This is a genomic window from Acidovorax sp. GW821-FHT10E03 (assembly GCF_059415205.1).
This window is the reverse complement of the sequence record NZ_JBWKMU010000001.1, coordinates 448,040-559,217: the sequence shown is the minus strand read 5'-3', so window position 1 is coordinate 559,217 and position 111,178 is coordinate 448,040. Positions and strand designations below refer to the sequence as shown.

General features: G+C 67.6%; 106 protein-coding genes and 4 tRNA genes (2 of these 110 cut by a window edge). 56 read left to right on the top strand and 54 right to left on the bottom strand.

Annotated features, from left to right (window positions below; genetic code table 11):
• Both AC07OD_RS02635 and AC07OD_RS02630 read left to right on the top strand, forming a co-directional pair.
• Nucleotides 1-19: the 3' end of an SMI1/KNR4 family protein gene (locus AC07OD_RS02635; RefSeq protein WP_218294288.1), read on the top strand. The gene continues 710 nt to the left of window position 1, outside the view; the window shows 19 of its 729 coding nt (coding positions 711-729); its start codon lies beyond the left edge, outside the window; it ends in the stop codon at nt 17-19.
• A gap of 245 nt (nt 20-264) precedes the next feature.
• Nucleotides 265-1,419, top strand: a complete 1,155-nt coding sequence (locus AC07OD_RS02630; protein WP_218294287.1) for a GGDEF domain-containing protein — start codon at nt 265-267, stop codon at nt 1,417-1,419.
• Nucleotides 1,420-1,518: 99 nt separating this feature from the next.
• Here AC07OD_RS02630 and AC07OD_RS02625 read toward each other — a convergent pair whose 3' ends face one another.
• A complete protein-coding gene (locus tag AC07OD_RS02625) occupies nt 1,519-2,382 on the bottom strand; it encodes a LysR substrate-binding domain-containing protein (RefSeq protein ID WP_218294286.1) in 864 nt (287 codons plus the stop codon).
• Between the two features lie 165 nt (nt 2,383-2,547).
• On the opposite strand from AC07OD_RS02625, the gene phnD reads away from it, so the two are divergent.
• From phnD to ligD, 8 genes are all read left to right on the top strand, one after another.
• Nucleotides 2,548-3,423 carry a phosphonate ABC transporter substrate-binding protein gene (gene phnD, locus AC07OD_RS02620; RefSeq protein WP_218294285.1) on the top strand — a complete coding sequence of 292 codons (876 nt, stop codon included), beginning with the start codon at nt 2,548-2,550 and terminating at the stop codon, nt 3,421-3,423.
• Nucleotides 3,420-4,244, top strand: a complete 825-nt coding sequence (gene phnC, locus AC07OD_RS02615; RefSeq protein WP_218294284.1) for a phosphonate ABC transporter ATP-binding protein — start codon at nt 3,420-3,422, stop codon at nt 4,242-4,244. Before phnD ends, phnC begins: the two co-directional genes overlap by 4 nt.
• Nucleotides 4,241-5,056: a phosphonate ABC transporter, permease protein PhnE gene (phnE, locus tag AC07OD_RS02610; protein WP_218294283.1), complete on the top strand. Its 816-nt coding sequence runs from the start codon at nt 4,241-4,243 to the stop codon at nt 5,054-5,056. The genes phnC and phnE overlap by 4 nt, the downstream gene beginning before the upstream one ends.
• Nucleotides 5,056-6,297 carry a phosphonoacetate hydrolase gene (gene phnA / locus AC07OD_RS02605; RefSeq protein ID WP_494594950.1) on the top strand — a complete coding sequence of 414 codons (1,242 nt, stop codon included), beginning with the start codon at nt 5,056-5,058 and terminating at the stop codon, nt 6,295-6,297. Before phnE ends, phnA begins: the two co-directional genes overlap by 1 nt.
• Nucleotides 6,298-6,307: 10 nt before the next feature.
• The gene (psrA, locus tag AC07OD_RS02600; RefSeq protein WP_218294281.1) at nt 6,308-7,417 is read left to right on the top strand and encodes an iron-containing alcohol dehydrogenase PsrA; all 1,110 of its coding nucleotides are present in this window, start codon (nt 6,308-6,310) and stop codon (nt 7,415-7,417) included.
• Nucleotides 7,414-8,859, top strand: coding sequence for a phosphonoacetaldehyde dehydrogenase (phnY, locus tag AC07OD_RS02595; protein ID WP_494594948.1), 1,446 nt, complete (start codon nt 7,414-7,416; stop codon nt 8,857-8,859). The genes psrA and phnY overlap by 4 nt, the downstream gene beginning before the upstream one ends.
• A 165-nt stretch (nt 8,860-9,024) precedes the next feature.
• Nucleotides 9,025-9,180 carry a DUF3606 domain-containing protein gene (locus tag AC07OD_RS02590; protein WP_494594946.1) on the top strand — a complete coding sequence of 52 codons (156 nt, stop codon included), beginning with the start codon at nt 9,025-9,027 and terminating at the stop codon, nt 9,178-9,180.
• Nucleotides 9,181-9,256: 76 nt separating this feature from the next.
• Nucleotides 9,257-11,746, top strand: coding sequence for a DNA ligase D (ligD, locus tag AC07OD_RS02585; RefSeq protein ID WP_494594944.1), 2,490 nt, complete (start codon nt 9,257-9,259; stop codon nt 11,744-11,746).
• A 116-nt stretch (nt 11,747-11,862) separates the two neighbouring features.
• Here ligD and AC07OD_RS02580 read toward each other — a convergent pair whose 3' ends face one another.
• Nucleotides 11,863-12,237 carry a glycosyltransferase family protein gene (locus AC07OD_RS02580; RefSeq protein ID WP_218294277.1) on the bottom strand — a complete coding sequence of 125 codons (375 nt, stop codon included), beginning with the start codon at nt 12,235-12,237 and terminating at the stop codon, nt 11,863-11,865.
• Nucleotides 12,238-12,517: 280 nt separating this feature from the next.
• On the opposite strand from AC07OD_RS02580, the gene AC07OD_RS02575 reads away from it, so the two are divergent.
• A complete protein-coding gene (locus AC07OD_RS02575) occupies nt 12,518-12,835 on the top strand; it encodes a hypothetical protein (RefSeq protein ID WP_492245502.1) in 318 nt (105 codons plus the stop codon).
• A gap of 48 nt (nt 12,836-12,883) precedes the next feature.
• On the opposite strand, the gene AC07OD_RS02570 is transcribed toward AC07OD_RS02575, so the two are convergent.
• Nucleotides 12,884-13,477: a low affinity iron permease family protein gene (locus AC07OD_RS02570; RefSeq protein ID WP_218294275.1), complete on the bottom strand. Its 594-nt coding sequence runs from the start codon at nt 13,475-13,477 to the stop codon at nt 12,884-12,886.
• A 413-nt stretch (nt 13,478-13,890) separates the two neighbouring features.
• On the opposite strand from AC07OD_RS02570, the gene AC07OD_RS02565 reads away from it, so the two are divergent.
• Both AC07OD_RS02565 and AC07OD_RS02560 read left to right on the top strand, forming a co-directional pair.
• The gene (locus AC07OD_RS02565; RefSeq protein ID WP_218294274.1) at nt 13,891-14,073 is read left to right on the top strand and encodes a hypothetical protein; all 183 of its coding nucleotides are present in this window, start codon (nt 13,891-13,893) and stop codon (nt 14,071-14,073) included.
• Between the two features lie 157 nt (nt 14,074-14,230).
• A complete protein-coding gene (locus AC07OD_RS02560) occupies nt 14,231-14,614 on the top strand; it encodes a hypothetical protein (RefSeq protein WP_369642265.1) in 384 nt (127 codons plus the stop codon).
• Nucleotides 14,615-14,639: 25 nt separating this feature from the next.
• Here the strand turns inward: AC07OD_RS02560 and AC07OD_RS02555 are convergent, their stop codons facing one another.
• The 4 genes from AC07OD_RS02555 to AC07OD_RS02540 form a co-directional block, all read right to left on the bottom strand.
• Nucleotides 14,640-15,341, bottom strand: coding sequence for a hypothetical protein (locus AC07OD_RS02555; protein WP_494594941.1), 702 nt, complete (start codon nt 15,339-15,341; stop codon nt 14,640-14,642).
• Nucleotides 15,338-16,375 (bottom strand): MlaD family protein, encoded by a 1,038-nt coding sequence (locus AC07OD_RS02550; protein WP_218338889.1) that lies wholly within the window; start codon nt 16,373-16,375, stop codon nt 15,338-15,340. The genes AC07OD_RS02555 and AC07OD_RS02550 overlap by 4 nt, the downstream gene beginning before the upstream one ends.
• 57 nt (nt 16,376-16,432) lie before the next feature.
• Nucleotides 16,433-17,233, bottom strand: a complete 801-nt coding sequence (locus AC07OD_RS02545) for an MlaE family ABC transporter permease (protein WP_218294271.1) — start codon at nt 17,231-17,233, stop codon at nt 16,433-16,435.
• 202 nt (nt 17,234-17,435) lie between these two features.
• Complete coding sequence (locus AC07OD_RS02540) at nt 17,436-17,906, bottom strand: Cd(II)/Pb(II)-responsive transcriptional regulator (protein WP_218294270.1); 471 nt, start codon at nt 17,904-17,906, stop codon at nt 17,436-17,438.
• A 79-nt stretch (nt 17,907-17,985) separates the two neighbouring features.
• On the opposite strand from AC07OD_RS02540, the gene AC07OD_RS02535 reads away from it, so the two are divergent.
• Nucleotides 17,986-18,645 carry a cation efflux transmembrane domain-containing protein gene (locus AC07OD_RS02535; RefSeq protein WP_218294269.1) on the top strand — a complete coding sequence of 220 codons (660 nt, stop codon included), beginning with the start codon at nt 17,986-17,988 and terminating at the stop codon, nt 18,643-18,645.
• A 3-nt stretch (nt 18,646-18,648) separates the two neighbouring features.
• A complete protein-coding gene (locus tag AC07OD_RS02530; RefSeq protein ID WP_494594938.1) occupies nt 18,649-19,533 on the top strand; it encodes a DUF3703 domain-containing protein in 885 nt (294 codons plus the stop codon).
• A gap of 7 nt (nt 19,534-19,540) precedes the next feature.
• On the opposite strand, the gene AC07OD_RS02525 is transcribed toward AC07OD_RS02530, so the two are convergent.
• Nucleotides 19,541-20,011 carry a response regulator gene (locus AC07OD_RS02525; RefSeq protein WP_494594936.1) on the bottom strand — a complete coding sequence of 157 codons (471 nt, stop codon included), beginning with the start codon at nt 20,009-20,011 and terminating at the stop codon, nt 19,541-19,543.
• Nucleotides 20,012-20,138: 127 nt separating this feature from the next.
• Between AC07OD_RS02525 and AC07OD_RS02520 the strand changes: the two genes are divergently transcribed.
• A complete protein-coding gene (locus AC07OD_RS02520) occupies nt 20,139-20,414 on the top strand; it encodes a hypothetical protein (protein WP_218294266.1) in 276 nt (91 codons plus the stop codon).
• 91 nt (nt 20,415-20,505) lie between these two features.
• Here the strand turns inward: AC07OD_RS02520 and AC07OD_RS02515 are convergent, their stop codons facing one another.
• From AC07OD_RS02515 to AC07OD_RS02500, 4 genes are read right to left on the bottom strand one after another with little or no spacing between them, the layout of a single operon-like run.
• On the bottom strand, nt 20,506-21,099 hold the full coding sequence (locus AC07OD_RS02515) for a DUF2894 domain-containing protein (RefSeq protein WP_492246465.1): 594 nt from the start codon (nt 21,097-21,099) through the stop codon (nt 20,506-20,508).
• Entirely contained in the window at nt 21,092-21,751 is a 660-nt protein-coding gene (locus AC07OD_RS02510) for an OmpA family protein (RefSeq protein WP_218294264.1), read from the bottom strand. The genes AC07OD_RS02515 and AC07OD_RS02510 overlap by 8 nt, the downstream gene beginning before the upstream one ends.
• On the bottom strand, nt 21,748-24,429 hold the full coding sequence (locus tag AC07OD_RS02505; protein ID WP_218294263.1) for a DUF802 domain-containing protein: 2,682 nt from the start codon (nt 24,427-24,429) through the stop codon (nt 21,748-21,750). The genes AC07OD_RS02510 and AC07OD_RS02505 overlap by 4 nt, the downstream gene beginning before the upstream one ends.
• Nucleotides 24,426-25,196, bottom strand: coding sequence for a DUF3348 family protein (locus AC07OD_RS02500; protein WP_218294262.1), 771 nt, complete (start codon nt 25,194-25,196; stop codon nt 24,426-24,428). The genes AC07OD_RS02505 and AC07OD_RS02500 overlap by 4 nt, the downstream gene beginning before the upstream one ends.
• Nucleotides 25,197-25,532: 336 nt before the next feature.
• Between AC07OD_RS02500 and AC07OD_RS02495 the strand changes: the two genes are divergently transcribed.
• The 10 genes from AC07OD_RS02495 (at nt 25,533) to AC07OD_RS02450 (ending at nt 34,343) form a co-directional block, all read left to right on the top strand.
• Nucleotides 25,533-26,156, top strand: a complete 624-nt coding sequence (locus tag AC07OD_RS02495; RefSeq protein ID WP_218294261.1) for a YitT family protein — start codon at nt 25,533-25,535, stop codon at nt 26,154-26,156.
• Between the two features lie 87 nt (nt 26,157-26,243).
• On the top strand, nt 26,244-26,717 hold the full coding sequence (locus AC07OD_RS02490) for a hypothetical protein (protein WP_494594932.1): 474 nt from the start codon (nt 26,244-26,246) through the stop codon (nt 26,715-26,717).
• A 552-nt stretch (nt 26,718-27,269) separates the two neighbouring features.
• A complete protein-coding gene (locus AC07OD_RS02485; protein WP_494594930.1) occupies nt 27,270-28,730 on the top strand; it encodes a TolC family protein in 1,461 nt (486 codons plus the stop codon).
• Between the two features lies 1 nt (nt 28,731).
• A complete protein-coding gene (locus AC07OD_RS02480) occupies nt 28,732-30,114 on the top strand; it encodes a multicopper oxidase family protein (RefSeq protein WP_494594928.1) in 1,383 nt (460 codons plus the stop codon).
• A gap of 44 nt (nt 30,115-30,158) precedes the next feature.
• The gene (locus AC07OD_RS02475; protein ID WP_218338899.1) at nt 30,159-30,656 is read left to right on the top strand and encodes a cupredoxin domain-containing protein; all 498 of its coding nucleotides are present in this window, start codon (nt 30,159-30,161) and stop codon (nt 30,654-30,656) included.
• Between the two features lie 26 nt (nt 30,657-30,682).
• Nucleotides 30,683-31,261: a DUF411 domain-containing protein gene (locus AC07OD_RS02470; protein WP_494594925.1), complete on the top strand. Its 579-nt coding sequence runs from the start codon at nt 30,683-30,685 to the stop codon at nt 31,259-31,261.
• Nucleotides 31,258-31,626: a copper-binding protein gene (locus tag AC07OD_RS02465; protein WP_218338901.1), complete on the top strand. Its 369-nt coding sequence runs from the start codon at nt 31,258-31,260 to the stop codon at nt 31,624-31,626. The genes AC07OD_RS02470 and AC07OD_RS02465 overlap by 4 nt, the downstream gene beginning before the upstream one ends.
• Nucleotides 31,627-31,691: 65 nt before the next feature.
• The gene (locus tag AC07OD_RS02460) at nt 31,692-32,702 is read left to right on the top strand and encodes a P1 family peptidase (protein WP_492255116.1); all 1,011 of its coding nucleotides are present in this window, start codon (nt 31,692-31,694) and stop codon (nt 32,700-32,702) included.
• Nucleotides 32,703-33,031: 329 nt separating this feature from the next.
• Entirely contained in the window at nt 33,032-33,829 is a 798-nt protein-coding gene (locus tag AC07OD_RS02455) for a lectin (RefSeq protein ID WP_494594922.1), read from the top strand.
• A 10-nt stretch (nt 33,830-33,839) separates the two neighbouring features.
• The gene (locus AC07OD_RS02450) at nt 33,840-34,343 is read left to right on the top strand and encodes an EF-hand domain-containing protein (protein ID WP_218294252.1); all 504 of its coding nucleotides are present in this window, start codon (nt 33,840-33,842) and stop codon (nt 34,341-34,343) included.
• Between the two features lie 31 nt (nt 34,344-34,374).
• Here AC07OD_RS02450 and AC07OD_RS02445 read toward each other — a convergent pair whose 3' ends face one another.
• Nucleotides 34,375-35,037, bottom strand: a complete 663-nt coding sequence (locus AC07OD_RS02445) for a gamma-glutamylcyclotransferase (protein WP_218294251.1) — start codon at nt 35,035-35,037, stop codon at nt 34,375-34,377.
• A gap of 300 nt (nt 35,038-35,337) precedes the next feature.
• Between AC07OD_RS02445 and AC07OD_RS02440 the strand changes: the two genes are divergently transcribed.
• Nucleotides 35,338-36,660 (top strand): TAXI family TRAP transporter solute-binding subunit, encoded by a 1,323-nt coding sequence (locus AC07OD_RS02440; protein WP_218294250.1) that lies wholly within the window; start codon nt 35,338-35,340, stop codon nt 36,658-36,660.
• 95 nt (nt 36,661-36,755) lie between these two features.
• Here the strand turns inward: AC07OD_RS02440 and AC07OD_RS02435 are convergent, their stop codons facing one another.
• Nucleotides 36,756-39,221 carry a DUF1631 family protein gene (locus AC07OD_RS02435; protein ID WP_494594919.1) on the bottom strand — a complete coding sequence of 822 codons (2,466 nt, stop codon included), beginning with the start codon at nt 39,219-39,221 and terminating at the stop codon, nt 36,756-36,758.
• Between the two features lie 58 nt (nt 39,222-39,279).
• Entirely contained in the window at nt 39,280-40,941 is a 1,662-nt protein-coding gene (gene ettA / locus AC07OD_RS02430) for an energy-dependent translational throttle protein EttA (RefSeq protein WP_010460919.1), read from the bottom strand.
• Between the two features lie 242 nt (nt 40,942-41,183).
• On the opposite strand from ettA, the gene AC07OD_RS02425 reads away from it, so the two are divergent.
• The 4 genes from AC07OD_RS02425 to AC07OD_RS02410 all read left to right on the top strand — a co-directional run bounded on the left by AC07OD_RS02425 (nt 41,184) and on the right by AC07OD_RS02410 (nt 46,951).
• Complete coding sequence (locus tag AC07OD_RS02425) at nt 41,184-43,013, top strand: DEAD/DEAH box helicase (RefSeq protein WP_494594916.1); 1,830 nt, start codon at nt 41,184-41,186, stop codon at nt 43,011-43,013.
• A 37-nt stretch (nt 43,014-43,050) separates the two neighbouring features.
• Complete coding sequence (locus AC07OD_RS02420; protein ID WP_370627724.1) at nt 43,051-43,626, top strand: Rossmann-fold NAD(P)-binding domain-containing protein; 576 nt, start codon at nt 43,051-43,053, stop codon at nt 43,624-43,626.
• A 54-nt stretch (nt 43,627-43,680) separates the two neighbouring features.
• The gene (locus tag AC07OD_RS02415; protein WP_494594914.1) at nt 43,681-44,790 is read left to right on the top strand and encodes an endonuclease/exonuclease/phosphatase family protein; all 1,110 of its coding nucleotides are present in this window, start codon (nt 43,681-43,683) and stop codon (nt 44,788-44,790) included.
• A 289-nt stretch (nt 44,791-45,079) separates the two neighbouring features.
• Nucleotides 45,080-46,951 carry a M14 family metallopeptidase gene (locus tag AC07OD_RS02410; RefSeq protein ID WP_494594913.1) on the top strand — a complete coding sequence of 624 codons (1,872 nt, stop codon included), beginning with the start codon at nt 45,080-45,082 and terminating at the stop codon, nt 46,949-46,951.
• Nucleotides 46,952-47,015: 64 nt separating this feature from the next.
• On the opposite strand, the gene AC07OD_RS02405 is transcribed toward AC07OD_RS02410, so the two are convergent.
• Nucleotides 47,016-48,767: a cation:proton antiporter domain-containing protein gene (locus tag AC07OD_RS02405; RefSeq protein ID WP_218294245.1), complete on the bottom strand. Its 1,752-nt coding sequence runs from the start codon at nt 48,765-48,767 to the stop codon at nt 47,016-47,018.
• Nucleotides 48,768-48,982: 215 nt separating this feature from the next.
• On the opposite strand from AC07OD_RS02405, the gene AC07OD_RS02400 reads away from it, so the two are divergent.
• Nucleotides 48,983-49,059 (top strand) — tRNA-Arg (locus tag AC07OD_RS02400).
• A 127-nt stretch (nt 49,060-49,186) separates the two neighbouring features.
• On the opposite strand, the gene AC07OD_RS02395 is transcribed toward AC07OD_RS02400, so the two are convergent.
• The 11 genes from AC07OD_RS02395 to AC07OD_RS02345 all read right to left on the bottom strand — a co-directional run bounded on the left by AC07OD_RS02395 (nt 49,187) and on the right by AC07OD_RS02345 (nt 59,550).
• Nucleotides 49,187-49,390, bottom strand: coding sequence for a hypothetical protein (locus AC07OD_RS02395; protein WP_055400780.1), 204 nt, complete (start codon nt 49,388-49,390; stop codon nt 49,187-49,189).
• Nucleotides 49,391-49,570: 180 nt separating this feature from the next.
• Nucleotides 49,571-49,646, bottom strand: a tRNA-His gene (locus tag AC07OD_RS02390).
• A gap of 48 nt (nt 49,647-49,694) precedes the next feature.
• Nucleotides 49,695-51,623, bottom strand: coding sequence for a SurA N-terminal domain-containing protein (locus AC07OD_RS02385; protein WP_494594912.1), 1,929 nt, complete (start codon nt 51,621-51,623; stop codon nt 49,695-49,697).
• Nucleotides 51,624-51,683: 60 nt separating this feature from the next.
• Nucleotides 51,684-51,759: transfer RNA gene (locus AC07OD_RS02380), tRNA-Val, on the bottom strand.
• Between the two features lie 15 nt (nt 51,760-51,774).
• Nucleotides 51,775-52,047 (bottom strand): HU family DNA-binding protein, encoded by a 273-nt coding sequence (locus AC07OD_RS02375; protein ID WP_008906675.1) that lies wholly within the window; start codon nt 52,045-52,047, stop codon nt 51,775-51,777.
• Nucleotides 52,048-52,522: 475 nt separating this feature from the next.
• On the bottom strand, nt 52,523-53,089 hold the full coding sequence (gene pgsA, locus AC07OD_RS02370) for a CDP-diacylglycerol--glycerol-3-phosphate 3-phosphatidyltransferase (RefSeq protein WP_218294243.1): 567 nt from the start codon (nt 53,087-53,089) through the stop codon (nt 52,523-52,525).
• Between the two features lie 60 nt (nt 53,090-53,149).
• Nucleotides 53,150-55,159, bottom strand: a complete 2,010-nt coding sequence (gene uvrC / locus AC07OD_RS02365) for an excinuclease ABC subunit UvrC (protein WP_494594911.1) — start codon at nt 55,157-55,159, stop codon at nt 53,150-53,152.
• A gap of 112 nt (nt 55,160-55,271) precedes the next feature.
• On the bottom strand, nt 55,272-56,252 hold the full coding sequence (locus tag AC07OD_RS02360; protein ID WP_218294241.1) for a Bug family tripartite tricarboxylate transporter substrate binding protein: 981 nt from the start codon (nt 56,250-56,252) through the stop codon (nt 55,272-55,274).
• A gap of 82 nt (nt 56,253-56,334) precedes the next feature.
• Nucleotides 56,335-57,315, bottom strand: a complete 981-nt coding sequence (locus tag AC07OD_RS02355) for a Bug family tripartite tricarboxylate transporter substrate binding protein (RefSeq protein ID WP_218338933.1) — start codon at nt 57,313-57,315, stop codon at nt 56,335-56,337.
• Between the two features lie 52 nt (nt 57,316-57,367).
• Entirely contained in the window at nt 57,368-58,348 is a 981-nt protein-coding gene (locus AC07OD_RS02350) for a hydroxymethylglutaryl-CoA lyase (protein WP_494594908.1), read from the bottom strand.
• Nucleotides 58,345-59,550, bottom strand: a complete 1,206-nt coding sequence (locus tag AC07OD_RS02345; protein WP_218338935.1) for a CaiB/BaiF CoA transferase family protein — start codon at nt 59,548-59,550, stop codon at nt 58,345-58,347. Before AC07OD_RS02345 ends, AC07OD_RS02350 begins: the two co-directional genes overlap by 4 nt.
• A 132-nt stretch (nt 59,551-59,682) precedes the next feature.
• Here AC07OD_RS02345 and AC07OD_RS02340 point away from each other — a divergent pair, with 132 nt between their 5' ends.
• The 3 genes from AC07OD_RS02340 to efp all read left to right on the top strand — a co-directional run bounded on the left by AC07OD_RS02340 (nt 59,683) and on the right by efp (nt 62,449).
• Nucleotides 59,683-60,588 carry a LysR family transcriptional regulator gene (locus tag AC07OD_RS02340; protein WP_494594906.1) on the top strand — a complete coding sequence of 302 codons (906 nt, stop codon included), beginning with the start codon at nt 59,683-59,685 and terminating at the stop codon, nt 60,586-60,588.
• Nucleotides 60,585-61,739 carry an elongation factor P maturation arginine rhamnosyltransferase EarP gene (gene earP, locus AC07OD_RS02335; RefSeq protein WP_494594904.1) on the top strand — a complete coding sequence of 385 codons (1,155 nt, stop codon included), beginning with the start codon at nt 60,585-60,587 and terminating at the stop codon, nt 61,737-61,739. Before AC07OD_RS02340 ends, earP begins: the two co-directional genes overlap by 4 nt.
• A gap of 155 nt (nt 61,740-61,894) precedes the next feature.
• Complete coding sequence (efp, locus tag AC07OD_RS02330) at nt 61,895-62,449, top strand: elongation factor P (protein ID WP_057223504.1); 555 nt, start codon at nt 61,895-61,897, stop codon at nt 62,447-62,449.
• 181 nt (nt 62,450-62,630) lie between these two features.
• Here efp and rimO read toward each other — a convergent pair whose 3' ends face one another.
• Together rimO and phaR are read right to left on the bottom strand one after the other, a co-directional pair.
• Nucleotides 62,631-64,022: a 30S ribosomal protein S12 methylthiotransferase RimO gene (gene rimO, locus AC07OD_RS02325; protein WP_218294235.1), complete on the bottom strand. Its 1,392-nt coding sequence runs from the start codon at nt 64,020-64,022 to the stop codon at nt 62,631-62,633.
• A gap of 143 nt (nt 64,023-64,165) precedes the next feature.
• Nucleotides 64,166-64,699 (bottom strand): polyhydroxyalkanoate synthesis repressor PhaR, encoded by a 534-nt coding sequence (phaR, locus tag AC07OD_RS02320; RefSeq protein WP_218294234.1) that lies wholly within the window; start codon nt 64,697-64,699, stop codon nt 64,166-64,168.
• 289 nt (nt 64,700-64,988) lie between these two features.
• On the opposite strand from phaR, the gene AC07OD_RS02315 reads away from it, so the two are divergent.
• Nucleotides 64,989-66,077: a mechanosensitive ion channel family protein gene (locus AC07OD_RS02315; protein ID WP_494594901.1), complete on the top strand. Its 1,089-nt coding sequence runs from the start codon at nt 64,989-64,991 to the stop codon at nt 66,075-66,077.
• An 838-nt stretch (nt 66,078-66,915) separates the two neighbouring features.
• Here AC07OD_RS02315 and AC07OD_RS02310 read toward each other — a convergent pair.
• The 4 genes from AC07OD_RS02310 to AC07OD_RS02295 form a co-directional block, all read right to left on the bottom strand.
• Nucleotides 66,916-67,068: a hypothetical protein gene (locus AC07OD_RS02310; protein ID WP_218294232.1), complete on the bottom strand. Its 153-nt coding sequence runs from the start codon at nt 67,066-67,068 to the stop codon at nt 66,916-66,918.
• 466 nt (nt 67,069-67,534) lie between these two features.
• Nucleotides 67,535-67,611, bottom strand: a tRNA-Val gene (locus tag AC07OD_RS02305).
• A gap of 112 nt (nt 67,612-67,723) precedes the next feature.
• Entirely contained in the window at nt 67,724-69,934 is a 2,211-nt protein-coding gene (locus AC07OD_RS02300; RefSeq protein WP_218294231.1) for a RelA/SpoT family protein, read from the bottom strand.
• Nucleotides 69,931-70,890, bottom strand: coding sequence for an alpha/beta fold hydrolase (locus AC07OD_RS02295; RefSeq protein WP_494594899.1), 960 nt, complete (start codon nt 70,888-70,890; stop codon nt 69,931-69,933). The genes AC07OD_RS02300 and AC07OD_RS02295 overlap by 4 nt, the downstream gene beginning before the upstream one ends.
• 228 nt (nt 70,891-71,118) lie before the next feature.
• On the opposite strand from AC07OD_RS02295, the gene AC07OD_RS02290 reads away from it, so the two are divergent.
• Nucleotides 71,119-71,901, top strand: coding sequence for a 3-hydroxybutyrate dehydrogenase (locus AC07OD_RS02290; protein ID WP_218294229.1), 783 nt, complete (start codon nt 71,119-71,121; stop codon nt 71,899-71,901).
• A 154-nt stretch (nt 71,902-72,055) separates the two neighbouring features.
• Here the strand turns inward: AC07OD_RS02290 and AC07OD_RS02285 are convergent, their stop codons facing one another.
• Entirely contained in the window at nt 72,056-72,772 is a 717-nt protein-coding gene (locus tag AC07OD_RS02285; protein WP_218340854.1) for an SIMPL domain-containing protein, read from the bottom strand.
• A gap of 217 nt (nt 72,773-72,989) precedes the next feature.
• Between AC07OD_RS02285 and ompR the strand changes: the two genes are divergently transcribed.
• Nucleotides 72,990-73,721, top strand: coding sequence for an osmolarity response regulator transcription factor OmpR (ompR, locus tag AC07OD_RS02280; RefSeq protein WP_010460834.1), 732 nt, complete (start codon nt 72,990-72,992; stop codon nt 73,719-73,721).
• 18 nt (nt 73,722-73,739) lie between these two features.
• On the top strand, nt 73,740-75,278 hold the full coding sequence (locus tag AC07OD_RS02275) for an ATP-binding protein (RefSeq protein WP_218294227.1): 1,539 nt from the start codon (nt 73,740-73,742) through the stop codon (nt 75,276-75,278).
• Between the two features lie 33 nt (nt 75,279-75,311).
• Here AC07OD_RS02275 and gudD read toward each other — a convergent pair whose 3' ends face one another.
• The 8 genes from gudD to AC07OD_RS02235 form a co-directional block, all read right to left on the bottom strand.
• On the bottom strand, nt 75,312-76,664 hold the full coding sequence (gudD, locus tag AC07OD_RS02270; RefSeq protein ID WP_494594896.1) for a glucarate dehydratase: 1,353 nt from the start codon (nt 76,662-76,664) through the stop codon (nt 75,312-75,314).
• A 49-nt stretch (nt 76,665-76,713) separates the two neighbouring features.
• A complete protein-coding gene (locus tag AC07OD_RS02265) occupies nt 76,714-77,691 on the bottom strand; it encodes a Bug family tripartite tricarboxylate transporter substrate binding protein (protein ID WP_494594894.1) in 978 nt (325 codons plus the stop codon).
• Nucleotides 77,692-77,782: 91 nt separating this feature from the next.
• On the bottom strand, nt 77,783-78,694 hold the full coding sequence (gene kdgD / locus AC07OD_RS02260) for a 5-dehydro-4-deoxyglucarate dehydratase (RefSeq protein ID WP_218295311.1): 912 nt from the start codon (nt 78,692-78,694) through the stop codon (nt 77,783-77,785).
• A gap of 348 nt (nt 78,695-79,042) precedes the next feature.
• A complete protein-coding gene (locus tag AC07OD_RS02255; protein WP_218294223.1) occupies nt 79,043-79,186 on the bottom strand; it encodes a hypothetical protein in 144 nt (47 codons plus the stop codon).
• Complete coding sequence (locus AC07OD_RS02250) at nt 79,180-79,311, bottom strand: hypothetical protein (RefSeq protein ID WP_255591405.1); 132 nt, start codon at nt 79,309-79,311, stop codon at nt 79,180-79,182. The genes AC07OD_RS02255 and AC07OD_RS02250 overlap by 7 nt, the downstream gene beginning before the upstream one ends.
• Nucleotides 79,312-79,541: 230 nt before the next feature.
• The gene (locus AC07OD_RS02245; protein WP_494594891.1) at nt 79,542-80,168 is read right to left on the bottom strand and encodes a DsbA family protein; all 627 of its coding nucleotides are present in this window, start codon (nt 80,166-80,168) and stop codon (nt 79,542-79,544) included.
• 6 nt (nt 80,169-80,174) lie between these two features.
• On the bottom strand, nt 80,175-80,855 hold the full coding sequence (locus AC07OD_RS02240) for a glutathione S-transferase N-terminal domain-containing protein (RefSeq protein ID WP_494594889.1): 681 nt from the start codon (nt 80,853-80,855) through the stop codon (nt 80,175-80,177).
• Nucleotides 80,856-80,870: 15 nt separating this feature from the next.
• On the bottom strand, nt 80,871-81,644 hold the full coding sequence (locus AC07OD_RS02235; RefSeq protein WP_218294219.1) for an enoyl-CoA hydratase/isomerase family protein: 774 nt from the start codon (nt 81,642-81,644) through the stop codon (nt 80,871-80,873).
• A 150-nt stretch (nt 81,645-81,794) separates the two neighbouring features.
• Between AC07OD_RS02235 and AC07OD_RS02230 the strand changes: the two genes are divergently transcribed.
• The 4 genes from AC07OD_RS02230 (at nt 81,795) to AC07OD_RS02215 (ending at nt 84,909) form a co-directional block, all read left to right on the top strand.
• A complete protein-coding gene (locus AC07OD_RS02230) occupies nt 81,795-82,526 on the top strand; it encodes an NAD(P)H-dependent oxidoreductase (protein WP_494594887.1) in 732 nt (243 codons plus the stop codon).
• Complete coding sequence (locus tag AC07OD_RS02225) at nt 82,519-83,352, top strand: amidohydrolase family protein (RefSeq protein WP_492806380.1); 834 nt, start codon at nt 82,519-82,521, stop codon at nt 83,350-83,352. The genes AC07OD_RS02230 and AC07OD_RS02225 overlap by 8 nt, the downstream gene beginning before the upstream one ends.
• A 38-nt stretch (nt 83,353-83,390) precedes the next feature.
• Nucleotides 83,391-84,149 carry a Crp/Fnr family transcriptional regulator gene (locus tag AC07OD_RS02220; protein WP_494594885.1) on the top strand — a complete coding sequence of 253 codons (759 nt, stop codon included), beginning with the start codon at nt 83,391-83,393 and terminating at the stop codon, nt 84,147-84,149.
• Between the two features lie 73 nt (nt 84,150-84,222).
• The gene (locus AC07OD_RS02215) at nt 84,223-84,909 is read left to right on the top strand and encodes a Crp/Fnr family transcriptional regulator (protein ID WP_494594883.1); all 687 of its coding nucleotides are present in this window, start codon (nt 84,223-84,225) and stop codon (nt 84,907-84,909) included.
• A gap of 4 nt (nt 84,910-84,913) precedes the next feature.
• Here the strand turns inward: AC07OD_RS02215 and AC07OD_RS02210 are convergent, their stop codons facing one another.
• Nucleotides 84,914-86,602, bottom strand: a complete 1,689-nt coding sequence (locus tag AC07OD_RS02210; protein ID WP_494594881.1) for an acyl-CoA synthetase — start codon at nt 86,600-86,602, stop codon at nt 84,914-84,916.
• Nucleotides 86,603-86,624: 22 nt separating this feature from the next.
• Entirely contained in the window at nt 86,625-87,386 is a 762-nt protein-coding gene (locus tag AC07OD_RS02205) for a nitroreductase (protein ID WP_494594879.1), read from the bottom strand.
• Between the two features lie 374 nt (nt 87,387-87,760).
• Between AC07OD_RS02205 and AC07OD_RS02200 the strand changes: the two genes are divergently transcribed.
• Nucleotides 87,761-88,798, top strand: coding sequence for a LacI family DNA-binding transcriptional regulator (locus tag AC07OD_RS02200; protein ID WP_494594877.1), 1,038 nt, complete (start codon nt 87,761-87,763; stop codon nt 88,796-88,798).
• Between the two features lie 37 nt (nt 88,799-88,835).
• Here AC07OD_RS02200 and ispF read toward each other — a convergent pair whose 3' ends face one another.
• Together ispF and AC07OD_RS02190 are read right to left on the bottom strand one after the other, a co-directional pair.
• Nucleotides 88,836-89,315: a 2-C-methyl-D-erythritol 2,4-cyclodiphosphate synthase gene (gene ispF, locus AC07OD_RS02195; RefSeq protein ID WP_218294211.1), complete on the bottom strand. Its 480-nt coding sequence runs from the start codon at nt 89,313-89,315 to the stop codon at nt 88,836-88,838.
• A 61-nt stretch (nt 89,316-89,376) separates the two neighbouring features.
• Complete coding sequence (locus AC07OD_RS02190) at nt 89,377-90,282, bottom strand: IspD/TarI family cytidylyltransferase (protein ID WP_494594875.1); 906 nt, start codon at nt 90,280-90,282, stop codon at nt 89,377-89,379.
• 96 nt (nt 90,283-90,378) lie between these two features.
• On the opposite strand from AC07OD_RS02190, the gene mfd reads away from it, so the two are divergent.
• The 3 genes from mfd to AC07OD_RS02175 all read left to right on the top strand — a co-directional run bounded on the left by mfd (nt 90,379) and on the right by AC07OD_RS02175 (nt 95,794).
• Nucleotides 90,379-93,852 (top strand): transcription-repair coupling factor, encoded by a 3,474-nt coding sequence (gene mfd, locus AC07OD_RS02185; RefSeq protein WP_494594873.1) that lies wholly within the window; start codon nt 90,379-90,381, stop codon nt 93,850-93,852.
• Between the two features lie 81 nt (nt 93,853-93,933).
• Nucleotides 93,934-94,611 carry a hypothetical protein gene (locus AC07OD_RS02180; RefSeq protein WP_369642226.1) on the top strand — a complete coding sequence of 226 codons (678 nt, stop codon included), beginning with the start codon at nt 93,934-93,936 and terminating at the stop codon, nt 94,609-94,611.
• A 202-nt stretch (nt 94,612-94,813) separates the two neighbouring features.
• A complete protein-coding gene (locus AC07OD_RS02175) occupies nt 94,814-95,794 on the top strand; it encodes a Bug family tripartite tricarboxylate transporter substrate binding protein (protein ID WP_218294207.1) in 981 nt (326 codons plus the stop codon).
• Between the two features lie 128 nt (nt 95,795-95,922).
• Here AC07OD_RS02175 and AC07OD_RS02170 read toward each other — a convergent pair whose 3' ends face one another.
• On the bottom strand, nt 95,923-96,222 hold the full coding sequence (locus AC07OD_RS02170; protein ID WP_218294206.1) for a hypothetical protein: 300 nt from the start codon (nt 96,220-96,222) through the stop codon (nt 95,923-95,925).
• Between the two features lie 211 nt (nt 96,223-96,433).
• Here AC07OD_RS02170 and AC07OD_RS02165 point away from each other — a divergent pair, with 211 nt between their 5' ends.
• Complete coding sequence (locus AC07OD_RS02165; protein ID WP_494595128.1) at nt 96,434-98,791, top strand: DNA polymerase II; 2,358 nt, start codon at nt 96,434-96,436, stop codon at nt 98,789-98,791.
• A gap of 107 nt (nt 98,792-98,898) precedes the next feature.
• On the opposite strand, the gene AC07OD_RS02160 is transcribed toward AC07OD_RS02165, so the two are convergent.
• Both AC07OD_RS02160 and AC07OD_RS02155 read right to left on the bottom strand, forming a co-directional pair.
• The gene (locus AC07OD_RS02160; protein ID WP_494594870.1) at nt 98,899-100,425 is read right to left on the bottom strand and encodes a carotenoid oxygenase family protein; all 1,527 of its coding nucleotides are present in this window, start codon (nt 100,423-100,425) and stop codon (nt 98,899-98,901) included.
• A gap of 77 nt (nt 100,426-100,502) precedes the next feature.
• A complete protein-coding gene (locus AC07OD_RS02155; RefSeq protein ID WP_494594868.1) occupies nt 100,503-102,125 on the bottom strand; it encodes a serine hydrolase domain-containing protein in 1,623 nt (540 codons plus the stop codon).
• 220 nt (nt 102,126-102,345) lie between these two features.
• On the opposite strand from AC07OD_RS02155, the gene serB reads away from it, so the two are divergent.
• The 5 genes from serB (at nt 102,346) to AC07OD_RS02130 (ending at nt 107,427) form a co-directional block, all read left to right on the top strand.
• Complete coding sequence (gene serB / locus AC07OD_RS02150) at nt 102,346-103,059, top strand: phosphoserine phosphatase SerB (protein ID WP_494594866.1); 714 nt, start codon at nt 102,346-102,348, stop codon at nt 103,057-103,059.
• 32 nt (nt 103,060-103,091) lie between these two features.
• A complete protein-coding gene (locus AC07OD_RS02145; protein ID WP_494594864.1) occupies nt 103,092-103,688 on the top strand; it encodes a redoxin domain-containing protein in 597 nt (198 codons plus the stop codon).
• A gap of 158 nt (nt 103,689-103,846) precedes the next feature.
• On the top strand, nt 103,847-104,311 hold the full coding sequence (locus AC07OD_RS02140) for a (2Fe-2S)-binding protein (protein WP_494594862.1): 465 nt from the start codon (nt 103,847-103,849) through the stop codon (nt 104,309-104,311).
• Nucleotides 104,308-106,407, top strand: coding sequence for a xanthine dehydrogenase family protein molybdopterin-binding subunit (locus AC07OD_RS02135; protein WP_494594860.1), 2,100 nt, complete (start codon nt 104,308-104,310; stop codon nt 106,405-106,407). The genes AC07OD_RS02140 and AC07OD_RS02135 overlap by 4 nt, the downstream gene beginning before the upstream one ends.
• Nucleotides 106,408-106,431: 24 nt before the next feature.
• Complete coding sequence (locus AC07OD_RS02130) at nt 106,432-107,427, top strand: helix-turn-helix transcriptional regulator (RefSeq protein ID WP_494594858.1); 996 nt, start codon at nt 106,432-106,434, stop codon at nt 107,425-107,427.
• 76 nt (nt 107,428-107,503) lie between these two features.
• Here the strand turns inward: AC07OD_RS02130 and AC07OD_RS02125 are convergent, their stop codons facing one another.
• Nucleotides 107,504-107,998, bottom strand: a complete 495-nt coding sequence (locus tag AC07OD_RS02125) for an RrF2 family transcriptional regulator (protein ID WP_218340836.1) — start codon at nt 107,996-107,998, stop codon at nt 107,504-107,506.
• 90 nt (nt 107,999-108,088) lie between these two features.
• Between AC07OD_RS02125 and ytfE the strand changes: the two genes are divergently transcribed.
• Together ytfE and AC07OD_RS02115 are read left to right on the top strand one after the other, a co-directional pair.
• On the top strand, nt 108,089-108,838 hold the full coding sequence (ytfE, locus tag AC07OD_RS02120; protein ID WP_492255019.1) for an iron-sulfur cluster repair protein YtfE: 750 nt from the start codon (nt 108,089-108,091) through the stop codon (nt 108,836-108,838).
• Between the two features lie 17 nt (nt 108,839-108,855).
• A complete protein-coding gene (locus AC07OD_RS02115; protein WP_218340834.1) occupies nt 108,856-109,308 on the top strand; it encodes a group III truncated hemoglobin in 453 nt (150 codons plus the stop codon).
• Nucleotides 109,309-109,359: 51 nt separating this feature from the next.
• Here AC07OD_RS02115 and AC07OD_RS02110 read toward each other — a convergent pair whose 3' ends face one another.
• From AC07OD_RS02110 to AC07OD_RS02095, 4 genes are all read right to left on the bottom strand, one after another.
• The gene (locus AC07OD_RS02110; RefSeq protein WP_218294196.1) at nt 109,360-109,533 is read right to left on the bottom strand and encodes a LiaI-LiaF-like domain-containing protein; all 174 of its coding nucleotides are present in this window, start codon (nt 109,531-109,533) and stop codon (nt 109,360-109,362) included.
• A 111-nt stretch (nt 109,534-109,644) separates the two neighbouring features.
• Entirely contained in the window at nt 109,645-109,866 is a 222-nt protein-coding gene (locus AC07OD_RS02105) for a DUF3820 family protein (RefSeq protein ID WP_492246222.1), read from the bottom strand.
• A 35-nt stretch (nt 109,867-109,901) separates the two neighbouring features.
• Entirely contained in the window at nt 109,902-110,264 is a 363-nt protein-coding gene (locus tag AC07OD_RS02100) for a translation initiation factor Sui1 (protein ID WP_218340832.1), read from the bottom strand.
• Complete coding sequence (locus AC07OD_RS02095; RefSeq protein ID WP_218294192.1) at nt 110,261-110,731, bottom strand: DUF2721 domain-containing protein; 471 nt, start codon at nt 110,729-110,731, stop codon at nt 110,261-110,263. Before AC07OD_RS02095 ends, AC07OD_RS02100 begins: the two co-directional genes overlap by 4 nt.
• Before the next feature lie 210 nt (nt 110,732-110,941).
• On the opposite strand from AC07OD_RS02095, the gene AC07OD_RS02090 reads away from it, so the two are divergent.
• On the top strand, nt 110,942-111,178 hold the beginning of the coding sequence (locus AC07OD_RS02090; RefSeq protein WP_494594854.1) for a DEAD/DEAH box helicase. 1,026 nt of this gene lie beyond the right edge of the window; only the first 237 of its 1,263 coding nucleotides appear in the window; it begins with the start codon at nt 110,942-110,944; its stop codon lies beyond the right edge, outside the window.

Sequence of the window (111,178 nt, the reverse complement as noted above, 5' to 3'; positions counted from 1 at the left end):
CCATGGACCCCGTGCCTGAAGGCCTTCCCGCAAGACGCGTTCTTTCGCATCCAAGAGCTCATCGACTTCGTCAGAACGGGGCAGGAGCGCGGCGGCAAGGGCGCGGCAAGCCAACGGCCCTGCGTCCTGTCTCAATGCACCCAGCATGAGACGCGGCGGGCACCCCTTCGCTACCCAGCACTATCCCTAGGGCGCCCACGGATGGGAAGGGATATAACAGCGAACATAAAGTTACAAACGAGCGGTAAGTCACTAGAGGGCATCATGAATCTTGACCTGCTGGACAGAGACACCTTGCGTGTCGTCCTGGCAGTCGCCGAGTTGACGCTCGCTCCTATTGTTGCCTTGATCTGGAAAGGCAACAAGGACGTCAAAGGCGTCAACTGGTGGATTGCTGGGTCGGTATCCACAATGATCGGCTTCTCGATCCCGATATTCGTGGAACTGAAGGCGCCTGCGGCACGCTTCATCAATGACTTCTTCGGCATCATGGCGCTGGCCTTCATGCTCCATGGCACCTTGCATTTTCGCGGCAAAACGAAACTGGCCAGGATCACCTTCCTGGCAATGCCGTGGTTTGCCGTGGTGATGATCGTCACCATGGCAGCTGTCTACGGCAAGGATGCCGCCAGGTACCTCATTCTTGACGCTGTGGTCGTGGCCTTTACCCTGGGCATGGCCTACCACATCGCTCACTGGAACTGGCCGGTGCGCTTCTCCGCACAGAATCTCTCCGCGCTGTATCTCACATCGCTCTCCATCGCATTCTGCTTGCGCTGGAGTTTCATTTTCTTCGCGGAAGACCGCGCGGCGGTCATCCAGAGTCCGTATCACGCGTATCTATACCTGGTCCTGATCTCGTTCACGATTGCCTGGAACTGCTGCATCATTCTCGTGTGCGAGGAAAGCGCCCACAAGAAAGTGGACAGCATCGCCAATACCGATCCACTGACAAGCCTGCCCAATCGCAGGTCCTTTGACGTCATCCTGAATGAGTCCATCGAGCGTGCGAAACGCGAGACCCACAGGTTCGCATTGGCCTTGATTGATCTCGATGAGTTCAAGCAGATCAATGATCGCCATGGACACTCCGTGGGAGACCAGGTGCTGGTGGAATTCGCGCAGCGCTTGAAGAAGCACGCGAGGAACACGGATTTTGTGGCCAGGCTTGGAGGCGATGAATTCGTGATGATCATTCGCGATGCTGAGAATGCAAAGAACCTGCATTTCATCGTCGACAGGCTGAAGCCGCACCTCAACGGCTTCGCCCTGCTGGGCCACAGCCAGCCCATCGAAATCAAGGTCAGTATCGGAGGCGCCGTCTGGCCCCAGGACGGTGAGAGCTCCAGGGACATCCTGCGCAATGCCGACATGAGGATGTACGAGGACAAGAAGCTGCGCAAGGCCCCCGCCTGCTAGTAGCCAGGCACCCGGCCCAGGAATCGCTCCATGTCAGCCTCGCTGGCGAGCGACACGCAGCCTGTCCCTCCATCCGTACGCAGCTGCGCGACCAAGAGACTAAGAGTCACGTCCGATGATGTTGAAGAACGCCCGGATGAGACGCGTGTCCCTGCGCTCGGCCAGGCACACGACGTGTGCATAGGTCCTGATTTGCGCATCGCTGATTCGCACCGCGTGCAAACCTGAACCGGGCACGTACTCCACCTCCGAGACCGCCGCGACGCCCAGTCCTTGGAGCACGGCCTCCCGGATGATCTCCCGGCTGGCAACCTCCATGACGACTGTCGGCTGCACATCCGCAGCCTTGAGCGCCAGTTCTATGGCCTTGCGCGTGGTGGACCCTTGCTCGCGCAATATCAATTTTTCGCCTTGCAGCTCTGCGGTGCGGATGCTGCGGCGGCGGGCGAACCGATGGTCTGCATTGCAGAAAATCACGATGGGGTGTTCGCTGTACGGAACCGACACGAAACGCTTGTCTTTGAGCACCTGCGCCAGAACACCGACGTCCGCCCGGTAGTCCAGCAGCCGGCTCAACACATCTTCCGAGTTGCCGGTTCCTACCGAAATCTGGATCTCCGGGTATCTCTGGTTAAACGCCGCCAGCATCTTCGTCACGTGTGAAGGGCCCACGGCCGCAACACGCAAATGCCCCGAACGCAGTTCGCCTGCGTCTCGAAGAATTTGCACGGCTTCTTGCTCAAGGTCGAACATCTGGCGCGAAAGCTGGAGCAATCGCTCTCCGATTTCTGTCGGGCGAATGCGGCGCCCCGTTCGGTGAAAAAGTTCAACTTTGTACAGCTCCTCGAGTTGCTGAACCTGCGTGGTCACGGTGGGCTGACTCACGTGCAAGGCCTGCGCTGCGCGGGTAAAGCTCCCTTCGGTCGCCACCGCATGAAAAGACCTCAATTGCGTCAACCGCATGACAGTCGCCTCCGTGTTATCCCGGGCCAACTATAGATTAAATGAATGGATCGGTAAAAAAACTTGAATTTGCAAGATAGTCCCGCACCACCGACAGTTGCCCCATGCACTGTGCTTGGTAGGCAGTGCAAAAAGAGGTTCAAACCCACCAGACAGGAGACATCGATGAAACTCACGCGCCGATCTCTGTTGGCCAGCGCATCCGTGCTGCTAACCCCGCCGCTTGCCGGCCTCAACCCTGCCAGGGCTGCCAACGTCCTCACGGTAGGCCTGATCCCTTCCGAGGATTCGCGGGCCATGATCGCCAACAGCCAGGCCATGATGGACATGCTGTCCAAGTCGCTGGGCATGCCGGTCAAGCCCTTCGTGGCGGCGGACTACAACGGCGTGATCGAGGCCCTGCGTTCCAAGCGGCTGGATGTTGCCTACCTCGGCCCCTTCTCGTACGTGATGGGCACCACCGTGGCGCCCATCGAGGCCTTTGCCGTGGCCGAGACCAAGAAGGCCGGCCGGGCCTTCTACCACTCCCTCATCGTGGCCCACAAGGACAGCGGCATCAAGACCGTGGCCGACCTCAAGGGCAAGACCTTCGCCTTCGTGGACCCGACGTCCACCTCGGGCCACCTGTTCCCCAAGGCCGGGCTGATGAAGGAAGGCTTCAACACCGACAAGGATTTCGGCCGCGTGATCTTCTCCGGCTCGCACGACTCGAATGCCGTGGCGGTGCAGAACAAGAAGATCGAGGCCGTGGCGATTGCCGACCGCATCCTCGATGCCGCCATCGCCAAGGGCCTGGCCAAGCGCGAGGACCTGGTGGTGGTGTGGAAGTCGGACCCGATCCCCGAGTCGCCCACCGTCTGGCGCAAGGACCTGGATGCGGACCTCAAGAGGCGCGTGCAGGCCGCCTTCCTGGACGTGAAGGACATCCCCTGGTCGGACCAGGGCATGCTCAACGGCTTTCATCCCACGAACGACAAGGCCTACGACATCATCCGCGAGACGGCCAAGATCCTGAACCTCGACCTGAGGGCCATGAAATGATCAGGATCCGTGGTCTGAACAAGCGCTACGGCGACTTCGACGCGCTCACGGGCATCGACCTCGACGTGGCACCGGGCGAGTTCCTGGTCGTGCTGGGCCCTTCGGGTGCCGGCAAATCGACGCTGCTGCGCTGCATCAACCGCCTGGCCGAGCCCACGAGCGGCGAGATCCACATCGACGGGCAACTGGCCCAGTCCGGCGGCGCAAGCTTGCGCGGCCTGCGCCGCCAGGTGGCGATGATCTTCCAGCACTACAACGTGGTGCCCCGCCTGTCGGTGCAGAAGAACGTGCTGACGGGCCGCATGGGGGCGGTGCCTGCGGTGCTGTCGTGGCTGCAGATCTTTCCGCGCAAGGACGTGGCGATTGCGCTCGAATGCCTGCGCCGCGTGGAACTGCAGGACAAGGCCGGGCTGCGCACCGACACGCTCTCGGGCGGGCAAAAGCAGCGTGTGGGCATTGCGCGTGCGCTGGCCCAGCAGCCCAAGGTGATCCTGGCCGATGAGCCGGTCGCCAGCCTGGACCCCAAGACCTCGCGCACGGTGCTCAACTATCTCAAGCAGGCCAGCCGCGAACTGGGCATCACCGTGGTCTGCAACCTGCACCAGATCGACTATGCACGCGAGTTCGGCGAACGCATCGTGGGCGTGTCGGGCGGGCGCATCGTCTATGACGGCGGGCCCGAGGGCCTGACGGACGAGGTGCTCAAGCGCATCTACCCCGGACTGGACGAAAACGACGCCCGCAGCCGCAGCGCCCCTGCCGTGGCAGCCGCAGCAGCGCCCGCGCTGCGCCAGTTGAAACTTGAGGAGGCAAGCACATGAACATCGGTTCCTACACTTTTCTGGTGGCCCGGCCCAGCGGCGGGCTGGGGTGGTGGCCGCGCATCGGCATCGGTGCGCTGTTCGTCGGCGTGCTGTGGTGGGCCGCGCGCGGCGCGCAGGTCAGTTTTGGCGAACTGGCCAAGGGCCTGCCGTGGATCGGCGATTTCCTGGGGCGCATGCTGCCGCCCAACTGGGCGTTTCTGGACAAGCTGATAGTCCCGGCGATCGAGACCATCCAGATCGCCGTGTGGGGCACGCTGCTCGCCGTGCTCCTGGCGATCCCCGTGTGCTTCTTCGCCGCGCGCAACCTCACGCCCAACATGGTGGTCTACCAGTTCACCCGCCAGCTGTTCAACGTGACGCGCGGAGTCAACGAGATCATCCTGGCGCTGGTGTTCGTGGCCGCCGTGGGGCTGGGGCCGTTTCCGGGCGTGCTGGCCCTGGCGGTGCATGGTGCGGGCATGCTGGGCAAGTTCTTCGCCGAGTCGATCGAGGAGATAGACCAGGGGCCCATCGAGGCACTGCGCTCCACGGGGGCCGGGCCCATACAGACCATCATCTTTGCCGTGCTGCCCCAGGTGGTGACCGCATGGATCGCCGTGGTCCTCTACCGCTTCGAGACCAACCTGCGCCAGGCCACCGTGCTGGGCATGGTGGGCGCGGGCGGCATCGGATTCGAACTGGTGGGCAGCATGAAGCTGTTCCAGTACCAGGACACCGCCACCTGCATCGCCGTGATCATCGCCATGGTGATGGTGGCCGACACCATCTCGACCCGGCTGCGTGCCTGGATTCAAAAAGGAGCCCGTTGATGAATACCGTTGTTGACACCGTGCAGGCCAACGGCCGGCAGTATGCCCGACCCCAAGCCCCGGTGGTGGTGGTCTGCGTGGATGGCTGCGAGCCCGACTACGTGACGCAGGCCATACAGGCTGGCGCGGCGCCGTACCTCAAGCGCATGCTGGCGCGGGGCAGTTCGCTGATCGGGGACTGCGTGGTCCCCAGCTTCACCAACCCGAACAATGTGTCCATCGTGACCGGCGTGCCGCCTTCGGTGCACGGCATCTGCGGCAACTACTTCTACGACGTGGCCGCCGACCGCGAGGTCATGATGAACGACCCCGAGTACCTGCGTGCCCCGACGCTCCTGGCCGCCTTTGCCGATGCCGGTGCGCTGGTGGCGGCCGTGACGGCCAAGGACAAGCTGCGCACCATGCTCGGCCACGGCCTCAAGGGCATCTGCTTTTCAGCCGAGAAGGCCGACAAGGCCACGCTGGCCGAGTGCGGCATCGAGAATGTGCTGGAGCTGGTGGGCAAGCCCGTGCCCTCGGTGTACAGCGCTGACCTCAGCGAGTTCGTCTTTGCGGCCGGCGTGCGCCTGATGGAGACCCGCCGGCCGGACCTGATGTACCTGTCGACCACCGACTACGTGCAGCACAAGTGCGCCCCGGGCACGCCGGAGGCCAACGCCTTTTACGCGATGATGGACGGCTACCTCGCCCAGCTCGATGCGCTGGGCGCGGTCATCGGCCTCACCGCCGACCATGGCATGAGCCCCAAGACCGACGCCGCGGGCAACCCGCGCGTGGTCTACCTGCAGCAGGAGCTGGATGCACAGCTCGGCGCGGGCAGCACGCGGGTGATCCTGCCCATCACCGATCCCTATGTGGTGCACCACGGCGCCCTGGGCTCGTTCGCGACCATCTACGTGAATGCCGGGGCCACGCTGGAGGGCGTGCGCAGCGCGCTGCAGTCCCTGCCGGGCGTGGAGGTGGTGCTGACGCGCGAGGAGGCGGTGGCCCGCTTCGAGCTGGCGGGCGACCGCATAGGCGACCTGGTGGTGGTGTCGGACCACCTCACGGTGCTGGGCACCAGTGCGGCGCGGCACGACCTGAGCGGGCTGACCGTGCCCCTGCGCTCGCACGGCGGCATCTCGGAGCAGAAGGTGCCGCTGCTGTTCAACCGGCCCCTGAAGGGCGTCGCCCCCGGCCGGCGGTTGCGCAATTTCGACGTGTTCGACCTCGCGTTGAACCACGCTCTTCCCCCCGCCTAAAGGTCTTTCCATGCCACATGAATACTTGAATCCCGTACGCAGCGTCTACGGGGCAGGGGAACTGTTGTCCCTGCCAAAGCTGCTGGACGGCCGACGGGCACTGCTGGTCACCTTTCCGGAGGCCCGCCAGCTGGGCCTGGTGGCCCGCATCGAGGGCCTGCTGGGCGAGCAGCTGGCCGGCGTGATCGACGATGTGCGGCCCAACCCGGACGTCGCGGAGCTTGCGGCGGTCTACGACGCCTTCTGGTCCGGCGAGGCCGCCAGTGCCGAGGTGATCATTGCGGTGGGCGGTGGCAGTGCCATCGATACCGCCAAGGCGCTGATGGTGGCCACGCCCAGCGGGCGCTTCTCTGAACTGGTGGCGCTGCTGGCATCCGGCAAGGCCTTCACGCCAGCGCGGACCAAGACGCTCATCGCCGTGCCGACGACGGCCGGTACCGGCAGCGAAGTGACGCCCTGGGCCACGGTATGGGACCGCGGCGCGCAGAAGAAGTACTCGCTGCACCTGCCCGAGACCTGGCCCAGCATCGCGCTGATCGACCCCGAGCTCATGCTGTCGCTACCCGCCTCGGTCACGCTGCAAAGCGGGCTGGACGCGCTGTCGCACGCACTGGAGTCGATCTGGAACGTGAATGCCAACCCCGTGTCCGACACCTTCGCGGTGGCGGCGGTGCATGAGATCCTGGAGGCTCTGCCGCAGCTGATGGAACACCTGGACGACGCGACGCTGCGCGGCCGCATGGCCCTGGCGGCCCTGAAGGCCGGCATGGCCTTCTCGAACACGCGCACGGCGCTGGCGCACTCGATCTCCTACGAGATGACGCTGCGCTACGGGCTGCCGCACGGCATTGCCTGCAGCTTTCCGCTGCCCATGGTGCTGGAGCGCGCCATTGGCCAGAACCCGGAACGCGACGCCGTGCTGGAAAGCGCGCTGGGAAACCTGGCCGGCGCGCCGGCCCTGCTGGCCCGCTTCATCGAGGAACTGGGCGTGAAGACGCGCTTTGCCGACTACGGCGTGAGCGACGCCCAGGCGCAGCAGATGGTGGCCCATGCGCTGACCGGCGCACGCGGCAAGAATTTCATCGGAGCCAACACGGCAGCAATCAAGGAGGCAGCATGAGTTGCATCATGGAAAGCGTGGACTTCCGCGCGGAGGCCCTGCGCATCGGCGGCGCCAGGGTGCGCACGGAGCGCAGCATCGACGTCGTCAACCCCTACAGCGGCGATCGCGTGGGCACGGTGGGCATGGCCAGCGTGGAGGACGTGCGCCGGGCGATGGACATCGCCCATGCCTATGTGCCCACGCTGTCGCGCTACGAGCGTTCGGCCATCCTGAACCGTGCGGCGGCGCTGCTGCGCGAGCGCACCGACGAGGCGTCGAACATCATCACCGCGGAGTCGGGCCTGTGCAAGAAGGACAGCACCTACGAGATCGGGCGCGTGGCCGACGTGCTCAACTTCGGCGCCAACGAAGCCCTGCGCGACGATGGGCAGGTGTTCTCGTGCGACCTCACGCCGCACGGCAAGAAGCGCAAGGTGATCACCACGCGCGAGCCGCTGCTGGGCGTCATCACGGCCATCACGCCCTTCAACCACCCCATGAACCAGGTGGCGCACAAGGTGGTGCCAGCCGTGGCCACCAACAACCGCATGGTGCTCAAGCCCTCGGAGAAGGTGCCCCTGTCGGCCTACTATTTTGCGGACCTGCTGTACGAGGCCGGTCTGCCCGTGGAGATGCTGCAGGTGGTGACCGGCGATCCGCGCGAGATCGCCGATGAGCTGCTGACCCACCGCCATGTGGATCTCGTCACCTTCACCGGTGGGGTGGCCATCGGCAAGTACATTGCGTCGAAGGCCGGCTACCGGCGCATGGTGCTGGAGCTGGGCGGCAACGACCCGTTGATCGTGATGGACGATGCCGACCTGGACAAGGCCAGCGACCTGGCGGTGCAGGGCTCGTACAAGAACTCGGGCCAGCGCTGCACGGCGGTCAAGCGCATGCTGGTGCATGAGAAGGTGGCGGCCGAGTTCACCGAGCGCGTGGTGGCCAAGACCCTGGCCTGGCGCCATGGCGACCCCATGGACAAGGCCAACGAGATGGGCACGGTGATCGACGAGGCGGCGGCCCTGCATTTCGAGAAGGTGGTGAACGAGGCCATCGCCCGGGGCGCGCGCTTGCTGGCGGGCAATGTGCGCGAGGGCGCGCTGTATTCCCCCACGGTGCTCGACCGCGTGCGCCCCGAGATGACCGTGGTGCGCGAGGAGACCTTCGGCCCCGTGTCGCCCATCATCACCTTCAAGGACATCGACGAGGCAATCCGCATCTCCAACGGCACGGCGTTCGGCCTGTCCTCGGGCATCTGCACCAACCGCATGGACGACGTGACCCGCTTTGCCAAGGAGCTGCAGGTGGGCACCGTCAACCTCTGGGAGGTGCCGGGCTACCGCATCGAGCTGACGCCGTTTGGCGGCATCAAGGACTCGGGCCTGGGCTACAAGGAAGGGGTGCAGGAGGCGATCAAATCGTTCACCAACTGCAAGACGTTTACCCTGCCTTGGTAGCGGATTGGAAAGCACCCGACAGTGGAAAGCACCCGACAGGCCCGCTTCTTCAGTGGATGCCGTTCAGAAGGCCGGGTATGTCGCGCACTGCTTCATAGAAGTCTTGTCCTACACCGTGCAGGCTAGCCACGTGATAGCTTTGGCCGTTCATTCAAGGAGCCGGCAATGAGCGATGACAAAAGCCAGACGGTACAGGACCGCCGTTTCATCAACCTCAGCGAACCCTGTGAAGTGCGCGACTGGGCCCATAGCCTGGGCGTCGCGGAAGCCCCGGCCGGCCCGTCCGCCGACAAGGCCCGCGAGTACCTGGTTTCGCGGTAGTGGGGCCTGCCATGGCACCCCCAAGGCAACGCGCCACCCCGGACGCCGTTCTGCGGCATAGTCGCCTCGAGCCACCATGAAGGAGCCCTTGGCCCAGTACAGGAAGAAGCGCAACTTTGCGCTGACGCCGGAGCCCGCGGAAAGCGGTGTGCCGGGCGGCGATGCCCTGCAGTATGTGATCCAGAAGCACTGGGCCAGCCGCCTGCACTATGACTTGCGGCTTGAACTGGACGGCACGATGAAGAGCTGGGCCGTGCCCAAAGGGCCGAGCTACGATCCGGCCGACAAGCGCATGGCCGTGCAGGTGGAAGACCATCCCATCGCCTACAACAGCTTCGAAGGCCAGATTCCGGCAAAGCAGTATGGTGCCGGCCGGGTCATCATCTGGGATCGCGGCTACTGGGTGCCGGTCGGGGACCCCCACGAGGGCTACCGCAAGGGGAAATTGAAGTTCGAGCTTCACGGGCACAAGCTCCAGGGCCATTGGACGCTGGTGCGCATGCACGGCCGCGCAGGCGAAAAGCAGCCACCCTGGCTGCTCATCAAGGAACACGACGGGCTGGAACGCCCCGGCCACGAGTTCAGCGTGGTGGATGAAATGCCCGACAGCGTCGCGGCGGCGCCCGCGGTCTCCGCGCCCCGAAAGGCCCCGGCAAGGCCCGGCGGCGTGGCGCCGTCCGCCAAGCGCCAGGCGAGCGCGATGACGGCGCCCAGAGCGCCGCTCCCGGAGACGCTGTCGCCCCAGCTCGCCACCTTGGTGGACGGTCCACCCCATGACACCACGGGCTGGATCTGGGAGCTGAAGTTCGACGGCTACCGCCTCCTGGCCCGCGTGGAACGAGGCAAGGCGCGGCTGTTCACCCGCAACGGCAATGACTGGACGGCCAGGATGCCGGACCTGGCGGCGGCCATCGCCAGGCTTGCGTTGAAGTCCGGCTGGATTGACGGTGAAGTGCTCATGCCCGATGCCCATGGCGTCCCAGACTTTCAGGCGCTGCAAAATGCATTCGATGGCCAGTCCACGCAAGCACTGGTTTTCTATGTGTTCGACTTGCCCTACGCGGATGGCCACGACCTTCGTGCGCTTCCTCTCGTGGAGCGGCGGGAGCATCTTCGCAAGGTCGTGGAAGGGGCACCCACCGACCGGGTGCGCTTCAGCGAGGCCTTTGAAGCGCGGCCGGCAGACCTGGTTTCCTCGGCCTGCAAGCTGGGCTTTGAAGGGGTCATCGGAAAACTCAAGGCGGGCGGGTACGCTTCTCGGCGCAGCGCGGAGTGGATCAAGCTCAAGTGCACCCACCGCCAGGAGTTCGTGATCGGCGGCTACACCGACCCGCAGGGATCTCGCACGGGGATTGGGTCCTTGCTGCTCGGTGTCCACGACGACACCGGCGCACTGCGCTATGCGGGCAATGTGGGTACGGGGTTCAGTGAACGCGTCCTGGCCGATCTGAGCCGAAGGCTCCGTGCGCTGCGCACCAGCGCGAGCCCGTTCGCCAATCCGCGCGCCATCGGGAAAAAAGCCCACTGGGTCGAGCCGAAGCTCCTCGCCGAAGTCTCGTTTGGAGAATGGACAAAGGAAGGCAGAATCCGGCACTCCGTGTTTCATGGCCTGCGCGATGACAAGCCGCCCCAGGCCATTGTCCAGGAAAGGCCGAAGCAGTGGGCGAAACACCCGGCCGCCGCCGGCTCCGGGATCGGTTCGTTGCGCGTATCGCATCCCGAGCGGGTCATTGACCCATCCACCGGCACCACGAAGATCGACCTCATCCGCTACTACGCCACCGTGGCGCCGCTGCTGATGCCCCACCTGGAAGGCCGCCCGGTTTCCCTCGTCCGAGCACCAGACGGGGTGAGCGGTGAACTGTTCTTTCAGAAGCACCTGGAGACTGGCCGCATGGAGGGCGTGCGGCAGCTCGCGGAGAGCCTTTTTCCCGGGCACCCTGCTCTGCTTGAAATCGCGGGCCCGCAAGGGCTGCTGTCGGCCGCGCAGATGAACACGGTCGAGTTGCATACATGGAATGCCCGCAAGGACAGGATAGGGCGACCGGACCGGATGACCTTTGACCTGGACCCCGGCGAGGGAGTGCCCTGGACCCACGTGCAGGAAGCAGCGACCTTGGTGCGCCTGATGCTCACCGAGCTGGGCCTGCCCGCCTTTCTCAAGACCAGCGGAGGCAAAGGCCTGCACATCGTCGTGCCGATCAAGCGGCTTCATGACTGGGAAACGGTCAAGGGATTCAGCCAGGCGGTGGTGCGGCATCTGGCACAGACGATTCCACAGCGGTTCGTGGCCAAGAGCGGGCCCAAAAACCGCGTGGGCAAGGTCTTCGTGGACTACCTTCGCAATGGTTTCGGAGCGACGACAGCAAGCGCCTGGACGGCCCGCGCACGCCCCGGGATGGGCATATCGGTCCCGGTATCGTGGCCGGAACTGGACATGCTGGGGAGCGGTGCGCACTGGAATATCCAGAACGTAGGGCCACGTTTGCCCGTGGGCAACGGCGCCTGGGAGGGCTATGGGCAGGCTGCGGTGTCGATATCCAGCGCCCTGAAAGCGCTGGACTGAAGCCGCGCCACCCTAAAACTCCATTCGACGAAGACACGCCGCTTCAAAAAGACACGCCGCTTCAAAAATCGATGAAAACTCCGCCAGGAACGTCATCGACCGCCCCTGCTTTCGCCTCACGCATCTCTGCGATTGATATAGAAGACGCCGTCCTGTCCCTCGTCCACCTCGAGCTCCATGGGGCTCTTTCCGGTGGCGGCAAACAAGGACCAGGCCGTGTCCGCGATGGCGCCATGGTGGGCCATCACAAGCCCCAGCAGCTTTGCGACATCTTCCTTTGCATGGTGCCGCGGCCAGACCACGTCGACGGCGATGTTCTCCTTGCCATCACTGCAGCTGAAATTGATTTTTGCGTTGACCCCATGCGGGGAATGCGCCTCATCAGGATTTCGGCCCACCATGGCCCTTACCACGTCCAGCGCGGCGCCCGGATCCTCCTCCCCGGCAATGGATTCCCGGACGTGCGCTTGATTCAACAGGTCATTTTGCATCTCAGCCTCGCATTCTCATCACCAGGGGGCCCGTTTCTCGGTGCTGTCTCCAGCGCTGGCAATCGCCCCACGGGCCCGTCATGCAAGCTTCATTGGATGCCCCGCGTTCGTGCGCGGATGTCAGTCATATGCCTGCCCGCCAGTCGGACACGTGGTCGTGGCAACACAACCGAAATTGCAACAAATTGCAGAATTTGTTTCAAAAAGTGCGATTTGTTGTCATGAGAATCTGCTCTATTCACAATAAGTCACTCCACCCCCTATGGAGTGCAACATGCCCATGGAGCTACTGTTCGCCCTTGCACAGACCGAGTTGCCCAAGACCGTCGAGAAGCCTTGCGACGTGGACAAGCTTCGGGTGCTGGCGGCCGCGCAGCTTGTTGACGTGCGGCTCCCGGATGTGGGGGCCCGCGACCAGGTGGCGGAGGTCTTCGGCATTTCCCAGCAAGGTCGCGCGGCATTGGCAAAAGCCTATCCCCACCACGCCTTCAGGTTCACCGCCACCTTGTCTTCCGGCTCCATCATTCCCGACTGGCTGCCCTCGCTGGACAGCTGCCGCATGGAACGCGATGCGACACGGACGACATTGGATTCCTAGCACCTGCGGACGTTTTCAAGGTGGGCGTGCGGGATCCGCGCCCCCAACTCACAAAGCCCCTTCCCGCCCACTGCAGCCTGCGCCGAGAACCGCAACGGCCTCGCGCGCATGGGCGGGGCGATGCGCGTCCATGGCCGAAGCGGACATGCCTTCTTCGTCAATGGAGTGCGCGCACTTGTCCCTGCCGGCCTGTCTGGCCCGTTCGGCCAAGCGCACATAGAAGCTCGCGACCTCTCGCAGGTCCTGTTCGTCCAGGTCCTCGATGCCGATCATGCGGTTGCTCGCATGCCGATTGGCCGCCAGCAGCTCATTGAGCTTGAGGTGAATGGCCACGCTGTCCTTGTTCTGGCTTTGCTGGATGAGAAACACCATCAGGAACGTCACGATGGTGGTTCCCGTGTTGATGACCAGTTGCCAGTTCTCTGAAAAGTGAAAGATCGGACCGGTGACGGCCCAGGCCAGCACCATGAGGAGCGCGGCGCAGAACATGCCGGGAGATCCGGCCCACCGCGTTACATGCGATGCGAAATGGTCAAAGGCCGCCTGCACGGAGGTACGGGTGGCGTAAGACGGGCTGCTGGTCGAAGGCATGGCACCCATCGCATCCGTGCCCTCGCCCTGCTGCAGTAGTGGCTCTTTCATGGGGACTTCCTTTCTCGCTGACTGGTCAAGGGCCGGAGGGCTGCCGCCGCCGATCCGCAGCGCACGGCCTGCAAGCAGCCAAGGGAAAAGCCCGGTCGCGCCAGCCCTCGCCTGAAGGGCCCTGCCGGGCTGCGGTGATTGTGGGAGTGCGTTGCCCGGCCGGCAGGTCGGAAGCCTTGCCCATCCGCCATGCGCCGGGTCCTACAGATTCACCCCTGCGAGCACCCGGACACCCGGGGGCTCTTCTTCATCCCAGCAATTGCAACCAAAGGCAACAGCGTCCAGCCAGCGCCCGGTATCGCAGTTGTCTGACAGACGCACACCGGTTGCTTTGCTGAAATCTCCGCTATCAGCCATTGAGGCTGGCCCGGGAGGTCATTGCGACTCCCACCTTTTTTAACAAAGGAACCATCATGAAACGCCACCCTTTGCCCCCCGGAGCCCGCGCACTTGCAGCGTTTGCCGGTACGGTCGTGCTTGCGGTACTTGCAGCGGCATCCTTGTTGATGCCCGATGTGGCGGTGCAGTCGGTGGACTCCATGTCGCTCTTGCCCCATGGGCTGGACCAACTCCTGCCCACGAGCCTGTTCCAGTAGCGGACTGCCGGCACTGGGTTGCCAGGGCACGTAGATTGCCCACATCCGGTGCGCGCTTCTGCACTTTTTTGGCAAAGTAGAAAAAATCATAGCATCGGAGTACCATCTGGCGCTGCACAACGGCATTTTCGTTGTCATTCAAGAATGGAGGACGATCGTGACCACACGTTTTCGAATCTCTGCAGGCCTGAATTCCTCTTCCTCTCACGCCATCGCATGGCGTTGGTCCGCCCTGGCGCTGATCGCGGGCCTCCTGGGCTGCACGAGCCCGCGCGACAGCTCCCTCGAAGAGTTCGCCCGCTGGCATGATGGCGCCCGTGCCCAGGCCCAGGCGGGGACGCTGAGCTGGAGCGAACTCTACAAACAAAGCTTCGACCGCCTGACGGCCCTGCCCCCTTCATTGCAGCAAGACACACGGCTGGAGAACACCGTGCTTCTGCTTTCCACGGCGCGCAAATACGAGGCGAATGAAATCAGCGCCCAGCAGTTTGCCTCGGAGCGGGACCACATCGAAACACAGCTGCAGGCACGGTTGCGCTGAGAATCGCCCCTGGAGTCCCGGCCCGCTAGCGCAAGCCTGCGGCGCCCTGCTCCACGATGGCAATGCGCCGCCGCAGCGCCGATGCCGACTCCGCGTCTCCTGCAGCGTCAGCGCGCTGCGCCTGCAGCGTCAACCAGGCCATCAAAGGCCGCCGCCAGCCCTGTGTGGACGCGGCATCGATGGCGTTGCCAATCACGGCCGGGCTGGCACGCCCTGCCTGAAACAGCACCCCGGCCGCCACCAGGCGCGAGAGCGGATCCTCGATGGCGGACAAGGCCGCCCCATCCCCCGACATGGCCACCTTGCGCTGCGCTTCGGGCAGCAGGCTTGCCCCTTGCGGCGGCAAGCTGCCGGCCAGGTAGTCGGCATAGGCACGCTCCGGCGCCGCCGCATCCGCGCGCAATGGCTCAAAGCGTTCACACGGGCCAGCCACCAGACTGGCGACCTGCGCCGCGCAACGCATGAGCTCCAGGCGGGCCAGCAGATCCGGGCGGCCCGTGCGGGCGACCTCCGCGCGGGCGCGGTCCCACTCCAGCCTGTCGACACGGTCATTGCCTGACAGATAGGCTTCCAGCGCCTTTTGCGCGGAGGCCTGGGCGTTCATCTGCCAGTCGGGCACCCGGGGCTTGCCGGAGCAGGCGGACAGCAGCAGCACCGCCGCCAGGAGCGCGGCATGGGTCAGGTGCCGCCGCAGCACAGCAGGGGGCGTGGGGATAAGACGCTTCATGGCAGCTTGAGCTCCGTGTCCCGCGCGAAAGGCCATTTGCGGTTGATCTCATTGACCAGGCTCTCCACCTTGCGCAGGTTGCTTTCCACCTCGGCGCGCAATGCGCCCAGGTCGGTCGTGGCTTCCCGCGCATTGGCACCGATGGCCTGCGCCTCCACCAGCACCGCGTCCACCTTCTGCAGGCTCGCGCGGGTGTCGGCCAGCAGGCCCCCCAGCTGGGCCACCGTGGCCCGCACTTCGGGCACCAGCGCGTCCTTGCTGCCATCGGCCCCAAACACCTGTTTATCGGCACGTGCCGCCATGCCATCCAGGCGCGCGAGCAGTGCGTTGGTGCGTTCCAGCGTGGCCACGATCTTCTTCGCATCGGCCTCGTTGCCCATCAGCACGCCCAGCACGCCCCCCGGGCCGTTGATGCGGTCGGTCAGCGCCCGCACGTTGGCCAGGCTGCCGCCCAGGGCCGCGTCCTGCGCGGTGAGGGCATTGAGGTTGGACAGCAGTTCGCGGGCCGAGGCCATGAGCTGCGGGATCTCGGCGGTGGCATCACCGCGCAGCACGGGGCGCACGGAGCCGTCCGGCAGGAGCTTGTCGTTCAGCATGCCCGTGTAGGCACGGATGTTGGTGCCCCCCACGATGCCCCGCACCAGTGTGAACACGCTGGATTCGCGCAGCCAGTGGGCGTCCTTGCGCGGCACGTCCACGATGATGCGGGCGTTGCCGGTTTCGGCCAGTTCGATGCGGCGCACGCGGCCAATGGGGAAACCGGAGAAGGTCATGTCCATGCCCACCACCACGCCTTCGGAGTCGTCGGCGGTCAGCACCAGGGTCTGCGTGGGCTCGAACGCACCGCGCGCGTACAGCAGGTACAGGCCCGATCCCACGATGAGCGCCAGCGTGAACAGCAGCAGCGCCGCCGCCTTGAGCTCCAGGTAGGCTACCGGGCGCAAGGTTTCCACCGGCGGCACGTCGGCGGCCGCAGGCGCTGGCGCTGGCCCGGGGGGCGGTGTGGGGCGGTGGTGGGGGTTCTCGTCGTTCATGGATGCCGGGCGTGGGTCGCGGGATGTAAGGGTCTGGCGGATGTCGGCAGGCAGGAGTCAGTAGTAGTTGCCCATGAGCGAGGCGACCTCGATCAGCAGCAGGACGGCGAACATGCGGGCCAGGCCCCCCAGCTCCGAATCGGGCTGGGTGCGGTCGCCAGTGTCGTACAGGCCCGCAGCCATGGGAATGAGCGCCACGGCCAGGCTGAAGAACACCGTCTTGAGCACGAACACCATCGTCACGCTGGGCGTGAACACCTGGCCGAACATGCGCGTGTAGCTGGGCGCCCCCGCCAAGTTGAAACCATACACCCCCAGATAGGCCAACACCAGTGCCACCACGCAGCTGAGCGCGGCGAGCGTGATGCACGCGAATACGCCCGCGATCACCCGCGGCAGAAGCTCGATGCGCACCGGGTCCGAGCCCTGGGCGCGCAGCGCGTCGAACCGGCCGTTCTGCCGCAGGCGGGTGATCTGCGTGCCGTTGGGAATGGTGCAGCGCATCGCCACGAACAGCGCGGCCGTGAGCGGGATCAGCTCGAGCACCAGCACGCGGATCACCATCTCCAGCGCATAGCGCGAAAGGCCATAGCTGAGCGCCGTGACCACGACGATGCGCGTCAGCACCAGGCTGATCAGCGCCGCCAGCACCGTGAACCCCAGCAGCACGGGTGCCGTATCGAGGTACAGATGGCGCGCCAGCGCCCTGCGCGTGCCCTTGCCGTAACTGGACGGAGACAGCACCAGCACGAGCACGACGGCGCCCAGGTACAGGATGCGCCACCACGCGACCGCCCAGCGCCGCGCGGTATTCCACACGCGTTCGGGCAGGGAGAGGCCGGGCAAGCGCGAAATCATGGCCGGATCATAGCGGCGTGACCCGGGCCCGCACCGACCACGAGCCGCCAGGGCCATTGCGAGTGTTTTTGGTCTCCAGCGCTTCATTCATAAGCGCTAAAAGCTATCATTTCAGGAGCAATAGGCTGCACGGAGGAAACAGCTCTTCACATCCTCGCGGCCACCCGGCATGGCCGTGCCGCCGGCGGGCCGCCCGGCTGGCCTACACATGGCGCTTTCCCACGCCGGCCGAGGCAGCCACGGCAGACTGCTCATCGGCGCGCGCATGCAGGGCCTCGATGATGTGGCAGTGCGTGTCCGACCCGTCGCAGCGGTTGCGCAGCGCGAGCAGGTCGGCCTCCAGCGTGAGCAGTTCCGCCAGGCGACCACGCACATGCTGAAGGTGCTCATCCAGCGTGTCGCGCGCGGCGTCGCAGTCCTGCTTGCGGGTCCAGTCCAGCGCCAGCAGGGTGCGCACCTCGTCCAGCGACATGTCCATCGCGCGGCACAGGCGGATGAAGCGCAGGCGGTGCACATCGTCCGCGTTGTACAGGCGATAGCTGTTGTCCTCCCGGACACCAGGCGCGAGCAGCCCTTCCTTTTCGTAGTAGCGGATGTTCGCGGCGGACACGCCCGATTGCCGGGCAGCCTCGCCGATGCGGTACTGGGGGGTTTGTGCAACCGGCTGTGCCATCGCTTGACCTTCAAGTGACTTCAAGGTTTCCAATGATGCCATCACATTGAAAACCCTCCCGGGAGAAAGAAGAACCGCCATGTCCGCACATTGCCATCACCATTCCAACGACGGCCACGACCACGGTGCCCCCACCAGCGCGGACCCGCGCTACCGCCGCATCCTCTGGGTGGCGCTCATCGTCAATGCCGCGATGTTCCTGCTCGAAATCGGAGCGGGCCTGCAGTCCGGTTCGGCATCGCTGCTGGCCGACGCCATCGACTTCCTGGGCGACGCGGCCAACTACGCACTCTCGCTGTGGGTGCTGGCCATGGCCCTGGCATGGCGCGCACGCGCTGCGCTGGTCAAGGGGGCCAGCATGCTGGTGTTCGGCCTCGTGGTCGTGGGACGCGTGGCCTGGGGCGCCTGGCAGGGAATTGCGCCCGAACCCCTGACGATGGGCAGCGTGGGCTTGCTGGCCCTGGCCGCGAACCTGGGCGTGGCGGTGCTGCTGTACGCCTACCGCGAAGGCGATGCCAACATGCGCAGCGTGTGGCTGTGCACGCGCAATGACGTGCTGGGCAACCTCGCGGTGATGGGCGCGGCGCTGGGGGTGTTCGGCACGGGCACGGCCTGGCCGGACCTGGCGGTGGCTGCCGTCATGGCATGGCTGGCCATCACCGGGGGCTGGAGCGTGATCCGCCAGGCACGCCAGGAACTGGCGGGTGGTGCTGCCCGCCCGCAGCCGCAAGGGCACTGAGCCATGCGCGTGCACCTGTCCACCCGCTTGAACGCGCCGCCCGAGTGGGTGGCCACGCAGCTGCAAAGCACCGCCGTCTTTCGCCACATCACCGCGCCCCTCATGCGGTTCCGGCCCGTGCAAGGCGCGCGATGGCCCGCGCACTGGGAACAGGGCGAGTTCGCGCTGGACATGCGGCTGCTGGGCGTGCTGCCCATGGGCCCCCAGACCGTGCGCATTTCCATCGAGCCGCCACCGCAGGCTGGCGGCTGGCCCACGCTGCGTGACAACGGCGACGGCCTGCTCATGCGCCGCTGGGACCACCGCATCACGCTCGAGCCCCTGCCGGACGGCACGACCCTGTACACCGACGACGTGAAGGTCGTGGCCCGCCACCTGCCCTGGCTGATGACGCCGTTGAGCACGGCATTCGCCCAGGTGTTCTACCGGCATCGCCAGCGCCGCTGGCGCAAGCTGGCGGAACAGCACGCGGGGCTGCGGGCGGCAGAACATGCAGCGCCCTCCTGTGCGCAACACAAACGCCGAGCGTTCGAGCATCTGCTCGCCGGTTTTGCGGGCCAGCCGGAGGCCCCCCCGGCGGTGCGCTGGCGGTGGTTGGAGGCAGCGCATGTGCTGGGCCAGGCTTCCCTGCCCCTGCACTGGAGATCGCACTGCGCGATGCTGCGCTACGCGCTGCAGCTGCGGGATTCGCACGAGGCCGCCGGCCAGATGGCGCGGCTCGCGCTGGTACCACTGGGCCACCTGCTGGCCCGCCTGCCCGCCGGGAACATCGGACGCGCGCACGTCAGCGCCTTCCGGCCCATGGCACCGGACCCCGCGGTGGCTGCGCTCATCGAACGGGCGCTGGAGGATGGCACAGCCAGCCGTCCCGGCACGGCCATCCGGTAGCTGAGGGCTACCGGCGATCCGCTGCGGCGAAACTGCCAGTGCCAGTGCCAGTGCCAGTGCCAGTGCCTGCGCGGCGCGGCAGCTCGCTGCAACGCTCGAAAAAGGCGTCCAGCTCGGTGGACTTGTCGAACACCCCATCGGCGCCCAACTCCTCGCACCGGCGGCGCATGTCCGCCGTCGCATAGTTGGACAACACGTAGACATGCTGTCCGGGCCTGCCCTGCCGTGCGCCAGGCGTTGCGCGCAGCCGATCCCCGCGCTGCAGGGCCTGCAGCACCTCTATCCCGGAGCCTTCGCGCAGGAACAGGTCCACCACCATCAGCTGCCAGTCTTCCCGCCAGTGCGCGACGGCCTCCGTGGCGTCGCTGGCGGTTTCGGCGATGGCGAGGACGCGCGCGTCCGCCAGTTCCTCCAGCGCGGGCACCAGAGTTTCCTGGATGGTTTTGCTGTCTTCGACAAGGATGGTGTTGAGGGGCATCTGGGAGCTGCGTTTTCTGTTGTGATGCTGCCTACAATGTCGCCTGATCCGACCTCCCGGCCTGTAGGCGATGGCGCCGCGTCCCCGATGGCAGAAGTTGATTCTTCATACTTAGCGAGACTTACCTATGCCCAGCGCAACGAAGCAGCCCCAGCCCTCCGAGATCGATGAGGTACTGAACCGCAACCTGGAAACGGCCGAGCAGATCAAGGCCACGGCCAACGAGCTCGATGTCGTGCACGCGGTGCTCACGACACAAATTCCCACCGACGCCCTGCAAGGCGACCTGCAGGCGGCGGTGGAGCGCACGGATCAGCTCGAGCAGCAATTGAGCGACACCGCCGAGGCACTCGACCAGTCCAACGCGCTGCTGCAACGCCACATCGCGGCCAAGCCCCAGTGAGGGGCATGGGCGCAGGCCAGGCAACCCTGGGGCGGCCGGTGCGGCGCCAGGCCCTCCCTGGACAGGGCCCGCCGGATTCGACAGGGACTTCTTATGCCCTGGGCCGGCTTCGCCCCCCGCGGGCTGCGGGGCCCAGGTTTCTCGGGCGTGCTGCATTCGCCTGTTCCAGCCACAGGAGCGAGTCCATCTGCGACAGGAAGCGCCGCAGGTAGTCGGGCGAGAGGCCCCGCATCAGGCTGAGCGACCGCAGCATGAGCTTGTGCGGGTTGAGCGGCCCCGCGTTCTCCGGTCCACGGTCCAGCGCCTGCACCACCTGCTGCTCTGCGGCAATGCGGGACCACACCTCGCTGAACTGGCGCACGCTCTTCATGTCCGACGCGCTGGCACCGCCTTCGATGCGCACCCGTTCCGCATCGGCCTGCGCCCGTGCGTCCAGGTCGCGGTTGAGCCGGGCCAGGGGTGATGCCGCCGGTGGCTCGACCGCGCCGGGGGCCGGCCCGCCGGCCGCGCGGGCTCCGTCCGCATAGGCCCCAACGGCCCGCCGCAGCCGCTGTTCCAGTATCTGCTGCACCGCGGGGGGCTGTGCGGGCAGGCGCGCGGCCAGCACCTCCAGGTAGCGGTAGCGCACGGGGTCGTGGCGGTCCGCACCCTCGGCGCGCAGGGATTCGAGCGTGGGTTCACTCATGCCGCGCAGGCTTTGCACCCGATGCCTTGGGCACGGGAGCCATTTCCACGCGGCGGTTCTGCGCGCGGCCTTTTTCATCCGCGTTGGAGGCCACCGGCTGCTCCGCGCCGAACGCTGCGGCGAACACCTGCGACGACGGCATGCCTTCGTCGATCAGCGCCCGCGCGACCGTCAGCGCCCGCTGGGCGGACAGCTCGAGGTTGTCGGCAAAGCGCTGCTGGCTGCCGCGCAGCAGTGTGGTGTTGTCGGTGAACCCGCTCACCATCAGCATCTCGTCGCGTTCGCGCAGGTACACCTGCAGGGGCTGCACGAGGCTTCTGAGAAGCTGGCGGCCTTCGGGCCGCAACTCGTCGGAGCCCGTGGCGAACAGCACGCTGCCGCTGATCCCGATGCGGCCGTCATTCACCGTCACACGGCCGCTGGCCAAGGGGATGGCCAGCGCCTTCTCCAGGGCCATGCGGCGCTGCTCTTCCTGCTGGCGCTTTTCCACCTCCTGCCTGAGGCTGGCCACCAGATCGATCTGCACCACCAGCACGCCCACCAGGATCAGCACGAAGGCGCCCAGCAGGCCGGCCATGAGATCGCCGAACACGGCCCATACCGGCGCGGTCTGCTCGGTCCCCTCGTCGAGGGCGTCGTCCAGGCCCATCATCCGGCCACCTCCGGTTCAGCGGCGGCCACCGCCCTGCCCTTGAGCCGGCGCAGGTCTTCCACAATGCCCTGCTGCGACGCGATGCTCAGGTCGATCACTTCGCGTGCCTGCGCCACGTAGTAGGCCAGTTGCTCGTCACTGCGCGACAGGGACTGGCCGATGGCGCCTTCGATGCGCTGCAGGCTGTCCATGAGCTTTTCGTTGCTGGCGGTGAACAGCCCCACGCCGTGGCCAAAGGCCTCGCCCAGGCTCGACAGCTCCACCGCGCTGGCGGCCACGTGGGTGGCCGCTTCGTCCGCCTTGCCGACCTGGCTGTCCAGCGCCTGTGCAAACTGCGATGCCGCCTGCTCCAGCACCGAAGCGGCCGTGCCCACCAGGGATTCGATGGCACCGCGCTGCTCTACAGCGGCCTCGTTGACGGACTGGAGCAGCGTACCCAGCTGCTCCATCATGGCCGTGCGCTCGGCCAGCGCCACGTTGTCGCGCTCGCTCAGCTGCGTCATCTCATGGCGCAGCTGGGCGATGACCTCCGCAGCCGCTTGCGGCACGTCGGACGCCGTCTGCAGCAGGCGCGTGAGCGGTGCTTCCAGCGCCGACCCCAGCGTGGCCAGGTGCTGGGCCACGGCCTCCTGCAAGGCCTCCAGGCGGTCGACCGCCGCACGCCCGCGCTCAGCCTCGGCATCGCGCAGCGCCGCCAGCTCGGTGCGCCACACGCCTGCCAGCGCATCCATGCGGTCGCCCTGCGCCTGCAGCCACTGGGCCTCCGCGTCGGTGCGGGTGCGCAGCAAGGCTTCGGACTGGTCCATCAGGCGCGCGGTGCCGTCCAGGGTCTTGGCCACCTGCTCGCCCATGCGGCCGGTGAGCCCGGTCACCGCGGTCTCGAGGGCATCGCACACGGCCTGCTGGCGCTCCAGCGTCTGGGTGCTCACGCGTTGCCATTCGGCCGTCAGCGACTGCGCAATACCCTCCATGGACGCGTTCCAGCCGGCCAGGCGCGCCTGGTCGGCCGACATCTGGGCCGTGTGGGACTGCGCCACCGTGTCCTGCAACGACGACAGCAGCGCGCTGGAGCGCTGGTCGAACGATTGCGTGGCCGATTGCAGCGACTCGCCCAGCTGCGCGCCAGCACCTGCGAGCGCCTGCGCCACGCCCCGCTGCTGGGCTGCGGCCTGCTCGCCCGCGCGCTCCCATTGGGCGGCGAGTGAGCGGGCCGTGTCTTCCATCGATGCGCGCCAGCCGGCGATACGCTGCTCGTCGGCCGCTGCCTGGGCCGCGTGGGTGTGCGCCACCGTGTCCTGCAGCGACGCGACCAGGGCCGTGGAGCGCTGCTCGAAAGCCTGGGTGGCCGCCAGCAGGGACTGGTCCAGGCGCGCCGTGGCGCCCTCCAGCGCGTCGCGCATGCCCTGCTGCTGCTCCACGGCGCGTGTGCCCGCCCGCTCCCACTGCGCCGCCAGCGTCTGGCCCATGCCCTCCATCGACCGGGTCCACCCGGCCAGGCGCTGTTCGTCGGCCGCCTTCTGGGCGGCGTGCGACTGCGCCGCCGTGTCCTGCAGCGCCGCGTGCAGCGCCGCGGAGCGTTGCTCGAACGACTGGGTCACCGACTGCAGCGCCCCATCGAACCCGCCCATCAGGCGGTCCTGCACTTGCGTGTGCTTGTCCAGGGCCGATGTCCAGGTGTCCGAGACCTGGCGGGCCGTGCCCTCCCACTGGGCCGAAAGCGCCTGCATCTGGGCCGCCGTGGCATCGGCCAGCCGCTGGTGCGCGCGTTGTGATTCCTGCGCCAGTTCGGCCATGGCCTGCTCGACCACGGGCCGCAGCGTTTCGCCGGCCATGCGGGCACTGGCGCCCAGGCTGTCGTGCAGCGATGCGCCCACGGCGCCCGCCAGCTGGGTGTAGGCCGACGACGCCTCACCATGGAAATCCTTCTGCTGCGCCAGCAATTGCGCGGCCAGCTTGTCGTGGCGGCGTTCCAGCCCTTCCACCAGGCCCTGAAGGCGCTCGGCGATCAGCGGCATGGCCTGTGCCTGGGCCTGCAGCGCCTGGAAGGTCTCCTCGCGGCGATGGCTCGCAGAGAACGGGCGGAACACGGTGGGAATGTGCGCATCGAGCTGCCGCACGGCCACCAGCCGCTCACGACGGGCGATCGCGGACATGAGCCCCAGCATGGCCGAGGCCGCCACGCCCGCCACCGAGGTGCCGAACGACAGGCCCAGGCCCTTGATGGGCTCGGCCAGGGCGGCGCGGATGCCCTCCAGGCTGCCCGAGGTCTCCAGGGCAAACACCGCGCCCTTGAAGGTGACCACCATCCCGAGGAAGGTCCCGAGCATGCCCAGCATGACCAGCAGTCCCACCAGATACGGCGTGAGGGCCGGCCCCGGGAGCACGGCACGCTCCCCCTCGATGCGCTGGCGCACCGGGTGGCGCAGCGCGGCGGGCAGGCGGTCGAGCCAGGAGCCCAGGTCCACCAGGGGCTGCTGCGCGCCATCCGCCAGCGCCGTGGCCAATGCCACGGTGCCGCGGCGAAACTGCACCAGCTCCAGCGCACCCAGCACATAGACCGCGCCGATCACCACCGTCATCGCCAGTGCCAGCGGGCTCGACCCCACGAATCCCCAACCGACCCATCCCACTGCCGCCAGGCCCAGGGCAAATACGGCGGCCATCACACTCTTGTTCATTCGTGTCGTTCCAAGTTCTCGTTGCGGGCTGCTTCCAGCAGGCCCAGGATCGGTTGCAGCCGCACATGCATCTCGGCCAGAAGCAGCGCCTGCATGTCGCGCTCGAACGCGTGCAGCCACCCGCCGGGCAGGCGCCAGCGCTGCGGGTCATCCGGCAGCCCCTGGGCCGAAAGCCGCTCCTGGTGGGCGCGGCGCAATTGCACCAGGCGCCGGTCCAGGTGCGCGGACAGGGATGCCCACAGGCGCTGTTCGCGCACAAAGCTCAGTTGTTCCATCACGGCATCGAGTGCCGCCAGTTGCCTGAGGCCCCGGGAGCCTTGCGACACCCCGTGGCGCACCTGCGCGCGCAAGCCCAGCAACTTCGCATCCATCTGCTTTTGCAGGCCCAGGTAGCGCGGCGCATGAAAGCCGTACTCGGCCTCGGCCTGCGGGTCCGGCGCCTGGGCGCGCGTGTTGTCGGCGCGCTCGCGGGCCGGCTTAGCGGGTGCGGGCTTGGACGACGCCAGCGCCGTCAGCTCTGCCTGGGTGCGCTGAAACAGCGCTTGCAGTGCCTGCAGGTCCGCCCCGTCCGCGCCCGCAACCTCCCCCTGCGGGAAGGCGTCGATGGCATGCAGCGAACGGCTCAGCGTGACGGCGTCCACCGTGCTCAGCCATTGGCCCAGCTCCTGCGCCACGTCGGCGCGCGCGGCCGCACCCGCATCGGCCTGCATCCATTGCTGGAGCAGGACAACCAGTCCTGAGCTGCTGAGTCTGTGGTGCGGATACATCCCTGGAAAACCATTTCACTGCGCTTCTTGCCGCCCTCCCGGAGGGCGGGGGCATCAGGGAACCGGTCCCCAGTGGGCAAAACCAGCTATTTTCGCAGGAACCGCGGGCCGCCCTGCCGCGCCGGGCCCGAGGTTGCAGGTGTTACATCTGGTCCAAGGCAAAAACCTGGCCAGGGGCCCGTGCCGGCGGGAGCGCCTCCCCACCTCCTTCCCCGCGCGCGCAAGCCTTGACGCCGCTCAAGCCGGGCACGGGGATTGCATGGTCCAATCCGGCGGTTGTCCCTCCCCCACGGCCCGTCGCTGCGCACCATGCCGAGTTCTCCCGCTGTTCCTCCCATGCCCTCCACCCCCACGCCCGCTGCCGCCGCAGCGCCCCACACGCTCACGGAAGACGCGGTGGCCATCTTCACGGGGGTGCTGCTGATCTCCGTGGGCGTGGCGTTTTTCACCAATGCGGGATTGCTCACCGGGGGCACGGCAGGCCTTGCCTTCCTGTTGCACTACGCCACGGGCATCGGTTTCGGCAAGATTTTCTTCGTCCTCAACCTGCCCTTCTACTGGCTGGCCCTGCGCAAGCTGGGGCGTGCGTTCACGGTCAAGACCTTTGCCGCCGTGCTGCTGCTGTCGCTGCTGACCGAACTGCAGGCGCAGTTCCTGCAGTTTGCGCAGCTGCAGCCGCCGTATGCGGCCATCGCGGGGGGGCTTATCACGGGCACGGGGTTCCTGGTGCTGTTTCGCCACCGGTGCAGCCTGGGCGGCGTGGGGATCGCCGCGCTCTACCTACAGGAACGCTACGGCTGGCGCGCGGGCAAGATCCAGATGGCCGTGGATTGCGGCATCGTGCTGCTGGCGCTGTGGACGGTGGAACCCCTTCGCGTCGCCTGGTCCATCGCCGGGGCCGTGGCGCTGAACCTGGTGCTGGCCATGAACCACCGCCCGGGGCGCTACATGGCGGTATGAGCGGCCTGTGCGGCCCGGCGATGGCCGCCAGATGACAATATGGAAAGGCGCCGGGAACCTTGGGGCCCGCCGCCGTATCATTGGTGGATGCGTCGCGGCCTCTATTTCGTGTTGATGTTGGTGCTGGTCCTTCGGGGCCTCACCGGCACGGCCATGGCCGCGGGCGTCTTGCCGCCGCTGCTCCCCGCGGGCACGTCGCACCCGCAGGAACATTCCCATCACCATGCCGCTGGCGGCGACTCCATCGGCACGGCGGGGCAGGAGCACCACCAGGGCCTGCCTGCCGGAGAGGGCGGGGACGGACAGAACCCTGCCCACGCCCCTGGCCATGCCATGCTGGCCGCTGCCTCCGCCGGGTGCGACGGCACCAGTGCCGGCTGCGCGGCGCACGAGCACCACTCCGCCGCCTGCTCGGCGTGCGAGATCTGCCATTCCGCGATGCTGGATGCGCCCATGGCGCCAGCACCGGATCACCCCCCCACGGGCGCCATGCTGCCCGTCGCCTCCGCGCAGTTTGACAGTGCTCCCGCGGCACTGGCCATCAAGCCACCCATCGCCTGACCTCTGACGCCCGAAGTGCGTCTGCCCGAGCCCCACAGCCACCCGCCATCGGGTGGCGGGGCGGCAGCGCCATGCCCTGTTCGTCTGTTGTCTGGAGATCGCCATGCGCGCCCCCATTTCACTTTTCCTGTCTTTACCGTCGCTCCGGCGAGCAGCCTGCCTGGTGCTGCTCGCACCGGCACTTTCACTCGCCAACGGCACCGCATCCCCGGACACGGGATCCCTGCCCTTCCCTGCGGCGGACCCTGATGCGCCCACGGCGGCGCTGGTCCACCGCGCCACCGGGCCCCAGCCTGCGCTGGCGCAGGAGGCGCCCGCACCCCATGCGTGGCGTGATGCGCACAGGGCGGTGGCCGCCTTCCCCCGCGGCCATGCCGACATCCTGGCCTGGGAGGCCCGGCAGGGCGCCCAGCCTCGCCCCCCCAGCGCCCCGACGCCACAGGGGCACCACGCCGGACGCGGCGACTCCCGCGGCATCCACGGAAGCCAGGGTGGTTCCGCAACCCCGCAACCCTCCCCGCATGGCCACCACCACGCGCCCGGGAGCCGGCCATGAGCGCGCCGCAGTTCCTTTCTTCAACGGCACGCCGCCGTCCCGCACGCCTGTCCGTGCTGGCCGCTGCGGCCGTACTCGCGGGCTGCGCCAGCGTCTCGCCCGACGGCCTGCGGGGCGACGTGGCCGCGCTCACCGCGGGCCGAACGGGCAGCACGCAGGCCGCGGCCCTGCCCGCCAGCGACGCGGCAGCCCGGGCCAAGGCGGAGCAGTCCTTGCAGGGGTGGCTGGCCCAGCCCCTCACGCAGGATGCCGCCGTGCGCATCGCCTTGCTCAACAACCCCGGCCTGCAGGCGCGGCTGGCTGCCCTGGGCGTGGCGGATGCCGAACGCGTGCAGGCCATCACGCTGCCCAACCCACACCTGGCCCTGGGGCGCTTCACCAACAGCCAGGAGCGTGAAATCGAGCGCACCCTGGCCTTCAGCCTGCTGGATCTCATCACCCTGCCATGGCGCAGCCAGCGCCAGGAAGAGCGCATGCAGATCGCCACGCTGCAAGCCGCGCAGGAGGTGGTGGCGCTGGCCGCCGACACACGGCGCGCCTGGCTGCGCGCCGTGGCTGCCGAACAGGTCAGCGCCACGCACGACCGCATGGTGCAAGCCGCAGAAGCCGGAGCCGAACTGGCCCGCCGCATGGCGCGCGTAGGCAACTGGAGCCGCCTGCAGCACGCCCGTGAACAGGCGGTGCTGCAAGAGGCCATCCGCCTGCGTTCCCGCGCCCGGCTTGCCGCCGCCACCGAGCGCGAACAGCTCAACCGCCGCATGGGCCTGTGGGGACTGCAGGCGCAGTACCGCCTGGCGGACGCGCTTCCACCCCTTCCAGACGGCGCCTTGCCCGCGGACGGCATCGAATCCATCGCATTGCGCGAGCGGCTGGATGTGCAGGCCGCACGCCGCCAGCTCGACACCCAGGCGGTCAGCCAGGGCTGGAGCCGCGCGGGGGCCGTGTTTGGCGACGTGGGCCTGGCCTACAGCCGCAACACCGCCGCCGAGCGCGGCTCCGGCCACCGCGAGATCACGCGCGGCTGGGAGATCGATGCGCCCCTTCCCCTGTTCGACTGGGGCGGTGCCGCCCGCACCCGGGCCCAGGCCCAGGTGGAGCAAAGCGCTGCCCAGCTGCAGGAGACCGCCGTGCGCGCCCGTGGCGAAGTGCGCGCCGCGTGGCTCACCTACCGCACCGCGCTCGACCTGGCGCGCCAGCAGCGCGACGAGGTGGTGCCCCTGCGCCAGCTCATCACCCAGGAGACCACCCTGCGCTACAACGGCATGCTCGCCAGCGTTTGGGAATTGCTGGCCGAGGCGCGCGCCAGCACGCAGTCGGTGGCCAACGCCATCGAAGCCCAGCGCGATTTCTGGCTGGCCGAGACCGACCTGCAGCTCACCCTCACCGGCACGTCGCCGGGCGCGCTGCAAGACCTGGCAGCCAGCGCTGCCCCCTCCTCATCCCCACAAGGCCACTGACATGCAAAGACGCCATTTCTTCTCCGGCGCCGCCACGGCCGTGGCCGCTGTTTCCGTCAGCCGCGCGGCCCTGGCCGCCTTGCCCGAGCCCGCCATGCAAGGCAGCGCCGATACGTCCGCGCCGCTGCATCCGCCCACGGGCCGCCCCTACAACCCCGTGGTCACCCTCAACGGCTGGACCACCCCCTGGCGCATGAACGCGGGCGTCAAGGAGTTCCACCTGGTGGCCGAACCCGTGGTGCGCGAGGTCGCGCCGGGCTTCGTCGTCAACATGTGGGGCTACAACGGGCAGAGCCCCGGCCCCACCATCGAGGTGGTGGAGGGCGACCGCGTGCGCATCTTCGTCACCAACCGGCTGCCCGAGCACACCACCATCCACTGGCACGGCCAGCGCCTGCCCAACGGCATGGACGGCGTGGGCGGGCTCAACCAGAACGCCATCCAGCCGGGCAAGACCTTTGTCTACGAATTCACGGCACGCCGCCCGGGCACCTTCATGTACCACCCGCATGCGGACGAAATGGTGCAGATGGCCATGGGCATGATGGGCCTGTGGATCACGCACCCGAAGGCGGCGCACCCGCACATTGCCCCCGTGCAGCGCGACTACGCCTTCCTGCTCAACGCGTTCGACGTGGAGCCTGGCAGCCGCACGCCCAAGGTCAACACCATGCTGGACCACAACATCTGGTGCTGGAACAGCCGGGTGTTCCCCGCCATCAGCCCGCTGGTGGCGCGCCAGGGCGAGCGCGTGCGCATCCGCGTGGGCAACCTCACCATGACCAACCACCCCATCCACCTCCACGGCCATGAGTTCGAGGTGACCGGCACCGACGGCGGCCCCGTGCCCAAAGGCGCGCGTTGGCCCGAGGTGACCACCGACGTGGCCGTGGGCCAGATGCGCCAGATCGAGCTCATCGCCGACGAGCCGGGCGACTGGGCATTGCACTGCCACAAGAGCCACCACACCATGGGTGCCATGGGGCACGACGTGCCCACCATGATCGGTGTTCAGCACGAGGGCCTTGTCGGCAAGATCCAGAAGATCGTGCCCGACTACATGGTGATGGGGGAGCGCGGCATGGCCGACATGGGTGCGATGGAAATGCCCCTGCCCGACAACACCTTTCCCATGATGACCGGCACCGGCCCCTATGGCCCGCTGGAGATGGGCGGCATGTTCACCACCTTCAAGGTGCGCGCCGGCCAGGCGGCGGGCGACTACCAGGACCCGGGCGACTACCCGCAGCCGCCCGGCACCCAGGCCCAGGAATGGAAGGGCCTCGCGGCCAGCACCCCGCACCCGCCCCGCGGCGACACGCCAGGCACCGCAACCGGCGCGGCCTCCGCGCGCAAGCCCGCGGCCAGCGGACATCGGCACTGACATCCACGGCCAGCACCTCCCCCATTGAAAAGGAATCATTCATCATGAAAACTATCAAATTCATAGCAGCCATCGCTTTACTGGCATCCGCAACCAGCAGTTTTTCCCATGAAAACATGCCGCACCCCGGTGCCCGCGCAGCGGCGGTGAAGGAACAGAAGGCATGGGGCATCGCGGGCGACACCCAGGCCGTGGCCCGCACCATCACCCTGCGCATGACGGACGACATGCGCTTTACCCCCAGCCACATCGAAGTGCGCGAGGGTGAAACCGTGCGGCTGCGCGCCGAGAACAAGGGCCAGGTGCTGCACGAGGTCGTGATCGGCACCAAGGCCGACCTGGACGCCCACGCCGAGATGATGGCCAAACACCCCGGCATGGAGCACGACGAGCCCTACATGGCCCATGTGGGCGCGGGCAAGAAAGGCGACATCGTGTGGCAGTTCAACCGCGCGGGCCAGTTCGACTTTGCCTGCCTCATCGCGGGCCACTACCAGGCGGGCATGACCGGCACCATCACCGTGCTGCCCCGCAAGCCGTGATACCGCCCCGCACCCCAGGAAAACCCATGAACCGATACACCACGGCCGCGCACGGCGCCGCCCTGCCCCAAGCCACGGGCACGACAACATCCGCAGGCCAGTCCAGCCGCCGCCAGTGGCTGGCCACCACGCTGCCCCTGCTGGGTACCGCGCTGGCAACCGCCACGCTGCCGGGGCTGGCCCGGGCCGCTACGGGCACCGCCACCCCGGTGGAAGTGTGGAAAGACCCCAGCTGCGGCTGCTGCAAGGACTGGGTGGACCACATGCAAGCCAGCGGCTTCAAGGTGACGGTGCACGAGACCGGCAACAACGCCGTGCGCGCCCGCCTCGGCCTGCCGCCAAAGCTGGGCTCGTGCCACACCGCGCTGGTGGGCGGCTACCTCATCGAGGGGCACGTTCCCGCCAGCGATGTCCGCACTTTGCTGCGGCAAAAGCCCCCGGCCCTGGGGCTGGCCGTGCCGGGCATGCCCATCGGCTCGCCCGGCATGGATGGCGCCGCCTATGGCAACCGCCGCGACCCTTACGACGTGCTGCTGGTCGCCCGCGACGGCACCACCCGCGTCTTCAACAGCTACCACTCCACCACAGCGAAAGGCACCCCATGAAATCCTTGCAAGCCATCACCGCTTCCACCCTCCTTCCGGTCCTGGCCGCGCTCGCGCTGGCTGCAGCGGCGCAGCACGCCGTGGCCCAGGTGCCTGCGGCCGCCCCCGGCCAAGCAGCGTCCGCGCACGCCGGTGGTCAGGATGCGCTCAGCGAAGGCGAGATCACCCGCTGGGACGCGCGCACGCTGCGCGTCACCCTTCGCCACGGAGAGATAAAAAACCTGGACATGCCACCCATGACCATGGTCTTTCGCGTGCAGGACGCCAGCGTGGTGGGCGACCTGAAACCCGGCGACAAGGTGCGTTTCAGGGCCGAACAGGTGGGCGGGGCCTACCACGTCACGCGCCTCGAAAAAGCGCCCTGACAGGATCGCCCGGAGCCCTGACACCGCGCAAGGACAGCGCGGTGCCCGGGCACATAATCAAAGCCATGAGTTCATCCCCCCACGTCCTGGCCGGCAGCGCCGGCAGCATCACCCGCGTGGCCGGCATCGAAGTCGGCCACTTCACAGAAACCCGTCGCCCCACGGGCTGCACCGTCATCATCACCCGCGAGGGCGCGGTGGCAGGCGTGGACGTGCGCGGCGCCGCGCCCGGCACGCGCGAGACGGATCTGCTCGACCCGTCGAATCTGGTGGACAAGGTGCACGCCATCATGCTGGCCGGGGGCAGTGCCTGGGGGCTGGATGCCGCCACCGGCGCCGTGCGCTGGCTCGAAGAGCGCGGCATCGGCTTCGACGTGGCGGTGGGTCGCCTGCCCATCGTGCCCGCCGCCGTGCTGTTCGATCTGCTGGTGGGAGACATGCGCATCCGCCCGGATGCCGAGGCGGGGTATGCGGCGTGCGATGCGGCCTCCACCGCAGACCCCGCGGAAGGCAATGTGGGCGCTGGCACCGGCGCGGCCCTGGGCAAGATCTTCGGCATCCAGCGCGCCATGAAGGGCGGCATCGGCACCGCCTCGGTCACGGTCGATGGCGTGACCGTGGGGGCCCTCATTGCCTGCAATGCGCTGGGCGACGTGGTGGACCCGGACACCGCCCAGGTGATCGCCGGCGCCCGCACCGACGACGGCCTGCGCCTGCGCGATACCCGCCGCGCCCTGCTGCGCGGCGACCCGCCCCAGCCGCTGCTGGCGGGCACCAACACCACCATCGGCGTGGTCGCCACCGACGCCGCCATCACCAAGGTCCAGGCCCATCGCCTGGCCGTTGCCGCCCACGACGGGCTGGCCCGCAGCATCAACCCCGTGCACACCATGTCGGATGGCGACACGATCTTCAGCCTGGGCACCGGCCGCGCCAACAAGAGCCTGGGCATGATGGTCCTGGCCACCATGGCCGCGGAAGCCACGGCCATCGCCACGGCGCGGGCGGCACGGGCAGCACGCGCGATCACCACGGCGGAGGGACTGCACCTGCCCTGGGCGGGCGACCTGGGATGACGCCTCCCTGATCCCTGGCCGGCCACGCCTGCCCGGTTGACGCCGATGCAGGCACTGCCGCTGGGGCTTCCCGCGCGGGCCACCGCACGGCAGGCCAGCGCCGAAGAAGGCGTGCGCCTTGCCCCCCGCCGGCCCGGCGCAACGGCGCCCCTCGCCAGAGGATTCCAGGCACGGCGGCTGGAACAGCCGACACGGCAAGCCCCCCGGAAGCCCCTATGATGCATACGCCGGACGGCCCCCATGCGCCGGGCTTCCGGCAGCCGTGCAGTGCGGCCCGGCCGCGCGGCGGGCTTCGAGCACCACAGTTCCGATTGCAACGAGGAGAACCCATGAAAGACCCGACCCGTCTACGGCGCGCCTGGCTGCTGTGCCTGCCTCTCCTGGTGAACGCCCAGGCCGCGATGGCCCAGGACCAGTTCGTGGACCTGCAGTCGAACGGAGGCTATGCCTCCTACCGCCTGCCGGACGACACCACCCAGGTGGACCTGAGCGAACAGACGCAAGGCGCCTGCCGCTTCAACAGAACCTGGGGCTATGACCTGACCCGCCGCGAGCTGTGGACCAACGGCGGCTGCGGCGGCCGCTTCAAGGTCACCCGGGCCTACGCGTCCGGCAACATCCAGAGCGGCTCCAATGCCGGCGCGGCCGTGGCTGCCGTCGCCGCCATCGCAGGCATTGCCCTGCTGGCCAACCACAACCGGCATGACGACGACCGGAGGCCCGAGTACCCGGACTATCCCGACTACGGTGGCCGTGGCGGCGAGATCCGTGTGGACGGCCGCCTGTGCCTGGACGTGACCAAGGGCAACATCCGGCCTGGCACCCCGCTGCAGGTGTATGACTGCAACGGCACGGCATCCCAGCGCTTCAGCGTGGGCCGGAGCGGCGAAATCCGCGTGCGTGACCTGTGCGTGGATGTGGACCGTGGCGATCCACGCGACGGCGCGCGCGTGGTGCTGTGGTCGTGCTCCGGCTCCCGCAGCCAGAGCTGGTCCACACGGGGTGGGCAGATCGTGAGCCAGCTCAATGGCAAGTGCCTGGACGTGGAAGACGGCCGGGTCCGCCAGGGAGCGCCCACCATGGTGTGGCCATGCAACCGCAGCCCCAGCCAGCGCTGGTGGTGGTAAGGAGCCCGAGATGACGACGATGACGAATCCCGCCCTTCGCCTTCTTGGCGCTGCCGCCTGCACGCTGGCGCTGGTGGCAGCGGGCCACGCAGCCGACACCCCCGTGTCCTCGCCCGCCACGCCGCCCAGGCCTGCCGCTGCCGGCCAGAAACCCGCACCCAAGCCCCTCGCCAACCGGCTCCAGGCCATCTGCTCCTCCGCCGATCTCAACCACGATGGCAGCGTCTCGCTGGATGAGTTTCACCAGGACATCGTGCGCAGCTGGCACAGCCTGGGCCCTGACGCGGACGGCTATGTCCCGCTCTCCGGCCTGGCGAACGTGCCCCGCATGGGCAAGGGCCGGTTGAAGCGGCTGGCGGCCACCGACAAGGACGGTGACGGCAGGCTTTCGTTCAAGGAGGTTGTGGAAACCCGCATGGCCTACTTCGAAGCCGCGGACACGGACCAGAATGACGAGCTGTCGCTGCAGGAATGCGTGGCCTACGAGCGCCAGCGGCGCAGCAGCAAGCCGTAGATGCCGTGCGAGCCCCGGGATGCGGCGTAGGCTACGGCGCCTCGGACGCTTCCCGCATCCTGGCCATGATCGCCTCGATGTAGGGATCATGCAGCCCGTGCTCCCGCAGCGCACGATCAAGCGCCAGCACGTAGTCAATATTGGGGCCAAACACGCCACGGGCGCGGGCGACCAGCCGTGCCACGGTGGAGGCTGACGCGTCCTGCTCGTGCTGTGGGTGCTCGGTGTTGGCCACGAAAGTAATGGCATGGACCGTACCGCCCCCGGCCAGCTGCACCGGCAACCACCGCGGCACATAGCTGCCGCCCGTCATCTCGCGCGTCCACAGCAGGCGGACTTCGTCGCGGGCAGTGGGTGCGGCAAGCCTCAGCGCCACCCCCTGGACCTCGCCGCCGGACAGCAGGGAGAGCACGCGGCCAGGTTGCCCGGGACTGCCCCGCCCCGAGATGGAGCGCAGGCAGAAGCTGCGGTGCCAGCCCCGCAGCGTGGCCGTGCGCTGTTCTTCGAAGACCATGAGCGGGTTCCAGATGAGCGAGCCATACCCGAAGACCCAGACAGGGCCGCGGGGGCGCTGGGCCCAGGTCTCTGCAAAGGACTGATCGAGCCGTGCATCCGTCCATGAGGCATGTTCCGGCATGGCCAGGTGGCTGCGAAAGCTGCCGTTGCCGAGGTTCTCGCGGGTCAGGATCGTCATGGGAGCGACGGCGCCAGGGTGGGCACGGAAGATGAAGCAGCAGACAGTTTGCCATGCTGCCCCCGTCCTGCGCACGGGGCCGCAGGGGCGAGGCCTGGCACATACCGCACCAACGGATACGTTTGCTCCCCTGGCGCGGCCGCGCATGCACGGATAATCAGCGTGCCCCGGCCCCGCAGGGAGCATCGCCAGCACCGCGGCGGGCCATCCGCCCTGATTCAACCGCCTCCGGCGTGATACCCGTACCCGCTCCCTTCTCGCAGCCCCCGCCGTCCACCCTTTGCACCCCACACCGATCACATGTCCCAGGCCTTTCGCAACACCCTGCTTTCCCTGCGCGACCTGATCGTGTCGGCCGGCCCGCTTGCCTTTCTGGCGGTGGGGCTGCTGATGGTGGCGTACTGGTGGCTCAACCCCAACCCGCCCAAGACGGTGACGCTGGCCACCGGCCCCGGTCAGAGTGCGTATGAAGAGTTTGGCAAGCGTTACCAGAAAGCGCTGGCGGTGGACGGCATCGAGGTCGTGCTGCTGCCCAGCGACGGGTCCTCGCACAACCTCCAGCTGCTGCGCGAGGGGAAGGCCGACGTGGCATTCGTGCAGGGCGGCACGGCCGAACTGCAGCCCGATGATGCGGACGCGCTGGTATCGCTGGGCAGCCTGTTTGTAGAGCCCGTGTGGCTGTTCTACCGGACGGAATCCGCCGAGCGTGCCTACAACGTACCCAGGCTCGACAGCCTGCGCCAGCTGCGCGGCTGGCGTGTGAATGTGGGGTCCGAAGGCAGTGGCGTGCCCAAGCTGATGGAACGCCTGCTCGACGCGAACAAGGTGGAGCCCGGCGCGGTGAAGATGTCGCGGCTGGAGCAGACGCCTGCCACCATGGATTTTCTGGCGGGCAAGCTCGATGCGCTGGTTTTTGCCTCCGCCCCTGAATCGCTGATGGTGCAGATGCTGCTGCAGACGCCCGGCGTGCAACTGCTCGACTTCGCCCAGCATGAGGCCTATGCCAGGCGCTTTCCGTTCCTGACGCCGGTGACCCTGCCACGTGGCGTGGTGGACCTGGCCGCCAATGTGCCCACACGGGACGTGCGCCTGGTCGCCTCCACCACCTCGCTGCTGGCGCGCGAGGGCACGCACCCCGCTTTGCTGACCCTGTTCGCACAAAACGCGCAGAAGCTGCACGGCGGCTCGGGCTGGTTCAACCGCGCACGGGAGTTCCCCAACTCGCGCAGCAGCGAGCTGCCCATCGCCAAGGAAGGCGACCGTGCCATGAACGAGCCCGTCCCCATGCTGCAGCGCTACCTGCCGTTCTGGATGGCCAATCTGATTGAGCGCATGTGGCTCGTGCTGGGCATCCTGCTGGCGATCATGCTGCCACTGTCGCGCATCGTGCCGCCGCTGTACCAGTTCCGGGTGCGTTCACGCGTGTTCCGCTGGTATGGCCGGCTTCGCGAGATCGAGAACGACATGGAAGCGGGCAAGGCGGATTCGGCCGAACTCCTCAAGGCCCTGAACACGCTGGAGGCACAGGCCGAAAAGGTGAGCGTGCCGCTGTCCTACGCCGACGAGCTGTACGCGCTGCGCAACCATATTCACCTGGTGCGCAAGAAGCTGCTGCGCGCATGACCCACGGGGCTTGACCCCCATGGCGGGGAAAGGCGCCCCGTCGCAGCCGCTGGACCAGGGCCTGGAATGCCGCCGGAGCCGGGGCCGGTTGGTTTCTAGCGCGTCTTGGAAGAGGAAGACCTGGAGCCCGATATCGACCCGGATCCGCCCGAACCCTTGCGGGCCGCTCCTGCGGCGACGGCATCCAGGGCACGGGTGGTGGCCGGCAGGGTTGGCACGACGCGCAACGAACCCTCCGCGGCCAGCTTGTCGCGCATGCGCCGCGTCATGGACTGCGTGCTCGCATCGGGCGCCGTGAACAGGAACAGCGTGCCATGCGGACTGGCCCAGGTGAGCTGGGTGCGCACCAGCCGGCCATTGGTGATGAGTTCGACCCAGGCACCGATCACGAAATCGGCATAGGGATCGGGGGCTGCCTCGACAGGCGCCTGTGCGCTGTCCTCCGGTGCCGGGGCGGAGGACGCGGCTTCGGCAGGCTGCGGCGCCGACGGCGGAGCATCGGCCTCGGGCTCTGGCGCTGCCTCTGGCTGAGGCGCTGCCGCCACGGGGGCGGGCGCAGGCTTTTCAAAGGCAGACTGGTGCAGGCCCACCAGCCGCTGCAAGAAGGCGCTGGTCTGGACGGCAGGGTAGTTGACGGTCTTGAGACCTTTGCGCAGCTTGGCCAGCAAGCCGGGAATCGCCTCATTCAGGCGGTCAGGCTCCTTGCGCGTCAGGTCTGGCTGCGAACTCCACAGCAGCACTGGAACCAGCGCCAGATAGCCACCAGGATCTTCATCCCGGCTGTCGTCCGCCTTCAATACCTGCGCCAGCGCGATCACATCGGCCCAGGGGCCTGCCGCAAAATCGAGCACGTCGGCAGGGACATTCTCCAGATCCGGCAGCTTGCGGATGTCCGCCGCAATCTTCTCGGCCAGCATTTCGCGCTGTTCGGCATGCAACAGGGCTTTCTGCTGCGCCTCCTGGTGGGCCTTGATCTTCTGCTCCTGCGCCTCCCAGGCGGATTGCAGGGCCTTGAGCACCGTGTCGAAGGGCCCCGCATCCTTGATTTCGTTGGTGGTGAGGTGCTCCACCGCCCCATTGAGCAGGCGCATGAAGCGGCTGAACCCGGGAGTGGATTCCGCGGTGAAAGCGAGGCTGCGCTGCGTCAGCTCGTCGAGCAGGCGCCGGGCGGGATGGGTTCCGTCGGAGAAGAACCGCCCATCGTGCCGCACCAGTTGCTTGAGCGCAGGCTCCAGACTCTTCACGGCCTGCTGGACCTGCGGCAGCAGGCGGGAGTCTTGCGCAATGTTCTCCATCATGCGGCCGACCACTTCGATGGCCATGGCCGTGGACTGCGTGGCGGCCTCCATCGGCATGGCCGCATAGACCACCGGCGCCACCCCGGGGCCCCGCCATCCCGACAGCGGGGCCGACAGCGAAGCCGACTGGCTGCCACTTGCAAGGCGGCCCACCAGGCGTTCAAGCTGGGCCATGTCCTCGATGGCCTCCGCCGCGGCACCCGCAGGGAAATAGCCACCGCCATGGGGCATCGCCTGTGCTCCGGCCACGGCGCCCCCCACTTGAGGCGCCGCCACCCACGCAGGCTGCAGCGCCACCGGCTGAGAGGGCATCGCCGCCCCGTACGCACGCGGATCGAAGGGGTCGCCACCCGCCAGCATCTGGCGCAGGATGCCCACGGTCAACAGGGCCTCTTCCGCGGCGGGCGCCATGGGCGACTGCATGGAATCGCCGCTCCAGCCGGTCGACGGGCCGATTCCCCGGCCATAGCCGGTGGTGCCATAGTCTCCCATCGGTGCTGCCATAGAGTTTCCGTAGCCGGAATACCCCCCGCCATAGCCCGTCCCCATGCCGGTGTTCATGCCAGGGCCGCCGTATCCTCCGCCGCGCCCCGAGTTTCCGGAAGGCGTGCCCAGCACCGCATAGCCGACCGGCTGCACGCCGTGCTCTCTCAGGCTCGCAGCGGTTTTCTTGTATTCATCGACCAGGAGCTTGCCCAGCAGATCTCGCATGTGCTGCATCCACAGCTGGCGCACCTCGGGCGAGACACCGGTGTCGCCCACGACCTGCTGGAGGGCGCGGATGTAGCTTTCAGGGCGCAAGGGGTTGCGCTCGGGCTGCACGCTGCGCAGGCCTTGCGCCGAACTGACCAGGGTATTGAGTTCGGCCAGCACCGCGTCGGTGGCGTGCAGTGCCGACTGCTGCGCCTTGGAGAGTTCCACCTGCGCCTGCATCTCGCTCTCATCCATGAGCGAGAGTTCGCCGAAGTCCATGCCCGTGTCTTCCGCCGAACTGCGGCCTTTGGCGATGCCCGGCCCTTCGGCGAAGATCTCCAGCAAGGCCATGGGGTAGCCCTTGACCAGCGCAGCCTCATGCTGGTTCAGCAGCCGCAGGCTGTCGCTGACCAGGTTGCGCTGCTGGATGTTGCGGTTGGCCGACTCTTCCTCCGTCAAGGCCGCCTGCGTGACCTTGACCAGTTGCTGCATCAGCGCCTCGCCCCCGCGCACGGCGTTGACGACACAGGCACGGAAAACGGTTCTCGAGCGAGACGCAGTCTGGGACATGGTGGGGGAAGGAATCGGACGACAAGTTTCCAGATGCAATGCTACTTGACCTGACGCCTTATTTGAGGGCTTTGAAACGCATCCGCTTGGGCTTTGCACCCTCTTCACCCAGGCGTTTCTTCTTGTCCGCCTCGTATTCCTGGTAATTGCCGTCAAAGAACGTCCACTGGCTGTCACCTTCGGCGGCCAGGATGTGCGTGGCGATCCGGTCCAGGAACCAGCGATCGTGGCTGATTACCAACATCGTGCCGGCGAATTCCAGCAGCGCATCTTCCAGAGCCCGCAAAGTTTCCACGTCCAGATCGTTGGACGGCTCATCGAGCATCAGCACGTTGCCGCCAGCAATCAGCGTCTTGGCCAGGTGCAGGCGGCCGCGTTCGCCGCCGGAAAGCATGCCGACCTTCTTTTGCTGGTCGCCGCCATTGAAGTTGAACCGGCCACAGTAGGCGCGGCTCGCCATCTGGAACTTGCCGACATTGAGAATGTCAAGTCCGCCGGACACGTCTTCCCACACCGTCTTGTCGTTGGACAGGTCATCGCGGTGCTGGTCCACGAAGGCCATCTTGACGGTGGAGCCAATGACGACTTCGCCCGAATCCGGCTTTTCCTTGCCAGCAATCAGCTTGAACAGCGTGGATTTACCTGCGCCATTGGGGCCGATGATGCCGACGATGGCGCCCGCAGGAATGTTGAAGCTCAGGTTGTCGATCAGCACCCGGTCGCCAAAGGACTTGGTGACGTTCTTGAACTCGATCACCTGGCTGCCCAGGCGGTCGGCCACGGGAATGAAGATTTCGTTCGTTTCGTTGCGCTTTTGGTATTCGTAGTCGCTCAATTCCTCGAAGCGGGCCAGGCGGGCCTTGCTCTTGGCCTGGCGGGCCTTGGGGTTCTGGCGCGACCATTCCAGTTCCTTCTTCAGGGCCTTGGCACGGGCTTCTTCGCCCTTTTGCTCGGCTTCCAGGCGTGCGCCCTTTTGCGTGAGCCAGTCGGAGTAGTTGCCCTTGTAGGGAATGCCGGAGCCACGGTCCAGTTCCAGGATCCACTCGGCCGCGTTGTCCAGGAAGTAGCGATCGTGGGTGATGGCCACCACGGTGCCGGAGTAGCGCTGCAGGAACTGCTCCAGCCAGTCCACGGATTCCGCGTCCAAGTGGTTGGTGGGTTCGTCGAGCAGCAGCATGTCGGGCTTGGAGAGCAGCAGGCGGCACAGGGCCACGCGGCGCTTCTCACCACCGGAAAGCACGCCGATGTTGGCATCCCACGGGGGCAGGCGCAGCGCGTCGGCGGCAATTTCAAGCTGGTGCTCGGAGTCGGTGCCGGCGGTGGCGATGATGGCCTCCAGCTCGGCCTGTTCGGCGGCCAGCGCATCAAAGTCGGCGTCTTCGGCGCCGTAGGCGGTGTAGACCTCCTCCAGGCGGGCCTTGGCGGCAAATAGCTTGCCCATGCCCGCTTCCACGCTCTCCCGCACGGTTTGCGTGGGATCCAGCTGGGGCTCCTGGGGCAGGTAGCCGATGTTCAGGCCCGCCATGGGAATGGCTTCGCCCTCGATTTCCTTGTCCAGGCCCGCCATGATTTTCAGGAGGGTGGACTTGCCCGAACCGTTGGTTCCCAGCACGCCGATCTTGGCGCCCGGGAAGAAGCTCAGGGAGATGTCTTTCAAGATCTGCCGCTTGGGCGGCACGATCTTGCCGACGCGGTTCATGGAGAAAACGTATTGGGCCATTGAATGTCAAACCTGCAAAAGTGAGCAGAAATTCTGCGTGCAAACCGAGATTATCGGGCCATGCGACAATACCCACCGTAGCGGGCTCCAGTTGCCCGTCACATCAGCACACTGCTGGGGACGAAAGAAGCAACGCTTCCGGGCTCCCAATCCTGAACCTCATCAGCCTGAGACTGGCTCGGCAACCCCCCGGTTGCACGACAGGTTGATACCCAGCGCCCCGGACGGGCGCAATCAACGACATGACATTTGACGAACTGAACCTGGCTCCTGCCATCCTGAAGGCCGTGCACGAAACGGGCTATGAAACCCCCACGCCCATCCAGGCCCAGGCCATCCCCGCCGTTCTGGAAGGCCACGACCTTCTGGCCGGCGCGCAGACTGGCACCGGCAAGACCGCCGCGTTCACCCTGCCCATGCTGCACCGCCTCTCGCAAAGCGCCGCACCCAAGAACAAGTTCGGCGGCAAGGGCATCCGCGCCCTGGTGCTGACCCCCACCCGCGAACTCGCCGCCCAGGTGGAAGAGTCCGTGCGCGAATACGGCAAGTACCTCGACATCAACTCCACCGTGGTCTTCGGCGGCGTGGGCATGAACCCGCAGATCGACCGCATCAAGCGCGGCGTGGACATCCTGGTGGCCACCCCCGGCCGCCTGCTGGACCTGCAGCAGCAGGGTTTCCTGGATCTGTCGACCGTGCAGGTCCTGGTGCTTGATGAAGCCGATCGCATGCTGGACATGGGCTTCATCCACGACGTGAAGAAGGTGCTGGCCCTGGTGCCCAAGGACAAGCAGAGCCTGCTGTTCTCCGCCACGTTCAGCGACGAGATCCGCGAGCTGGCGGGCACGCTGCTCAAGAACCCGCAGAGCATCCAGGTCACGCCGCGCAACACGACCGTGCAGCGCATCTCGCAGGTGATCCACCCCGTGGGCCGCGGCAAGAAGAAGCAGGTGTTGCTGCACATCATCCAGCAGCACAACTGGAGCCAGGTGCTGGTGTTCACGCGCACCAAGTTCGGCGCTAACAACGTGGCCGAGTTCCTGACCAAGAACGGCGTGCAGGCCATGGCCCTGCACGGCAACAAGAGCCAGAGCGCCCGCACGCAGGCCCTGGCCGGCTTCAAGAGCGGCGACATCCGCGCGCTGGTGGCCACCGACATTGCCGCGCGCGGCATCGACATCGACGACCTGCCCCACGTCGTCAACTATGAAATCCCCAACGTCTCGGAAGACTACGTGCACCGCATCGGCCGCACGGGCCGCGCTGGCGCCACCGGCGAAGCCGTGAGCCTGGTCTGCATGGACGAAGAGGGCTTCATGATGGACATCGAGCGCTTCACCAAGCAGCAGATCCCGGTGCAGATCATCGAAGGCTTTGGGCCCGAGCCAGGCGAGAAGGCCGAGCCCATCGCCATGGGCCGCCAGACCATCTGGGGTGGCGCCGGCAAGCCCCCGAGCCGCGAAGTGATGCAGGCCGCCGCCAAGGCGGCGCGCAGCGAAATGATGGAACGCATCCGCACCAACAAGGCAGGCCAGGGTGCTGGCGGCGGTGGCGGCGGCGGTGACCGTGGCCCCCGCCCAGCCGGCGGTGGCAATGGCGGCGGCCGTGGCGGCCGCGCCGGTGGTGGCGCAGCAGCAGGCGGCGGCGGTGGCAGCAACAGCCCGCGCGGCGCCCGTGCCGGCGGTGGTGGCGGCCAGGGCGGCGGCGCACGCGCTGGTGGCCAGGCCCCTGCACGCGGCCGCTCCGGCGGCGGTGGTGGTGGCGGCTACGAAGGCAGCAACCGCTATGACGACTCGCAACCTCCACGCGCCAATGCCCACCTGGGCACGCACATGGGCCACGCCAACCCGGGCCACCGCAGTTCCGGCCATGCCGGCGGCGGCGCGGGCGGCCAGCCTGATCCGATGCGCACCAGCGTGGACAGCATGGGCGGCGGCGGTCGCCGTGGTGGTGGCGGTTATCGTGGCGGCAACGGTGGAGGTGGCGGCTATGGCGGAGGCACGGGTGGTTCTGGTGGCCGGGGCAACGGGTCTCGTGGGCCAGGCGGTTCTCGCGGATCTTTTAACCGCTGAGACGGATGAGGCAGGGGGCGCTCCAGGCGCCCCCCGCGTGGCAGCCGTGCATGTGCTGCACGCCAAGGGACGGCGCGCGCCAGCCACGAGCCACCCCCGCCTGCACTTGCACGCGGTGGACTTTGCCGCCCTGCCCGCCCTGCCGCCCATTGACGAGGTCTACATCACGCTGGGCACGACCATGGCTGCCGCGGGCAGCCAGAGCGCTTTTCGCGCCGTGGACCATGACGCCGTGCTGGCCACCGCCCGCGCAGCGCGTGCCGCCGGGGCCACCCGCTGCGGCGTGGTCACCGCCATGGGCGCCAACGCGGAGTCGGGCATCTTCTACAACCGCGTCAAGGGCGAGGTCGAGCGCGACCTTCAGAGCCTGGGCTTTGCCACGCTGGTGATCGCGCGCCCTTCCCTGCTCATCGGGGAACGCCAGGCCCTGCAACAGGCAGCGCGCCCCGCCGAATCCATCTCCATCAAGTTGTTCAGGTGGCTGGATCCGGTCATTCCCGCCAAGTACCGCGCCCGTCCGGGCACCGATGTGGCGCGGGCGCTCGTGCGGGCCGTGCGGTCAGGCCCTGCCGGACTGCATGTGCTGGCGGGCGACGCGCTGCGGGCCTTCTGACCCTGCCAGCCGGTGCGGACCGCAGCCGCGGCATCCTTGTGCGATGCTCTGCCCATGCGCCCCAACGACCCACCCCAGCCCCTGGCCACCCTGATGGTGGCCACCTGCAACGTGCTCAACCTGGCCAACCCGGGCCGCCTGTTCTATGAGAACCAGGATCCGTACGCCCAGGCCGAGTTTGATCGCAAGCTCACCTGGCTGGGCGACCGCTTCCGCATGCTCAATGCCGATGTGCTGGCGGTGCAGGAGGTATGGGACGACGCGGCCTTCAAGGGGGCCATCGGCCGCAGCGGCCTGCGCTACGACTTCGTGGCCGTGCCCGGGGCGGAGAACGACGCCACGCATGGCGGTGCACAGGGCACGCCACGCGTGGGCATCGCCACGAGGCTCAAGGTGGAAGCCTTGCAGTCGTTCCCGGAATTCCCGCCGGGCTTTCACGTGGATGTACCAGGGCTGGCGGTGCATGCGCGCTTTGAGCGGCCGCCACTGGTCCTGACGCTGCGCATGAAGCATGGTCAGCGCCTGAATGTGCTGACCGCGCACCTCAAGTCCAAGCGCCCCAAATTCCTGCAGGATGCGCAGGGCAACCCGACGGAAGACCGGGACGACCGCAAGGTGATGGCATTGGCCTCCCTGCGTTCCTTGATCATGCGGGGCGCCGAGGCCATGGCGCTGCGCTGCCTGGTGATCGATCTGCTGCACCGCACCAGCGTGCCGCTTGTGGTGATGGGGGATTTCAACGACACGCCCGACAGCGTGACAACGCAGCTCATCTGCGCCACGAACGAGATCGCCTACGACCGCTCCGCCCGCGATGTGGCCCTGTTCAATGCCTACGACCTGCAGGGCGACGCGGCGCTGAAGAAGGATGTGGCGTACTCGCACATCCACCAGGGCTCGCCCAGCGTGCTCGACCAGATCCTGGTGAGCGAGGAGTTCGTGCACAACGGCCGAAACAGCATCGGCGACGTGCGGCGGGTGGACTACTTCAATGACCACCTGCATGAAGGGCGCGACCGCACCCGTTCGGACCACGGGTTCGTGCGCGCGCTGCTGCGGCTGAAAATGATGCCGGCGACCACGGCTGCACCCGGGGCGCCAGCGGCCGCGCATGCGGCGGCGGAGCCTCCATCCAGCCCGCTCGCTTCCGGCCCGGGCATGTAAGCGCGGGCACGGCACGCCGCGGCCCGGCGCGCATTCGGCGGTTGCGGGATGGCACAGCCCGTGCCCGCGCTCGCGGGGGGGACGGCGCTGAGCCCCCAGGGGCTGCGATCACCCAGCCTGGGCGGCAAGGCGCCTTCGAGAGTCGCCGGTGAAACTGCGTGGAAAAGCGGCAATCCGGGTGTCAACCCTGCATTTGCAACGGGATGTACGCTGACACGGTATGGCGGGGGCAGGCAGGTAACATCACCGTAACAAGCCGCCCGCGAGGCTCCCAATGGCAGAAACCACCATGACCATGCATTCCCCTTTTCTCCGCCACCCAACGGACGCCCCTGCCGCCCTGGTTGCGCCCGCCTTTTCGACAAGGCGGATGCCCTTGCGCGCGTCGGCGCTGCTGGTCGCCGTGCTGCTGACGGCCTGCTCCAGCACGCCCCTGCCCCCCTGGCCGTCCACCCCTGCCGCCAGGACCACCGCACCGGCCCCGCTGCCGCGTGTGCAGCAGGGCACCGTGGTGCCCACGCCGCTGGGCCAGGCATCGCAGGCGCAACGTCAAGGGGCCATCGCCAGCCCCCTGCCACCACCCGCCGCGCTGGTGGTCCAAAACGAAGGCCCCATGGCACCGCCCTATGGCGCAGCCGTGGCAGCCCGCTTCCCCGACCCCGCCGTGGCCTACAGCACGCCTGGCCTGGGCCCGGACCGCCGGGCTTTCACCACCAATGCCGAACTCGGCCAATGGCTGCTCTCGCTGGCTGAACCGGCCCCCCGCGGCTCCACGCGCGCCAAGTTGCTCCATCTGGGCACGTCCCAACGCGGGGAGCCCATCCAGGGGCTGCTGGTCACCCGTGCCGCTGGCACCGAGCCCGCCAACCTGGACACGAGTGGCCGGCCGACGGTCGTTCTGGTCGGGCAACAGCATGGCGATGAACCTGCGGGCAGCGAGGCCCTGCTGGTGATCAGCCGCGAACTGGTGCAGGGGCTGCTCGAGCCCCTGCTCGACCGCATCAATGTGGTGGTGGTGCCCCGGGCCAATCCCGACGGCGCGGCCGTGGGTACGCGTGTCACGGCCAATGGCGTGGACATGAACCGCGACCACCTGCTGCTCAACACCCCGGAGGCCCGCGCGCTGGCCAAGGTGGTCAATGACTACCGCCCCATCCTCGTCGTGGACGCCCACGAATACACCGTGGTGGGCCGCTACCTGCAAAAATTCAATGCCATCCAGCGCTACGACGCACTGCTGCAATACACCACCACCGCCAACTACCCCGAGTTCCTGACCAAGGCCTCGCAGGAGTGGTACCACCAGCCGATGGTGGCAGCGCTCAAGGCGCAGGGCCTCACGAGCGACTGGTACTACACCACCTCGACCAATCCGGAGGACAAGCGCATCTCCATGGGCGGCACACAGCCCGACACGGGCCGCAACGTGAACGGCCTGAAGAACACGGTGAGCCTGCTGATCGAAACACGGGGCGTGGGCATCGGGCGCATGCACATCCAGCGCCGCGTGCATTCGCAGGTCACGGCCATCGCCAGCGCGCTGCGCAGCACGGCCGAGCGCGCCGGCAACCTGGAGCAGGTCCGCTCCTTTGTCGCGCGGGATGTGAGTGCCCTCGCCTGCCGCGACCAGGCCGTGATCGAGGCCGCCGCCACGCCCACCCAGCGGGAGCTGGACTTCCTCGACCCGGAGACAGGGGCAGACCGCCCCATCCGCGTGGACTGGAACTCCTCTCTCACCTTGCGCCCGACCAAGACCCGGGCCCGGCCCTGCGGCTACTGGCTTTCGGCCAGCTCCACCGCCGCCGTCGAGCGCCTGAGGCTGCTGGGCCTGCAGGTCATGCGCGTGGCCGAGCCGGGCTCCGCGCTGGCCGACATCTACCGTGAAACCGCCCGCGAGGCAGGCGACCGCCAGGATGTGATCGGCACCATCGCGGGTGGCACAGGAATCGTGCGTGTACAGGTGTCGCCCGTGCGCAGCGCCATCGACGTGCCCGCAGGCAGCTTCTACGTGCCGCTGAACCAGCCCCGCGCCAACCTGGCCCTTGCCGCGCTGGAGCCGGACACGCAAAACAGCTATTTCGCCAACCACCTGATCGAAGAGCTGGGGAACACGGCGCGCATCATGGCGCCTCCAGCACTGGTATTTGAAGAAACCGACTGATTTGCTATTCAATTCATAGCATTCAGCGCTTTCCACTAAAGCGCTACAGGCCTCAAAGACCAAGCTAGACCCGGCTGTGCAGCGATGCCGGGCTGGTGTGGCGTGCGAGGCGGGCCTCCGTGCGTTCCAGCACATGGCGGGCCATGGCCTGCGCCAGTGCCTCGTCGGCCAGAAACACCGTGCTGTCGCATTCCTGCGCCAGCCTGCGGGCCTCGTCCCCGCTATGGCTGCGCACCACGGTTTCGATGTGGGGATTGAGAGTGCGCGCGGTAGTGATGATCTGGCGCACATTGAGCGTGTCCGGTGTTGCGATCACCAGCATCGCGGCCCGTGCGATGTGGGCCTGGATCAGCACCGCGGGGTCCACGGCGTCGCCAAAGACCGCCGCAATGCCCGCTTCCCGCAATGACTCCACCAGTTCACGGTTCTGCTCCGCCACGACGAATGGAATGTCATTGGCAACCAGCACCTGTGCCACGCGGCGCCCCACCCTGCCATAGCCCACCAGCACCACCTGCCGAGCGAGATACCGGGCGTCGGTGCTCATGGGGAGCTCCGCGAGCGGATCGTCCCGCTGCTCCAGCCGCCGCGCCAGCTCCGAGCGAGCGCGCAGCCAGGTCTGCAAGGGAGCAATGGCGTGGAACAGCATGGGGTTGAGCGCCATCGAAATCAGTGCCCCCGCCAGCACGAGGCTGGCCCCTTCAGGTGGCAGCAACCCCAGCGAAGAACCCAGCGCCACCAGGATGAAGGAGAACTCCCCGATCTGGGCCAGGCTCGCGGACACCGTGAGGGCGGTATTGAGCGGATAGCGAAATGCCAGGACCAGCGCGGCCGCGGCCAGCGTCTTGCCCAGCATGATGATCGCCACCACCGCCAGCACCTGCACCGGGCGGTCCCACAGCACGGCCGGGTTGAAGAGCATGCCGACGGAGACGAAGAACAGCACGGCAAAAGCGTCGCGCAACGGCAGGGATTCTTGCGCGGCCCGATGGCTGAACTCTGATTCACGCATCACCATGCCGGCAAAAAAGGCCCCCAGCGCAAACGAAACCCCAAACAGGGCCGCCGAGCCAAAGGCAATGCCCACGGCGGCCGCCACCACGCACAGCGTGAACAACTCCCGCGAGCCCGTGCGTGCCACCTGCCAGAGCACCCACGGAAAAAGGCGGCGCCCCACCAGCAGCATCAACGCGACAAAGCCGCCCACCTGCAGCAGCGTCCATCCCAGGGCCTGCCACAGTGCCGCGCCATCCACATCCTTCGCCGCAGCGCCATCGGGTCCGCTGCCGCCCAGCCAGCCGGCAAGCGGCGGCAACAAGACCAGCACCAGCACCATGGCCAGGTCTTCCACCACGAGCCAGCCCACGGCAATGCGGCCTGTGTGGCTGTCCAGAATACCCAGGCTTTCAAGGGCACGCAAAAGCACCACCGTGCTGGCCACCGACAGCGCGAGGCCAAACACCAGGGCACCGCCCAGCCCCCATCCCCACCAGGTGGCCAGCGCCATGCCCAGCGCGGTGGCCACCATCATCTGCACCACAGCCCCGGGCACGGCGATTTTTCGCACGGCCAGCAGATCCCCCAGGGAGAAATGCAGGCCGACGCCAAACATCAGCAGCATCACACCAATTTCTGCCAGCTGGCTGGCCATCGCTGCATCCGCCACAAAACCGGGTGTAAAAGGTCCGATCACCACCCCCGCCAGCAGATACCCGACCAGCGCGGGCAGCCGCAACCGCGCGGCCACGAAACCCAACGCCAAAGCAAGCCCCAGCGCAGCAGCAATGGTGTGTATGAGCGTGACGCTGTGGGGCATGGTGTGGCCAGATCGAGGAAATGGATGGCGAGCGCGTGTAGCCTCGTTATAACCGCATCCGCCTTGCCCCTGCTACCACCGCATTAGCGCGGGCGGGTCTGTCCAGCGCAGCACTGGCCACGGGTTATGATCCACGCTCTGCGCCATCGCGCGGTTGCGGAAGATTTCCGCAAGGCAAGTAGGCCCCCGTGCGCCAAAAGCCCATCTCCATCTATCTGCCCGTAGCTCAACTGGATAGAGCAATAGCCTTCTAAGCTATAGGTCGGGGGTTCGAGTCCCTCCGGGCAGGCCAGCTTCCTTTACAGGCCAAGTGCTGTACCAAGCCCCTCTGCAAAAAGCAGGGCACAGGCCACAAAGGCATCCATGCGGTTTCGCACCCACCTGCCCGGGCAGCCCCATGCCCCGGACAGCGTTAACCACTATCGGTTGGGCTGAGGAACTGCCGCGTAGTTCATGGCAATGGCCTGCACCACCGCTCCGATCAAGGCGCCATCTCCCGCGCTCTGGGGTAGAACCTCGCGCACGATCTGGACCGCGTACTCCAGTTGCTCCTTGGCAAGGGCTGCGGACATGGCGTTGCCACGCTTTTCACTGGGCGACGCATCGCGGATCACAAGGCTCATGGAAGGCTCCGAAAAGGAATGAAGGCACAGTATGCGCTGTGCCACAAGATCTGCGGCAACCACTCAGGCCTTCAGCCACCAAGATGCCCCCGCCTGGGGCGCGCCGGTGACCGAGAACTCCGTTGCGGGCCTCAAAAGCAAAAAAGCGCTGCAACTATCGTTGCAGCGCTTTTGCACGTTTGGGGTGGCTGATGGGGCTCGAACCCACGACAACAGGAATCACAATCCTGGACTCTACCAACTGAGCTACAGCCACCGTAGCTTTGTATTATAGCCTGGGATTTTCATCCCACGGCCAATTTGATCAATTTTCTGCGGTAGCTTGTGCCAGGGCGGACGGACGAGGCGCCTTGATCTCTGCCTTGAAGCGCTTCTTCAGCATCTCGTAGTACGCCTGGCCCTCGGCCGATGCCCACCATTGCAGGTATTGCTGACGTTCTTGCTGGGCACGCTGCGCATCGGGGGCCTGGCGTGGCACCACACGGTTGACCTTCACCACCGCGTAGCCTTCAGCTCCCAGGTCCACGCCAGTCCAGGCCGGCAGGGGTTCCGTGGGTGTGTGCAGCGCTGCATCAATCACCGGCCGGGGCAGGCTCTGCACCTGCTCGCGTGAAATCTGGACAGGGGCGCTCAAGCCACTGGCGCTGGACGGAGTCGCCTTCCACGCTGCCAGCTTGGCTTCGCCTTCCTTGCGCGCCAGTTCCGACGCCTTCTGCCCAATGTAAAGCTCCCGCACGCGGGCGCGAACTTCTTCCAGCGGCAGTGTCCTGGCGGGGGTGTACTGCACCACGCGGCCGGCTGCCATCTGGCTGGGCCCGACTTCCACGGCTTCGGTATTGCGCTTGTTCTGCAGCGAGTCCGAAGAAAACAGGGCTTCGAGGAATTTGGCATTGGCCAGCGGGCCAGCCGCACCGGGCGCGGGCGTACGGGTGATGCCGGATGCCGTCTGCACCTTCAGCTTGAGCTTGTCGGCCACCGGCTTGAGGCTGTCAGCCTGCTCGTACACACCATTGGTGAACGCTTCGGCCACTTCCGCGAACTTGCGCTGGGCTTGCTGCTGCTTGAGCTCCGCCTCCATGGCGGGGCGCAGCTCTTCGAAGGAAGGCTGGCGGGGCGCCTTGATGTCGGTCAGGTGAATGATGTGGTAGCCGAAGTCTGTTTCCACCACATCGCTGATGTCGCCCTTCTTGAGCGCAAAGGCCGCGTCTTCAAACGGTTTGACCATGGCGCCACGCCCAAAGAAATTCAGGTCGCCGCCGCCCGTGGCCGAACCCTTGTCGTCCGAAGCTTTCTTGGCAACCTCCGCGAACGTGGCGGGCGCCTTGCGCACCTGTGCCAGCAGTTCGGTGGCGCGGGCCTTGGCCTTCTCGCGGTCGGTCGAAGAGGCCTCCTTGGGGGCATTGATCAGGATGTGGCTGGCACGGCGCTCTTCCTTACCTGCCATGCGCGCCACGTTTTCCTTGTAGTAGGTGCGCAGATCATCCTCATTGAGCGTGATGCCGGAACGCACGCTGTCGAGGTCCAGCACCACGTACTCCACCGCGGCCTGCTCCAGTTGCTGGAACTGGGCGGAGTGGGTCTTGTAGTACGCCTCCAGGTCCGCATCCGTGGGCACCACCTTGCCGGCGAAGTCCGTGGACTTGAAACGGGCCACCTGGACTTCGCGCTGCTCGTACAGCGAATCCAGCGCGACCTTGACCTGGGCATTGGTGCCGAACACCGAACCCATCACGCCGCCAAGGACCTGGCTGGTGGAAAGATCACGCCGTACGTTCGCCTCGAAGCCTTCGGGTGTCAGGCCTTGCGTACCCACCAGGGCCCGGTAAGCCTCCGCATCGAGCGTGCCGTCCGCGCGCTTGAGCCCGGCGATCGCGGGGATCTCCTGCAGGCTGCGAGCCAGGCGCGAGTCGCTCGTCACCAGATGCATGTCCTTCGCGGCGGCGGCCAGTACCCGGTCGCGCACCAGCCGCTCCAGCGTGGCATAGCGGGCCTGCGGCGAGTCCAGGAGCTTGGGATCGACCGAGGGAGACTGCGCGCGCATGCGGTCAGTCTCCATGCGATGTGCGTTGTCCCAGTCGGTCTGGTTGATCTTGTTGCCATCGACGCGCGCGACCACAGGGCTCTTTTCAGAGAAGTAGTTGCTGTCAATGCCCACCAGCACAAACGATGGAATGATCAGCAAGAACAATAAGACCATGACGATCTTGGAGTGCTTGCGGATGGATTCAAACATGGTCGATCTTTCAGAAGGCAAAAAACAAAAGGCGAACTTGCGTTCGCCTTTGTTCGGTGATGGTGGGTCCTGACGGTCTCGAACCGCCGACCTACTCCGTGTAAAGGAGCCGCTCTACCAACTGAGCTAAGGACCCCACCTAAACTGATCCTCAGTTCAAGGCATCTTTCAATGCCTTGCCAGGACGAAACTTTGGAACTTTAGCAGCTTTGATTTTAATCGTTGCGCCCGTGCGGGGATTGCGGCCCGTGCGGGCAGCGCGCTTGCCGACCGCAAAAGTGCCGAAACCGACGAGCGAAACGGTGCCGCCCTTCTTCAGGGTCTTCTTGACGGCCTCGATCGTGGATTCCAGGGCACGAGCAGCAGCGGCCTTGGAGATGTCGGCGTTGGTAGCGATGTGCTCAATCAGTTCGGTTTTGTTCACAAGAAGCCTCTCGGAAAAGAGTTGATGGAATGTCTCGCGGATATCTGGTCTTCACACGTCCGAAAGCACAGCCAAGGGCTGGTTGAAAACAGACGGGGGAATGACTGGCATACACAGCAGTGGCTGCTGCATCAGATTAAAGCCATCGAGTTTCCGGGTGTCAATACAACACGCTGCTTTGGAGCAGCGTTGCGTCGAATTCTAGTCGTATTTCACGCTGCGACAGGGCTTGTGGGGCGTTTTTGTCTCAAACATGCCGTATGGGCAGCATTCCGTATTGACACCCCAGTTCCAGCACTGCACGGCGGGCTGAAACACGTTGCCGCGCACCGGAATGCAGGGCGTCGGCGGGGTGACAAGAAGTACGCGGCCCCCGCCCCCCAGGGAGCCGGCGCCCCGGCCAGGGCGCGCGCCGAAAGGGGGCGAAAAGTCGGGCCTGGCCCAGGCCGTGGCGCCTGCGGCCCACGGTTCCATGTCACTTCACGCGCGCGCGGATCTCGGGCAATGCCTTTTGCAGGTAGTAGACCATGGACCAGACCGTGAGCACGGCGGATGCCCAGATCAGCCAGGTGCCCCACACCCCGGTGTCGATCATTCCGAACAGACGCCCGTCGTACAGCAGGAACGGGATGGCGATCATCTGCACCGTCGTCTTGACCTTGCCGATCATGTGCACGGCCACGCTCTTGCTCGCGCCGATCTGCGCCATCCACTCGCGCAGGGCCGAGATGGCGATCTCGCGCCCGATGATGATGAGCGCCACGAACACATCGGCGCGCTGCAGATGGACCAGCACCAGGAGCGACGCGCAGACCAGGAACTTGTCGGCCACCGGGTCCAGGAAGGCGCCAAAGGACGAGGTCTGGTTCAGCTTGCGGGCCAGATAGCCGTCCAGCCAGTCGGTGGCGGCAAACACCACGAACATCACGGTGGCGATCAGGTTGCGCGTGGCGGGGTCCAGCGGCGCATAGAACACCCCCACGATCAAAGGTATCGCGACGATGCGCGTCCAGGTCATCAAGGTGGGGATAGTCCAGAACATGGCGGCGATTGTGTCACGGCGGCACGGGGAACTCCGGGTGCGCCGCGATCAGCACGGCGTCTAGCGCAATGCGCGGTAGATTTCCTCGGCAAGCTCGCGCGAAATGCCGTCCACCGTGGCCAGGTCTTCCACGCTGGCCGATGCCACGCCCCGCACACCGCCAAAGCGCTGCAGCAGCCGGGCGCGCTTCTTGGGGCCCACTCCGGCGATCTCCTCCAGTTGGCCCCCGCCCACGCGCACCTTGGCGCGCGCCGCGCGCATGCCGGTGATCGCGAAGCGGTGGGCCTCGTCGCGGATCTGGGCCACCAGCATCAGCGCGGCCGAGTCCTTGCCCAGGTAGACCTTCTCGCGCCCGTCGGCGAACACCAGCTCCTCCAGCCCCACCTTGCGTCCTTCGCCCTTTTCCACGCCCACGATGCGGGTAAGGTCCAGCCCCAGCGCGGAGAACACCTCGCGCGCCACGCCCACCTGGCCCTTGCCGCCGTCGATCAGCACCAGGTCGGGCAGGCGGGCCACGCCCCGGGGCTGAACGGGCTCGCCGGCCCCTGGCGCCGGGTTGGCCGCAAAGTCGATGCCCCCCGCCTCGCGCGCGGCTTCGGCCACCTTGCTGTAGCGGCGCGTGAGCACCTGCCGCATGGCGGCGTAGTCGTCGCCTCCGGTGATGCCTTCGATCTTGTAGCGGCGGTATTCGCTGCTCTGCATCTTGTGGTGGTGGAACACCACGCACGAGGCCTGGGTGGACTCGCCGGCCGTGTGCGAGATGTCGAAGCACTCGATGGTGAGCTGGTCCAGGTCCTCGGGCGGCAGGTCCAGCGCTTCGGCCAGGGCGCGCGTGCGCGCCTGCTGCGAGCCCTCTTCCGCCAGCAGGCGCGCCAGCTGCAGGTCGGCGTTCTTTTGCGCCATGTCCAGCCAGGCGCGCCGCTGCTCGCGGGGCTGGTGCACGGCGGTCACGCGCAGGCCGCACTGGTCCCCCAGGGCTTCCAGCAGCGCCTTGTCCACCGGCTCGCTGGTCACGAGTACCGGGGGCACGGGCACGCCGATGTAGTGCTGTGCAATGAAGGCCTCGAGCACCAGCACCTCCACGCGGCGGGCGACGCGGTTGGGGGTGGCGTCGTCGGCGCCTTCGCCCCCCTCTTCCTCGAACACGGCCACGGCGTCCTCCACATGCACGGGGAAGTACGGGCGGTCGCCCAGATGCCGCCCGCCACGCACCATGGCCAGGTTCACGCAGGCACGGCCGCCCAACACCCGCACGGCCAGGATGTCCACGTCCTTGTCATGAGCGGTCTCGATGGACTGCTGGTGCAGCACGCGCGACAGCGCCTGGATCTGGTTGCGCACCTCTGCGGCCTGCTCGAACTCAAGCTGGCCGGAGTGCGCCATCATGCGCGCCTCCATGGCCTGCAGCACCTCCTGCGTCTCGCCGCGCAGCAGGGCCTCGGCATGCGCAACGTCGGCGGCATAGGCCTCGGGCGATATCAGGTTGACACACGGCCCCGTGCAGCGCTTGATCTGATACAGCAGGCAGGGCCGCGTGCGGTTGGCGAACACCGTGTCCTCGCAGGTGCGCAGGCGGAACACCTTCTGCAGCAGCTGGATGGACTCCTTCACCGCCCAGGCGCTGGGGTACGGGCCGAAGTAGCGGTGCTTCTTGTCCACGGCGCCCCGGTAGTACGCCATGCGCGGAAAAACCTGCGAGGGCGAATCCCCGCGGCCCGCCCCGGCAGCCCCCGGCGTGCCGGTGATCTTGAGATAGGGGTAGCTCTTGTCGTCGCGGAACAGGATGTTGAACTTGGGGTTCAGCGTCTTGATCAGGTTGTTTTCGAGCAGCAGCGCCTCGGCCTCGGAGCGCACCACCGTGGTCTCCATGCGCACGATCTTGCCGACCATGTGGCCGATGCGCGTGCCGCCATGGTTCTTGGTGAAGTAGCTCGATACGCGGCGCTTGAGGTGGCGCGCCTTGCCCACATACAGCAGCGCGCCCTGGGCGTCGAAATAGCGGTAGACACCGGGCAGCGCGGGCAGCGCAGCCACCTGCGCCAGCAGTTCTTCGGAATGCACATCAGACATGCCGCATATTGTGGCTGCGCGCAGGACAGCGCACAGCCACCTCCCCCCGAAATGCTACACAAATGATAGCTACTTGCGCTTGTCAATCAAGCGCCGAAGACCAATTTGATCCTTATTCCGCTTCGATCTTCGAGGTCTTCACCACCGAGGCCCAGTTGGCCAGGTCGGCCTTGACCTTCTCGCCCAGCTGCGGGGGCGACTGGTAGTCGGCCGTGGCGCCCTGCTCCTGGGCCTTCTGCTGGAAGGCCGGGTTCTGCACCACGGTGCGGATGTCGGCCGTGAGCTTGTCCACCACGGCCTTGGGCACGGCGGCCGGGGCGAACACCGCGAACCACGAGGTGGCATCGACCTTGGGGTAGCCCGCCTCGGCGGTGGTGGGCACGTCGGGCAGGCTGGGCAGGCGCTGCTTGCCGGTCACGGCCAGCACGCGCAGCTTGCCGCTGGCGATGTGGGGCATGAACGGGGGCGCGGTGCCGAAAGTCAGGTCCACCTGGCCGCCCAGCAGGTCCTGCAGCGCGGGGCCCGTGCCCTTGTAGGGCACGTGCACCATCTTCACGCCGCCCTGCTGCTCCAGCATGGCGCCGGTCACATGCTGCAGCGAACCATTGCCCGACGAGGCGTAGTTGAGCTTGCCCGGGTTGGCCTTGGCGTAGGCGATGAGCTCGGCCAGCGTCTTCACGGGCAGGTCGTTGCGCACCACGATGATCTGCGGGGCCGAGATCACGTTGGCCACGGGTTGGAAGTCGCCTTGCTCCCACTGCTTTTGCCTGGTGATGTGGGGCGAGATCACGTGGTAGCCGGAGTACTGCATCAGCAGCGTGTAGCCGTCGGCCTCGGCGCGCTTCACGGCGGATGCCGCGATGTTGCCGTTGCCGCCGCCCTTGTTGTCCACCACCACCGACTGGCCGAGCACGGGCGCCAGCGCCTGCGCCAGCATGCGGGCCGACAGGTCCGTGGTGCCGCCGGCGGCGGTGGGCACCACCAGGGTCACGTTCCTGGACGGGTAAGCGCCCTGCGCCCCCACGCTGCCAACACAGCAGGTGCCCAGGGCCGCGAGGGCCAGGATGGTGAATTGTTTGCGGGTTGTGTTCATGAACGCGATGTCTCCGTTGTCGTTGTTGCGAAGGGTTTGACCCCCAAAAAAGTGAAAAGCCGAAAGGGGCGGCGGCCGCCCCTCAATCGACCGTCGCCCCCGTGTCCTTGACGACACGGCTCCACTTGGGCAGATCGGATTGCACCAGCGCGGCCAGCTGCGCCGCCGTGCCCTTGAAGGGCTCGCAGCCCACGGTGGCCAGCTTGTCCACCACGTCCTTGTGCTCCAGCGCGCGGGCCACCTCGGCCTGCAGCAGCGCCACGATGGGCGCGGGCGTGCCGGCCGGGGCAAACAGCGCGTACCAGGGCGCCTGGCCAAAGCCCTTGAGGGTTTCGCCAATGGTGGGCGCATCCGGCAAGGCCGCCACGCGTTTTTCGTTGACCACGCCCAGCACCTTGAGCTTGCCCGCCTTGATGAACGCGATGGCCGACGGCAGGCTTTGCACCGACAGCGGCACCTGCCCGCCCACCACGTCGGTGGCCGCCGCCGCCGAGCCCTTGTAGGGAATGTGCTGCAGCTGGATGCCGGCGGCCTTTTGCAGCATCTCGCCGATCAGGTGGTTCAGCGTGCCATTGCCGGCCGAGGCGATCGAATATTTGCCGGGGCTGGCCTTGGCCAATGCGACCATTTCAGCCACCGTGCTGGCGGGGAAGGATGGGTGTGCCACCAACACATAGCCCGCCGTGGCCACGGGCGCCACGGGCGCGAAGTCCTTGACGGGATCGAACCCCGGGTTCTTGTACAGCGCGGGGCCGATCACATGGGCGCTGTCGGCCGTGAGCAGCAAGGTATAGCCATCGTTGCGCGCACGGGCCGTGGCGCCCGTGGCCAGCGTGCCGCCCGCGCCGGGGCGGTTGTCCACGATCACGCTCTGGCCCAGTTGCTCGCCGAGCTTTTGCGCCACCACGCGCGCAATGGCGTCGTTGGCGCCGCCCGCCGCCTGGGGCACCACCACGGTGATGGGCTTGGAGGGGTACTTGTCCTGCGCGCCCGCGGCCAAGGCGGCGGAGCACAGCACGGCGGCGGTAAAGATGCGGCGGGACAGCGGGGTGTGAAATGTCATGGCGTTTGTCTCCTGGTGTTATTTATGTATATGAATGCGGGCTCACCCGTGTTCAGCGGGCAAGCGCCCTTTCGCGGATCGCCTCGAAATCGGCAGGCACCGGGTGCAGCGCCAGGCGCGGACCCGCCTTGGCGATCTGGCTGGGAATGTCGTGATCGATGAACGCAGGCAGTTGCCGCGCCACCGCCACGAGTTGCGCCAGATCCACCCCGGTGTCATAACCCATCAGCGCCAGTGCATGAACGATCTCTTCGCTGCACACATTGCCGCTGGCGCCCGGCGCATAGGGGCAGCCGCCCAGGCCGCCCAGCGAGGCATCGAACCGGTCTGCGCCTGCGTCAATGGCCGCCAGCACATTGGCCAGCCCCATGCCGCGCGTGTTGTGGAAATGCAGGGTGAACTCCACCCCCGGCCAGCGCGCGCGGGCGGCCGCGGTGAGCTGGTGCACCTGCGTGGGGTAGGCCATGCCCGTGGTGTCGCACAGCGTGATGCCACGCACGCCCCGATCCACAAAACGCTGCACCCAGCCGAACACATCGGCCTGGGCCACATCACCCTCCATGGGGCAGCCAAACACACAGGACAGCGACACATTCACCGCCACGTTGGCGCCCTGCGCCAGGGACACCACCTGCGCCAACGCCGCGAACGACTGTTCCTGCGTCATGCGCAGGTTAGCCAGGTTGTGCGTGGTACTCACCGACATGACGAGATTCAGCTCGTCCGTGCGCGACTCGATGGCGCGCTCGGCCCCGCGCAGGTTGGGCACCAGTGCGGTGTAGACCGTGCCCGGGCGGCGCGTGATCTCGCGCATCACGATCTCGGCGTCTTTCAGCGCAGGAATGGCCGTGGGCGAGGTGAACGAGGTCACCTCGATCTTGGCCAGGCCCGCTGCCGACAGCGCATTGCACAGTGCGATCTTGTCGGCCGTGGGCACGAAGGCTTTTTCCATCTGCAAGCCGTCGCGCAGGCCGACCTCCTGCATGTGGATGCGCTGGTTCGCGCCCTGCCACACGGTATTGGATGCGCTCATTGAATCACCCCCTTGCTGCGCAGCAGCGCGATCTGTTCGGCCGTGAGGCCTGCCTCTGCCAGCACCGCATTCGTGTCGTCGCCCAGGTGGGGCGCGCTGCTGCGGATGCTGCCCGGCGTGGCCGAGAGCTTGGGCACGATGCCCGGCACTTCCACGGTGTAGCCGTCGCGCGTCTGTTGCGTGAGCAGCATGTCGCGGGCGCGGTAGTGCGGGTCTTGCGCAATGTCCTTGGCGGTGTAGACCTTGCCGGCGGGCACGCGGGCAGCGCCCAGGGCGTCCAGCACCTGCTGCACCGTGCGCTGCGCGCTCCAGGCGCCGATGGCGGCGTCGATTTCTTCCACGCGGGCCACGCGGCCGGTGTTGTTGACCAGGTCGGGCGCGGCGCCCAGGTCGGGCCGGCCAATCGCGTCCATCAGGCGCTTGAAGATGCTATCGCCATTGCCCGCCACCAGCACCCAGCCGTCGGTACAGGGGTAGGCATTGGACGGCGCGATGCCCGGCAGCGCACTGCCCGCGGCCTCGCGCACGGCACCGAAGGCGCTGTATTCGGGGATCAGGCTTTCCATCACGTTGAACACCGCCTCGTGCAGCGCCACGTCGATCACCTGGCCCTGGCCGCCGTTGACCTTGCGGTGGTACAGCGCCGTGAGCACGCCGATGGTGCCGTGCAGCGCCGCCAGCGTGTCGCCGATCGACACGCCCACGCGCACCGGCACGCGGCCGGGCTCGCCCGTGAGGTGGCGCAGGCCGCCCATGGCCTCGCCAATGGCACCAAAGCCCGGCAGGTCGCGGTACGGCCCCGTCTGGCCGTAGCCCGAAATGCGCAGCATGACCAGGCCGGGGTTGAGCGCGTGCAGCTCCTGGGGCGACATGCCCCAGCCTTCGAGCGTGCCGGGGCGGAAGTTCTCGACGAGCACGTCCGCCTCGGCGATGAGCTGGCGGGCGATGTCCTGGCCTTCCTTCTGGCGCAGGTCGAGTGCCACCGAGCGCTTGTTGCGCGACTGCACTTGCCACCAGACGGAGGTGCCCTCCTTGATGAGGCGCCAGTTGCGCAGGGGGTCGCCTGTCTCGGGGGCCTCGATCTTGATCACGTCGGCGCCGAACTCGCCCAGCGTCTTGCCGCAGAAGGGCCCGGCGATCAGCTGGCCCATTTCGATGACGCGCACGCCTTGCAGCGCGGCGGGGGAAGCAACGGAATCCATGGAAATACAGTCTCCTGCGGCCTCGCTCCGGGCCGGTGTGCGCGAATCATGCGCAGCACGCGCGGCGCCGTAAATCGCTCAAGCACGAAGCTGCCATCGCAAACCAGCATGGCGGGGTACCATCCACGGTCCATGAAACTCGACCCCGTCTCCCTGCGCCTGTTCGTGGCCGTGATGGAAGAAAACACCATCGCCGCCGCCGCCGCGCGCGAGCACCTGGCCGCCTCGGCCGTGAGCCGCCGCCTGGCCGACCTGGAGGCGGCCCTGCGCGTGGAGCTGTTCACCCGCAGCAACAAGGGCACCGAGCCCACCGCCGCCGCGTTCGCGCTGCTGAACATGGCACGGGGCGTGCTCAACGACCTGGACGGCATTGCCACGCAGATGCATGACTACGGCACGGGCGTGCGCGGCCATGTGCGCGTGGTGGCCAACATCTCGGCCATCACGCAGTTCCTGCCGGCCGAGCTGCAGAGCTTCATGGCGCTGCACCCGCAGGTGGATGTGCGCCTGCAGGAGCAGATCAGCAGTGCCATCGCCCATTCCGTGGCCGAGAACTCGGCCGACGTGGGCATCCTCAACGAAGGCCACTACGGCGAGCGCGTGACGCTGCTGCCCTACCGCACCGACGAACTGGTGCTGGTGGTTCCCACCGGCCACGCGCTGGCGCGCCGCAAGGCGGTGCGGCTGGCCGATGCCCTCCCGTTCGACTTCGTAGGTGCCCACCCCAACAGCGCCATCAACAACCAGTTGGCCCGGGCGGCCTCCGCGGCGGGGTTGCCCCTGCGCCTGCGCATCCAGGTGACCAGCTACGACGCGCTGTGCCTCATGGTCAACGCCGGCCTGGGCGTGGGCGTGATGCCGCGCGGCAGCGCCGCGCTGTACCAGGGCAAGCTGGCCGTGCGCACCCTCACGCTGAACGAGCCCTGGGCACACCGGCGGCTGGCGCTGTGCGTGCGCTCGGAAGAGGCGCTCTCCAGCGTCGCCCGGCTGCTGGTCGATCACCTGCGCAGCCCCCCGCCATCCACCCCCGCCCCATGACCCAGTCTTCCGCCCCCCTGCAGTGGGACGTGTTCTGCCGCGTGATCGACAACTTTGGCGACATTGGCGTGTGCTGGCGCCTGGTGGCGCAGCTGGCCGGCCTGGGCCACCGCGTTCGGCTGTGGGTGGACGACGCCTCGGCCCTGCAATGGATGGCTCCCACAGGCTGCCCCGGCGTGGAGCTGCGCGCCTGGGGCTCGCCACCGCCCGGCCCCGGCGAGCCGCCGCCCGATGTGATGGTGGAAGCGTTCGGTTGCGATATTGCTCCTGAATTCATAGCTTACAGCGCTTGCCAGGCAAGCGCCATGAGCCCAAAGCACCCAAAACCGGTCTGGATCAATCTGGAATACCTGTCGGCTGAAAGCTATGTGGAGCGCCATCACAGGCTCTCCTCGCTCCTCTCGTCCGGCCCCGCTGCCGGCTGGACACGCTGGTTCTTCTATCCCGGCTTCACCCCCGGCACGGGCGGGCTGCTGCGCGAGCCCGGCCTGATGGCACGGCACGTGGCGTTTGACCGCAGCGCCTGGCGTGCACGGCACGCGTCGGCGTTCGGCCTGGGCCATGGCGGCCCAGAGCAGCGCTGGGTTTCGCTGTTCTGCTACGAACCCGCCGCCCTGCCTGAGCTGCTGCGCCACAGCCAGGCACAGCCCACGCAGTTGCTCGTCACACCCGGTCGCCCCACCGCCGCCGTGCGGGCAGCGCTGGCGGAAGACAGCGCCAAGACGACGAGCCAAATTGGCCGCCAGCCCTTGTCCGACAAGCGCGAGCAGCTCTGCATTTCATACCTGCCCCACCGGCCCCAGCCCGCCTTCGACGAGATGCTGTGGGCCTGCGACTTCAACGCCGTGCGGGGCGAGGACTCGCTGGTGCGCGCACTCTGGGCCGGGCAGGCGCTGGTCTGGCAGATCTATCCCCAGCATGACAACGCGCACCACGACAAGCTGCGAGCGTTCCTGGACTGGCTGCAGGCGCCGCCTTCGCTGCGGCGGTTTCATGCCACCTGGAACGGACTGGACCAGGCTGCGCTGCAGTGGCCCGATGACGCCGCCCTGGCGGAATGGACCGCGTGCATCCAGGCGGCCCGTGCACGGCTGCTGACGCAGGACAATCTCGTCGCACAGCTTTTGGGCTTTGTCGCCGAAAAACGGTAAAATCCAGGGCTTTGCGCAAAACAGGGGCGGCACACCGGTGTCCAGCCCTGGCGCATTCCCGCCGCGGAACATGCATCGGCAGGGCAAAACCAGCTGGTCCACCCAGCGAATTTGCCGGCCCGCGCGTTGAGCGGCCCCAACCCAAGCAACTTGCTATGAAAATCGCTCAAGAAATCCGCGCCGGCAACGTCATCATGCACGGCAAGGACCCCATGGTGGTCCTGAAGACCGAATACGCCCGCGGCGGCCGCGGTGCCGCCACCGTGCGCATGAAACTCAAGAGCCTGATCGGCAACTTCGGCACCGAAAACGTGTTCAAGGCCGACGACAAGATCGACAACGTGATCCTGGACAAGAAGGAGTGCACCTACTCCTACTTCGCCGACCCCATGTATGTCTGCATGGACACCGAGTTCAACCAGTACGAAGTCGAAGCCGAAAACATGGGCGACGCACTGAACTACCTGGAAGACGGCATGTCCCTGGAAGTGGTTTTCTACGACGGCAAGGCCATCTCGGTCGAACTGCCCACCAGCGTCGAGCGCGAAATCACCTGGACCGAGCCCGCCGTCAAGGGCGACACGTCCGGCAAGGTGCTCAAGCCCGCCAAGATCGCCACCGGCTTCGAAGTGCCCGTGCCCCTGTTCGTCTCGCAAGGCGACAAGATCGAAATCGACACCCGCACCGGCGAATACCGCAAGCGCGTGTAAACATCGTGTGGCACCCAGCAAAAAGGCTTCCCTCGGGAAGCCTTTTTTCATGGGGTCCTGCCCCACGGCTCTATCAAAAAAAATGAGCTGCCGCCGCTTGCTGCCTATAGGTTTCCAGGAGAAAACACCTTGAAACCCTCTACACACCAGCGCTGGCAGCTCACTTTTTTCAATCACCCATTCAGATAGGCTGCGCCACCAGGTCGTGCCCGCGCACGCCCACGATGCGCGCCCTGGTGAACTCGCCCACCTTCATGGTCTTGCTGATCTTCTCGGGCGGCAGCAGCTGCACCGTGCCGTCGATCTCGGGCGCATCGGCGTAGGTGCGGCCCACGCCGCCCTTGCGGCCCAGGCCCGGGGCGGAGTCGACCAGCACCTGCATGGTGGCGCCCACACGGCGCTGCAGGCGGGCGATGGAGACCTCTTCGGCCACGGCCATGAAGCGGGCGCGGCGTTCCTCGCGCACTTCCATGGGCAGCATGCCGGGCAGTTCGTTGGCGGCAGCGCCGTTCACGTCGCTGTAGGCAAAGCAGCCCGCGCGGTCGATCTGCGCCTCGCGCACGAAGTCCAGCAGGTGCGCGAACTCTTCTTCCGTCTCACCGGGGAAGCCGGCGATGAAGGTGCTGCGGATGACCAGCTCCGGGCACACCTCGCGCCAGCGCTGGATGCGCTCCAGGTTGCGCTCGCCGCTGGCCGGGCGCTTCATGCGCTTCAGGACATCGGGGTGGCTGTGCTGCAGCGGCACGTCCAGGTACGGCAGCACCTTGCCCGTGGCCATGAGCGGCAGCACCTCGTCCACGCTCGGGTAGGGATACACATAGTGCAGCCGCACCCAGGCGCCGTAGGGCTCGGCGATCTCGCCCAGGGTCTGCACCAGCTCCAGCATGCGGGTCTTGACGGGCTTGCCGTCCCAGAAGCCGGTGCGGTACTTCACGTCCACGCCGTAGGCAGACGTGTCCTGGCTGATCACCAAGAGCTCCTTCACGCCGCCTTCGAACAGGGCCTTGGCCTCGCTCAGCACGTCGCCGATGGGGCGCGACACCAGGTCGCCGCGCATCGAGGGGATGATGCAGAAGGTGCAGCGGTGGTTGCAGCCCTCGCTGATCTTGAGGTAGGCGTAGTGCTTGGGCGTGAGCTTGATGCCCGCGATGCCGAAGTTGCCGGGCACCAGGTCGATGAAGGGGTCGTGCGGCTTGGGCAGGTTCAGGTGGACAGCGTCCATCACCTCCTGCGTGGCGTGCGGGCCGGTCACGGCCAGCACGCTGGGGTGCATCTGGCGCACCATGTTGCCGCCATCCTCGCCCGCGCGCGCGCCCAGGCAGCCGGTGACGATCACCCGGCCGTTCTCGGCCAAGGCCTCGCCAATCGTGTCCAGGCTTTCCTTCACGGCATCGTCGATGAAGCCGCAGGTGTTGACGATGACGAGGTCAGCCCCGTGGAAGGTCTTGGAGGTTTCGTAACCCTCGGCGCTCAGCTGCGTGAGGATCAGTTCGGAATCCGTGAGGGCCTTGGGGCAGCCAAGGCTCACAAAACCGACTTTGGGTGTTTTCGTGGGGGACAGTACTTCGCTCATATCCCCGTATTGTCCCAGTTCCGGCGTGCAACAGGGTGGGATTGCCCATTTCCCGAACGCTTGCCGTGCCCGGCGGCCCATGAAACCGGCGCGCCCGGGGCCAGCGGACGCCGTGGAATCCGCGTCGCCAGTGACTCAGGGGGCTATCTTTTGATGCCGAAGGCGCCCAGCATCTGCTCCGTCTGCTTTTGCATCTGCTCCTGCATCTGCGTGAGCATGGACTGCGACTGCTCCACGTAGTTGCCCATCATGCCCTTGAGCATGGGCGACTGCAGGCTCATGAACTGCGCCCACATCTCCGGGGTCACGCTTTGCGACTGCTCGGCCAGCTTGGCCTGGATGTCGGTGAAAGCCTGGACGTTCTTCTCCAGGTAGGCCCCCATGAAGCCCTGCATGGCATGGCCATAGAAACGGATGATGTTGGCCAGCACGGCCTCGGTGAACATGGGGGCGCCGCCGGCCTCCTCCTCCAGGATGATCTGCAGCAGGATGCTGCGCGTGAGGTCCTCGCCCGTCTTGGCGTCGCGCACCACCACGCTCTGGTGGTCCATCACCAGATGGCGCACTTCCGCCAGCGTGATGTAGGTGGAGGTATCCGTGTCGTACAGACGACGGTTGGGGTACTTCTTGATCACGCGCTGGGCCGATTTGGACGCGGCACTTTTCTGTTCGGACACAACGAACTCCTCGGGCTCGGAAACCCATGTATTGCAGTGCAACACATTCTAGGGAGGGAGAGCCCCGGCAATTGCAAAGGAATACCCTGATGGCAACTTGTCCACGGCTGCCGCAGGGGCGCCTGCAACGGGTTGTGTGCCCGCCTGCCGACCAACCCACGGCGGGGCCCACGCGCACGCACGGCGGACAGGCGCGGCGCCCCGTCCGACAGACAGCGCCCGGTGCCGATGCGAGAGTCGCTGTTCCCGCCCACCTGCCGTTCGCCGCCTCGCCCCACCCTGCCCTGCCATGCCCGAAGGACTTCACCTGTCTCCCTGGTCTGCCACCGCCCTCGCCGCCCTCCTGGCCGTGGCCGTCGCCGCCATGGCCCACCGCATCGCCGCGGTGGTGCTGCGCCGTGCCACGGCCCCGGTTCCGGTGGTGCGCGCGGTGGTCATCGCCTGCATTCCCGTCATGCGGGTTCTGCTGCCGCTGATCGCGCTCCAGCTCGTCTGGCAGGCGGCCAGCGACGACTTGAGGTACATCGGCAGCGTGCGGCATCTCAACGGCCTGCTGGTGATCGGCGGAGCGTGCTGGCTGCTGATCGCGGCCATTGGCGGACTTGCCAATGGCGTCATCGCGCAGCATCCCGCGGACGTGGAGGACAACCTCACGGCGCGGCGCATCGCCACGCAGGCACGCGTGTTGTCTCGCACCGCGATGACCGGCGTGGTGATGGCCGGCGTGGCCCTCATGCTCATGACCTTTCCAGGGGCGCGGCAGGTGGGCGCCAGCCTGCTGGCATCGGCCGGCGTGGTGGGCATCGTCGCCGGCATCGCAGCGCGCCCGGTGTTCAGCAACATGATCGCGGGCCTGCAGATCGCGCTGGCCCAGCCGCTTCGCATCGACGACGTGCTCATCATCGAGGGCGAATGGGGCCGCGTGGAAGAGATCACCGGCACCTATGTGGTGTTGCGCATCTGGGACGAGCGGCGCCTGATCATTCCGCTGCAGTGGTTCATCGAACACCCGTTCCAGAACTGGACGCGCACCAGCTCGGAGATTCTGGGCACCGTGTTCCTCTTCGCCGACTACCGCCTGCCGCTCGATCCCCTGCGCGCCGAATTGCAGCGCGTGCTGGAGGCGGCCCCCGAATGGGACCGGCGCGTCGGCATTCTTCAGTTGACCGACGTGACCGAGCGCACCCTCCAGATACGCGTCCTGGTTTCCGCGCGCTCTTCGGGCCTGGCCTTCGACCTGCGGTGCCGCGTGCGCGAGGCACTGGTGACCTTCATCCAGCGCGAGCATCCCGACTGCCTCCCACAGGTGCGCCTGCACGGGCAAGGCAGCCCCCTGGTGCACGCAGGTGCCGCCTCACCCGCTCCGGGCATGGGCTGACGCCTGCCCGCAGTGGCAGGCGTTGCACCCCAGGGGCAGGCGCGCGGCGCGCGTGGGGCGGCCCCCAGTCCAGGCAAAAAAAAGCCCGCACCAGGCGGGCCGAACTCTCGCATGAAAAAAAGCAAGAGGAGGGGAGGTGTCAGGGAGAGAGCCTGACAGAAGCATCGTAGGCCCCTATCGGCGTTACGCGCTGACAACGCAAGCAACTTGCCTGTCGAGACGTAACGGCCCCTGCCCGGGCCTATCGCACGAGGCTGAGGCCGGGTCGGCGTGTTGGCTGGCACAAAGCGCCACGGGAAGGCGATAACGTGAGGCCATTGCCCAGGTCCACTCGAAAGGAAAGACCGCGATGCTTCACACCCACGTACCCGCCCCCTCCCCCGTACCCCCCTTCCCTCCCGTGGACACCCCGCCCCCCTGGACGCCCGAGCCACCCCAGGTCGATCCGCCAGCGCAGCCAGGCACACCCCCGGTGCAAGACCCGCCGCCCCACTTCTAGCTAGCGGGCGGCTTCGGCGAAAGCAGCTCAGGTCGGCCCGCACCGCGTGGCGCCGGTGCTTCGAAGGGGATGGGGATGAACTTTCTTGCCGCTCAGGAGGGCGGCGCGATCAGGGTCGCGAAGTGCTGCGGCAGAGATGGGCCGCGCGGCCTTTGGTGGGTGCAAAGTGCCAGCCATGTCATGCGCCGTGCAGGCTGGCATACAGGGATACGTCAAAAATCAAGCCCAGCGGTGCCGCTTGCACTCAAGAGATAGCACCAGCGCGATGAAGCACCACGCTTGGCGATGCGGTTGACAGCAGACGGGAACGGCGGCCCAGGCGACGGCGCATGGAACGATTCAATAGCCCATCTTGAAATACGCCACCGCCAGCACCGCCACCGTGGCAACCACTGCGGCAAGCCAGAAGACGCGGGTGTCGTACATGCCCAGTTCTGGATCCGTATCCACGAGAACGTGTTGCATGCGGGAAGAATTGGCTGGTGTGTTCATGGTGGTGACCCTTCTCTCTGGAGCCCCCAAGTTAACGCGGCGAAACATCTCGCCGTGTCAGACAAACGCCAATCTGCGTGCAGCCACCCGCCGATGGGTGTGCGCCAGGCTCCAAATCTCGCCACAAGGCACCATGAGCCACGACATCAATCACCCTTCTTATATGGATGCCTCCGTGGCAAGCGCCTGTGGAGCATTGCACATATGCGATCACGAGTGATTGTGGCGCGGGCCGAGCCACTCACCCGTCGCCCCACAGACAGGCCGCGGGATTGCCCAGTTGCCTTTCAACCGCCATGCGGAATGGGTCAACGGCCTGGGGCCAGGACAGACAGGGCAAAGCTGGACGTGGCGCAGAAACAAAAAAGCCGCCCAGTGGGGGCGGCTTAATTTGATCAGGAACCCAAAAAACAGGGTCCTCAAGAATCCCGAAAACCCGAAGCCTGGTTCACTTCAGAAGGAAACTTGGTAGGCGCGATTGGACTCGAACCAACGACCCCCACCATGTCAAGGTGGTGCTCTAACCAGCTGAGCTACGCGCCTGTCGTTGTTTAGACCACGATTATAGCCATAAAAATGAGGGGCTTGCAAAAAACCAGGCAACACTTCGCATGGAACTCACTGGCGCCCTTTGCATGCCTGTCCTGCAAGCCGCTCAGCGGCGGCGTGCCGAGCGCACGCCCGGCACGCTGGCCACGATGCCGAGGACCTTGTTGAGGCGGCCTGAATCGGCGACCTCCACCGTGAAGGTCATCCACGCAGTGCCTTTCACCGACTGGGTCTGTACGCCGATCACATTGGTTTTTTCCCGGGCAAAGACTTCAGAGATGTCGCGCAACAGGCCCTGGCGGTCGGCGGCTTCCACGGCTACATCCACGGGATACACGGCTGCAACCGCCGCTGACTTTGGCGCGCCCCATTCCACCTCGATGACACGCTCGATGCTGCGCGCGGCCATCTCGCGAAAGTTGCTGCAATCGGCCCGGTGCACGCTGACCCCCTTGCCGCGCGTCACGAAGCCGCGAATCAAATCGGGCGGTGCCGGCTTGCAGCACTTGGCCAGCTGGGTCATCAGCGAGTCGATGCCGACGACCAGTACGCCGCCCTTCGGAGCGGCATTCGTGCGGGCCTTCTTGAGCAGCAGGTAGTCATCCGGCTGCATCACAGGCTCGGGCGGTCGCAGCACCGTTTCGATGTTGCGCAGCGAGAACTCGTCCTTGCCCACCACTTCAAACAAGGCGTCGGCGGACTTGAAACCCAGCTGCACCGCAAGGTCGTCCAGCTTGACGGCGGTCTTGCCCTCGCGCTGCAGCAGCTTCTCGACCGCCTCGCGGCCCCGCGCCACGGTTTCGTGTGTCGCCTGGGCGTTGAACCAGGCACGCACCTTGGCCTTGGCGCGATGGCTGGTGAGGTAGCCCAGTTCGGCATTGAGCCAGTCGCGCGAAGGGCGGCCCTCCTTGACAGTCGATATCTCCACGGTCTGCCCGTTTTGCAGCGGGGTGTTGAGTGGCACCATGGCGCCGTCCACCCGGGCCCCCCGGCAGCGGTGCCCGAGGCTGGTGTGCACGGCATATGCGAAGTCCACGGGCGTGGCGCCCTGCGGCAACTCCACCACGGCGGCATCGGGCGTCAGCACGTAGATGCGGTCCTCGAACAGCCCCCGATTGGGTACAGCACCCGACAGGTCGCGCTCCCATGCCAGCAGCTGGCGCAGCACCGCGATCTTGGCGTCGTATTCGCCCGAGGCAGAAACCCCCGCATAGCCCTTGCTCCCCGCCTCCTTGTAGGCCCAATGGGCGGCCACGCCGTGTTCGGCATGGTCATGCATGGCCTGGGTTCGGATCTGGATTTCGATGGGCTTGCCGTGGTCGTCGCGCACGATGGTGTGCAGCGACTGGTAGCCGTTGGGCTTGGGCTTGGCGATGTAGTCGTCAAACTCCTCCACGATGGGCTTGAACTGCTCGTGCACCCAGCTCAGGGCGGCGTAGCAATCCTTCACCGTGGGCACGACAACCCGCAGCGCACGGATGTCGAACACCTGGTCGAAGTTGAGCGACTTGCCGCGCATCTTCTTGACGATGCTGTAGATGTGCTTGGGGCGCCCCTGCACGCTGGCGCTGATGCTGCGCGCGCGCAGGTCAGCCTCGAGCCGCGCGCGCAGCTGCTCCATGTACACCTCGCGCTCGCCGCGTTTTTCGTCGAGCAGGCGCGCCACTTCCTTGTAGGTGTCGGGCTCCAGGAAACGAAAGGACAGGTCCTCCAGCTCCCACTTGACCTGCCAGATGCCCAGGCGATTGGCCAACGGCGCGAATACCTGCAGCGATTCGCGAGCCAAGCTGGGCGACACGGGGCGCTTGGCGGACGCATGAAAGCGCAGCGTCTGCAGGCGCGAGGCCAGGCGCAGCATCACCACGCGCAGGTCGCGCGAGAACGCGAGCAGCATCTTGCGCACGTTCTCCGTCTGGATGGCGGGGTCGTCCAGGTGCTCGGCGGCGCGGGCCTGCTGCTGCACGCGCATGAGCTTGGTGGTCTCCACCGCAAGCGCCGCGAAGTTCTCGCCAAAGGCCTTGGCAATGACCTCTTCGGGCTTGTTGAGGTGAATGCATGCGTGCACCAGGTAGCTGGCCGCCTGCATGGCCTCGGAGCCGCCAATTCCCTTGAGGATGGCGGCCACGGCATCGGCATGGGCCAGCGTGTTTTCGCCCGAGTCCAGGGTCTCGCCCGCCATCAGGGGCTCGGCAAAGGCACGGGCGCGGGCCAGCGCGTTGACCTGCTCGGGCAGCGTGTGCGCAGTGGCTGCAATGAGCTGGGGGAGAACCTCGGCCTGGGGGGCGAGGGACGCCTGTGCGGGAGGGTATGTTTTCATCCGGCCAAAGCACCTTCCGCCGCCAGCAGGAAACCGGTGACCGCAGCGACCTGGTCGGCCGCCACCAGCGTGGGCGCATGCCCCACGCCTTCGAACTCCACCAAGCGCGCACGGGGGCCTCGCTGCGCCATGGCCTGCGCGGTTTCGCGGGACAGCAGATCCGATTGCGCACCGCGCAGCAGCAGCGTGCGCGCGGCGATATGGTCGTACAGCTGCCAGAGCATGGCCTCCCCCGCCGCGGCGGACTCCTGCGTCAATGCCCGAAACGGCACCGCGATGGCAGGGTCGTAGTGCAGTGTGATGCCGCCCTCCGGCAGCGTGCGCACCATGTGACGCGAAAGTTCCAGCCACTGTTGCGGCGTGTGCGGGCCAAAGCTCGTCGAAATGGCCCACATGGCATCCGCCGCCTGCTGCAGCGACTCGAACCGTGCCAGCTGTCCCAGATAGAGCCCGATGCGCTGCAGGGCTTCCCACTGGATGACCGGCCCCACGTCGTTGAGCACCAGGCGCCGCACGGGCACGGGCAGCGGCAGCCCTGGCTGCCCAGCGACGCCCATGCCGATGAGCCCTCCCATGCTGGTGCCCACCCAGTCGAGCGTGGCGATGGGGCCCTGCGCCTGCAACTGGGCCACCAGCGCGAGCATGTCGGCCGCGTACTGGGGGATCTGGTAGCCCATGGGATCGGCCAGCCAGTCGCTCTGGCCCCGCCCGACCACATCAGGACAGATGACGCGGGCATGCGCGCTCAGCGCGCGCGCGAGGGTGTCGAAGTCCCGCCCCTGGCGCGAGAGGCCGTGCACGCAGAGCACCACGTGCGGATGTGCTGGATTGCCCGTGGCATTCCACTCCCAGTACGCCATGCGGTGGCGAGACTCGGCAACGGAGGCGTTACCAGAAGACACCCCGGTGGCCGCGGGGCCAGGGCACAGTACGTAGTTCAGCGTAGGTTCAATCATGGGGAGCGGAATCGAGGGGCAGCGCTTGATAATGCCGGAAAGGTCGGCACGGATCGCCGCACTGCGTCCATCCGCAGTCCCGGGTGTCTGCCGCGCTGCAAATCCCCGACCGCCGTGGCTGTCGCTGCGATTTGCGCCCTGCATCCATCCTGATCCGGGTGGCCGCGTGCCACGCAATCCGTGCCGCCCTTCCCTTGCGTTCATCGTAATTCATTCGGAGAGACTCTCATGCTGAAAGGCAAAACCGCCCTCGTCACCGGCTCGACCAGTGGCATTGGTCTTGGAATCGCAAAGGCACTGGCCCGCCAAGGCGCCAACATCGTGCTCAATGGCTTCGGAGACGTGGAAGGCCCGCGCGCCGAGGTGCTGGCCGCTGGCGAGGCCGCAGGTGTCCAGGTGGCCTACCACGGCGCCGACATGAGCCGTGTGGCCGACATCGAAGACATGATGAAGTACAGCACCGCGCAGTTCGGGCGCGTGGACATCCTCGTGAACAACGCCGGCATACAGCATGTGGCCAACGTGGAAGACTTCCCCGTGGAACGCTGGGACGCGGTGATCGCCATCAACCTCACGAGCGCCTTTCACACCTCGCGCCTGGCGCTGCCCGCCATGAAGGGCGCCAACTGGGGCCGCATCATCAACGTGGCATCGGTGCACGGCCTGGTGGGCTCGGCACAGAAGGCCGCCTACGTGGCGGCCAAGCACGGCATCGTGGGCCTGACCAAGGTGACCGCGCTGGAAAACGCCACCACCGGCGTGACCTGCAATGCCATCTGCCCCGGCTGGGTGCTGACGCCCCTGGTGCAAAAGCAGGTGGATGCCAAGGCAGCGGAACATGGCCTGTCCAACGAGGACGCCAAGAAGCTGCTGCTGGGCGAAAAGGAGCCCTCCATGCAGTTCACCACGCCGGAAGAACTGGGCGAGCTGGCCGTGTTCTTCTGCTCCCCCGCCGCCAACAACGTGCGCGGGGTGGCCTGGAACATGGACGGCGGCTGGGCGGCGCAGTAAGGGGCTGGGCCCCCGGGGGCACGGGGCCGCCGCCACATGCTCCCGGCAGATGCTCCATTTTCAACAGCAGGTGCCGCTGCTCAGCCCAGAACAGACGGCACTTTCAGGCGGGATTTGACTTTCAGCCTTGCCGCTGCCGCCGGGCCGGCCGGTCTCAACGCATCTGCACCGAGCCCGACACGTTGACGACCACCTGGGCCTTGCCCGCTTCCACCGGGACGGCGGAGTCCGCATAGGCCCCGCCCATCTTGGCCTCGGCGGCCATCATGCGTGGGCGGGGACCGGGCGCCATCTCATTGCTGTTCACCGCCACCTCGCGCAGGCTGTAGTTGCTGAAGCCAAACCCCTTGGCCAGCTCGGCCGCGCGGGCCTTGAACTGCTCGATGGCCTGGGTCTGGGCTTCATCCTCCACCTTGGCACGCGCCTCGCGCGACAGGCCGAACGCGACCTGGTGGATGGCCATGGTCTGGATCTTGCCCGCCGTGGTGGTGATGCGGGCGAAGTCGCGGCCTTCCAGCACCAGTTCCGCGCGGCCCTGCCAGCCATTGATCTTGCCGTCCTTGTTGTAGCGCGGGAAAAGGCCGAACGGGCCCGTGCGCACATCCAGCTGGCCGGGCTGGGCATTGCGCTTGGCTTCGGCCAGCGCCGTGTCGAGCGCCTGCTTGAGCTGCGCCTGCACGGTGGCGGCATCCGCGGCCTCCTTGCTGGTGGCGAGGCTGAGCACCAGCAGATCCTGCTGCACTTCGACCGTGCCCGTGGCTGACAGCTGCACCACATTGCGCGGCTCTGCTGCAGGTGCATTCTGAGCAAATGCGGCTCCAGCGCAAGCCAGAAAAGCGCCTGCAGCTATCATTTTGGTAGTCATCTTCATGGCGGAAACATCCTTGGCATCAAAGCGCCGCCCTTCGTTGGGCAGCGCGGGGCACCACGATAACCGCGTGGCATCCCGTCCATGATGAAGCCCCGCCGCGCACTGTGCGAAGCTGGGCAAAACTTGTAACAGTTGGTCAAACCCAAGGCCAAAACCCGAACTTCGGCGTTCCAAGTGGTCAGAATCGGCTCTGTTACAAATTGGACTTGGGATCAAGATGGCCACAACAACCAATCGCACCGACAAAGTTCTGGTGGTGGATGACGATGCACGAATCCGTGATCTGCTGCGCCGCTACCTCACCCAGGAAGGCTTTGAAGTCATGGTCGCCGAAGACGGCAAGGCACTCAACCGCCTGCTGTTGCGCGAGACCGTGGACATCATCGTGCTCGACCTGATGATGCCGGGCGAGGACGGCCTGTCCATCTGCCGCCGCCTGCGTGCGGCCAATGACCGCACGCCCATCATCATGCTCACCGCCAAGGGCGAGGACGTGGACCGCATCGTGGGCCTGGAAGTGGGCGCCGACGACTACCTGGGCAAACCGTTCAACCCCCGCGAACTGCTCGCGCGCATCCACGCCGTGCTGCGCCGCCGCCCCGCGCAGGAAGCCCCCGGTGCGCCTTCGGGCGACAACGAGGTCGTGACCTTCGGCCCCTTTACCTTCGACCTGGGCACCCGCGCACTGCAGCGCAATGGCGAAGAGCTGCCCCTGACCACGGGCGAGTTCGCCATGCTCAAGGCCCTGGTACGCCACCCGCGCCAGCCGCTGTCGCGCGAAAAGCTGGCCTTGCTGGCACGCGGCCGCGAGTTCGAGCCCTTCGACCGCAGCCTGGACGTGCAGGTCTCGCGCCTGCGCAAGCTGGTGGAAGTGGACGCCGCCGCGCCGCGCTACATCCAGACCGTGTGGGGCGTGGGCTACGTTTTCGTGCCGGACGGAACGAGCTGACCCTTCCTTCTTTCTTGTATGCGCAAATCCGACGGCCATCCGAGGTCGAGATCACCATCGTTCCGGCAGTCCGTGACCGCTCCTTCCGACGCCACCAGCCCCGCCCCCCTCGAGTCCCTGAGACAGGCTCGGGAGCAACGGGCGCGCGTGGGCCTCAATCTCTTCTGGCGCACCTTCTTCCTGCTGGCGCTGCTCCTGGTGGGCAGCATCCTGGCATGGCTGCAGACACTGAGAGCGCTGGAGTTTGAACCGCGCACGCTGCACACCGCGCAGCAGATCGCTTCGCTGGTGAACCTGAGCCGCGCCGCGCTCGTGCACTCCGATGCCATCGCCCGCGTGTCGCTCATCAAGACCATGGCCGATCAGGAAGGCGTGCGCATCCTGCCGCGCGAGCCGCGCGACAAATTCGAACTGCTGGAGGGCACGGCCCTGGGCAACCGCCTGACCGACGAGCTCACCCAGCGCCTGGGCCCCGACACCATCGTGGCGCAAAACGTGAATGGAGAAACAGGCCTGTGGGTCGGCTTCAACATCAACGGCGACCCCAACTGGCTGCTGATGGACCGCTCGCGCTTCAGCCCGGCGGGTGGCCGCACCTGGCTGATCTGGCTGATCACGGCGGGGGCGCTGTCACTGGCGGGCGCCGCGGCCATTGCACGGCTGATCAATCGGCCGCTCAAGCAGCTTTCCTACGCCGCCAACCGCGTCAAGGACGGCGATTTCGCGGCCAGCCATCTCGACGAAGAGGTGGTGACCAGTGAAATCCGCGAGGTGAACATCGGCTTCAACCGCATGGCGCAGAAGCTCGCCAAGCTGGAGCAGGACCGCGCCGTGATGCTGGCCGGCATCTCGCACGACCTGCGCACGCCGCTGGCGCGCCTGCGGCTCGAAACCGAGATGAGCGTGAACGATGAAGTCGCGCGCGAGCACATGGTGGCCGACATCGTGCAGCTCGACGCCACCATCGACAAGTTCCTCGACTACGCGCGGCCTGACCACGTGACGCTGACACCCGTCAACCTGCATGCGGTGGTCTCATCCTGCGTGTACGCCGTGCAGGACCACCGCGAACTCCAGATCACCATGTCGGTGCCCGAAGACCTGAACGTGCTGGCTGATGAAGTGGAACTGGCGCGCGTGATCTCCAACCTGCTGGAGAACGCCCGGCGCTATGGCAAGACCGAGGACACCGGCATCACCAGCGTGGACATCGTCGCGAAAGGCCGGGAGAACTGGGTGCTGGTCAAACTGCGCGACCATGGCCCGGGCGTGCCGCCCGAGCAGCTGTCCAACCTGACCAAACCCTTCTTCCGGGGGGATTCCGCCCGCACGGCCGCCGCCGGTGCGGGGCTGGGGCTGTCCATCGTCGACAAGACGGTGCAGCGCATGGGCGGCATCTTCGCGCTGGCCAATTCCAGCACGGGCGGCCTGGTGGCCCACCTGCAGTTGCAGCGTGCCACCGACCTGCCCGACGGCGCCGACCCCAAGCAGCGCCTGCAGCGGCCGTCCATCAAGCGCCAGCTGCCAAGACGCCGGGCGGAAGACAAGACCGCCTGACTCAAGCATCCGCTCCCCGGGCCGCAGGCCCGTTCAGCGCAACATGCAGGGCGATTTGTTGTTGAACTTCCAGCCGGGGATCAGGTACTGCATGGCGATCGCATCGTCGCGCGCGCCCAGGCCATGCTGCAGGTACAGGCGGTGGGCGCGCTCCACCTCCTCCATGTCCAGTTCCACGCCCAGGCCAGGCTTGGTGGGCAGCTGGATGAAGCCGTCCTTGATCTGGAAAGGCTCCTTCGTCAGCCGCTCACCGTCCTGCCAGATCCAGTGCGTGTCGATGGCCGTCACGCGCCCCGGTGCGGCGGCGCCCACGTGGGTGAACATGGCCAGCGAGACGTCGAAATGGTTGTTGGAATGCGAGCCCCAGGTCAGGCCGAAGGCCTGGCACATCTGCGCCACGCGCACCGAACCGGCCATGGTCCAGAAGTGCGGGTCGGCCAGCGGGATGTCCACCGACTGCAGGGCCAGGCTGTGCGCCATTTCGCGCCAGTCGGTGGCGACCATGTTGGTGGCGGTGGGCAGGCCGGTGGCGCGGCGGAACTCGGCCATCACCTCGCGGCCCGAGAACACGCCTTCGGCGCCGCAGGGGTCTTCGGCATAGGCCATCACGCCGTGCAGGTCGCGCGTGATGCGGACCGCATCTTTCAGCAGCCAGCCGCCGTTGGGGTCCAGCGTCACACGCGCCTCGGGAAAGCGCTCGTGCAGCGCGCGGATGGCCTCGACCTCTTCCTCGCCGCGCAGCACGCCGCCCTTGAGCTTGAAGTCGGCAAAGCCGTAGCGTTCGTACGCGGCCTCGGCCAGGCGCACGATGCCGTCGGCCGTCATGGCTTTCTCGTTGCGCAGGCGGAACCAGTCGTTGTCGGCACCGGGCTCGGTGCGGTAGGCCAGGTCGGTCTTGGCGCGGTCGCCCACGTAGAACAGGTAGCCCAGCATCTGCACCGACTCGCGCTGCACACCATCGCCCAGCAGCGCGGCCACGGGCACGTTCAGGTGCTGGCCCAGGAGGTCCAGGAAGGCCGACTCCACCGCCGTCACCGCGTGGATGGTGATGCGCAAATCGAAGGTCTGCAGCCCGCGCCCGCCCGCATCGCGGTCGGCGAACCGGGCGCGCATGGCGTTGAGCACCGCGTTGTGGTGGCCGATGGGCCGGCCCACGATCAATGGGCGCGCGTCCTCGATGGTCTGGCGGATCTTCTCGCCGCCGGGCACCTCGCCCACCCCAGTGTTGCCCGCGCTGTCGCGCAGGATGATCAGGTTGCGTGTGAAGAAGGGGCCGTGCGCGCCGCTCAGGTTCATGAGCATGCTGTCGTGGCCCGCCACGGGCACCACGCGCAGCTCGGTGACGACGGGGGTGCTGGTGGCAGAAGGGATGTAAGAGGTGGTCATGGTGGTCTGGAAACGAAGATGGGCGCGCAAAGACGCCCCGCGACAAGGCTTAATCGGCAGTGATTTTTCGGGTTTCGATGACCGTCTTCCAGCGCGCGAATTCGCGTGCCTGGTAGGCGGTGAAAGCCTCGGGCGTGCTGGCCACGATCTCCAGACCCTGGTCGAGCATGCGCTTCTTCACGGCGGGATCGTTCATGGCGGCGATGGCGGCATCCGAAAGCTTCTTCTTGAGCGCGGGTGGCAGGCCCTTGGGCGCGGCCATGCCCTGCCACGAGTACACCTCGGCACCGGCCACGCCGGCCTCGGCCAGGGTGGGCACGTCGGGCAGCACGGGGCTGCGCTTGTCGCCGGTGACGGCAATCGCATGCAGCTTGCCGCCGCGGATGTGCTGCAGCACCGCGTTCACGTTCTGGAACGAGAACTCCACCTGCCCGCCCAGCAGGTCGTTGATGGCCGGCGCGCCGCCCTTGTAGGGAATGTGCAGGCCTTCGGTGCCGCTTTGCTGCCAGAAGACCTCGGCCGAGAGGTGGTCCGACGAGCCGTTGCCCGAACTCGCGAAGCTCACCTTGCCGGGGTTGGCCTTGAGCTGCGCGATCACCTCCTTCACGGTCCGTGCCTTTTGCGCCGGCGAGGCCACCAGCACATTGGGCGCCTGCACGGGCACGGTGATGTAGTCGAAATCCTTGAGCGCGTCGTAAGGCACGCTCTTGAGCAGGTGCGGTGCCACCACGAAGGCGCCCAGGGACGACACCAGCAAGGTGTAGCCATCGGGCGCGGCGCGTTTGACGGCACCCGCACCCAGCGTGCCCGTGGCACCGGGGCGGTTGTCCACCACGAAGTTCTGGCCCAGCTTGTCGCCCATGTGCTGGGCCATGGCGCGCGCCACCATGTCGGTGGAGCCGCCCGCCGGAAACGGCACAACGATGGTGACGGGCTTTTCGGGCCAGGGCGTGGCGGCTGTCTGGGCCGATGCGGAAAACGCCAGGGTGCAGGCGCCGGCGACGAGCAGCAGTTGCTTGACGAACATGAGGGATGTCTCCTGAGGTGGTGGTGGTGGTGGTCGGCGGCCCTCTGCGGGGCCTTGGGTTGAAGGGTTGGCCTGGGACAGGGGGGCGCGCTTACTGCGGGCCGAGCTTGTCGATGAGCGCCTTGAGCTCTTCCATCTCGCTGGGCTTCAAGTCCGTCAGCGGCGCGCGCACCGGCCCACCGTCATGGCCCACGATCCTGGCGCCCGCCTTGATGATGCTCACGCCATAGCCTTCCACCCGGTTGCGGATGGCCAGGTAGGGCATGAAGAACTCCTTGAGCAGCCTGTGCTGCGTGGCCGTGTCGTCGGCCGCCACGGCCTTGTAGAAGTCCATCGCCGTCTTGGGAATGAAGTTGAACACTGCGGACGAATACACCGGCGTGCCCAGCGCCTTGTAGGCCGCCGCATACACCTCGGCCGTGGGCAGGCCGCCCAGGTAGGAGAAGCGGTCACCCATCTTCATGAAGATGGAAGACATGGTCTCGATATTGCCCACGCCGTCCTTGAAGCCGATCAGGTTGGGGCAGCGGTCGGCCAGGATGGCCAGGGAATCGGCGGTGAGCTTGGTGCGGTCGCGGTTGTAGACGATGACGCCGAACTTCACGCTGTTGCACACGGCGGCCACATGCTCGATCAGGCCCTCCTGGCCGGCTTCGGTCAGGTAGTGGGGCAACAGCAGGATGCCGTGGGCGCCCAGGCGCTCGGCCTCCTGGGCATGGGCGATGGCGGTGCGGGTGGGGCCGCCGGCGCCGGCAATGATCGGCACCTTGCCGCGGCAGGTGTCCACGGCGGTCTTGATGACCTGGCCGTACTCGGGGCCCGAGAGCGAGAAATACTCGCCCGTGCCGCCGGCGGCGAACAAGGCGCTGGCGCCGTAGGGGGCCAGCCACTCCAGGCGCTCGATGTAGGTCCTGGGGCGGAATTCACCCTGCTCGTCGAAGTCCGTGATGGGGAAGGACAGCAGGCCGGAGCCCATGATGGATTTGAGGTCTTGCGGGGTCATGGATGGTGGTATCAGGTCTGGTGGGTGGTCAGGGCGTATCAACAGGTCGTACAAGTGGCTTGCAGCACCCTGCCTTCAGCGGTATCAAGCAGTGTTCAAGGGGGCGAGCCGCCTTTCAGACCGACCAAAGCGACTTGAAAACTCGCTTCAGACCATGCCTAAACGGCAGCAACGCATGAATGTTAACGTTAACATTTCCATAGGCCATAGGGAAAACCCTTTGTTATGCGACATCTTGGGAAATTGCGGAAGGGTGTGGGCTAACCGGAGCCGGCCCGAACGGCCCCGTCGATGCCCGGAGGACGCCGGGTACGAGACCGTTGTGCCGACGGCGTGACCCCTTCTCGGCTACCGCACCGCAGGCGCGGCCGCAAACACCTCGATGGTTTCGAGCGCCGAGACCGGGCGGCCGGCCTTGCCATCGCCCGCTACCACCAGCCGCGCCATACCGCGTGCCAGTGGCTGGCCGTCCAGCCGACAGGCGATCAGCACGCGCTGGTTGTCCAGCGACACCAGGGCTGGTAGCCATCGGCCCCGGTGGCTACCAGGTACACGCCCTGCACGTTGGCACCGCCGGCGCTCTCGGCCTCGACGCCGGCCACGCTACTCAGCAACACCCACCGGTCCGCGCCCGTGCAGCGGCCCAGGTAGCGCAGCATGTACCAGCCCGAGAGCGGTGGCGGCCAGCACAGCCTTCATCAACAGGGCATTCCAGCGGGGCATGGGGCTTTCCGGTAGTGCTTGGGCAATGGGTCATTCTGGCACCATGGGCCGGGCCAGCCCCACCACCCTCACACCTGCTTGCACATACCGCACCACCCCGTCCTCTGGCTGGTTTCGCCGCACGTCAACTGGCATCTGCACTGTTGCGCAAGGCCTCCAGGCGCCGTGCCAGCAACTCCATGCGGTCGCCGCCCCAGAACAGCTCGCCCTGGCAGACGAACGATGGCGCGCCAAACACGCCCAGCGCTTCGGCCCTGCCCACAGCCATCGCAAAGTCACTCTGTGCGCATTGCTGCAGGTAGCCGCGCCAGTCGCCCGCGCTGAGCCCAGCACCCACCAGGGCCGACTCCACCTGCTCGGGTGACTCGAGGTCGAACTCGCGGCGCCAGAACGCGGCCAGCAGCGGATCGCAGAACTCCCACAGCCTTTGCCGCGACCGCGCGAACAGCAGGGCCTGGCTGGCCAGTGTCGCGTCCCACAGCTTGGTGGTGGCGCGGATGGTGAGGCCTTGCGGCTGAGCCAGGCGCCGGCAGTCCATGTACAGGTACTTGAGCTTGGCCACGTCGCGCGGGGAGCGCTCGCTCACCTCGCCGCCATAAGCCGATTGAAAGTCCGTGATGTATGGCCACCAGTCGAAGCGCAGCCCGCTGCGCTGCTCCAGATCGCGCGCCTGCCGCAGCGCCAGGTACGAGTACGGGCTGCGCAGATCGATGAAGGCATCCACGCCTGCCGTGCTGCTGTGGTCCGGCATGCCCGGTTACCCGCGCTCGAAGAGGTTGTGCCTGGCGTCGCTGGACGTGGTCACATCCACCCAGCTCCCGCGCAACAGGTCCATCGCTCGCCCCACGGCGGGCCGGCTGCGCACACGGCCATACCAGGCCTGCAAGCGCGGAAAATCGTCCAGCGCAACGCCCGTCATCTTGTGGATGCGCACCCACGGAAAACAGGCGATGTCGGCGATGGAATAGGCGCCGCCAATGTACTCGCGGCCTTCGAGCCGCTCATCGAGTACCTTGAGCAGCCGCCGCGTCTCGTTCTGGTAGCGCCCGATGCCGTAGGGAATCGGCTCTGGCGCATAGCGAAAGAAATGCTGCGCCTGCCCCATCATCGGCCCGAGCCCGCCCACCTGCCAGAAAAGCCACTGCAGCACATCGCTTCGTGCACGCAGTTCGGCGGGCACGAAGCGCTGCGCCTTGTCCGCCAGGTACAGCAGGATGGCGCCGGTCTCGAACACCGTGAAGGGCCCGCCCCCATCGGCCGGGGCATGGTCGACGATGGCCGGGATCTTGCCATTGGGGTTGATGGCACGGTAGGCCGGCTGGTGCTGGTCGCCCTGGGTGATATTGATGGGCACCAGGCGGTAGGGAACGCCTAGCTCCTCCACCAGGATGTGCACCTTGTGCCCGTTGGGTGCGGGCCAGCTGTAGAGGTCGATCATGGATACCCCTGTGCTTCAACGCTTGCGCATGATCTCTTGCCGGCGGCGGTCCTGCGCACGGCGGTTGCCCGCGTCGCCCATGCCGGCAGGCAGGTAGTCGTCCAGGGCCACGGTGCGCTCCTCGATCTGGCGCATCACGCTGTCGTGCAGCGCCTTCTTGGACATCGCGTAGGCGGTGTTGCAGTCGGGCGTGATGCACTTCGCATAGCCGATGGCCGTGGCCAGCAGTTGCTCGGGCTCCACCACCTCGTGGAAGAAACCCAGTCGCTCGGCCTCTTCCAGTGTGTAGAGCTTGCCGCGCAGCGTGGCGAGCGCGCCCACCTGGTCGCCCAGGGCGTATTTGATGATCTCCACGTAGGCCGCCGGCATGGGGATGCCGATGGGCACTTCGTTCAGGCCGAACTTGGCGGGTTTGCGCGCCGCCACGCGGAAGTCGCAGTCCAGCGCCGTGATCAGCCCGCCCGCGATGGCATGGCCGTTGACCGCCGCTACCGTGGGCCGGGAGTACTCGAAGATCCGCAGATTGGTCTCGCGGTAGGCCTTGTACCACTCGCGGACGGCATCCTTGCTCCCGCTGCCGAAGATGCCGAAGCTGTAGTCGAAATCGATCCCGGCCGAGAACGCGTCGCCCTGCCCCGTGAGCACCACCGGCAGTTCACCGAACTCGCGTTCGAGCCGGTCGAAGGCATCGTGCAGGTCGGCAAAAAAAAGCGCGTTCTGCACGTTGACCTTGTTGGTGTTCATGCGGACGACGGCGCAGCCGTCCACCGCCTCGATATGCCATGCCATGGGTGTCTCCTTCGTGGGTCTGCAAAAGCTTGCTGATTGCCAGCTTCATGCTAGCCACAAGGGCTCGGCCATGTTGTCTTTGCAACGACAACGCACGCGGCGGTTCCGGGCTACAAACCTGCCAACGAACCCAGCCTGAAAGCGAGCCCCATGCCGCGTGCCCACATCGTCTATACCCACCCCGAACCTCGTTCTTTCGTCGCGGCCATGCGCGACACCACCCAGGCGGCATTGGCCAACGCAGGCTGGCAAACCAGCGCGACCGACCTGCATGCGGCGGGCTTTGGCGCCGTGGCCAGTGCCACGGATTTCGGCGAACGGGCAAGCCCCGGACACCTGGTGTACCCGCTGGAGCAGCGGCACGCGTGGGAGCACGGCAGCCTCGCCCCCGAGATCGAGAACGAGGTCCGGGCAGTGGTAGACGCAGACCTGCTGGTGCTCGTCTTCCCGGTGTTCTGGTTCTCGGTGCCGGCGCAGATGAAGGGCTGGATAGACCGGGTGTTCCTGTCCGGCGTGTTCTACGGGGGACGGCGGGTGTACGACCGGGGTGGCATGGTGGGCAAACATGCGCTGGTGGTGGCCGCCCTGGGCGGGCGCGAGCACATGTTCGGCACCGGCGCCCTGCACGGCGAGCTCACTGGAATGATGCGCCACCTGCTGCAGGGCACGCTGGGGTATGCGGGGTTCTCCGTCTACGAACCCTTCTTTGCGCACCACGTGCCTTATGTGGACGATGCCACGCGGGCCGGCATGCTCATGCGCCTGTGGAACGAACTCCAGGCCCTGGGCACCCGGCCTGTACTGCCCATGCCCAGCCTGCAAGGCTTCGACGACCATTTCAACCCAACCAGCACCACGCCGGGGAGCACCACCAATGCCTGAAATCATCGATGCCTGGATGCAATTGCCGAACCGGCCTTACCTGCTGGACTCCATGTTCGATTCATTGCGCCGCTGGCCCACCCACTGGCGCTCCCTGGCGCAGGAAAACCCCGGCATCACGCACGATGAAGCGCTGGCGACCTTCCGCGCCCAGGGCGTCCAGCGCGTCCTGGCCAGCGCCTGGTGGGGGCCTGCCGGGCCGATGATCACCAACGACGAGGTGGCAGCGGCCACGCAGGCGCATCCCGGCCAGGTGGTGGGCATCGCCTCGGTCGATCTCCACCGGCCCATGGACGCCGTGCGCGAACTGCGCCGCTGCGTGCGGCAGTTCGGCTTCAAGGGCGTGCGTGTGCTGCCCTGGCTCTGGGGCCTGCCGCCCGACGATCGCCGCTACTACCCACTGTATGCCGAATGCGTGGAACTGGACGTCACCTTCTGCCTGCAGGTCGGGCATGCAGGCCCCATGCGCCCTTCCGAGCCGGGCCGGCCGATGCCGTACCTGGACCACGTGGCACATGAATTCCCGGATCTGCGCATCGTGGGCGGACACATCGGTTTCCCATGGGTGAACGAGATGGTCTCGCTGATGATGAAGCATCCCAACGTCTATGTGGACACATCGGCCTACAAGGCCTCGCGCTTCCCGCCAGAACTGGTCGCCTACCTGCGCGGCCCGGGCCGGCACAAGGTGCTGTTCGGCACCAACTACCCCATGCTCACACCGGCAGAATGCCTGGCTGGGCTCGATGCCCTGGGCCTGGACGCAGAGACGAGTGCCTTGTACCTGGCGGGCAACGCGCGCCGCGCGTTCAAGCTATCCCCCTGACCGATACTGCAAGCTCTGACCACCCAGGGACTCAAGCCATGCCTTCTCGCATCCCATCGAGCCCGCTTGAAACGCCCGTGCCCTCACGCGGGAAAGGGGCAGCACATGCCCCCGCAGGCACCGGCATGGTGGACTTCCTGGAGTCGTCGGCCTGGTACTGCGTGCTGTCGCCCGAGTTGCAAGCCGTGGTCCTGCGCACCGCGAGCGAGCGGATCACCGTCCCCGGCGAGCTGGTGGCCCACCGGGGGCAACCCTGCACCCACTGGTACGGGCTGGTGCGCGGCTTCCTGCAGATGTACGTGGTGGCGTCGGACGGTGCCGAAACCACGCTGTATTGTTTGCGCGAGGGCGAATGGGGCGGCGAGGGCTCGCTGCTCAAGAAAGAACTGCGCCAGTACGACCTGCGCTCGCTCACGCCGGCCCACCTGTGCCTGGTGCCGGTGGAGACCTTCGAGACGCTGCGCCAGTCGTCCATCGCGTTCAACCATGTGATCTGCGACATCATGAACGCGCGCATGGGGGTGTTCGTGGGCATGCTGGAGGCATCGCGCCTGCGCGGGCCCGAGACGCGGGTGGCCCGGGCCCTTCTGATGCTGGCCGACAGCCAGGGCGAGGCGGTGCAGGAGCTGCTGATCTCGCAGCAGGAACTGGCCCTGATCTGCGGGCTCTCGCGCCAGCGGGTGAACGTGGCGCTCAGCGTGTTCAAGCCCCGGGGCATCGTGCGCATCGAGCCCAACAAGGGCTCGCTGATCGTGCATGTGCCGCTGCTGCGCGACCATGTGACGGGCATTGCCTGAACCTTCGGGCCGGCCCCATTGGCGCGGAGCGTGATCTCCCGCAGAATCCGGCGGTGCCTGTTTCCACGCCACCATGACCGCAGACCCCCTCGACCTCTTCCTTGCCCAGTCGCCCTGGATGTCCGCCCTCACCGCCGAGGAGGCCGCGCGCGTGCGCCGGGCGATCACGGTGCGCAGCTACCCTGCGGGCGGCGCGGTGTTCTCGAAGGGCACGCCCACCACGCATTGGGCCGGGGTGATGGAAGGCATGCTCAAGCTGGACAACATCACCGCCGAAGGCCGCACCAGCACTTTCGCGGGCGTGCCCTCGGGCGCCTGGTTTGGCGAGGGCTCGGTGCTCAAGGACGAGCCCCGGCCCTATGCCGTGACGGCGCTGACCGACAGCGTGGTGGCCCTGCTGCCGCGCAGCGAGTTCCTGCGGCTGCTGCAAGAGAGCCACCCTTTTGCGCTGTGGCTGATCGGGCAGCTCAACGCGCGCCTGGCGCACTACGTGGCGCAGGTGCAGACCGACCGGCTGGGCGACACCACGGCGCAGGTGGCCTACAGCCTGTCAGGCTTGTTCAACGATGCGCTGTTCCCCAACACCGCGCGGCGCATCACGCTGTCGCAGGAGGAGCTGGGGCGCCTGTCGGGCGTGTCGCGCCAGGTGGCCAACCGGGCGCTGCAGGAACTGCAGGACCGGGGTGCGATCCGCCTGGGCTATGGCTCCATCGAGGTGATCGACCTGCAGGTGCTGCAGGCCATCGCACGAGAAGGCTGAATGCTCAGCCTGCGGGCTCTGCCTGAATCTGTGCCAGCTTGGTGATGGCCTCGCGGCTGCCCGCGATCTCGCGCAGGCGGAACTTCTGGATCTTGCCGGTGGCAGTCTTGGGCAAGACCTCGAACACGACCTGGCGCGGGCACTTGAAGCGCGCCAGATGGCTGCGGCAGAACTCGATCAGCTCCTCGGCACTGACGCTGCCTGCGGCATCGGGCTTGAGCTCCACGAAGGCGCAGGGCACCTCGCCCCAGCGTTCGTCGGGCTGGGCCACCACGGCGGCCAGCAGCACGGCGGGGTGGCGGTGCAGCACGTCTTCCACCTCCACCGAGGAGATGTTCTCGCCGCCCGAGATGATCACGTCCTTGGAGCGGTCGGTGATCTGCACATAGCCGTCGGGGTGTAGCACCGCGATGTCGCCGGTGTGGAACCAGCCGCCGGCAAAGGCCTTGGCCGTGGCGCCGGGGTTCTTGAGGTAGCCCTTCATCACAGTATTGCCGCGCAGCATGATTTCGCCAGCCGTCACGCCATCGGCCGGCACGGGCTCCAGCGTGTCGGGGTCGAGCACGCGCAGGTGCTCCAGCGCCGCGGCGCGCACGCCCTGGCGCGCCTGCAGCCGGGCACGCCCGGCTTCGGGCAGGGCCGCCCACCCGGGCTGGCGCACGCAGCTCACTGGCGTGCCCGAGACTTCGGTGATGCCGTACACATGGTCCACATCGAAGCCCATCGCGGCGATGGCCTGCAGGATGGCGGCGGGCGGCGGCGAGCCCGCCGTGAGCACGCGCACCGGGCGCGGCAGCGCGATGCGCTCGTGCGCCGGTGCATTCGCCAGCATGGCCAGCACGGTGGGCGCGGCACAGAAATGGTCCACACCGTGCTCGGCAATGGCCTCGAAGATGGCCTTGGCCGTGACCTTGCGCAGGCACACATGCGTGCCCGCCGCGGCCGTGACGGCCCAGGTGAAGCACCAGCCGTTGGCGTGGAACATGGGCAGCGTCCACAGATACACCGGGCGGCGCGGCATCGCCCAGTCGGTCATTTGCAACAGGCTCATGAGGTAGGCCCCGCGGTGGCTGGGCACCACGCCCTTGGGGTCGCCGGTGGTGCCCGAGGTGTAGTTCAGTGCGATCGGGTCCCACTCGTCCTCGGGCCACAGGCCTTCGAAGGCCGGGTCGCCTTCGGCCAGCAGGGCTTCGTAGTCGAGCCCGCCCAGGGCCGGCTGCGCGGGCAGGCCCGCATCGTGGATGGTGATCACCAGCGGCTGCTGCGCCAGGCCCTCGACGGCCCTGGCCGCGAGCGCCGAAAATTCGCTGTCCACCAGCAGCACGCGCGCCTCGCCGTGGCGCAGGATGAAGCGGATGGCCTCGGCGTCGAGCCGGCAGTTGACGGCGTTGATGACCGCACCGCACAGGGGGATGCCCAGGTGCGCCTCCAGCATCGCGGGCGTGTTGGGCGCCAGGATGGCCACGGTGTCGCCGCGCTGCACGCCGCGTTGTGCCAGTGCGCTGGCCAGGCGGTAGGCGCGCTCGCGCGTCTGCGCCCAGGTCTGCGTGGTGCCGCCATGTACCACGGCGATGCCTTCGGGATGCACCTGCGCGCTGCGGTCCAGAAAGCCCAGCGGCGTGAGCGGCAGGTGGTTGGCGGGGGTGCGTTCCAGGCCGTGCTGGTAGGGGCTGTGGTGGGCTGCTTGGCTCATGCTGGTCTCCTGTTTTGCGCGTTCATGGGTGGTAGGTGGTGAACGACTCGACGCTCTCGCGCTCCGTCACCAGCGTGTTCTCGATGCCCGCCGGGTCGGCGTGGCCCAGGCTCATGCCGCAGACCACCATCTCGGTATCGGGGATGCCCAGCTCGGCGGCAATGACCTGGTGGAATTTGGTGAACGCCACCTGCGGGCAGGTGTCGAGCCCGCGCGCGCGGGCCGCCACCATCACGCTCTGCAGGAACATGCCGTAGTCCATCAGGCTGCCGGCCTGCATCACCCGGTTCACCGTGAAGATCAGCCCCACGGGCGCATCGAAGAAGCGGTAGTTGCGGCCGTGCTGGGCGTGCATGCGCGCCTTGTCGCCCCGGGCGATGCCGAGCAGGCCATACAGGTCCCATCCCACCTTGCGGCGCCGGTTGACATAGGGCGATACCCATTCGAGCGGGTAGTAGTGGTACGGCTCGGTGAGGGTCGCAGCCTCATCCTCATCGTTGTCCACGGCGGCGATGGCGGTGCTCAGCCGCTCCTTCGCGGCCCCCGTGAGCACGTGCACGCGCCAGGGCTGCGTGTTCATGCCCGAGGCCGCATGGCGCGCCACGTCGAGGATGGAATGCACCTCTTCGAGGGAGACCGGCGTGGGCAGGAATGCGCGGATGCTGCGCCGCGAGACGATGGCCCAGTCCACCGCCTGCCGCAGCTCTGGTAGGGAGGTGGGGGCGGCGGAAACCCGGCTTGCCGCTGGCGCGGCTGGGGATGTGCATGGGGGCGAACAGGTCATGGCGGCATGCTAGGCATGGACGCCGTCCGTGACTGTCGATGCAATGACATTTGGCCGCCTCCGCCTGCCATCCGCCGCGACGGGTCTCAGAACCGGCTCAGTCTCTTTTTGGAGGTCGCATCGGAGGGCAATCGGGATGAGTGGGCGCGTCGGGTGCGCCGCGTGGGCTCATGTCCATGCAGGCAGCCTGGGCGTCCAATCGCCCGATTTCACTCCAAACAGAAGGGCAACAGCCTTGCCGGGCGGTCTGCGGCGTTGCGGCGCTTGCCGATAACACGGGCCGTCGGCTGCGCACCGCGCCTGGCATTCCATCCCGGCAAAGCACTTGTGCGACTCCCCAAGGAGACTGAGCAGGTTCTTATAGACTTCCCCGCATGCCAGCCTCCCCGCCCTCCCCCTCCCTTGCGCCCGCCACCCGCGACCGTCCTTCGGTCACGCTGCGCGAGGTGGCCGAGCGGGCCGGGGTCTCGATGATCACCGTCTCGCGCGCCATCAACACACCGCACCAGGTGTCGGAGGCGACGCGGGTGCGCGTACAGGAGGCCGTCTCCAGCATGGGCTACGTGCCCAACCTGGTCGCCGGGGGACTGCGATCGGCGCGCAGCCATGTGGTCACCGCGCTGGTGCCCACGCTCACGGGGCCGCTGTTCGGCGAGATGGTGCAGGCGCTCACCGATGCGCTGGAGCTGCGAGGGTTCCAGGTGATGGTGGGCCAGGTCGGCTATGCACACTCGCGCGAGGACGAGCTGCTCCGCGCCATCGTCGGCCGGCGCCCGGACGGCATCGTGGTCACCGGCATCATGCATTCGCCCGAAGGGCGCCGCATGCTCATGGCATCGGGCATCCCCACCGTGGAGACCTGGGATTTCACCTCCACGCCCATCGACATGCTGGTGGGGCTGCGGCACGAACAGCTGGGCGCTGCCGTGTGCGAGCATCTGTACTCCAGAGGCCGGCGCCGCCTGGCACTGCTCAGTGGCGGCGACGAGCGCGCCGCACGCCGCGCACGGGGCTTCGAATCCGCTGCCGAGCGCCTGGGCCTGCGCGCGCCTGCCGTGCGTCTGGGCAAGTCACCCACCACGCATGCCGATGGGCGCGACGGCCTGGCCGCGCTGCTCGCCGGGCACCCCGACATCGACGCCGTGTTCTGCAGCTCCGACATGCTGGCCCTGGGCGTGCTGACCGAAGCCCGCGTGCGCGGCATGTCCGTGCCGGAACAACTGGCCGTGATGGGTTTTGGCGACATCGATTTCGCGCAGACCGTGAGCCCCAGCCTCTCCACCGTGCGCATCGACGGCACGCGCATGGGCCAGACGGCTGCCCGACTGATCGCCGACCGCGCCGAGGGCCGCCCCGTGGCCGAACCGGTGGTGGACATCGGCTTCGCGATCATCGGGCGCGAAAGCGCCTGACGAAGCGCGCCCCAGGACGCGCTGCCGCCGCAGAGTGTCAGGCCTTGAAAATCAGGGCGGTGGCCCGTGCCTCCATCGCCAGGCCTTGCCCCACGGGCCCCAGGCGCTCGGCGGTCTTGGCTTTCACGTTGACCTGGCCGGGGTCGACCCCCAGGGCCTTCGCAATGCACTGGCACATGCCGGGAATGTGGGCCGCCAGGCGAGGCGCCTGGGCCACCACCGTGCTGTCCACATTGCCGATGGCGTAGCCCGCGGCGCGCACGCGGCGCGCGGCCTCGGCCAGCAGCACGGCCGAATCGGCGCCCCGGAACTGCGCATCGGTATCGGGAAAATGGCGGCCGATGTCCCCCAGGCCCGCGGCCCCCAGGATCGCATCGGTAATGGCGTGCAGCAGCACGTCGGCATCGGAATGGCCCAGCAGGCCCAGGGTGTGCTCGATGGTCACCCCGCCAATCACCAGCGGCCGCCCGGGCACCAGTGCGTGCACATCCCAGCCTTCTCCAATCCTGAAGTTCATCCGTTCGTTCGCCTTCTGCCCGCCAGGGGCTCATGGTCGTCCTGCCCTTGCGCGGGCAGGCTCAGAAAATCGTCTTGCGCCCCGTCTCGGTCGCCCCCTGCCCGCGTTCGCCACCAAAGCGGGCCAGCGTGGTGCCGTGGCCGCGCTGCGCCAGCACGGCCTCGGCCAGCGCGAAATCGTCGGGGTAGGTGACCTTGAAGTTCTGCGCGCCGCCGGGCACCAGGCGCGGGTGCAGGCCCATGGCTTCCATGGCGCTGGCCTCGTCGGTCACGTTCGATCCCACCTTGTCGAGCGCGTCCATCAGGGGGCCTATGCGGAACATCTGCGGCGTCTGCGCCAGCCACTTGTTGCTGCGGTCCACGGTGGAGGCCACGCGCACGCCCCCGGGGCCGTCGATCGAGGTCTTGAGCGTGTCGGCCAGCTGGTGTGCGAGCAGGCCGCCCACGCTGTCCTGCGCGCACACATCGATCAGGTGGTCGATCTGCGCCGTGGTGACCAGGCAGCGCGCCGCATCGTGCACCAGCACCCAGTCATCCCGCTGCGCGCCCCGCGCGAGCAGCGCCCGCAGGCCGCCCAGCACCGTATCGGCGCGCGTGGGGCCGCCGCATTCGACCGCGAAGTACGCCGGGTGCGCATGCGCATCCAGGAAACGGTCGCCCGGCGCCATGGCCACCAGCGTGCCCAGCAGCCGGCCCACCCCGGCAAAGGCCGCCAGCGTGTGCAGCACCATGGGATGCCCCGCCACCAGGTGGTATTGCTTGGGCAACGCAGCGACGGGTGGTGCCGCCGCCTCGGACGCGGAAAAGACCCCCAGCGTGGACCCGGCAGACAGGCCCGGGGCCGGCACCATTGCCGCAGGCGGGGCCGCCACGGCGCGCGACCCCGTTCCCGCGCAGGGCACCAGCGCCCAGAAACGTCCGTGGGCGGACAAGGGAACGAGGGGTGTTGGCAACAGCACAGCAGTCATGGCCCGCCCATTCTAGAATCTCCGGTTGCCCACCCGTGCGGCCTGCGTGCGTTTTGTGCGCCAGGGGATGCCGTGGGCCCAGACGACACAGCGCGCATGGAACTGCCCAAACTCTCCCCCGGAAAACGCTTCACCCTGCCCCGCCCCGTGGGCAGCGCCGATTCGCTGCTGCTGGCCCGCCTGGCCGAGCGCGACAAGGCCGCCGGCCGCACCACCGCCATCGTCACGGCCGATGCCACCGATGCGCAGCGCCTCATCGAGGAAATGGCGTTCTTCGCGCCCACGCTGCGCTGCGCGCTCTTCCCGGACTGGGAGACGCTGCCCTACGACACCTTCTCGCCGCACCAGGACCTGATCAGCGAGCGGCTGGCCACCCTCTGGCGCATCAGCCAGAAGGACAAGGACACCGGGGCCGACGTGGTGCTGGTGCCCGCCACCACGGCGCTGTACCGCCTTGCCCCTCCGTCCTTCCTGGCCGGCTACACCTTCCATTTCAAGGTCAAGCAAAAGCTCGACGAGGCAAAGTTCAAGGCCCAGCTCACGCTGGCGGGCTACAGCCACGTCTCGCAGGTGGTGAGCCCGGGCGAGTACGCGGTGCGCGGCGGGCTGATCGACCTGTTCCCCATGGGCTCGCTGGTGCCGTACCGGGTGGACCTGTTCGACGATGAGATCGACAGCATCCGCACCTTCGACCCCGACAGCCAGCGCAGCCTGTACCCCGTGCCCGAGGTGCGCCTGCTGCCCGGCCGCGAGTTCCCCATGGACGATGAGGCGCGCGCCAAGTTCCGCAGCCGCTGGCGCGAGATGCTCGAGGGCGACCCGACCAAGAGCCGCATCTACAAGGACATGGGCGCGGGCGTGGCCACGGCCGGCATCGAGTACTACCTGCCGCTGTTCTTCGATGAAACAGCGACGGTGTTCGACTACCTCGGGTCAGAAGCCACCGTGGTGCTGCACGGCGACCTGGAGCCCGCCTTCCAGCGCTTCTGGCAGGACACGAAAGACCGCTTCCGACTGGTGCAGGGCGATCCCGAGCGCCCGGTGCTGCCGCCCGAGGAGCTGTTCCTCTCGGCCGACCAGTTCTACACGCGCGCCAAGGAGCATGCGCAGCTGTCCATCCGCCCCGGCGTGGAGGACGTGGATGACAACCCGCACTTCCACAAGCTCGGCGACCTGTCGGTGGTGCGCGGGGCCGAGGACCCGCTGGCCCGGCTGCACGCGCATATCCGCAACACCCAGCACCGCGTGCTGCTGCTGGCCGAGAGCGCCGGCCGGCGGGAGAGCCTGCTCGACTTTCTGCGCGCCAGCGGTGTGAACCCGCCGGCCTTCGACTCGCTGGCCGAGTTCCAGGGCACGGCCGACGAAAAGGTCGGCATCGCCACCGCCGGCCTCACGGTGGGCTTCAGCTGGGTCGAGGACGGCATCGACTTCGTCACCGAGACCGAGCTGTTTGCCGCCGGCCCCACCACGCGCCGGCGCAAGAAGCAGGAGCAGGTGAGCGACGTCGAGGCGCTGATCAAGGACCTGGCCGAGCTCAACGTGGGCGACCCCGTGGTGCACAGCGCGCACGGCATCGGGCGCTACCGCGGCCTGGTGAACATGGACGTGGGCAACAAGAACTCCGACGGCACGCCCGCCATGCAGGAGTTCCTGCACCTCGAATACGCCGACAAGGCCGTGCTCTACGTCCCCGTGAGCCAGCTGCAGCTGATCAGCCGCTACACCGGCGTGAGTGCCGACGAGGCGCCGCTGCACAAGCTAGGCAGCGGCCAATGGGAAAAGGCCAAGCGCAAGGCCGCCGAGCAGGTGCGCGACAGCGCGGCCGAGCTGCTCAACATCTACGCCCGCCGCGCCGCGCGCGAGGGCCATGCCTTCCGCTACAGCCCGCAGGACTACGAGACCTTTGCCAACGACTTCGGCTTCGAGGAGACGGCCGACCAGAACGCCGCCATCCACGCGGTGATCCAGGACATGATCAGCCCCCGCCCCATGGACCGCCTGGTCTGCGGCGACGTGGGCTTCGGCAAGACCGAGGTGGCCCTGCGCGCAGCCTTCGTGGCCGTCACGGGCGGCAAGCAGGTGGCCTTCCTCGCGCCCACCACGCTGCTGGCCGAGCAGCACTACCAGACGCTGGTGGACCGCTTCAGCAAATGGCCGGTGAAGGTGGCCGAGGTGTCGCGCTTTCGCTCAGGCAAGGAGATTACTGCGGCTATCAAGGGCATCGGCGACGGCACGGTGGACATCGTGGTGGGCACGCACAAGCTGCTGTCTGAGTCCACCAAGTTCCACAACCTGGGCCTCCTGATCATCGACGAGGAGCACCGCTTCGGCGTGCGCCACAAGGAGCAGATGAAGGCCCTGCGCGCCGAGGTGGACGTGCTGACGCTGACGGCCACACCCATACCGCGCACGCTGGGCATGGCGCTCGAAGGCCTGCGCGACCTGTCGGTCATCGCCACCGCGCCGCAGCGGCGCCTGGCGATCAAGACCTTTGTGCGCAACGAGGGCACGGGCGTGATCCGCGAGGCGGTGCTGCGCGAATTGAAGCGCGGCGGGCAGGTCTACTTCCTGCACAACGAGGTGGAGACCATCGAGAACCGCCGCCAGAAGCTCGAAGAGATACTGCCCGAAGCCCGCATCGCCGTGGCCCACGGCCAGATGCCCGAGCGCGAGCTCGAACGCGTGATGCGCGACTTCGTGGCCCAGCGCTACAACATCCTCTTGTGCTCGACCATCATCGAGACCGGGATCGACGTCCCCACGGCCAACACCATCATCATGAGCCGCGCCGACAAGTTCGGCCTGGCGCAGCTGCACCAGCTGCGCGGCCGCGTGGGCCGCAGCCACCACCAGGCGTATGCCTACCTCATGGTGCCCGACACCGAGGGCCTGACCAAGCACGCCGCGCAGCGCCTGGACGCCATCCAGCAGATGGAGGAACTGGGCAGCGGCTTCTACCTGGCCATGCACGACCTGGAGATCCGCGGCGCGGGCGAGGTGCTGGGCGAGAACCAGAGCGGCAACATGCTGGAGGTGGGTTTCCAGCTGTACAACGAGATGCTGAACGAAGCCGTCAAGGCGCTCAAGGCCGGCAAGGAGCCGGACCTGCTCAGCCCGCTGAGCGTGACCACCGACATCAACCTGCACGCCCCCGCCCTGCTGCCCGACGACTACTGCGGCGACGTGCACCTGCGCCTGTCGTTCTACAAGAAGCTGGCCACCGCCAAGAACCCCGACCAGATCGACGGCCTGCTCGAAGAGATCGTGGACCGCTTCGGCAAGCTGCCGCCGCAGGCCCAGACCCTGATCGACGTGCACCGCCTGCGCGTGCTGAGCCAGCCCTACGGCGTGGTGAAGGTCGATGCCGCCCCGGGTGTGATCCACATCACCTTCAAGCCCCAGCCGCCCATCGACCCGATGCGCATCATCGAGCTGATCCAGAAGAACAAGCACATCAAGCTGGCGGGCAACGAGAAGCTGCGCATCGAGCGCGAGCTGAAGGACCCCAAGGACCGCGCGCAGATGGTGCGGGACATCCTGCGCTCGCTGGGGCAGCCGGTGGTGGCCTAGCGCGTGCAGACATGATTCGAATGGGCCTCCAGCGCTTATCCATCAAGCGCCAGAAGCTATCAAAACAATAGTAATTTAGAAATGGACGCCGCCCTGGCCCTGATCGCCCTGGTTGCCGCGCTGGCCGCCCGGCCCTGGCGGCTGCTGGCCAGCCGAAAGCCCCTGGCGCATGAGGCAGGGCACGGCGCCCCCGCCCCGCTGTGGACGCCGCTGCTGGCCACGCTCGTCCTGCTGCCCTGGGTCTGGGCCCTGCCCACGCTGCACCAGATGCCGCTGCAACTGCAGTGGTCGGGCGCGTGCCTGGTGCTGCTCATGCTGGGTTGGCCGCTGGCCGTGCCGACGCTGCTGGCGGTGGGCGCCATCGCTGCGTGGGTCTCGCCCGGCCTGGGCGGATGGGATGCGCTGGGCATCGCCGTGTGGCAGGGCGTGGTGCCCGCCACGCTGGCGCTGCTGCTGGGCGTGGCGCTGCGCCGCCTGGCGGGGGCCCGATCGCTCGCGGGCGTGCGCGCCTTCGTCTATGTGCTGGGCCGGGGGTTTCTGGGCACTGCGCTGTGCCTGTTCGTGGCGGGCACCCTGTCGCAATGGAGCGGCCACACGCTGCCCGGTGTGGGCGACCAGCTCTCGCTCGTGGCGCGCTGGCTGATGGCCTGGGGCGACGCGGTGGTCACCGGCATGCTGTGCGCGGTGTTCGTGGCGTTCAAGCCCGAATGGCTGGCCACCTGGTCGGACGATCTGTACCTGCATCAGAAAAAGGGCTGAAACGCTTTTTCATTCAGCGCAGGCAGCTATCAAAAAAAGAGCAAACGTGCGCTTCGAGGGGCCTCTTCCTGGCGTGCTGGGAGGTCTGGTGCAGGAATTGCTTGAGAACGGAACACGCGGTATACCTGCGAAAAGGCGATGCCCACCCGCGCCCGCGGGGGCTCGCCTGGCGTGCTGTCCGTCCACCCTTGGGAGCTGTTCCATGCAATTTCGACGTCTTGCCCCGGCCCTGGCCTGTACCGTTCTTTCGCTGTATTGCGCAGCCTCTGCCTGGGCCCAGGGCACCTACCCCGACCGCCCCGTCAAGGTCATCGTGGCGCTTCCCGCGGGCGGCAGCGCCGACATGATCGCGCGCGTGGTCACGCAGAAGATGGCGGCCGAGCTGGGCCAGCCCTTCGTGGTGGACAACAAGGCCGGCGCATCCGGGCAGATCGGCACGCCGCTGGTCTCGCGCGCCGCGCCCGATGGCTACACGCTGATGGTCTCGCCGGCGTCCTTCCTCACCACCAACAAGAGCATCTTCAAGACCCTGCCCTACGACCCCGAAGCCGACTTCGTGCCCGTCACCAAGTTCGTGAACCAGCCCATGGTGCTGGTGGTCAAGGACAAGCAGAAATTCCCCACCGTGGCCGCCGTGCTGGCCGCCGCCAAGGCCGCGCCGGGCAAGCTGACCTACGCCTCGTCGGGCGACGGCAGCCCGCAGCACCTGGCGGGGCTGATGTTCACCACCCGCACCAAAACCGACCTGCTGCACGTGCCCTACAAGGGCGGCGCCCCGGCCATCAACGACGCCCTGGCCGGCACGGTGGACATGCTGTTCGCCGTGCTGCCCGAGGCGCTGCCGCACATCCAGTCGGGCAAGCTGCATGCGCTGGGCCTGATGGCTTCGCAGCGCACCGCCACCCTGCCGCAGACGCCCACCATGGCCGAAGCGGGCGCGCCGGAGATGAACCTCTCGGCCTGGGTGGGCCTGCTGGCACCGGCCAAGACGCCCCAGCCCGTCATCGACCGGCTGCAGCGCGCCGCGCACGCCGCCCTGGCCGACCCTGACACCAAGGCCAAGCTCGCCGCCAGCGGCATGGAAGTGGCGCCGGGCACCGGCCAGCAGCTCAAGGACGCGATCACGCAGGAGATCAAGGTCCATGCCGAGCTGGTGAAGGCGGCGGGGCTGGTGCCGCAGTAAGCCGCCGCCCTGGCGGACCTCCCGCCCCGCAAGGCCTGCACCATCCCCGAAGAATCTACCTACTCCCATGGATCTGGCACTCTGCGGGCCTGCCGGGCTTCGGCAACCCCGTCAGCGCGGTGGGGCGGTCAGGGCTCGCGCAGCAACCGGGCATAGCGCCACAGCCCCCAGGCCACGCCCACGGCCAGGCCGATGGCCACGCTCCAGCCCACCGGGACACCGACTGCGAAGGCCAGCAGCAGCATCAGGCCCGCACTCACCAGCGAGATCAGCACCAGCGTCACGAAGTCGAAGTGCGCCACCGCCAGCGTGTCCTCGGCCACGCTGCGCTCCCGGCTTCCGCGCCTGTCGCGCTGGGACCGGAACAGCAGCACGTCGACCACGAACTCGAAAAAGCCAACAACAATATCGACCAGGAAACTGAACATCGGAATGCTCCGTGCTTGCAGGGGCTGCCATCGTAGCGCCGGGCACCGCCGGCAAAGGCCCCACTCCGGGCCGGTGAATCAAGGCGCCAGCGCCACACCGGGTGAGCGTGGCGGGGCAACGGCATCCGCCCGCTGCTTCGGCGAGAATCAGCACCCCGACGATCTTCCCACCCCCTTGCGTGCCTTCTGCCTGCCCGTGGCCTCCATCCCCATGAAGGGCTTCATCCTCACGCGCCACTGGCGGGACACACCGGCGGGCACCGAGATCGAGTACTGGCTGGCGACGGATGCCGGGCCGCTGAAGGTGCTTCTGACCGGCCAGACCTCGGTGGCCTTCGTCGAGGCGCGGCACCGAGGCACGGTGGACGCGCAGCTCCTGGCCCTGCCGGGTGTGGAACTGCGCGGGCTTGAGCTCAGGAGCTTTCAGCAAGAGCCCGTGATCGGGGTCTACGCCAGGCACTATCGCCAGCTGGGGCGCCTGGCGCGCTCGCTGCAGCAGCTGGGCATCTCCCTGCTCGAAGCCGATGTGCGCCCGCACGAGCGCTACCTGATGGAACGCTTCATCACCGCCGGTGTGCAAGTGGAAGGCGGGCGCACCGAGAACGGCGCCCGCGTGGACTGCAGGCTGGCGCCCGCGCCCGGCTACCGGCCCGCGCTGAAAGTCGTGTCGCTGGACATCGAGACCAGCCAGCACCAGGCGCTGTACTCCATCGCGCTCGACGGCATGGCCGAGCGCGTGGTGTACATGCTGGGCGAGCCGCCCTCCGCACCCACGGAGCCCCCGGGCTTTGCGCTCATCTACTGCCCCACCCGCCAGGCCATGATCGAGCAGCTCAACGACTGGTTCGAGCGCAACGACCCGGACGTGGTCATCGGCTGGAACGTGATCCAGTTCGACCTGCATGTGCTGCAAAAGACCGCCGACGAGTGCGCCACGCCGCTGCTGCCGGGCCGCGAGCGCCGGCCCATTGCCTGGCGCACGCACCCGGGCAAGCAGGGCTACCTCTTCGCGCCCATGCCCGGGCGGGTGGTCATCGACGGCATCGAGGCGCTGCGTGCGGCCGTGTGGAGCTTTGCGTCGTTCAGCCTCGAAAACGTCTCGCAGCAGCTGCTGGGCGAGGGCAAGGAGATCGGGGACGAGTACGACAAGATGGCCGAGATCGAGCGGCGCTACCAGCACGACAAGCCCGCGCTGGCCACCTACAACATCCGCGACTGCGAGCTGGTGCTGCGCATCTTCGACAAGGCCCGGCTGCTGCAGTTCGTGATGGAGCGGGCCCACACCACCGGCCTGCAGATGGACCACTTCGGCGGCTCCATCGCCGCGTTCAGCCACCACTACCTGCCGCGCATGCACCGCCTGGGGTACGTGGCCCCGAATGTGGGCGAGATCCAGGGCAAGTCCTCGCCCGGCGGCTACGTGATGGACTCCCGGCCCGGCTTCTACGACTCCGTGGTGGTGCTGGACTACAAGAGCCTGTACCCCTCGATCATCCGCACCTTCCTCGTCGACCCGGTGGGGTATGTGGAGGGCCTGCACGCCAGCGATGCGGCGCCGCTGATCCGGGGCCCGCTGGGCACGCGCTTCTCGCGCGACAGGCACTGCCTGCCGGAGATCGTCACCACCCTCTGGCGCGCGCGCGACGAGGCCAAGCGCGCGAAGAACGAGCCCCTGTCCCAGGCGCTGAAGCTGGTGATGAACTCGTTCGCCGGCGTGCTCGGTGCGTCGGAATGCCGCTTCTTCAACCCGCAGGTGATCTCGGCGATCACCCTGCGCGGCCATGCGATGGTGAAAGCCACCCGCGACTTCGTGGAGCAGCGCGGCTACGAGGCCATCTACGGCGATACCGACTCCATCTTCATCTGGCTCAGGCGCACCCACACCAACGCCGAGGCGCACGCCGTGGCCGCGGGGCTGGTCAAGGACATCAACGCCTGGTGGACGCGCACCCTGCGCGAGGAGCAGGGCCTTGAGAACTACCTCGAGATCGAGTTCGACACGCACTACAGGAAGTTCTTCATGCCCACCATCCGCGGATCGGACGTGGGCAGCAAGAAGCGCTACGCCGGCCTGAGCGTGGACGTGGAGGGCAAGGAGGAGATGGTCTACCGCGGCCTGGAGATGGCCCGCAGCGACTGGACGCCCCTGGCCCGGCAGTTCCAGGAAGGGCTGCTCTCGCGCGTGTTCCAGGGCATGCCCTACCGGGACTTCGTGGCCGGCTACGCGCAGGCCACCCTGGCCGGCGGCAAGGACGACCTGCTCGTCTACCGCAAGCGCCTGCGCCACCGCCTGGACGCCTACGTGGCCAACGTCCCGCCACAGGTGCGTGCCGCCCGCATGGCCGACGAATACAACGCCCGCAGGGGCCGGCCCCAGCAGTACCAGAGCGGCGGCTGGATCCGCTACGTCATGACCCGCAACGGGCCGGAGCCGCTGGAGGCGCGCCGTTCCCCCATCGACTACGGGCACTACCTCACCAAGCAGATCCAGCCGATCGCGGACGCCATCCTGCAGCCGCTGGGCGAGAGTTTCTCCCACCTGACCTCGGCCCAGCAGGACCTGTTCTAGCGCCAGCCACCTGGCTCGGCAAGGCGGGCCCAGGGCAAGGCACAAACCGCCGGGCGCACCGCTGCTACCGGCGCGGTGCGGTTGCGGTGCAGGTGAAGACGCTCATCTCAGGCCCGCTTCCACGCCGCATGGAAGCCGAACGGCACCACCTGCGGCAGGTGCAGCGTGGCCAGGCAGTGCATGCTGGCCGGGTCGACCACGCCGATCACCGTGCCGGTGTCGTCCTCGGCCAGCGTGGGCACCAGCAGCACGCCGTCGTCCTCGGCGCTGGAGCCGGGGCGGTCCACGAACAGGGGTTCCATCTGCACGGCGGCCTCGCGCTGCCAGATGCCGGCGATGCGGCCGCCGTCCAGGTCCAGCTTCACGGTACGGTCGAACATGGGCGCCTTGCCTTCGGGGTCGAAGCCCGCGAACCAGGCGTGGCGGGACTGCTTCCGGCCCCAGTAGGCGCCATGCACGGCGGGCAGCTCCACGCTGGCGCCTTCCACCAGCGTCCGGGGCTGCGCATCGCTGCGGCCGGGCTCCAGCCGGTAGCGCTGCACGCGGTGCTGCACGCCCACCGGCACCCCGGCGCGCAGGCGCTCCAGACGCAGGGCGCTGAAGATCTCGGGGCCATCGGTGGTGCACAGGTCCAGCACCAGCACGGGTGCGCCACGGCCGTCGGGGCTGGGCTCGTCCCAGGCCTGCACGGCATGAAAACCGGTCATCGCCGGCACGGCCCAGCTGCGCACGCTGCCGTCGATGAGCGAGATGGCGTCGATGCGCGAGCCCAGGGACTGGTTCCACGCAAAGCTGTCGATGAAACCCCTGCCCGACAGCGCCAGCTTGATCGCGTTGAGCCGCATGGCCGGCTGCCACACGATGGCATGGGTGGGCGTCATCGCAAACGCATGCAGGTAGCCGGCCTGGCGCACGGACCAGCGCGCCAGCACCTCGCGCCGCCGACTGCCCTGGACGATCTTGAACAGCTTGTAGGTGCACTGGGGGCCCACCTCCAGCCCCACGTTCCAGTAGGCGCCCTGCGCGTCCGTCATGCCATGGGCCGACATCACGTGGATCACCTCGGCATCGTCGTACACGATGCGCCCCGTGGTGGCCAGCGTGTCGGGATCGAAGCTGGTGAGCAGCGGCGTCTCGGTCTGCGCCACCCATTGCGAGCCGATGCGCGCCATCACCACCGCCCCGTTGTCCGTCACCTTGGGGTGGCGCAGGTGGCGCAAGCGCGTGAAGAAGCCCGCCGGGTCCGGCGTGCCAAAGGCCGCACGCGCCGGCTTGCGCGCCGCCAGGCTTTCGCGCAGGTCGTCGGTCTGCAGGTAGCGGCTGCGGTAGGTGGCACTGGCCCCGCCCATGTCCCCCGGGGCCAGCCGCACCCGATGCAGCATGGCCAGGCCATCGAACCAGTGTTCGTAGCTGCCGTGCGGCAGGTCCCACAGCGCCGGGCCGTTGAGCAGCAGGCTGCCGCCGATGAGCCATGGGGGAATCTGGCCGCGGATCTCGACCGGGGCGTCGGACATTTCGCGGGCGATGGATTGGAGGCCGCGCAGGCGGCCCAGGGGGCTGGATGGCGCTGGTGCTGCGGACTGGGCGAGGGTCATGGGCTTCTGGTCGAAATGGCTGTTCAGGCGTCTTGGCACGGGTGTGCGTCCATCATGTCCCAAACCGGGCCAAGGCTGCAGTGGAAATTTACCCAGGGAACTCGCACATGCCGCCCCTACCCGGCAGCCCGCCCCCGCACCTGCCCCCTGACCCCCCAGTTGTTCTCCAGCCCCACGTTCACCGCCTTCCCGCCATCCTCGAATTTCAGCGTGATGACGGTGACCTCCCCATCGGCCACCGAGCGCGAGATGAGCTGGAAGCTCTGCGCATCGAGCCAGTGGCCCTTGATGGCGACGACCCTGTCGGGGCCCTGCGGGGCGGTGCGGTACAGGCCGTCCAGGCCCAGGGGGCCGGCCACGGGCTCGCGCGGCAGCTCCGGGCGGCCGGGATCGAACGTGACTTCATAGCGCGGGTTGGCGGGGGTCAGGTCCAGCACCAGGCGCTGGATGCCCAGGGGGTTGCGCTCCAGCACCCAGGCCTTGCGCGAGACGGTGGCGGCCAGCTCGGGGGTGGTGGCCGGGCTGGTGCTGGGCTTTTCCACCCCGGCGTCGCGGATGCGCGCGGCCAGCTGCTCCTGCGCGGCGCTGTCGGCGGGCAGCGGCTCGTGCGAGCGGGCCGCCGCAATGATCTGGTCGAGGAACGGAGGCAGCGGGTAGTTGCGCCGGCCCGTGACCGCCACGACCACGTCCAGGTCGGGCAGCACCACGATGAGCTGGCGGTTGAAGCCGGCCGTGAAGTAGGCGCGCCTGGACGGGATGCTCCACCAGCCGTTGGCGTACCTGAAGGCAGGCGCGGCGCTGCCGAAACCCATGTCCACCACCGGATTGAAGACCTGCTCCACCCAGGCGGCGGGCAGCAGCTGGCGGCCGTTCCACTGGCCCCGGCGCAGGTAGAGGTACCCGATGCGCGCCATGTCGCGCGGGTGCAGGTACAGGCCCCAGCCGCCCATTTCGATGCCCTGCGGGTCCTTGCGCCAGCGCACGTCGGTGATGCCCAGGGGGCCGAACAGGCGCTTTTGCGCATAGGCCAGGGTGCTGCCGCCGGTCTTGTGCGCGAGGATGGCCGAGAGCAGGTGGGTGTTGCCGCTGTTGTAGTTGAAGCCCGCTCCAGGCGCCTGGGCCATGGGCCGGTCAAGCACGAAGCCCTGCCAGTCGCGCGCGCGGGCCAGCTGCAGCATGGTCTCGGGCACGGCGTCGCTCAGCGGCTCGATCCAGTGCAGGCCCGAGGTCATGTCCAGCAGGTGGCCCAGGGTCATGGCCTTCTTGGCGGCATCGGCGCTGGCGACCTGGCGGCCTTCGAAGAAGTCGAGCACGGGCACGTCGCGCGAGGCGATCAGCCCGTCCTGGATGGCCATGCCGGTGAGCGTGGCGACGATGCCCTTGGTGGTGGAGTTGACGGCGTGCTGGAGCCCCTCGCGGTAGGGGGCGTAGAAGGCTTCGGCCACGAGGGTGCCGTGGCGCGTGACGAGCAGGCTGTCCATGCCCTGCGCGGCGCCGTAGCCGATGAGCCTGGCCAGCGCCGCGGAGTCCATGCCCTGGGCCTCGGGCGTGCTTTCGGCCCAGTCGTCGCCCGGCCATGGGGCCACGGCGGGGGCGGCCTGTGGTGCGGGCGCCGCGGCATCTTGCGCGGCCGCCACCGCGAAGGGTGCGGCGGCACCGGCCAGCAGCACGGCCGTGGCCTGCCTGCGGTTGATCGGTGCGGCGCCGGCCTGCCCAGCCGCCCTGCGTCCCCTGTGCATCGCCATCGCCTGCCTCCCTCCGTTGCATGTTGTGCGGGAATCATATGCGCCCGGCCGTGCGCGCTCCGGCCCGCTGTGCGGGGACCGTTGCCGTTTTTCCACGCCGGCATCGCCAGCAGGCGCCGGGCCGATGCGGCCCTGCGCGCCTCCGCCCGAGCCCCGGGGCGCGGGCGATACCATTGCGGGTTCCGATCTCCGCATTTGCCAAGAGCGCCCCGCCATGAAAAACGCCACCGAATTCGCCCCCGGCCTTGTTGTCCAGGGCATCGAACCCCCGTTGTCCCTGTCCGCCTACAAACTCATCGCGTTCGACATGGACTCCACCCTCATCAACATCGAGTGCGTGGACGAGATCGCCGATGCCGCCGGCCGCAAGGCCGAGGTGGCCGCCATCACCGAAGCCGCCATGCAGGGCATCATCACCGACTACAAGGAAAGCCTGCGCCAGCGCGTGGCCCTGCTCAAAGGCGTGACGGTGCAGCACATGGAGCAGGTGTTCACCGAGCGCCTGCGCTTCAACCCCGGCGCCCAGGAGCTGATCACCGCCGCCAAGGCCGCGGGCCTGACCACGCTGCTGGTCTCGGGCGGCTTCACCTTCTTTGCCGACCGTGTGAAGGCCGGGCTGGGCATCGACTTCGCCCGCTCCAACATGCTGGAGGTGGACAACGGCCAGCTCACCGGCCGCATGGTGGACCAGGCCTGGGGCGACATCTGCGACGGCGCGGAAAAGCGCCGCACGCTGCTGGAAGTGGCCTCGCTCATGGGCATTGCGCCATCCCAGGCCATCGCCGTGGGCGACGGCGCCAACGACCTGCCCATGATGGATGCCGCGGGCCTGTCGGTGGCCTACCACGCCAAGCCCGCCGTGCGCGCGCAGGCCAAGGTGGCCATCAACCAGGGCGGGCTGGACCGCCTGCTGGAAGTGCTGCGCTGATCCACAGTCCTTCGCCCGCGCATCGCCCCGCCATGCTCCGGTCCTTCTTCGCCCGCGCATGGTTCTCACTGCGCACTGGCTGGAAGCAGCACCTGGCCACCCTCGCGCTGGCGTGGATCGCCGTCGTGGCGGTGGACACCTGGCGCACGCGCGATCTGCCCCGGGGGCCCGCGCCCGATGCATTGCTGGTGATGGCATCCAACCCCACCGGCGCCACCACCACCCCGCCCGCCGGCACCACCCTGGCGCAATGGCGCGCGCAGCACCCCGGCCAGGCCGTGGCCGTGCATTTCTGGGCCGAATGGTGTGCGGTCTGCAATCTGGAAGAGCCCGGCATCGCCAGCCTGTCCACCGACTGGCCCCTGCTGGGCGTGGCCATGCAATCGGGCAATGCCGATCGGGTCGCGCAGGTGCAGCGCCAGCGCGGCATGGCCTGGCCCACGGCGGTGGACCCGCAGGGCACGCTCTCGCGCAGCTGGGGCGTGCGCGCCGTGCCTGCACTGGTGGTCATCGACGCCCAGGGCCAGGTGCGGTTCGCCACCTCGGGCTATACGCCGCAATGGGCGATGCGCCTGCGCCTGTGGTGGGCGCAGACCATGCCGCAGTGGAATGCCATGCTCCCGAAATAATAGCTACCAGCGCTTGAAGAATAAGCGCTAGCGGCCATTTTCATTCATATCCCTGGCGTGGCGAGCCCCTTGCCGCACCGGTCCGTCTGGCGCAGATCTTCAAGACCTGCCGCCCCTGCCTTTGCACACTGGCCTCCATACCACCACCGGAGGCCCGCATGCACATCACCCTGAACCAGCAACACCAGCCCGTGCCGCCCGGCTGGGAGGACGAACCCCTGCTCTGGCTGCTGCGCGAGCCGCTGGGCCTGGTCGGCACCCGCTTTGGCTGCGGCGTGGGCCAATGTGGCGCCTGCACGGTGCTCGTTGACGGGGTGGCGCAGCGCGCCTGCCTGCACACCGCACGCGGGCTGCAGGGGCGCGCCATCACCACCGTCGAAGGGCTGGCTGCGGGCGACGGCACGCTGCACCCCGTGCAACAGGCCTGGCTGGACCTGCGCGTGCCCCAGTGCGGCTACTGCCAGAGCGGCCAGATCATGGGCGCGGTGGCCCTGCTGCGCGCCACGCCCCGGCCCACCGATGCGCAGATCGACGCCGCCATGTCGGCCCACCTGTGCCGCTGCGGCACCCAGCACCGGGTGCGGGCGGCCATCCACCAGGCCGCCCAGGGCACCGCGCCATGAAGCGCCGCCAGTTTCTGGCCACCGCTGGCGCCGGGGCGCTCACGGTCACGCTGGCGGGCTGCTCGCTGGTGCCGGTGATCCCCCAGCGCCCCACCTCCACCGCCGATGACGCCCTGGGCTGGATACGCCACGAAGGCGGCCGCTACACGCTGTGGCTGCCCAGCACCGAGATGGGCCAGCAGATCAGCGCCGCGCTGCAGGGCCTGGCGGCCCAGGAGCTGGGCGTGCCGCCCGCGCAGGTGCACCTGCGGCTGCCCGCCACCACCGACATCGCCCGCATGCGCGCCACCGTGGGCAGCGCCAGCGTGCAGGACTTCGCCCTGCCGCTGGCACGCGCCTGCGCCACCCTGCGCGAGGCGCTGGCCCAGGGGCAGACCACGGGCACGCTCGGCGCGCGCGACATCCCTGCCAGCGCCCTGCGCAGCCTGCAGCCGCGCGCAGGCGCCCGGCCGCCCGCCGCCCCGGCCCCCGGCCAGCTGCACGCCATCGTCACGGGCCAGCCCCTGTTCGCGGGCGACACGCGCCTGCCCGGGCTGCTGTACGGACGCGTGCTGCGCGCACCGGCGTCGGCCGAGCTGACCTCGCACCCCCGGTCCTTCGACGAGGCCGCCGCGCGCGCCGACCCCGCCTGCGTGGCCGTGCTGCAAAGCCCCCGCCTGCGGCAGATGGGCAGCCGGGGCCTGGGCATCGTGGCGCGCACGCCCGCCGCGCTCGACCGCATCGAGGCCACGCTGGCCGTGCAGTGGGAGGTGGATGGCGCCTTCGGGCAGCCGGCCATCGACGAGCGCATCGACATCGACCAGCACCTGCGCCGTGGCCGCCTGCAGCATGCCGTGCGCCAGGACGACGTGCCCGGGGACACCCTGTGGACGCTGGACCTGCGCATGGACATCCCGCTGGCCGCCCACGCTCCCATCGAGCCCCGCAGCGCCACCGCGCAGTGGATGCCGCAGGAAGGCGAAGGCCCCGCGCTGCGCGTCTGGGCCGGGACGCAGGACATGTTCTACATCCGCGACGTGCTCGCCCGCCAGCTCGGCCTGGAGGCGGGGCGCATCGCGGTGCAGGCCTGCCGCGTGGGTGGCGGCTTTGGCGGGCGCACGCTGTGCACGGTGGAGCTGGAAGCCGCCGTGCTCGCCCAGGCGGCGGGCGCGCCGGTCAAGGTGCAATGGAGCCGCGCGCAGGAATTTGCCCAGGGCTTCCAGCGCCCGCCGTCGAGCCACCGCATCCGCGCCCGCGTGCACCAGGGGCGCCTGACCCACTGGTGGCATGCCTTCGCCAGCAGCCACATCCTGTTCACGCCCGCCGCCATGCCGGTGTGGATGCAACGCCTGGCCGACCTGGCGGGCGACAGCGGCGTGGCGCGCGGCGCGCAGTTGCCGTATGGCGTGCCCCGGCAGCGCATCGAATTCACCGCCGCCCGGCTGCCCGTGCACACGGGCCCCTGGCGCGGCCTGGGCGCGGGGCCCAACACCCTGGCCGTGGAAAGCGCCATGGACGAATGCGCGCGCATCGCGGGGGCCGACCCGCTGGACTGGCGCCTGCGCCACACCTCGGACACGCGCCTCGGCGCCGTGCTGGCGCAAGCCGCCAGCCACGCGCGCTGGGGCGAACGCCCCCGCAGCGACGCCACCACGCTGCGCGGCCGCGGCATCGCGGGCGGTATCTACAAGGGCGTGAGCTACGCCGCCGCCGTGGCCGATGTGGAGGTGCACCGGGGCACGGGCGAGGTGCGCGTGACCGCGATCTGGTGCGCCCACGACTGCGGCCTCGTCCTGCAGCCCGATGGCGTGCGCGCCCAGACCGAGGGCAACCTCGTCTGGTGCCTGGGCATGGTGCTGCTGGAGCAAGTCCCCGTGGCGCGTTCGGGCGTGGCGGCGGCCACCTTCGCCGACTACCCGCTGCCGCGCATGGGCGACGTGCCGCCGCTGCACGTGCACCTGGTGGACAGCCGCGAGCCCCCGACGGGCGCCGGCGAGACCGCCATGGTCGCGGGGGCGGGGGCCATCGCCAACGCGCTGCGCGACGCCACCGGCGTGCGGTTCACCCGCCTGCCCGTGCGCCGCGCGGACGTGCAACACGCGCTGGCCCCGCGCTAGGCCGCGCGGGCACAATCCGGCCCCATGCAAGACTTCGCCAGCGCCGCCATGGTCCGCCTGCTGGTGCGCGCCATGCACGCGCACGGCCTGGCGCCGCCGCCCGCGCCCCATGGCCTGCACGGCGGTCCCCAGGGCAGCCGCGTGCCCCTGGCCTGCAAGCGCGCGGTGGTGGAAGCCATCCTGCGGCAGGGCGGGCCCGCGATGCTGCTGCGGCTGGCCCAGCGGGTGGACCTGCTGCAAGGCGACCCCGTGCACCGGGCCCTGATGGGCGCCGCCGACATGGCCGCCCTGCTCGCCCGCTGGCAGCGCCTGGAGCGCTACGTCCACTCCCGCCATCAGGTCAGCGTGCAGGCCCTGGGCCCAGGGCGCCTGCAACTGCGCCATCATGCACGCGCTGGTGTGGCCCAGCCGCCCCTGCCCACCGAAAGCCTCGCCGTGCTGGGTGTGCTGCTGGGCGCCGGAAAGGCCCTGGGCGTGCGCGCACTGGGGGTGGAGATGGCTGCGTCCCGCCTGCGATGGGATGCCGATGACCGGCGGGGAGGGGGACTGGACGGGGACCTGGACGGACGGCTCGCGCAACTCATGGCGCACGGCAAGGTGGACCAGTGGGTGCTGCACTGGCAAGCCAGCGGCGCACGCGCCCCCGAGGCACCACCGCCGAGTGCCGCCACCGGCCTGTGCGACCCCCTGCCCTGGCCGCCCCTCGCGCATGCGCTTGCCCGCCATGTGCTGCAAGACCCCGCCGCCCCGCACACCGTGGATGCGCTGGCGCGCCAGGCGGGGCTCGCGCGCCGCAGCCTGCAAAGGGCCTTGTCAGGCACCGGCCTGAGCTGCCGCAGCATCGTGGCGGAGGCCCGGGCCCGCGCCGCCGCGCAGTGGCTGCTGCAGGAGCGCCACGGCCTGGCGGAGATCGGTTTTGCCTGCGGCTTCGCGGACCAGCCGCATTTCACGCGCGAATTCGCGCGCCATGTGGGCCTGACCCCCGCCCGCTACCGGCAGGCGTTCGGGGAGCCGGGGTAACCCACCTCGATGACTATGTTTTTAATAGCACCTTGCGCTTGACAGTAAAGCGCCACAGCCCTTTTTCGTTCAGAATTCAATCCCCATCCGGCGCGGCCCGCCGCGCGGCCCCGTTGCGCGGCACAGCCACGGTGGGCAGGGCGCCGAAGCCCAGGGCGGCGGCCTGTGGCGCCATCAGATCCTCCAGCGTCACGCCATCGAGCACCGCCAGGTAGGCCTGCATGGCCTGCCACAGCACGCCCTTGAGGCGGCAATGGCTGCTCAGGCGGCACTGGTTGGTGGCGGGGTCGAAACACTCCACCAGATTGAAATCCGTCTCGGTGGCCCGCACCACCGCGCCAATGTTGATGGTGCCCGCAGGCCGCATCAGCCGCATGCCGCCTCCCCGGCCGCGCGTCGTCTCCAGCAACCCCTGGGCGGACAGCTGCTGCACGATCTTCATCAGGTGGCTGCGCGAGATGCCGTAGCCCTGCGCCACCTCGGTGATGGTCACCGGCTGCTGGCGGCCTTCGGTGGCGGCGCAGTACATGAGCACCCGCAGCGTGTAGTCGGTCCATTGGGTCAGGCGCATGGGATTTGCCCCAGGTCAATTAAAAGATGCATCTACCGAGAATTTTATTGGATAAAATATTCACATCAAATGAATCTTTAAAGGATCGCCATGAACGCCCGCGTTGATCACCTGCAAACCGCCCACCCCGCACACGCGCCCCTCGGCGCGGATCAGCAGATCGGCCAGATTGCCGTGCAGCTGCCCGGCGCCACAGCGGTGTTCCGGCGGCTCAAGCTCGACTTCTGCTGCGGCGGGCAGGTCAGCCTGGCCCATGCCGCCGCCGAGAAGGGGCTGGACGCCCATGCCGTCCTGGCGGAACTGGCGGCCCTGCAGCGCAGCGACGCCTTGCCCGAAGCCGCCTCGCCCGGCGCGCTCATCGACCACATCCTGGCGCGCTACCATGAGGTGCACCGCGCCCAGTTGCCCGAACTGATCCGCATGGCCCGCCGCGTGGAAGCCGTGCACCGCGACAACCCCATGGTGCCTGCCGGGCTGGCCGACCTGCTGGAAGACATGCACGGTGAACTGCTTTCGCACATGGCCAAGGAAGAACAGGTGCTGTTTCCGATGCTCAAGGCCGGGGGCAACCCCTTCGTGGGCCAGCCCATCGGCATGATGCGTGCCGAGCACGTGGACCATGGCGCCGCGCTGGACAAACTCAACGCCCTGACCAACGACGCCACGCCCCCCCAGGGCGCCTGCAACACCTGGCGCGCCCTGTATGCGGGCATCGCCCAGCTGGGTGACGACCTCGTCAACCACATCCACCTCGAAAACAACGTGCTGTTCCCGCCGTTCGAGGCAGGTGCGGCGGCCCCCTCGCAGGGTTGCGGTTCGTCGGGCTGCGGGTGCAGCTGAGCGGGAGCCGCACGGCCATGAGCGATCCGGCAGCCACGCCCCCCGGGAAGGCCTCGGCACCCAGCGTGCAGAGCATCACGCAACTGGTGCATGGCTTTTACGCCGATGTGCGGGCCGACCCGCTCCTGGGGCCCGTTTTCGACAAGGCACTGCACGGCCAGTGGGAGAACCACCTGCAGCGGCTTGTCGATTTCTGGAGCACGGTGGCGCTGGGCACGCGCAGCTTCCGCGGCGATGTCTTCGGCAAGCACATGGCGCTGGACGGCGTCACGCCAGCCCACTTCGCCGCCTGGGTAAGGCTGTGGCAGCACCACACCGAGCGCCTGTTCACGCCCGAGGTGGCGGACAGCCTGCAGGTGGCGGCGCATGGCATCGCGCGCAACCTGTTCCGGGGTTATTTCGGCAGCGACCCGGCCTTTGTGCCGCCGCGCGAAGACGACGGGCACGGCCCACGGCGGGCCGGCGGCTGACCCCGCGCGCGGGGCGATGGTCGGTGTTGCGGGTGCCCCGCGAACCCGGCCTTACTTGCCCTTGGTACCGGGCGTAAAGAACAGGGCCACGCCCACCGCGATCAGCGCGACCGGCCACCATACCCGCAGCAACTCGCGCAGGCTGATGCTGATCAGCCCCAGATTGGTCAGCAGAAAAAACACGCCCAGCACGACCAGGACGATCGCCGCAATATTGCCCTTCATGTGCATTCCCTCGGAGTTGTTGGCAGGTAGTGGCCTGATTATGGCGGCGTCCCATGGACCCGCGCCAGGGCATGCAGTGGCCGGGTCATCCGCAGGTCGCCGGCCCGGGAATCAGCGGCCTTGGCCCCGGCGCAACGGTTTGAGCAGGTCCGACAGGCCGTTGTGGTCAATCTCGTGCATCAGCGCCAGCAGCTGCCCCAGCTCGCCTTTGGGGAAACCCTCGCGCGCGAACCAGTTCAGGTAGTTGCCCGGCAGATCGGCCAGCACCGTTCCCTTGTACTTGCCATAGGGCATCTCCAGGGTGACCAGGCGCTGCAGTTTTTCGGGATCCATCGTGGTGCGGTGCCTTCTTTTCGTTTCAGGGGGCCTCAGCCTCCCGCGCGCTTGACCTTGTGGCCCAGCTTCTGGAGGGCGACCATCACGCGCTCCACATGGTCACCCTGCACTTCGATCACACCGTCCTTCACCGTCCCGCCGCTGCCGCAGGCGGCCTTGAGCTGCTTGCCCAGCTGCTCCAAAGCGGCACCGTCCACGAGCACGCCCTTGACCAGCGTCACGGCCTTGCCGCCGCGCCCCTTGGTTTCGCGCGACACGCGCACGATGCCGTCCCCCGTGGGCAAGGGTTTGTTCTGCTGGCAGGTGCACTGCGCCACGGGCTGGCGGCAGCCCGGGCACATGCGGCCGGAGTCGGTGGAATACACCAGGCCGCCCAGGTCGGCAAACGACTTCATGGCTTTTTACCTTCCACCTCTTGCTGCAGCATGTGGAAGTTGAGCAACCGCGTGGCCAGCAGCGTCTCGGTCAGGAAACACACCAGCGCCAGCAAGAACGACGCGACTCCCGCCAGGAAGCCCGCCACCGCCAGCCGGTTGGACTGAAAGTTGGTGGTCTCGCCCAGGAACAGCAGGATGATGGTGGTGCCGATCAGGAACGCGCAGAACGTGAGCAGCCCGATGCACCCGTTGGCCAGCCGCCCGCGCAGCCGCAGGTCTGCCAGCTCGCTGTAGGCGCGGGCCAGAAACTCGGGCTCGGTGTTGGCACGGGCGCGGTCTTCCACCACGCGGGCCCGGTCGATGATGCGGGCCAGCCGGCCCGCGACGGCGCCGATCATGCCGGACACGGCCGTGAGCAAAAACACGGGCGCCACCGCCAGCTGGATGCCGTGGGTGATGGCGGAGGAATCAAGGGTAAGGGCCATGGTGCGGGGAAAGACAAGGGAAAAACCGGCGAACCGCCGGTGCCTGATTATCAGGGCGGTGGCCACCCACGAGGCCCGCCGCCAAGCCCGGCACGCCAGCGCGCCGAGGCGGCGCACGGGCCCCAAGGGCAACTGCGGCGACAATCCCCCCATCTTTCCTCGTTCGCGCTGTCGTGCGTCCGCTTTCAACGCCGCTCCAGCGCTGCCTCCATGCCCTTTGCCTCCCTCGGTCTGTCCCCTGCCCTTGTCCACGCTGCCGAAAAGGCGGGTTTCGTGGCGCCCACGCCCATCCAGGCGGGAGCCATTCCAGCCGTCCTGCAAGGCGCTGACCTGCTGGGCGCCGCGCAGACGGGTTCGGGCAAGACGGCCGCTTTCGCCCTGCCCCTGCTGCAGCAGCTGCAACTGGGCGCCACCGGCGGCCCGCGCAGGGTGCGCGCCCTGGTGCTG

Coding starts and splice junctions, on each gene's coding strand:
- AC07OD_RS02145 (WP_494594864.1), top strand. CDS start 103,092: ATGCTCCGGTCCTTCTTCGCCCGCGCATGGTTCTCACTGCGCACTGGC.
- AC07OD_RS02440 (WP_218294250.1), top strand. CDS start 35,338: ATGTCCCAGGCCTTTCGCAACACCCTGCTTTCCCTGCGCGACCTGATC.
- AC07OD_RS02135 (WP_494594860.1), top strand. CDS start 104,308: ATGAAGCGCCGCCAGTTTCTGGCCACCGCTGGCGCCGGGGCGCTCACG.
- AC07OD_RS02460 (WP_492255116.1), top strand. CDS start 31,692: ATGAGTTCATCCCCCCACGTCCTGGCCGGCAGCGCCGGCAGCATCACC.
- AC07OD_RS02275 (WP_218294227.1), top strand. CDS start 73,740: ATGCGCAAATCCGACGGCCATCCGAGGTCGAGATCACCATCGTTCCGG.
- AC07OD_RS02450 (WP_218294252.1), top strand. CDS start 33,840: ATGACGACGATGACGAATCCCGCCCTTCGCCTTCTTGGCGCTGCCGCC.
- AC07OD_RS02410 (WP_494594913.1), top strand. CDS start 45,080: ATGACCATGCATTCCCCTTTTCTCCGCCACCCAACGGACGCCCCTGCC.
- AC07OD_RS02435 (WP_494594919.1), bottom strand. CDS start 39,221: ATGTCCCAGACTGCGTCTCGCTCGAGAACCGTTTTCCGTGCCTGTGTC.
- AC07OD_RS02095 (WP_218294192.1), bottom strand. CDS start 110,731: ATGGCCCTTACCCTTGATTCCTCCGCCATCACCCACGGCATCCAGCTG.
- AC07OD_RS02480 (WP_494594928.1), top strand. CDS start 28,732: ATGCAAAGACGCCATTTCTTCTCCGGCGCCGCCACGGCCGTGGCCGCT.
- ispF (WP_218294211.1), bottom strand. CDS start 89,315: ATGAACTTCAGGATTGGAGAAGGCTGGGATGTGCACGCACTGGTGCCC.
- AC07OD_RS02565 (WP_218294274.1), top strand. CDS start 13,891: ATGAAACGCCACCCTTTGCCCCCCGGAGCCCGCGCACTTGCAGCGTTT.
- kdgD (WP_218295311.1), bottom strand. CDS start 78,694: ATGACCCCGCAAGACCTCAAATCCATCATGGGCTCCGGCCTGCTGTCC.
- uvrC (WP_494594911.1), bottom strand. CDS start 55,159: ATGTCTGATGTGCATTCCGAAGAACTGCTGGCGCAGGTGGCTGCGCTG.
- AC07OD_RS02550 (WP_218338889.1), bottom strand. CDS start 16,375: ATGAACGACGAGAACCCCCACCACCGCCCCACACCGCCCCCCGGGCCA.
- pgsA (WP_218294243.1), bottom strand. CDS start 53,089: ATGTTCTGGACTATCCCCACCTTGATGACCTGGACGCGCATCGTCGCG.
- AC07OD_RS02555 (WP_494594941.1), bottom strand. CDS start 15,341: ATGAAGCGTCTTATCCCCACGCCCCCTGCTGTGCTGCGGCGGCACCTG.
- AC07OD_RS02215 (WP_494594883.1), top strand. CDS start 84,223: ATGACCGCAGACCCCCTCGACCTCTTCCTTGCCCAGTCGCCCTGGATG.
- serB (WP_494594866.1), top strand. CDS start 102,346: ATGAAAAACGCCACCGAATTCGCCCCCGGCCTTGTTGTCCAGGGCATC.
- AC07OD_RS02290 (WP_218294229.1), top strand. CDS start 71,119: ATGCTGAAAGGCAAAACCGCCCTCGTCACCGGCTCGACCAGTGGCATT.
- phnE (WP_218294283.1), top strand. CDS start 4,241: ATGAACATCGGTTCCTACACTTTTCTGGTGGCCCGGCCCAGCGGCGGG.
- AC07OD_RS02355 (WP_218338933.1), bottom strand. CDS start 57,315: ATGACATTTCACACCCCGCTGTCCCGCCGCATCTTTACCGCCGCCGTG.
- mfd (WP_494594873.1), top strand. CDS start 90,379: ATGGAACTGCCCAAACTCTCCCCCGGAAAACGCTTCACCCTGCCCCGC.
- AC07OD_RS02350 (WP_494594908.1), bottom strand. CDS start 58,348: ATGAGCGCATCCAATACCGTGTGGCAGGGCGCGAACCAGCGCATCCAC.
- phnC (WP_218294284.1), top strand. CDS start 3,420: ATGATCAGGATCCGTGGTCTGAACAAGCGCTACGGCGACTTCGACGCG.
- AC07OD_RS02495 (WP_218294261.1), top strand. CDS start 25,533: ATGCCCTCCACCCCCACGCCCGCTGCCGCCGCAGCGCCCCACACGCTC.
- AC07OD_RS02395 (WP_055400780.1), bottom strand. CDS start 49,390: ATGAGCCTTGTGATCCGCGATGCGTCGCCCAGTGAAAAGCGTGGCAAC.
- AC07OD_RS02425 (WP_494594916.1), top strand. CDS start 41,184: ATGACATTTGACGAACTGAACCTGGCTCCTGCCATCCTGAAGGCCGTG.
- AC07OD_RS02125 (WP_218340836.1), bottom strand. CDS start 107,998: ATGCGCCTGACCCAATGGACCGACTACACGCTGCGGGTGCTCATGTAC.
- AC07OD_RS02485 (WP_494594930.1), top strand. CDS start 27,270: ATGAGCGCGCCGCAGTTCCTTTCTTCAACGGCACGCCGCCGTCCCGCA.
- AC07OD_RS02405 (WP_218294245.1), bottom strand. CDS start 48,767: ATGCCCCACAGCGTCACGCTCATACACACCATTGCTGCTGCGCTGGGG.
- phnD (WP_218294285.1), top strand. CDS start 2,548: ATGAAACTCACGCGCCGATCTCTGTTGGCCAGCGCATCCGTGCTGCTA.
- AC07OD_RS02475 (WP_218338899.1), top strand. CDS start 30,159: ATGAAAACTATCAAATTCATAGCAGCCATCGCTTTACTGGCATCCGCA.
- AC07OD_RS02200 (WP_494594877.1), top strand. CDS start 87,761: ATGCCAGCCTCCCCGCCCTCCCCCTCCCTTGCGCCCGCCACCCGCGAC.
- AC07OD_RS02535 (WP_218294269.1), top strand. CDS start 17,986: ATGTCCGCACATTGCCATCACCATTCCAACGACGGCCACGACCACGGT.
- AC07OD_RS02310 (WP_218294232.1), bottom strand. CDS start 67,068: ATGAACACACCAGCCAATTCTTCCCGCATGCAACACGTTCTCGTGGAT.
- AC07OD_RS02265 (WP_494594894.1), bottom strand. CDS start 77,691: ATGTTCGTCAAGCAACTGCTGCTCGTCGCCGGCGCCTGCACCCTGGCG.
- AC07OD_RS02570 (WP_218294275.1), bottom strand. CDS start 13,477: ATGAAAGAGCCACTACTGCAGCAGGGCGAGGGCACGGATGCGATGGGT.
- AC07OD_RS02315 (WP_494594901.1), top strand. CDS start 64,989: ATGCCCGAAGGACTTCACCTGTCTCCCTGGTCTGCCACCGCCCTCGCC.
- ompR (WP_010460834.1), top strand. CDS start 72,990: ATGGCCACAACAACCAATCGCACCGACAAAGTTCTGGTGGTGGATGAC.
- ettA (WP_010460919.1), bottom strand. CDS start 40,941: ATGGCCCAATACGTTTTCTCCATGAACCGCGTCGGCAAGATCGTGCCG.
- AC07OD_RS02300 (WP_218294231.1), bottom strand. CDS start 69,934: ATGAAAACATACCCTCCCGCACAGGCGTCCCTCGCCCCCCAGGCCGAG.
- AC07OD_RS02170 (WP_218294206.1), bottom strand. CDS start 96,222: ATGTTCAGTTTCCTGGTCGATATTGTTGTTGGCTTTTTCGAGTTCGTG.
- AC07OD_RS02225 (WP_492806380.1), top strand. CDS start 82,519: ATGCCTGAAATCATCGATGCCTGGATGCAATTGCCGAACCGGCCTTAC.
- AC07OD_RS02470 (WP_494594925.1), top strand. CDS start 30,683: ATGAACCGATACACCACGGCCGCGCACGGCGCCGCCCTGCCCCAAGCC.
- AC07OD_RS02245 (WP_494594891.1), bottom strand. CDS start 80,168: ATGCCGGACCACAGCAGCACGGCAGGCGTGGATGCCTTCATCGATCTG.
- AC07OD_RS02590 (WP_494594946.1), top strand. CDS start 9,025: ATGAGCGATGACAAAAGCCAGACGGTACAGGACCGCCGTTTCATCAAC.
- AC07OD_RS02445 (WP_218294251.1), bottom strand. CDS start 35,037: ATGACGATCCTGACCCGCGAGAACCTCGGCAACGGCAGCTTTCGCAGC.
- AC07OD_RS02490 (WP_494594932.1), top strand. CDS start 26,244: ATGCGTCGCGGCCTCTATTTCGTGTTGATGTTGGTGCTGGTCCTTCGG.
- AC07OD_RS02155 (WP_494594868.1), bottom strand. CDS start 102,125: ATGCACAGGGGACGCAGGGCGGCTGGGCAGGCCGGCGCCGCACCGATC.
- AC07OD_RS02415 (WP_494594914.1), top strand. CDS start 43,681: ATGCGCCCCAACGACCCACCCCAGCCCCTGGCCACCCTGATGGTGGCC.
- AC07OD_RS02345 (WP_218338935.1), bottom strand. CDS start 59,550: ATGGATTCCGTTGCTTCCCCCGCCGCGCTGCAAGGCGTGCGCGTCATC.
- AC07OD_RS02110 (WP_218294196.1), bottom strand. CDS start 109,533: ATGAAGGGCAATATTGCGGCGATCGTCCTGGTCGTGCTGGGCGTGTTT.
- AC07OD_RS02525 (WP_494594936.1), bottom strand. CDS start 20,011: ATGCCCCTCAACACCATCCTTGTCGAAGACAGCAAAACCATCCAGGAA.
- AC07OD_RS02530 (WP_494594938.1), top strand. CDS start 18,649: ATGCGCGTGCACCTGTCCACCCGCTTGAACGCGCCGCCCGAGTGGGTG.
- earP (WP_494594904.1), top strand. CDS start 60,585: ATGACCCAGTCTTCCGCCCCCCTGCAGTGGGACGTGTTCTGCCGCGTG.
- AC07OD_RS02105 (WP_492246222.1), bottom strand. CDS start 109,866: ATGGATCCCGAAAAACTGCAGCGCCTGGTCACCCTGGAGATGCCCTAT.
- AC07OD_RS02580 (WP_218294277.1), bottom strand. CDS start 12,237: ATGCAAAATGACCTGTTGAATCAAGCGCACGTCCGGGAATCCATTGCC.
- AC07OD_RS02385 (WP_494594912.1), bottom strand. CDS start 51,623: ATGTTTGAATCCATCCGCAAGCACTCCAAGATCGTCATGGTCTTATTG.
- phnY (WP_494594948.1), top strand. CDS start 7,414: ATGAGTTGCATCATGGAAAGCGTGGACTTCCGCGCGGAGGCCCTGCGC.
- AC07OD_RS02165 (WP_494595128.1), top strand. CDS start 96,434: ATGAAGGGCTTCATCCTCACGCGCCACTGGCGGGACACACCGGCGGGC.
- ytfE (WP_492255019.1), top strand. CDS start 108,089: ATGAACGCCCGCGTTGATCACCTGCAAACCGCCCACCCCGCACACGCG.
- rimO (WP_218294235.1), bottom strand. CDS start 64,022: ATGAGCGAAGTACTGTCCCCCACGAAAACACCCAAAGTCGGTTTTGTG.
- AC07OD_RS02510 (WP_218294264.1), bottom strand. CDS start 21,751: ATGATGGGCCTGGACGACGCCCTCGACGAGGGGACCGAGCAGACCGCG.
- AC07OD_RS02240 (WP_494594889.1), bottom strand. CDS start 80,855: ATGATCGACCTCTACAGCTGGCCCGCACCCAACGGGCACAAGGTGCAC.
- AC07OD_RS02220 (WP_494594885.1), top strand. CDS start 83,391: ATGCCTTCTCGCATCCCATCGAGCCCGCTTGAAACGCCCGTGCCCTCA.
- AC07OD_RS02455 (WP_494594922.1), top strand. CDS start 33,032: ATGAAAGACCCGACCCGTCTACGGCGCGCCTGGCTGCTGTGCCTGCCT.
- AC07OD_RS02360 (WP_218294241.1), bottom strand. CDS start 56,252: ATGAACACAACCCGCAAACAATTCACCATCCTGGCCCTCGCGGCCCTG.
- AC07OD_RS02190 (WP_494594875.1), bottom strand. CDS start 90,282: ATGACTGCTGTGCTGTTGCCAACACCCCTCGTTCCCTTGTCCGCCCAC.
- AC07OD_RS02295 (WP_494594899.1), bottom strand. CDS start 70,890: ATGATTGAACCTACGCTGAACTACGTACTGTGCCCTGGCCCCGCGGCC.
- AC07OD_RS02230 (WP_494594887.1), top strand. CDS start 81,795: ATGCCGCGTGCCCACATCGTCTATACCCACCCCGAACCTCGTTCTTTC.
- AC07OD_RS02100 (WP_218340832.1), bottom strand. CDS start 110,264: ATGAAGTCGTTTGCCGACCTGGGCGGCCTGGTGTATTCCACCGACTCC.
- AC07OD_RS02515 (WP_492246465.1), bottom strand. CDS start 21,099: ATGAGTGAACCCACGCTCGAATCCCTGCGCGCCGAGGGTGCGGACCGC.
- AC07OD_RS02175 (WP_218294207.1), top strand. CDS start 94,814: ATGCAATTTCGACGTCTTGCCCCGGCCCTGGCCTGTACCGTTCTTTCG.
- AC07OD_RS02235 (WP_218294219.1), bottom strand. CDS start 81,644: ATGGCATGGCATATCGAGGCGGTGGACGGCTGCGCCGTCGTCCGCATG.
- phnA (WP_494594950.1), top strand. CDS start 5,056: ATGAATACCGTTGTTGACACCGTGCAGGCCAACGGCCGGCAGTATGCC.
- AC07OD_RS02630 (WP_218294287.1), top strand. CDS start 265: ATGAATCTTGACCTGCTGGACAGAGACACCTTGCGTGTCGTCCTGGCA.
- AC07OD_RS02505 (WP_218294263.1), bottom strand. CDS start 24,429: ATGAACAAGAGTGTGATGGCCGCCGTATTTGCCCTGGGCCTGGCGGCA.
- psrA (WP_218294281.1), top strand. CDS start 6,308: ATGCCACATGAATACTTGAATCCCGTACGCAGCGTCTACGGGGCAGGG.
- AC07OD_RS02575 (WP_492245502.1), top strand. CDS start 12,518: ATGGAGCTACTGTTCGCCCTTGCACAGACCGAGTTGCCCAAGACCGTC.
- gudD (WP_494594896.1), bottom strand. CDS start 76,664: ATGACCACCTCTTACATCCCTTCTGCCACCAGCACCCCCGTCGTCACC.
- AC07OD_RS02340 (WP_494594906.1), top strand. CDS start 59,683: ATGAAACTCGACCCCGTCTCCCTGCGCCTGTTCGTGGCCGTGATGGAA.
- AC07OD_RS02130 (WP_494594858.1), top strand. CDS start 106,432: ATGCAAGACTTCGCCAGCGCCGCCATGGTCCGCCTGCTGGTGCGCGCC.
- AC07OD_RS02465 (WP_218338901.1), top strand. CDS start 31,258: ATGAAATCCTTGCAAGCCATCACCGCTTCCACCCTCCTTCCGGTCCTG.
- AC07OD_RS02625 (WP_218294286.1), bottom strand. CDS start 2,382: ATGCGGTTGACGCAATTGAGGTCTTTTCATGCGGTGGCGACCGAAGGG.
- AC07OD_RS02500 (WP_218294262.1), bottom strand. CDS start 25,196: ATGTATCCGCACCACAGACTCAGCAGCTCAGGACTGGTTGTCCTGCTC.
- AC07OD_RS02205 (WP_494594879.1), bottom strand. CDS start 87,386: ATGACCTGTTCGCCCCCATGCACATCCCCAGCCGCGCCAGCGGCAAGC.
- AC07OD_RS02520 (WP_218294266.1), top strand. CDS start 20,139: ATGCCCAGCGCAACGAAGCAGCCCCAGCCCTCCGAGATCGATGAGGTA.
- AC07OD_RS02540 (WP_218294270.1), bottom strand. CDS start 17,906: ATGGCACAGCCGGTTGCACAAACCCCCCAGTACCGCATCGGCGAGGCT.
- AC07OD_RS02210 (WP_494594881.1), bottom strand. CDS start 86,602: ATGAGCCAAGCAGCCCACCACAGCCCCTACCAGCACGGCCTGGAACGC.
- AC07OD_RS02545 (WP_218294271.1), bottom strand. CDS start 17,233: ATGATTTCGCGCTTGCCCGGCCTCTCCCTGCCCGAACGCGTGTGGAAT.
- AC07OD_RS02115 (WP_218340834.1), top strand. CDS start 108,856: ATGAGCGATCCGGCAGCCACGCCCCCCGGGAAGGCCTCGGCACCCAGC.
- AC07OD_RS02285 (WP_218340854.1), bottom strand. CDS start 72,772: ATGAAGATGACTACCAAAATGATAGCTGCAGGCGCTTTTCTGGCTTGC.
- AC07OD_RS02180 (WP_369642226.1), top strand. CDS start 93,934: ATGGACGCCGCCCTGGCCCTGATCGCCCTGGTTGCCGCGCTGGCCGCC.
- ligD (WP_494594944.1), top strand. CDS start 9,257: ATGAAGGAGCCCTTGGCCCAGTACAGGAAGAAGCGCAACTTTGCGCTG.
- efp (WP_057223504.1), top strand. CDS start 61,895: ATGAAAATCGCTCAAGAAATCCGCGCCGGCAACGTCATCATGCACGGC.
- AC07OD_RS02140 (WP_494594862.1), top strand. CDS start 103,847: ATGCACATCACCCTGAACCAGCAACACCAGCCCGTGCCGCCCGGCTGG.